103 protein-coding genes (2 of these 103 cut by a window edge) are annotated in these 113,881 nt (G+C 60.5%); 57 read left to right on the plus strand and 46 right to left on the minus strand.

Annotated elements, in window-relative coordinates:
* The 5 genes from U1A53_RS03825 to U1A53_RS03845 form a co-directional block, all read left to right on the plus strand.
* Positions 1-726 carry the 3' portion of an AI-2E family transporter gene (locus tag U1A53_RS03825; RefSeq protein WP_322279092.1) on the plus strand. Its footprint begins 396 nt before the window's first position, so the window shows 726 of its 1,122 coding nt (coding positions 397-1,122); its start codon lies beyond the left edge, outside the window; its stop codon occupies positions 724-726.
* Between the two features lie 6 nt (positions 727-732).
* Positions 733-1,596, plus strand: coding sequence for a YihY/virulence factor BrkB family protein (locus tag U1A53_RS03830; RefSeq protein ID WP_322279093.1), 864 nt, complete (start codon positions 733-735; stop codon positions 1,594-1,596).
* Positions 1,597-1,737: 141 nt separating this feature from the next.
* Positions 1,738-2,448 (plus strand): hypothetical protein, encoded by a 711-nt coding sequence (locus U1A53_RS03835; protein WP_322279094.1) that lies wholly within the window; start codon positions 1,738-1,740, stop codon positions 2,446-2,448.
* Positions 2,449-2,778: 330 nt separating this feature from the next.
* A complete protein-coding gene (locus tag U1A53_RS03840; RefSeq protein WP_322279095.1) occupies positions 2,779-3,789 on the plus strand; it encodes a PRC-barrel domain-containing protein in 1,011 nt (336 codons plus the stop codon).
* A 119-nt stretch (positions 3,790-3,908) separates the two neighbouring features.
* A complete protein-coding gene (locus U1A53_RS03845) occupies positions 3,909-5,696 on the plus strand; it encodes an SLC13 family permease (protein WP_322279097.1) in 1,788 nt (595 codons plus the stop codon).
* A 21-nt stretch (positions 5,697-5,717) separates the two neighbouring features.
* Here U1A53_RS03845 and U1A53_RS03850 read toward each other — a convergent pair whose 3' ends face one another.
* Both U1A53_RS03850 and U1A53_RS03855 read right to left on the minus strand, forming a co-directional pair.
* Positions 5,718-5,942, minus strand: coding sequence for a hypothetical protein (locus U1A53_RS03850; protein ID WP_322279098.1), 225 nt, complete (start codon positions 5,940-5,942; stop codon positions 5,718-5,720).
* Positions 5,943-5,984: 42 nt separating this feature from the next.
* Positions 5,985-6,209 (minus strand): glycine zipper domain-containing protein, encoded by a 225-nt coding sequence (locus U1A53_RS03855; RefSeq protein WP_322279100.1) that lies wholly within the window; start codon positions 6,207-6,209, stop codon positions 5,985-5,987.
* Between the two features lie 164 nt (positions 6,210-6,373).
* Here U1A53_RS03855 and U1A53_RS03860 point away from each other — a divergent pair, with 164 nt between their 5' ends.
* Entirely contained in the window at positions 6,374-9,094 is a 2,721-nt protein-coding gene (locus tag U1A53_RS03860) for a chemotaxis protein CheB (protein ID WP_322279101.1), read from the plus strand.
* A complete protein-coding gene (locus U1A53_RS03865) occupies positions 9,091-10,824 on the plus strand; it encodes a PAS domain S-box protein (RefSeq protein ID WP_322279102.1) in 1,734 nt (577 codons plus the stop codon). The genes U1A53_RS03860 and U1A53_RS03865 overlap by 4 nt, the downstream gene beginning before the upstream one ends.
* A gap of 127 nt (positions 10,825-10,951) precedes the next feature.
* Here U1A53_RS03865 and U1A53_RS03870 read toward each other — a convergent pair whose 3' ends face one another.
* The gene (locus tag U1A53_RS03870) at positions 10,952-11,635 is read right to left on the minus strand and encodes an OmpA family protein (RefSeq protein ID WP_322279103.1); all 684 of its coding nucleotides are present in this window, start codon (positions 11,633-11,635) and stop codon (positions 10,952-10,954) included.
* Positions 11,636-11,821: 186 nt separating this feature from the next.
* On the opposite strand from U1A53_RS03870, the gene U1A53_RS03875 reads away from it, so the two are divergent.
* The 8 genes from U1A53_RS03875 (at position 11,822) to U1A53_RS03910 (ending at position 14,981) form a co-directional block, all read left to right on the plus strand.
* A complete protein-coding gene (locus tag U1A53_RS03875) occupies positions 11,822-12,091 on the plus strand; it encodes a hypothetical protein (RefSeq protein ID WP_322279105.1) in 270 nt (89 codons plus the stop codon).
* Positions 12,088-12,447, plus strand: a complete 360-nt coding sequence (locus tag U1A53_RS03880; RefSeq protein WP_322279107.1) for a hypothetical protein — start codon at positions 12,088-12,090, stop codon at positions 12,445-12,447. Before U1A53_RS03875 ends, U1A53_RS03880 begins: the two co-directional genes overlap by 4 nt.
* Before the next feature lie 55 nt (positions 12,448-12,502).
* Positions 12,503-13,114: a peptidoglycan-binding protein gene (locus U1A53_RS03885; protein ID WP_322279108.1), complete on the plus strand. Its 612-nt coding sequence runs from the start codon at positions 12,503-12,505 to the stop codon at positions 13,112-13,114.
* Between the two features lie 51 nt (positions 13,115-13,165).
* Positions 13,166-13,408, plus strand: a complete 243-nt coding sequence (locus U1A53_RS03890) for a hypothetical protein (RefSeq protein ID WP_322279109.1) — start codon at positions 13,166-13,168, stop codon at positions 13,406-13,408.
* Between the two features lie 160 nt (positions 13,409-13,568).
* Positions 13,569-14,231, plus strand: a complete 663-nt coding sequence (locus U1A53_RS03895) for a hypothetical protein (protein WP_322279110.1) — start codon at positions 13,569-13,571, stop codon at positions 14,229-14,231.
* A 20-nt stretch (positions 14,232-14,251) separates the two neighbouring features.
* Entirely contained in the window at positions 14,252-14,455 is a 204-nt protein-coding gene (locus tag U1A53_RS03900) for a hypothetical protein (protein WP_322279111.1), read from the plus strand.
* Positions 14,456-14,598: 143 nt separating this feature from the next.
* Positions 14,599-14,802 (plus strand): CsbD family protein, encoded by a 204-nt coding sequence (locus U1A53_RS03905; RefSeq protein WP_322279112.1) that lies wholly within the window; start codon positions 14,599-14,601, stop codon positions 14,800-14,802.
* A gap of 35 nt (positions 14,803-14,837) precedes the next feature.
* Positions 14,838-14,981 (plus strand): entericidin A/B family lipoprotein, encoded by a 144-nt coding sequence (locus U1A53_RS03910; protein WP_322279113.1) that lies wholly within the window; start codon positions 14,838-14,840, stop codon positions 14,979-14,981.
* Positions 14,982-15,050: 69 nt separating this feature from the next.
* On the opposite strand, the gene U1A53_RS03915 is transcribed toward U1A53_RS03910, so the two are convergent.
* Together U1A53_RS03915 and U1A53_RS03920 are read right to left on the minus strand one after the other, a co-directional pair.
* Positions 15,051-15,845 carry a transglutaminase family protein gene (locus U1A53_RS03915; protein ID WP_322279115.1) on the minus strand — a complete coding sequence of 265 codons (795 nt, stop codon included), beginning with the start codon at positions 15,843-15,845 and terminating at the stop codon, positions 15,051-15,053.
* 125 nt (positions 15,846-15,970) lie between these two features.
* On the minus strand, positions 15,971-16,168 hold the full coding sequence (locus U1A53_RS03920) for a hypothetical protein (RefSeq protein ID WP_322279117.1): 198 nt from the start codon (positions 16,166-16,168) through the stop codon (positions 15,971-15,973).
* Between the two features lie 153 nt (positions 16,169-16,321).
* Between U1A53_RS03920 and U1A53_RS03925 the strand changes: the two genes are divergently transcribed.
* The 8 genes from U1A53_RS03925 (at position 16,322) to U1A53_RS03960 (ending at position 23,533) form a co-directional block, all read left to right on the plus strand.
* Positions 16,322-17,116: a BON domain-containing protein gene (locus U1A53_RS03925; RefSeq protein WP_322279118.1), complete on the plus strand. Its 795-nt coding sequence runs from the start codon at positions 16,322-16,324 to the stop codon at positions 17,114-17,116.
* 54 nt (positions 17,117-17,170) lie between these two features.
* Positions 17,171-17,320 carry a lmo0937 family membrane protein gene (locus U1A53_RS03930; protein WP_322279120.1) on the plus strand — a complete coding sequence of 50 codons (150 nt, stop codon included), beginning with the start codon at positions 17,171-17,173 and terminating at the stop codon, positions 17,318-17,320.
* Positions 17,321-17,348: 28 nt separating this feature from the next.
* Entirely contained in the window at positions 17,349-19,019 is a 1,671-nt protein-coding gene (locus U1A53_RS03935) for a DUF6600 domain-containing protein (RefSeq protein WP_322279122.1), read from the plus strand.
* A 42-nt stretch (positions 19,020-19,061) separates the two neighbouring features.
* Positions 19,062-19,184 (plus strand): hypothetical protein, encoded by a 123-nt coding sequence (locus tag U1A53_RS03940; RefSeq protein ID WP_322279123.1) that lies wholly within the window; start codon positions 19,062-19,064, stop codon positions 19,182-19,184.
* A 93-nt stretch (positions 19,185-19,277) separates the two neighbouring features.
* Positions 19,278-19,499, plus strand: coding sequence for a DUF308 domain-containing protein (locus tag U1A53_RS03945; protein WP_322279125.1), 222 nt, complete (start codon positions 19,278-19,280; stop codon positions 19,497-19,499).
* Positions 19,500-19,537: 38 nt separating this feature from the next.
* Positions 19,538-19,693 carry a hypothetical protein gene (locus tag U1A53_RS03950; RefSeq protein WP_322279127.1) on the plus strand — a complete coding sequence of 52 codons (156 nt, stop codon included), beginning with the start codon at positions 19,538-19,540 and terminating at the stop codon, positions 19,691-19,693.
* Positions 19,694-19,784: 91 nt separating this feature from the next.
* Complete coding sequence (locus U1A53_RS03955; protein ID WP_322279128.1) at positions 19,785-22,070, plus strand: glycosyltransferase family 4 protein; 2,286 nt, start codon at positions 19,785-19,787, stop codon at positions 22,068-22,070.
* Positions 22,067-23,533: a glycoside hydrolase family 130 protein gene (locus U1A53_RS03960; protein WP_322279130.1), complete on the plus strand. Its 1,467-nt coding sequence runs from the start codon at positions 22,067-22,069 to the stop codon at positions 23,531-23,533. The genes U1A53_RS03955 and U1A53_RS03960 overlap by 4 nt, the downstream gene beginning before the upstream one ends.
* Positions 23,534-23,602: 69 nt before the next feature.
* Here U1A53_RS03960 and ahcY read toward each other — a convergent pair whose 3' ends face one another.
* The gene (gene ahcY, locus U1A53_RS03965; protein WP_322279131.1) at positions 23,603-25,006 is read right to left on the minus strand and encodes an adenosylhomocysteinase; all 1,404 of its coding nucleotides are present in this window, start codon (positions 25,004-25,006) and stop codon (positions 23,603-23,605) included.
* 250 nt (positions 25,007-25,256) lie between these two features.
* Between ahcY and U1A53_RS03970 the strand changes: the two genes are divergently transcribed.
* The 9 genes from U1A53_RS03970 (at position 25,257) to U1A53_RS04010 (ending at position 35,391) form a co-directional block, all read left to right on the plus strand.
* Positions 25,257-25,988 carry a hypothetical protein gene (locus tag U1A53_RS03970; protein WP_322279132.1) on the plus strand — a complete coding sequence of 244 codons (732 nt, stop codon included), beginning with the start codon at positions 25,257-25,259 and terminating at the stop codon, positions 25,986-25,988.
* Between the two features lie 61 nt (positions 25,989-26,049).
* Complete coding sequence (locus tag U1A53_RS03975) at positions 26,050-29,229, plus strand: serine/threonine-protein kinase (protein WP_322279133.1); 3,180 nt, start codon at positions 26,050-26,052, stop codon at positions 29,227-29,229.
* A 52-nt stretch (positions 29,230-29,281) separates the two neighbouring features.
* Positions 29,282-29,749, plus strand: a complete 468-nt coding sequence (locus tag U1A53_RS03980) for a hypothetical protein (RefSeq protein ID WP_322279134.1) — start codon at positions 29,282-29,284, stop codon at positions 29,747-29,749.
* Complete coding sequence (locus U1A53_RS03985) at positions 29,746-30,153, plus strand: hypothetical protein (RefSeq protein WP_322279135.1); 408 nt, start codon at positions 29,746-29,748, stop codon at positions 30,151-30,153. The genes U1A53_RS03980 and U1A53_RS03985 overlap by 4 nt, the downstream gene beginning before the upstream one ends.
* Positions 30,154-30,159: 6 nt before the next feature.
* Positions 30,160-30,981 carry a class I SAM-dependent methyltransferase gene (locus tag U1A53_RS03990; protein ID WP_322279136.1) on the plus strand — a complete coding sequence of 274 codons (822 nt, stop codon included), beginning with the start codon at positions 30,160-30,162 and terminating at the stop codon, positions 30,979-30,981.
* The gene (locus tag U1A53_RS03995) at positions 30,974-31,438 is read left to right on the plus strand and encodes a hypothetical protein (RefSeq protein ID WP_322279137.1); all 465 of its coding nucleotides are present in this window, start codon (positions 30,974-30,976) and stop codon (positions 31,436-31,438) included. The genes U1A53_RS03990 and U1A53_RS03995 overlap by 8 nt, the downstream gene beginning before the upstream one ends.
* Positions 31,439-31,765: 327 nt before the next feature.
* Positions 31,766-32,404 carry a DUF1080 domain-containing protein gene (locus tag U1A53_RS04000; RefSeq protein WP_322279138.1) on the plus strand — a complete coding sequence of 213 codons (639 nt, stop codon included), beginning with the start codon at positions 31,766-31,768 and terminating at the stop codon, positions 32,402-32,404.
* Between the two features lie 27 nt (positions 32,405-32,431).
* Entirely contained in the window at positions 32,432-33,925 is a 1,494-nt protein-coding gene (locus tag U1A53_RS04005; RefSeq protein ID WP_322279140.1) for a sulfatase, read from the plus strand.
* On the plus strand, positions 33,922-35,391 hold the full coding sequence (locus U1A53_RS04010; protein WP_322279142.1) for a sulfatase: 1,470 nt from the start codon (positions 33,922-33,924) through the stop codon (positions 35,389-35,391). Before U1A53_RS04005 ends, U1A53_RS04010 begins: the two co-directional genes overlap by 4 nt.
* A gap of 64 nt (positions 35,392-35,455) precedes the next feature.
* Here U1A53_RS04010 and U1A53_RS04015 read toward each other — a convergent pair whose 3' ends face one another.
* Positions 35,456-36,055, minus strand: coding sequence for a lysophospholipid acyltransferase family protein (locus U1A53_RS04015; protein ID WP_322279143.1), 600 nt, complete (start codon positions 36,053-36,055; stop codon positions 35,456-35,458).
* A gap of 62 nt (positions 36,056-36,117) precedes the next feature.
* Between U1A53_RS04015 and U1A53_RS04020 the strand changes: the two genes are divergently transcribed.
* The 7 genes from U1A53_RS04020 to U1A53_RS04050 all read left to right on the plus strand — a co-directional run bounded on the left by U1A53_RS04020 (position 36,118) and on the right by U1A53_RS04050 (position 44,764).
* Positions 36,118-38,367 carry a heavy metal translocating P-type ATPase gene (locus tag U1A53_RS04020; RefSeq protein WP_322279144.1) on the plus strand — a complete coding sequence of 750 codons (2,250 nt, stop codon included), beginning with the start codon at positions 36,118-36,120 and terminating at the stop codon, positions 38,365-38,367.
* A gap of 80 nt (positions 38,368-38,447) precedes the next feature.
* A complete protein-coding gene (locus U1A53_RS04025; RefSeq protein ID WP_322279146.1) occupies positions 38,448-38,609 on the plus strand; it encodes a hypothetical protein in 162 nt (53 codons plus the stop codon).
* Between the two features lie 45 nt (positions 38,610-38,654).
* On the plus strand, positions 38,655-40,031 hold the full coding sequence (locus tag U1A53_RS04030; protein ID WP_322279147.1) for a hypothetical protein: 1,377 nt from the start codon (positions 38,655-38,657) through the stop codon (positions 40,029-40,031).
* A 114-nt stretch (positions 40,032-40,145) separates the two neighbouring features.
* Complete coding sequence (locus U1A53_RS04035) at positions 40,146-40,994, plus strand: hypothetical protein (protein ID WP_322279149.1); 849 nt, start codon at positions 40,146-40,148, stop codon at positions 40,992-40,994.
* Positions 40,995-41,265: 271 nt separating this feature from the next.
* Positions 41,266-42,939: a HAMP domain-containing sensor histidine kinase gene (locus U1A53_RS04040; protein WP_322279150.1), complete on the plus strand. Its 1,674-nt coding sequence runs from the start codon at positions 41,266-41,268 to the stop codon at positions 42,937-42,939.
* Complete coding sequence (locus U1A53_RS04045; RefSeq protein WP_322279151.1) at positions 42,936-43,619, plus strand: response regulator transcription factor; 684 nt, start codon at positions 42,936-42,938, stop codon at positions 43,617-43,619. The genes U1A53_RS04040 and U1A53_RS04045 overlap by 4 nt, the downstream gene beginning before the upstream one ends.
* 68 nt (positions 43,620-43,687) lie before the next feature.
* Positions 43,688-44,764, plus strand: a complete 1,077-nt coding sequence (locus U1A53_RS04050; protein ID WP_322279152.1) for a membrane dipeptidase — start codon at positions 43,688-43,690, stop codon at positions 44,762-44,764.
* Between the two features lie 3 nt (positions 44,765-44,767).
* Here U1A53_RS04050 and U1A53_RS04055 read toward each other — a convergent pair whose 3' ends face one another.
* On the minus strand, positions 44,768-45,610 hold the full coding sequence (locus U1A53_RS04055) for a hypothetical protein (protein ID WP_322279153.1): 843 nt from the start codon (positions 45,608-45,610) through the stop codon (positions 44,768-44,770).
* 111 nt (positions 45,611-45,721) lie between these two features.
* Here U1A53_RS04055 and U1A53_RS04060 point away from each other — a divergent pair, with 111 nt between their 5' ends.
* Positions 45,722-47,065 (plus strand): caspase family protein, encoded by a 1,344-nt coding sequence (locus U1A53_RS04060; protein WP_322279154.1) that lies wholly within the window; start codon positions 45,722-45,724, stop codon positions 47,063-47,065.
* Between the two features lie 8 nt (positions 47,066-47,073).
* A complete protein-coding gene (locus U1A53_RS04065; RefSeq protein ID WP_322279155.1) occupies positions 47,074-47,481 on the plus strand; it encodes a hypothetical protein in 408 nt (135 codons plus the stop codon).
* Between the two features lie 20 nt (positions 47,482-47,501).
* On the opposite strand, the gene U1A53_RS04070 is transcribed toward U1A53_RS04065, so the two are convergent.
* Positions 47,502-48,251 (minus strand): pseudouridine synthase, encoded by a 750-nt coding sequence (locus U1A53_RS04070; protein WP_322279156.1) that lies wholly within the window; start codon positions 48,249-48,251, stop codon positions 47,502-47,504.
* Positions 48,252-48,373: 122 nt separating this feature from the next.
* Between U1A53_RS04070 and U1A53_RS04075 the strand changes: the two genes are divergently transcribed.
* Positions 48,374-49,081 (plus strand): L,D-transpeptidase, encoded by a 708-nt coding sequence (locus tag U1A53_RS04075; protein WP_322279157.1) that lies wholly within the window; start codon positions 48,374-48,376, stop codon positions 49,079-49,081.
* 3 nt (positions 49,082-49,084) lie between these two features.
* On the opposite strand, the gene rsgA is transcribed toward U1A53_RS04075, so the two are convergent.
* Together rsgA and U1A53_RS04085 are read right to left on the minus strand one after the other, a co-directional pair.
* On the minus strand, positions 49,085-50,200 hold the full coding sequence (gene rsgA / locus U1A53_RS04080) for a ribosome small subunit-dependent GTPase A (RefSeq protein WP_322279158.1): 1,116 nt from the start codon (positions 50,198-50,200) through the stop codon (positions 49,085-49,087).
* Positions 50,197-51,714 (minus strand): glucan biosynthesis protein, encoded by a 1,518-nt coding sequence (locus U1A53_RS04085; protein ID WP_322279159.1) that lies wholly within the window; start codon positions 51,712-51,714, stop codon positions 50,197-50,199. Before U1A53_RS04085 ends, rsgA begins: the two co-directional genes overlap by 4 nt.
* A 96-nt stretch (positions 51,715-51,810) precedes the next feature.
* On the opposite strand from U1A53_RS04085, the gene U1A53_RS04090 reads away from it, so the two are divergent.
* The gene (locus U1A53_RS04090) at positions 51,811-52,434 is read left to right on the plus strand and encodes a DUF2238 domain-containing protein (protein WP_322279160.1); all 624 of its coding nucleotides are present in this window, start codon (positions 51,811-51,813) and stop codon (positions 52,432-52,434) included.
* 36 nt (positions 52,435-52,470) lie between these two features.
* Here U1A53_RS04090 and U1A53_RS04095 read toward each other — a convergent pair whose 3' ends face one another.
* The 14 genes from U1A53_RS04095 to U1A53_RS04160 form a co-directional block, all read right to left on the minus strand.
* Entirely contained in the window at positions 52,471-53,775 is a 1,305-nt protein-coding gene (locus U1A53_RS04095; RefSeq protein WP_322279162.1) for a DUF1552 domain-containing protein, read from the minus strand.
* A 9-nt stretch (positions 53,776-53,784) separates the two neighbouring features.
* Positions 53,785-54,213 carry an SMI1/KNR4 family protein gene (locus U1A53_RS04100; protein WP_322279163.1) on the minus strand — a complete coding sequence of 143 codons (429 nt, stop codon included), beginning with the start codon at positions 54,211-54,213 and terminating at the stop codon, positions 53,785-53,787.
* 30 nt (positions 54,214-54,243) lie between these two features.
* Positions 54,244-56,724, minus strand: coding sequence for a DUF1592 domain-containing protein (locus U1A53_RS04105; protein WP_322279164.1), 2,481 nt, complete (start codon positions 56,722-56,724; stop codon positions 54,244-54,246).
* Complete coding sequence (locus U1A53_RS04110; RefSeq protein ID WP_322279166.1) at positions 56,703-57,686, minus strand: hypothetical protein; 984 nt, start codon at positions 57,684-57,686, stop codon at positions 56,703-56,705. The genes U1A53_RS04105 and U1A53_RS04110 overlap by 22 nt, the downstream gene beginning before the upstream one ends.
* Positions 57,687-57,701: 15 nt before the next feature.
* Complete coding sequence (locus U1A53_RS04115; protein WP_322279168.1) at positions 57,702-58,679, minus strand: C-terminal binding protein; 978 nt, start codon at positions 58,677-58,679, stop codon at positions 57,702-57,704.
* Between the two features lie 40 nt (positions 58,680-58,719).
* Positions 58,720-60,006: a hypothetical protein gene (locus U1A53_RS04120; protein ID WP_322279169.1), complete on the minus strand. Its 1,287-nt coding sequence runs from the start codon at positions 60,004-60,006 to the stop codon at positions 58,720-58,722.
* A 14-nt stretch (positions 60,007-60,020) separates the two neighbouring features.
* The gene (locus U1A53_RS04125; protein ID WP_322279171.1) at positions 60,021-61,127 is read right to left on the minus strand and encodes a glycoside hydrolase family 99-like domain-containing protein; all 1,107 of its coding nucleotides are present in this window, start codon (positions 61,125-61,127) and stop codon (positions 60,021-60,023) included.
* 3 nt (positions 61,128-61,130) lie between these two features.
* A complete protein-coding gene (locus tag U1A53_RS04130; RefSeq protein WP_322279173.1) occupies positions 61,131-62,540 on the minus strand; it encodes a DUF1501 domain-containing protein in 1,410 nt (469 codons plus the stop codon).
* Between the two features lie 8 nt (positions 62,541-62,548).
* On the minus strand, positions 62,549-63,304 hold the full coding sequence (locus U1A53_RS04135; RefSeq protein WP_322279174.1) for a sialate O-acetylesterase: 756 nt from the start codon (positions 63,302-63,304) through the stop codon (positions 62,549-62,551).
* Between the two features lie 3 nt (positions 63,305-63,307).
* Positions 63,308-64,600, minus strand: a complete 1,293-nt coding sequence (locus U1A53_RS04140; RefSeq protein ID WP_322279175.1) for a hypothetical protein — start codon at positions 64,598-64,600, stop codon at positions 63,308-63,310.
* A gap of 30 nt (positions 64,601-64,630) precedes the next feature.
* The gene (locus tag U1A53_RS04145) at positions 64,631-65,680 is read right to left on the minus strand and encodes a cellulase family glycosylhydrolase (RefSeq protein ID WP_322279176.1); all 1,050 of its coding nucleotides are present in this window, start codon (positions 65,678-65,680) and stop codon (positions 64,631-64,633) included.
* Positions 65,681-65,714: 34 nt separating this feature from the next.
* A complete protein-coding gene (locus tag U1A53_RS04150; protein WP_322279177.1) occupies positions 65,715-68,699 on the minus strand; it encodes a DUF1553 domain-containing protein in 2,985 nt (994 codons plus the stop codon).
* Positions 68,696-69,397 (minus strand): FCD domain-containing protein, encoded by a 702-nt coding sequence (locus U1A53_RS04155; protein ID WP_322279178.1) that lies wholly within the window; start codon positions 69,395-69,397, stop codon positions 68,696-68,698. Before U1A53_RS04155 ends, U1A53_RS04150 begins: the two co-directional genes overlap by 4 nt.
* Positions 69,398-69,468: 71 nt before the next feature.
* Positions 69,469-70,281 carry a type II secretion system protein gene (locus U1A53_RS04160; protein ID WP_322279180.1) on the minus strand — a complete coding sequence of 271 codons (813 nt, stop codon included), beginning with the start codon at positions 70,279-70,281 and terminating at the stop codon, positions 69,469-69,471.
* A 129-nt stretch (positions 70,282-70,410) separates the two neighbouring features.
* Between U1A53_RS04160 and U1A53_RS04165 the strand changes: the two genes are divergently transcribed.
* Together U1A53_RS04165 and U1A53_RS04170 are read left to right on the plus strand one after the other, a co-directional pair.
* Positions 70,411-71,100, plus strand: coding sequence for a hypothetical protein (locus tag U1A53_RS04165; protein ID WP_322279181.1), 690 nt, complete (start codon positions 70,411-70,413; stop codon positions 71,098-71,100).
* Between the two features lie 97 nt (positions 71,101-71,197).
* Positions 71,198-72,175: a metalloregulator ArsR/SmtB family transcription factor gene (locus U1A53_RS04170; protein ID WP_322279183.1), complete on the plus strand. Its 978-nt coding sequence runs from the start codon at positions 71,198-71,200 to the stop codon at positions 72,173-72,175.
* On the opposite strand, the gene U1A53_RS04175 is transcribed toward U1A53_RS04170, so the two are convergent.
* Complete coding sequence (locus U1A53_RS04175; protein WP_322279184.1) at positions 72,144-73,787, minus strand: serine hydrolase; 1,644 nt, start codon at positions 73,785-73,787, stop codon at positions 72,144-72,146. The genes U1A53_RS04170 and U1A53_RS04175 overlap by 32 nt on opposite strands.
* A gap of 81 nt (positions 73,788-73,868) precedes the next feature.
* Between U1A53_RS04175 and lpxK the strand changes: the two genes are divergently transcribed.
* From lpxK to U1A53_RS04200, 5 genes are read left to right on the plus strand one after another with little or no spacing between them, the layout of a single operon-like run.
* Positions 73,869-75,092 (plus strand): tetraacyldisaccharide 4'-kinase, encoded by a 1,224-nt coding sequence (gene lpxK / locus U1A53_RS04180; protein WP_322279185.1) that lies wholly within the window; start codon positions 73,869-73,871, stop codon positions 75,090-75,092.
* Positions 75,092-75,916, plus strand: a complete 825-nt coding sequence (fdhD, locus tag U1A53_RS04185; RefSeq protein WP_322279186.1) for a formate dehydrogenase accessory sulfurtransferase FdhD — start codon at positions 75,092-75,094, stop codon at positions 75,914-75,916. Before lpxK ends, fdhD begins: the two co-directional genes overlap by 1 nt.
* A complete protein-coding gene (locus U1A53_RS04190; RefSeq protein WP_322279187.1) occupies positions 75,913-76,335 on the plus strand; it encodes a hypothetical protein in 423 nt (140 codons plus the stop codon). Before fdhD ends, U1A53_RS04190 begins: the two co-directional genes overlap by 4 nt.
* A complete protein-coding gene (locus U1A53_RS04195; RefSeq protein ID WP_322279188.1) occupies positions 76,332-77,453 on the plus strand; it encodes a cysteine desulfurase family protein in 1,122 nt (373 codons plus the stop codon). The genes U1A53_RS04190 and U1A53_RS04195 overlap by 4 nt, the downstream gene beginning before the upstream one ends.
* A 39-nt stretch (positions 77,454-77,492) precedes the next feature.
* Positions 77,493-78,923 carry a trypsin-like peptidase domain-containing protein gene (locus U1A53_RS04200; protein ID WP_322279189.1) on the plus strand — a complete coding sequence of 477 codons (1,431 nt, stop codon included), beginning with the start codon at positions 77,493-77,495 and terminating at the stop codon, positions 78,921-78,923.
* 6 nt (positions 78,924-78,929) lie between these two features.
* On the opposite strand, the gene U1A53_RS04205 is transcribed toward U1A53_RS04200, so the two are convergent.
* The 10 genes from U1A53_RS04205 to U1A53_RS04250 form a co-directional block, all read right to left on the minus strand.
* Positions 78,930-80,198 carry an MFS transporter gene (locus U1A53_RS04205; RefSeq protein WP_322279190.1) on the minus strand — a complete coding sequence of 423 codons (1,269 nt, stop codon included), beginning with the start codon at positions 80,196-80,198 and terminating at the stop codon, positions 78,930-78,932.
* A 92-nt stretch (positions 80,199-80,290) separates the two neighbouring features.
* Positions 80,291-80,956: a response regulator transcription factor gene (locus U1A53_RS04210; RefSeq protein WP_322279191.1), complete on the minus strand. Its 666-nt coding sequence runs from the start codon at positions 80,954-80,956 to the stop codon at positions 80,291-80,293.
* Positions 80,957-80,959: 3 nt separating this feature from the next.
* Positions 80,960-82,066 (minus strand): ATP-binding protein, encoded by a 1,107-nt coding sequence (locus U1A53_RS04215; RefSeq protein WP_322279192.1) that lies wholly within the window; start codon positions 82,064-82,066, stop codon positions 80,960-80,962.
* A 94-nt stretch (positions 82,067-82,160) separates the two neighbouring features.
* On the minus strand, positions 82,161-82,823 hold the full coding sequence (locus U1A53_RS04220; protein ID WP_322279193.1) for a response regulator transcription factor: 663 nt from the start codon (positions 82,821-82,823) through the stop codon (positions 82,161-82,163).
* A gap of 17 nt (positions 82,824-82,840) precedes the next feature.
* A complete protein-coding gene (locus U1A53_RS04225) occupies positions 82,841-85,510 on the minus strand; it encodes a sensor histidine kinase KdpD (RefSeq protein ID WP_322279194.1) in 2,670 nt (889 codons plus the stop codon).
* Positions 85,511-85,565: 55 nt separating this feature from the next.
* Positions 85,566-86,000 (minus strand): potassium-transporting ATPase subunit C, encoded by a 435-nt coding sequence (locus U1A53_RS04230; RefSeq protein WP_322279196.1) that lies wholly within the window; start codon positions 85,998-86,000, stop codon positions 85,566-85,568.
* Positions 86,001-86,024: 24 nt separating this feature from the next.
* Complete coding sequence (kdpC, locus tag U1A53_RS04235) at positions 86,025-86,609, minus strand: K(+)-transporting ATPase subunit C (RefSeq protein ID WP_322279198.1); 585 nt, start codon at positions 86,607-86,609, stop codon at positions 86,025-86,027.
* A 4-nt stretch (positions 86,610-86,613) separates the two neighbouring features.
* Complete coding sequence (gene kdpB / locus U1A53_RS04240) at positions 86,614-88,635, minus strand: potassium-transporting ATPase subunit KdpB (protein ID WP_322279199.1); 2,022 nt, start codon at positions 88,633-88,635, stop codon at positions 86,614-86,616.
* Positions 88,636-88,653: 18 nt separating this feature from the next.
* Positions 88,654-90,366 (minus strand): potassium-transporting ATPase subunit KdpA, encoded by a 1,713-nt coding sequence (kdpA, locus tag U1A53_RS04245; protein WP_322279200.1) that lies wholly within the window; start codon positions 90,364-90,366, stop codon positions 88,654-88,656.
* Positions 90,367-90,654: 288 nt separating this feature from the next.
* The gene (locus U1A53_RS04250) at positions 90,655-92,601 is read right to left on the minus strand and encodes a potassium transporter Kup (RefSeq protein WP_322279201.1); all 1,947 of its coding nucleotides are present in this window, start codon (positions 92,599-92,601) and stop codon (positions 90,655-90,657) included.
* Between the two features lie 304 nt (positions 92,602-92,905).
* On the opposite strand from U1A53_RS04250, the gene U1A53_RS04255 reads away from it, so the two are divergent.
* Positions 92,906-93,325: a hypothetical protein gene (locus U1A53_RS04255; RefSeq protein WP_322279202.1), complete on the plus strand. Its 420-nt coding sequence runs from the start codon at positions 92,906-92,908 to the stop codon at positions 93,323-93,325.
* 96 nt (positions 93,326-93,421) lie between these two features.
* Here U1A53_RS04255 and U1A53_RS04260 read toward each other — a convergent pair whose 3' ends face one another.
* From U1A53_RS04260 to U1A53_RS04290, 7 genes are all read right to left on the minus strand, one after another.
* A complete protein-coding gene (locus U1A53_RS04260; protein ID WP_322279203.1) occupies positions 93,422-93,751 on the minus strand; it encodes a pyrimidine/purine nucleoside phosphorylase in 330 nt (109 codons plus the stop codon).
* 63 nt (positions 93,752-93,814) lie between these two features.
* On the minus strand, positions 93,815-95,920 hold the full coding sequence (locus tag U1A53_RS04265; protein WP_322279204.1) for an SGNH/GDSL hydrolase family protein: 2,106 nt from the start codon (positions 95,918-95,920) through the stop codon (positions 93,815-93,817).
* A gap of 87 nt (positions 95,921-96,007) precedes the next feature.
* Entirely contained in the window at positions 96,008-97,708 is a 1,701-nt protein-coding gene (locus U1A53_RS04270) for an endo-1,4-beta-xylanase (RefSeq protein ID WP_322279205.1), read from the minus strand.
* Entirely contained in the window at positions 97,705-99,765 is a 2,061-nt protein-coding gene (locus tag U1A53_RS04275; RefSeq protein ID WP_322279206.1) for a 4Fe-4S binding protein, read from the minus strand. Before U1A53_RS04275 ends, U1A53_RS04270 begins: the two co-directional genes overlap by 4 nt.
* Complete coding sequence (locus U1A53_RS04280; RefSeq protein ID WP_322279207.1) at positions 99,762-101,039, minus strand: FMN-binding protein; 1,278 nt, start codon at positions 101,037-101,039, stop codon at positions 99,762-99,764. Before U1A53_RS04280 ends, U1A53_RS04275 begins: the two co-directional genes overlap by 4 nt.
* A 7-nt stretch (positions 101,040-101,046) precedes the next feature.
* Positions 101,047-102,060 (minus strand): FAD:protein FMN transferase, encoded by a 1,014-nt coding sequence (locus tag U1A53_RS04285; RefSeq protein WP_322279208.1) that lies wholly within the window; start codon positions 102,058-102,060, stop codon positions 101,047-101,049.
* Between the two features lie 24 nt (positions 102,061-102,084).
* Complete coding sequence (locus U1A53_RS04290; RefSeq protein WP_322279210.1) at positions 102,085-103,557, minus strand: hypothetical protein; 1,473 nt, start codon at positions 103,555-103,557, stop codon at positions 102,085-102,087.
* Between the two features lie 101 nt (positions 103,558-103,658).
* On the opposite strand from U1A53_RS04290, the gene U1A53_RS04295 reads away from it, so the two are divergent.
* Positions 103,659-104,195 (plus strand): hypothetical protein, encoded by a 537-nt coding sequence (locus U1A53_RS04295; RefSeq protein WP_322279211.1) that lies wholly within the window; start codon positions 103,659-103,661, stop codon positions 104,193-104,195.
* A 23-nt stretch (positions 104,196-104,218) separates the two neighbouring features.
* Here U1A53_RS04295 and U1A53_RS04300 read toward each other — a convergent pair whose 3' ends face one another.
* The 3 genes from U1A53_RS04300 to U1A53_RS04310 form a co-directional block, all read right to left on the minus strand.
* Entirely contained in the window at positions 104,219-104,935 is a 717-nt protein-coding gene (locus U1A53_RS04300; protein ID WP_322279213.1) for a hypothetical protein, read from the minus strand.
* An 80-nt stretch (positions 104,936-105,015) separates the two neighbouring features.
* Complete coding sequence (locus U1A53_RS04305) at positions 105,016-105,762, minus strand: hypothetical protein (RefSeq protein WP_322279214.1); 747 nt, start codon at positions 105,760-105,762, stop codon at positions 105,016-105,018.
* Between the two features lie 50 nt (positions 105,763-105,812).
* A complete protein-coding gene (locus U1A53_RS04310; RefSeq protein WP_322279216.1) occupies positions 105,813-106,538 on the minus strand; it encodes a uracil-DNA glycosylase family protein in 726 nt (241 codons plus the stop codon).
* 89 nt (positions 106,539-106,627) lie between these two features.
* Between U1A53_RS04310 and U1A53_RS04315 the strand changes: the two genes are divergently transcribed.
* The 5 genes from U1A53_RS04315 to U1A53_RS04335 form a co-directional block, all read left to right on the plus strand.
* Entirely contained in the window at positions 106,628-107,596 is a 969-nt protein-coding gene (locus tag U1A53_RS04315) for a trypsin-like peptidase domain-containing protein (protein WP_322279218.1), read from the plus strand.
* A 39-nt stretch (positions 107,597-107,635) separates the two neighbouring features.
* Entirely contained in the window at positions 107,636-109,465 is a 1,830-nt protein-coding gene (locus tag U1A53_RS04320) for a hypothetical protein (RefSeq protein ID WP_322279219.1), read from the plus strand.
* Between the two features lie 79 nt (positions 109,466-109,544).
* Positions 109,545-111,797 (plus strand): VCBS repeat-containing protein, encoded by a 2,253-nt coding sequence (locus tag U1A53_RS04325; RefSeq protein WP_322279221.1) that lies wholly within the window; start codon positions 109,545-109,547, stop codon positions 111,795-111,797.
* 150 nt (positions 111,798-111,947) lie between these two features.
* Positions 111,948-113,228: a dihydroorotase gene (locus U1A53_RS04330; RefSeq protein WP_322279222.1), complete on the plus strand. Its 1,281-nt coding sequence runs from the start codon at positions 111,948-111,950 to the stop codon at positions 113,226-113,228.
* Positions 113,229-113,347: 119 nt separating this feature from the next.
* On the plus strand, positions 113,348-113,881 hold the 5' portion of the coding sequence (locus U1A53_RS04335) for a VIT and VWA domain-containing protein (protein WP_322279224.1). It continues 1,602 nt past the right edge of the window; the window shows 534 of its 2,136 coding nt (coding positions 1-534); its start codon is at positions 113,348-113,350; its stop codon lies beyond the right edge, outside the window.

Here is a 113,881-nt window from a genome sequence, read left to right on the forward strand (position 1 = left end):
ATTCGTGAGAGCATCCAGAGTCTGCTGGACAGCGTGAGCTGGTCAGAGGCGAGCACTTGGTTTGGCCATTTCGTGTCCGCAGGCGGCATTGCTCTCAGCGGGATCTCGCAGATCACACTGCTGCTCGTGATCGCCATTTATCTGCTCATCGATGGGCACAAGACCTATGACTGGCTGCTGGCCTTCTTCTCACCGTTGAAGCGTGCGAAGCTCCGCCTCACGGCCAGCGAAGTCTCCCAGGTGATTTTTGGTTATGTCGCCGGGCAGGTCATCACCTCATTGCTGGTGATGGTGTGTTCCTTTGCCGTGCTCAGCCTGCTGCATGTGCCTGGAGCGCTGATGCTTGCGATCCTGGCGGGTGTTTTCGACATCCTGCCCATCCTCGGCTTCTTCATCGCCACGGCACCCGCCTTCCTGCTGGCGCTGAGTGTGTCGCCACAGACGGCTTTCATCGTCCTGGGGCTCTACATGCTGCTTCAACTGATCGAGAACTACCTCATCGTGCCCATGATCTATGGGAAGAACCTGCGTGTTTCCACACTCACCGTGCTGCTCGGCCTGCTGGCCGGCGCGTTGCTCGCGGGCATTCCTGGAGCACTCGCGGCGCTGCCAATCATCGCCTCCTACGCCGCGATCGAGCGCATCTGGCTGAAGCCTTTCCTGCGCGATGGTGTCTCCGAAAAGCATGAACTGCAAAAGGACCTGCATTTCGGCGAGAAGGACTGACCTGCGATGAAAATCTTCTTTTCGCTGCTCCGCGAGACGTTCCGCCAATGGGACGCGCACCGCGTGCCGAAGATGGGCGCGGCGTTGTCCTTCTACACGGTCTTCTCGCTGGCTCCGCTCGCCATCCTCGTGCTTTCGCTGGTCAGTCTGGCGGTGGAGCGCGACGCGGCGCGCGCGGAAATCGTCGGGCAGTTCAGAAACTTTGTCGGCCATGAGGGCGCGGAGGTGATGGAGATGATTCTGACCAAGACCGGCGTGGAGCACACGGGGATCCTCGGCACGGTCATCGGCTTTGTGGTGCTGCTGATCGGCGCTTCCGGCGTGTTCGGTGAGCTGCAGGATTCGCTGAATCAGATCTGGGGAGTCTCCTCCAAGCGCCACCCGGTTTTCATCCTGGTGAAGGAGCGTGTCTTCTCCTTCGCGATGGTTTTCGTCATGGGGTTCCTCATGCTCGTCTCGTTCATGTTTTCCGCCGCCATCGCGGCGGCGGGCAACTACCTGCACGGGCGCTACCCCGGCCTGGACGGTCCGTGGGAATGGGGCAACGCCGTGATCTCGCTGCTGGTGATCGCGCTGTTGTTTGCGCTGATCTTTCGCCTTGTCCCTGACGCACGCATCACCTGGCGGGATGTGTGGCCCGGCGCTTTGATCGCCGCCGTGCTGTTCGAGGTGGGGAAGTTCATTCTCGGGTTCTACTTCGGACGCAGCGCCATCGCCTCCAGCTACGGTGCGGCGGGATCTCTCATCATCATCCTGGTCTGGGTGTTCTACTCCGCGCAGATCCTGTTCTTCGGCGCGGCCTTCACCCGGGTTTACGCCATGCGTTTCGGCTCGCACCGGGATGATGAAGCGGCGGTGATCGCAGGCTGAGCCGGCTTTCCATGCGTGGGGTTAACACCCCATGGCCAATGCGGAGCATTTGGCTGCATGATACAACATCATCTGGCGGCCCCCTGAAAATTTCGCCAGCCCGGTCAACAGCGCGCATCGGAACACCGCACATCCCATGGTATGAAAACAACCAACACATCCCACCTGTTAAACAGCCTGGAAACCGGTCTCCGCACGGACTCCTCGCAACTGATCGGCCTTGAGAGAAATCTGGCCTCGATGCTGCATCGCTCACGCAGGCTCGGCGCGGAGTACGGCTCGCCCGGCGACTGGATTACGAGCTGTCACCAGCAGTGGGACAACATCGAGAACATCCTGCAACGAATCAGCGGGCGGATGGATGAAATGCATGACGCCATCGCCAGCAGCAACCATGACCGCCTCAACACGGCATGGGATGCCTGCGAAACCATTGAATCCGAAGAGATCGAACTGGTTGGCGAGCTGAGTTCCTTGCGGACACACGCGATTCAACTGAATGAAGCCGCCAGAAATGATTGGAACATGCTGACGCTCGTGATCGAGTTTCATGTGAATACCATTCATGCCTGTTCCCAGGCCGTGCGAGTCAGGCTGGAGCTCCTGAAAGAGAATTCCAGGAATGAAGACGATGGCGGTGTTCCAAACAGCCCGTCCCCGGGCCGTCCCGGTGCGGGCGGAATGGATGCGGCAACCTGCACGTGGACATTCGACAAGGCGGCCATCGAGATCGAACAGGAACAACACCAGGTGCTGGGTTTTGTGGATGACGTGAAAGCCCTGTTCATGTGGGTCGAAACACCTGAGGAGCGGGTGAATCAAAATCGATCCTTGTCGGGCTGGCATGCCTGAGATGGCACGCAACACAGCGAGCTGGAGGCCAGCTACAACGCGAATGCTTTTTGCTCATCATCCTTGGTCTGGATGTTCTATTCCGCGCAGATCCTGAACCTGTTTTTGGGCGTGGCATTCACACGCGTTTACGCCGTGCATTTCGGGATCACACCGGAGCGATGAAGACACGTTGAAAGCGTGATCACCTTTTCCCTCCACGCGTGGGGTTACACCCCATGGTGACTGCGGGATGCCAGCGCCATGATCCTGTATCAATAAAGCTTCCGAGGCTGCCGCACACGCGGCCCACCCCACGAAGCATCACCCAGAAAAAAACAAAGGACTCGTATGAAACTCAAACTCAACTTTATCACCAGCGCTCTCGCTGCATCATGCTTCTGCCTGCAAGCACAGGGGGCGCCTGCTGTGGAAATGCCGCCTGTTTACGTGGAAGGAACACGGAAGATACCCAAAGCCAATGGAGACCTCTACCGGCAGGTGGAAAGTTCCACGGAACTCATCGGGTTGGAAGTCTGGAACCTCCAGAATGAAAAACTCGGTAAAATCAAATCCATCACTGCTGACCTCGAAAATGCACGCCTGGTCGAGGTGGTCGTCGCTTCCGGTGGCGGCTTTTTCGGCGTCGGTGGCAAAACCACGTCAGTCCTCCCTCGCGCACTCAAGCTTGATGAAACCGGAGATGTGATGCGTCTTGATATGAGCAAGGCGCGTTTCGATGCCGCATCCAGCTCCAAGACTGCCGGGCATGTCCAGACGACCGAGTCCATCCTCGGCCTGCAAATCCATAACACGAAGGGCCAGTATTTGGGCAAGGTAGGCAGCCTGATGATGGATCTGCCCCAGGGTCGGATCATTCAGGTCGTGAATGTGACTCAAGCCATGGGCGGCGACAACAGCTACGTCATTCAGCCAAGTGCGTTGCGCTACAATACAAAGCGCAATGGTCTCGTGCTGGATCAATCCTTTGCGGAACTCAAGGACGAGCCGCACTTCAAGTGGGTCGGCTCCCATAACAAAGCCTTTCAGCAGGAGTTCGCAAACAACGCGCAAAATGGCACTGCTGGCAAAGCCATCGCGATGGGGCATGGACAGAATCTCCGCGATGCGCAGAAAACCAGCCGCATCGAACTGGCCATCAAGACCAATTCCAGTCTCTCACACCATGCCAGAAACGTGAAAGTCGCCACACTTAACTCCCAGACCACGCTGCGCGGCCATGTAAACACTGCCGAGGGCAAGCGGAAGATCGGCGTGATCGCCGCAGAGGAAGGCAAGCCGGAGAATGTGAGCAATCTCCTTGTCGTGAGGGCATTGTCCGGCCGCACTTCAAGCGAATAAGTTCGCCCGCCATTTTGCTTCAACATCAGCCGGAGGTTGGAAACAGCCTCCGGCATGTTATTGGGTTGTCTTGAGGCGCTGGTCGGGATTGCAGACTGAACGCCGCTCCTTCCCTTCCAATGACTTTCGAAATCGCTCTTCTGTTCAGCATCGTCGTGACCGCGTTGGTGCTCTTTTGGTGGGATCGCTTCTCGCCGGACATCATTGCGCTGGGCGTGCTGCTCTCACTGGCCCTCACCGGCCTGGTTCCTGCGGACAAGACCTTCGCGGGCTTTGGCAGTGACACGGTGATCATGATCCTCGGTCTGTTGATCCTCACGGCGGCGTTGCAGCGCACCGGCATCGCGGATCTGGCGGGCCGGGCGGTGCTTCTGCGCGCGGGGGACAATCCCAACCGCCTGCTGATGGCGGTGATGATCACCACGGCCAGTCTGAGCGCCTTCATGAGCAACACGGCGGCCACGGCGCTGTTCGTGCCGGTGGTCTTCGGCATTGCCAGAAAATCTGGCATCAGTCCCGGCCGATTGCTCATGCCGCTGGCGTTTTCTTCCATCTTGAGCAGCTCGGTCACAGTCATCTCGACCTCGACCAATCTTGTGGTCAGCGGCATGATGACACGCTACGGCATGCCGCCCATCGGCATGTTCGAGCTGGCGGCGGTCGGCGTGCCCATCTCCATCGTTGGCTTGCTCTACATGTATTTCATTGGCCGCCGCATGATCCCGGAGCGTGCCGCGCCGGATGAGCAGGGCGAGGAGTTCGCCGCCAGGCCCTACTTGAGCGAGATCGTCATCCAACCCGGTTCCAATCTCGATGGCAAAACTCTCGAAGAGGCCAGGATAGGCCAAACGCTGGGTCTCACGGTCATCCGCATCATTCGCGACAAGAACGCCCGCCTTCAGGCGCATGCGCGTACCGTACTGAAGGCTGGCGACGTGCTGCTGGTACAAGGCAGCCAGGAGGACATCCTCAAGGTCAAGGACACGGGCGGCATGGAGATCAAAGCAGATGTGAAGCTGTCTGATCCCGAGCTGCTGGACAGCGAGAGCGCGCTGGCGGAGGCCATCGTGCTGCCCGGCTCATCGCTTATTGGCCGCACGCTCAAAAATCAGCGGTTCAGCGAGCGCTATGATCTGCAGGTGCTGGGGATCAACCAGCGCGGCGTGAATGTGGTGCAAAAGATGAGCCTCACGCCCATCAAGCTCGGTGACGTGCTGCTGCTCCAGGGACGGCGCGAGCGGATCGCCGCATTGGGTGGAGAACGTGCGTTTCACATCCTGGGACCGCTGGATTCCATGGAAGAAGTGCGTCCGCGCCGTCAGCGCGCCGTGCTGGCGGTCAGCATCTTTGTCGGCGCCATTGTGCTGGCCGCATTCAATGTCACCTCATTGCCGGTGGCTGTCATGCTGGGCACGTTGCTGGTGTTTGCCACCGGCTGCATCACGCCGGAGGAGGCTTACGGAGCCGTTGAATGGAAGGCCATCATTCTCATCGGCTCCATGCTGACTTTGGGCGCGGCCATGGATCATACGGGTGCTGCGGCGTATCTGGCCGGGCAGATCGTCGCGCTCGTCGGTGGCGCGGGGCCGCTGTGGCTGCTCAGCGGGTTCTTTGTGCTCACCGTGCTGCTCACGCAGCCGATGTCGAATCAAGCGGCCGCCATCGTTGTCATTCCCATCGCCATCCAGACCGCGCTGCTGGCGGGGCTCAATCCACGCCCCTTTGCAATCATGATCGCGGTGGCGGCCAGTTGCTCCTACCTCACGCCGCTGGAACCATCCTGCCTCATGGTGTACGGGCCTGGCCGCTATCGGTTCGCGGACTTCGTCAAAGTCGGCTCGTTGCTCACGGTGCTGATCTACCTCATCGCCATCACGCTGGTGCCATGGGTATGGCCGCTGCGCTAGGCACGCCTCGTGTCCGGCGGCTCACGCTTGAGCACTGAAATAGGTGCCATCGGTGACATTTTGCACCCGGCGTTCCATGCACTGATGCAGGTGCCGCACATCCATGTCACGCGGATGCGCCCTCGACTTGAGGGCCGCTCTTGCAATGGCCGCATTCTCCGCCTCACGCAGATCATGGCCCTCGACGGAGCATTGCATCAGGAAACGTCCCGTGATGAGATGGTGGATGCTGGCTTGGTAACTCATGATTATGTCCGGTTGAGGTGGAGTTGCAGATCAAACTGGAGCCTAGTAGCGGCGGCGGTTTCGATCTTGTGAGCCGCCGATAAGATTCCCAGCGAGAGCACCGACGCCGGCGCCCACAGCGGCGCCGCCGAGGCTCCTGGAAGCGAGTCCGCCCACGGCTGCACCGCCGAGGGCACCGATGACAGTTCCCTGACGAGCGTTGGGGCCGTTCGTGCAGGAGACCAGTGAGACCGACGAGAGCAGCATTGCGATGTAGAGTGTTTTCATGGTGGACAGCTAGCCTCAGGCACCTCTCAATCGCTATGGGGTGTTTCCCCCAAACGCAGCGCTGATGAGTCCGGCGTGACCGTGCTCGACAAGACGCCGATTGTGGAGTCTTCTAAAGACACAGCCGCTACGCGATCCATCGCGGCGGGGCTCGTGATCGAGCCATGAAAAAGTCAGCACCACCCCCAGCGTCGAAACGCACGGTCAAAGCCGCCACGCCAGCGATTCAGAAATCCAAACCGAAGAACGACCGCTCATGTCCCATCGTCGGCATCGGTGCTTCAGCGGGCGGGCTGGAGGCCTTGGTGCAGTTCCTCAAACATGTGCCCAAGGACAGCGGCATGGCGTTTGTGATCGTGCAGCATCTGGACCCGACGCAGAAAGGCATGATGCCGGAGCTGCTGCAACGCGCCACGGCCATGAAGGTGATGCAGGTGAAGGACCGCACCAAGACGCAGCCGAACTGCGTGTATGTGATCCCGCCGAACAGCGACATGTCCGTCCTGCGCGGCGTGTTGCACCTGCTGGTTCCCGTTGAATTGCGCGGACTGCGGCTGCCGATCGACTTCTTCTTCCGTTCGCTCGCCGAAGATCAGCGTGAGCGCAGTGTGGGCATCATCCTCTCAGGCATGGGCAGTGATGGCACGCTGGGACTCCGCGCCATCAAGGAGAAAGCGGGTGTGGTGCTGGTCCAAGATCCCACCACGGCCAAATTCGACGCCATGCCGCGCAGCGTCATTGAGGCGGGCCTCGCGGACATCGTGGCCTCGGCTGAGGAGCTGCCTGACAAGCTCATCGCCTACCGGCGGCATCTGCCGCAGCTTGCCAGTTCGGTGATGCATCTGGAGGAGAAGGTGCAGAGCGCTTTGGAAAAGATTGTCATCCTGCTGCGCGCGCACAGCGGCCATGATTTCACGCTGTATCGCCGCAGCACGCTGTATCGACGCGTGGAGCGCCGCATGGGCATTCATCAGGTCGGCAAGATCAGCGGCTACGTTCGCTACTTGCAGGAGAACCCGCAGGAGCTGGGCATTCTCTTCAAGGAGCTGCTCATCGGCGTGACCAATTTCTTCCGCGACAAAACCGCCTGGGAGCAACTGGCGGCCAAGGCGCTCCCGCTGCTGCTCAAAGACCGGCCCGCAGGCACCACGCTGCGCGCCTGGGTGGCCGGGTGTTCGACGGGTGAGGAGGCGTACTCGCTCGCCATGATCTTCAAGGAGACGCTGAAGCACCTCAAGTCCACGGACAACATCTCGCTGCAAATCTATGCCACCGATCTGGACAAGGACGCCATCGACAAGGCCCGCATCGGTTTCTTTCCCGAGAACATCGTCGCCGATGTGTCGCCCTCACGGCTGACCCGCTTTTTCATCAAAGAAGACGGCGGTTATCGAGTAAACAAAGAGATCCGCTCGATGGTGGTCTTTGCGCCGCAGAACCTCATCATGGACCCGCCGTTCACGAAGCTGGACCTCCTGTGCTGCCGGAACCTGCTCATCTATCTCACGCCGGAATTGCAGAAGAAGCTCTTTCCACTGTTCCATTACAGTCTAAATCCCGGCGGCGTGCTGTTTCTCGGCAGTGCGGAAAGCATCGGCAACTTCACACACCTGTTCACTGCGCTGGCGCTCAAGGAGCGCATTTTCCAACGCAACGAAACTGCCATGCAGGGCAGCCACCTGGACTTCCCCGCCGTGTATGTGCCAGCCCACATCGACCGCCGCGAGTCTTCAGTGCCAGCGCGTACTCCGGTCCCCAGCCTGCAATCACTCGCCGATCAGTTGCTGCAGCAGCGCTACGCCCCGCCGGCGGTGCTGGTGAACGAGCATGGCGACATCCTCTACATCAGCGGCAGAATCGGCAAGTACCTGGAACCCTCCGCCGGCAAGGCGAACTGGAATGTCATCGCCATGGCGCATGATGCTTTGCGCAACGAACTCTCCAGCGCGCTGCAAAAAGTCATCCGCAAAAAAGGCACGGTCACCGTCCGTGGCATCAAAATCGGCCCCAAGGCCGACCTGCGTGCCGTGGACATCATGGTGCAGGCCATTGAGGAGCCGAAAGAGCTGTTCGGCATGGTGCTCATCGTGTTTTCCGACGCGGTCATCCCCGCCGAGCCCCATGCTGAGCCTGCGAAAGGCAAGGCCGCGGCCAGCCACAACGCGCGTGAGCGTGAGCTGCAAAACGAACTCAAGCATGCCCGCGATGAAGTGCAGGCGAGCCATGAGGAGATGCAGACTTCGCAGGAAGAGCTCAAGTCGATGAACGAGGAACTGCAATCGACCAACGAGGAGCTGCAATCGACCAATGAGGAACTCATGACCTCGAAGGAGGAGATGCAGTCGCTCAATGAAGAGCTGCAAACGGTCAACGCCGAGCTGCAGGCCAAGCTGGACGAGCTGTCCGGCACGAACAACGACATGAAGAACCTGCTCAACAGCACGGACATCGCCACCGTGTTTCTGGACAACGACCTGCATGTGCGCCGCTTCACCTCGCAGGCCAAGACGATCATCAAATTCATCGCCACCGATGTGGGCCGCCCCATCACCGACCTGGCCTCCGATCTGCTCTATCCTGCGCTGGTCAAAGACGCCCAAGAGGTGCTGCGCACGCTGGTCTTCAGCGAGCGCTCCATCACCACCGAGAACGGGCGCTGGTTCACCGTGCGCATCATGCCTTACCGCACCGTGGACAACCGCATCGACGGTGTCGTCATCACCTTTGCCGACATCACTGCCGCCAAAAAAGTCGAGGCGGGTCTGCGTGATCAGCATCGCCACATGACCAAGCAGGCGACCGCACAGGGCCTCGCGCTGGACAAAGCGCTGGGCAAATCCAAGAGCCTCAGCATGGCCGCCACCAAACGCAAATCCAAGCCATGAAACAACGCGCCGCCGATCTTCGCCACCGTGCTGAACGCCAGTTGCTCAAGCATCCTGCGAAAACAAAGCAAGTGGCAGACCATGCCCATGCGCAGCGCACGCTCCAGGAACTGCAAATCCACCAGATCGAGCTGGAACTGCAAAACGAGGAACTCAAACTGACCAAGGCCGAGGTGGACGCGGGTTTGGAGAAGTTCACCGACCTCTATGACTTCGCTCCCGTCGGTTATTTCACGCTGACCACCGACGGCACCATCCAGCAAGTCAATCTCACCGCCACCAGCATGGTCGGCGTGCAACGTTCCCGGCTGGTGGGGAAGCGCTTCGGACTGCTGCTGGCCCCCGGCCTGCGTCCGGACTTCAATGACTTCCTCGCTCAGGTCTTTGCCGACGATATCAAGCAGTCAGGCGATTTCGAGCTGCTGCGCCAGGACCAGCCGCCGCTCATCGTCAATATCGCGGCCAAGCGCCAGATCAATGAGAAGGAATGCCACGCCGTGGTGGTGGACATCACCGATCGCAAAAAGGTTGAGAACATCCTGCGCCGCAATGAAGCGCTGTTCTCCGCACTCCTCAACCAGGCCCCCATCGGTGTGTATGTCGTGGATGACCAGTTACGCATGGTCCAGGTCAATCCGAAGGCGCTGCCGGTGTTCAAAAACGTCCGTAAACTAATCGGCTGTGACTATGCCAAAGTCATCCACTCCCTCTGGTCGAAACAGATCGCAGATCAAATCTTGAAACGCTTTCAGCACACGCTGAAAACCGGCGAGCCGTATCAGTCGCCCGAGTTCGCCGCAAAGCGCAAGGACACCGGCGCGAAGGAAATCTACGAATGGCAGATCCAGCGTGTCACCCTGCCTTCCGGCGACCATCGCGTGGTCTGCTTCTTCAACGACATCACCGAGCGCAAACGGATCGAAGGCGCGCAGCGCCGCCTGGAGGTGATAACCGCCTCGAACACGAAACTGAAGCAGGAAATCATCCATCGTCAGGCTGTGGAGGCCGCCCTCACGAAGAGCGAAATGCTTGCGCAGGAACTTCTGAGACAATCGCGTCAGTTGCAGAAAAATCTGCGCCAGATGTCCCATCAAAACCTGCTCGCCCTGGAAAATCAGCGCAAAGAGATCAGTCATGAACTGCATGATAAAATCAGCCAGGTCTTGATCGGCATCAATGTGCGGCTCGCCGTCTTCACCCGCACGGCGGCGCTCAATCCACGCGCCATCGCTCCCGTGCGCCAACTGGTGGAGAAAGCCGTCAAGATCGTGCATGACTATGCCCGCGAGCTGCGCCCCGCGATGCTCGACCAGCTCGGCCTGATCCCCGCCATCCGCACCTACATCGATGAAATCCCCAAACGCAAAGGCCGCCTGATTCACTTCTCTGCCTCTGCCGGCGTCGAAGCCCTCGACAACGACAAGCGCACCGTCCTTTACCGCGTCGCGCAGGAAGCACTCATCAACGTCGCCAAACATGCGCGTGCTCATGTCGTGAAAGTCAGCCTGCAAAAGATCCGTGGCAGCGTGCGTCTCGAAATCGCCGACGACGGCAAAGCTTTCGAAGTGGATCGTCTATCCTCCACCCAATGGAGTCACCGCCTCGGCCTCACCGGCATGAGAGAGCGCGTGGAAATGGTCGGCGGCCTCTTCAGCGTCGAATCCTCCCCCGGCCAGGGCACCACCATCCGCGCCGAGGTGCCCATCGGCAAAAGCAAGAAGCGCAAATAGCGCCCTGCATCCGCTGAACCGTTCACCGTGCTCGATAGTCGGCTCCAGCATTGAAAACGAATGATCCCGCGCCCTTGCGGGCACAGGATCGGGATGGCGCGGCTGAGTTTGCCCGGTGAGACGGGCTCTATTTCGTGCGCACCACCAGCACGCGGCGGTCCTGCTGCATTTCGGCTTCGTTGCCTTTGGGATACATGGGGAAACCCTCACCGTAGCCATGGGCGCTCAATACGCCGGCCGGCACGCCGTAGCGCTGGGTGAGTTCGTCAAACACGCGCTGAGCGCGGGCCGCCGACAACGACAGATTGAATTCATCCGTGCCATCGGTGCTCGTGTGGCCTTCAATGTCATACACTGCGCCTGGCTCGATCTTGCTGACCGCGAGGATCACTGCGGACACATCCTGAAGGGCGGCACGCGACTCGTCACTGAGCAGTTCCGCCGTCTCCTTCACAAACAGCACCGGGAGAGTCACATAGGGCAGCTCGCGGCTTTGCCCCTGGTCCTCCACGATCACCACATTGCGCTCTGAATTATACACACGCCGTGGCTGGCCGGGAGTTTCCACGACGGTCGTGATCTTGGTGGTCTTCACTGCAGTCTGCGGGGCGGCCGTCACGATCACCACCTTGGGTGCCAGTGACAACTGGCGATGCACCACGGCGGAATCCAGTGTGCGCACCACGATGGATGGTTGCTGCACCACAACGACACTTGCTGCCGGTGGAGATGCGGGAACGACGGTGACCTGGGCATGCAGGGGAAGCTGCACCAGGCAGAGGGCAGAGAATAGAAACAGCGGGGTCTTCATGAGTTTATGGATGTCTTTGGGTTTCGGTTTGCAGCGCCATGTCTCGCTGGTTCTCCGCCTCGTTGCCATGGGGTGAAACCCGACTTCGTTCACTCTTGGGGTGTGATCAGGCGGCTTCCGTGGATGCAGCAATGGTGGGGTTACACCCCATGGTGAATGCACCGGGATCAGCACAGCTTGGGGTCTATGAATCACGAACCGCCAGCACCCCCTGTTGAGTTTTCCATCCGGCGCGCGCTGGATGATCTCAAAGAATTCTCCCACCGTGAGCCAGCCCAGGCGTTCGCCGCCGCGATCGGCGTCGGCCTGCTCATCAACCTGCTGCCGTCCAGGATGGTCGTCGGCATGGCCGCCATCGTGGGTGCCACGCTCGTGCGCCCTGTCCTCCTCTCCCTCGGCGTCACCAAGGCCATGGAGCTTTGCTGCCAGAAATCCTCCAACTCATCCCAACCATGAACATCCCCACTCTTCCAGATCTTGCCGCTGATGCCCGCCTCGTCGTTGATCCCGTTCTTAACGCCTGTGCCAAACCCGCCGCCCAGGCCGAGAAATACATACGCCAGCATCCGGGCGGCACGCTGCTCGTGGCGGCAGGTCTTGGCATCGTCGCCGTGCTTCTCGCACGCGCTTTGACTCCAGCGCCACCACGGAACCGCGCCCTGCGCCTGCTTGAGGACATCCAGGAACGCCTTGCCAGTCTTGCCGAAGACGGCGCGCACGCGGTGGGCAAAGGCATGGACAGCCTCGGAGATCTCCATCTCGACCGCTCCTTTGACAAACTCAGCCGCAAGTTCAAGGGCCTGTTCCATTGAAATCACAACATCAAGAAACCGACACACACAACCCACCAACTCGCTCATCCATCTTATGAAAACACTCTCCATTCCATCAAACCCCATGCTGCGTGCTGCCACGCTGGCCGTTGTCAGCCTTCTGGCACTCGCTCCCATCTCCCAAGCCAAGGATCAAAAGGGCGGGAAGGGCAAGGGCAACTCAGGCGACAAAGGCAACTCAGGCAACTCAGCCAGCAAAGGCAACCAAGGTAACCAAGGCAATAGTGGCGTGAAAGTTCCTGCCTTCGGATTTCCAGGGAACAAATTCAAGGATAAGGCCCACCCGGTTTATCTCACGCATCCTGGCTCGAAATTCAAGCTGTCGAAGGGCGATGGCTATGCCGGTCCGGGCTACTATTACGGGCCGCCCAACTCACCCTATTACTATGCGCGTCCTGACGTCCGCTACTTTGCCAACCATGGCGCCATCCCACGGGATTTTTACAACCAGGACGCCTATCGCATGAATTCCGACGATGCCCGCGTGCAGCAGGCGCTCGCACGCCTGGGTTACTATCGCGGTTCCATTGATGGCCGGTTTGGCCCTCAATCCATGCGTGCGATGAACAGCTACCAGCAGTCGCAGGGCCAGCAGATCACCAGCGCCATCGGCGCCGTGTTGCTCCGTTCGCTCGGTCTGCAATGACACACGGTCGCGTCACCGGCCTCCAACGATTCCAACAGGAACCTTTCAACCGTGAAAAACCATCTCATCCTCGCCATCATGCCGTTGCTCCTTGCCGCCTGTGGCAAGAGTGCCGTCGTCACGACGGCGGAGAAGGTAACCATCGTGGCCACCAGGCTGCCAGCCAGCAAGGAAAAGAAGAAGGAGAACCTGACCATCATCGTCTATCCGCCCGGGACCCGGGGCACCGCTGCCAATCATCCGATACCACCGCTGCCATCGACCCATCTGACGAGGTCACCTGGAAAACAGTGACGATCTGAATCCGAACATCCTGACAGCGGTCTGGCGAAAGCCGGACCGCTGTTTTGCTTTGAGCATCCTGCGTGAAGCCCTCCTCGCGATCCTCATGGATGCATGACTGTAGGGTTACACCCCATGGTGAAAGGTCCGCCTGGCCGATAGTCTCCGGGCCATGAAAAACACCACCTGCCCATCATTCAGCTCGCTCCTGTTCATCGCGTCGCTCACCACTGCCAGCGTCACGTTCTCACAGAACATCGAGGCCACCGCCACCAGCACCACCTCGGAGGGAACCGTCAGCGAGTTTGGTCCGCAGGGGATCATCATCAAAACCGCCACGGGCACCCAACCGGTGCGCTACATCTCCAACGAGACAACGAACTTTGTGGATGAGAATGGCAATCCCATCTCCGCCACGCTCGTGACATCGGGCCTTCCTGTCACCGTGTATTACACCAAGGTGGGAGACACGCTGATCGCCTCCAAGATCATGGTGAGAACAGGCGTCGCCGCACCGGCCAGGATCCTCGAAACAACGCAGACCATGACCATGTCCGCAGGAACCATCAGCGAGTTCGGACCGGAGCGGATCATCATTCAGACGGAATCATCTCCCACTCCTCTCCCCTATACCTATAGCAAGACGACAACCTATGTGGACGAAAGCGGAGCGCCCGTTTCCATCGAGACCGTGAAGTCCGGCCTCCCGGTCACGGTGTATTACACCAAGGTGGGAAACACGCTCGTGGCCAACAAGGTCATCATGAGAAAAGCCGTGGCCGTCCCGCTCATCGAAACCAAGAAAACCACGACGATCACCACCGAAACGAAATAACACGCCGCCCCCCCATGAACATGAACAAACTGCTCCTCTCCTGCCTTGCCTCCGCCAGTCTTCTGTCCCTCTCCAGTTGCGAGACCTACGATGATGATGACGATCACCGCCACCACGGCGGCACCACCACCACGACCACGACCGAAGAAACCACTCTGAGCAACCCGCTCACCCGCACCCCGCTCTCCACAACCGTGGAAACGCAAACCACCCGGTCTTACTAAACTGCGGCCCACACAAGAATCCTCGCGGAAGCGGTCTGGCGAAAGTCAGGCCGCTTTTTCGTTGGCAGTGCCCAGGCTTGGCAATCGTGCGGTAGGGTTACACCCCATGGCCATCGGACACGCAACAGAAGAGAGTGAGTCCTATGACAACACTCGAAATCAAAGGCGACTGGAACATCATCAAGGGCAACCTCAAACAGAAGTGGGCCCAGCTCACCGATGACGACCTCCAGTTCATCGAAGGCAAACAGGATGAGCTGCTTGGCCGCATCCAGAAGCGCACCGGCGAAACCCGCGAGGCCGTGGAAGCCGCCATCAAAGAATACCGCACCGCCCTGGCCGCATAATCCCCCGTCAGTTAACCATCCACATCCACAAGCTCATGAAAACATCATCCATACATCGCACGCTGCTGCTCCTGGCAGCCTCACTCCTCGTCGTCAGCGTCACCAGTTGCCGCACTTTCCGTGGCTTCGGCCGGGATGTCCAGCATGTCGGCGGCCATATCGAACGCGCGGCAAATTAATCGCTGCTCGCGCAGACTTGAGGCGTTGCTGTCCAGATCCACCGGTCCGACAGCAGCGCTTTTTCATGCCTAAAAACGCCGCTGGTTCACCGCCGTGACCGTGACGCACATGTTCTGCATCGTGAAGTTGCCGAACATCGTCGCCAGCGCCACATCCGCCGCATCGCGGCCATAGGCCACCACGATGCGGTTGCCGCGTGTCACGTCCTCCGTCGCATCAAAGGTGAACCAGCGCCCGCCGATGAAGGCCTCGAACCACGCGTGCAGATCCATCGGGCGGAGTTCATGCAGAAAGCCCACCACCATGCGTGCCGGCACACTGATGGCACGGCACAGGGCGATGCCCAGATGCGCAAAATCACGACACACCCCGCGCCGCGTGTTCAGCGTTTCCAGCGCGGTGGTGAAGCTGTTGCTGGAGCCGGACTCGTAGCGCACGTTGTGATGGATCCAGGTGCGGATCCGCGCCACCTGCAGGTAGTTCGGCGGCGCATCGCCGACGACGTCCGCGGCCAGCACGGACAGCTCGTCAGACTGGCAGTAACGGCTGGGCAGCAGGTAATGCAGGAGTTCGGTCGGCAGATGCTGCACCAGAGTCAGCGGGGCCATCAAGTCCGCATCCACGAGGTCTGCCACCTGGGCGCGATACTGGACGGAGAGATGAAAATCTCCGGCAGGCATGACGATTCTCTGGCACAGATTGCCATACACATCGGTGTACTCGACCACCGGCACCTGGGGCTGGAGCTGGAACTCCTCCCGCATGATCCACTGCGCCCAGCCGCTGCGCGGACGCAGCATGAAAATAGCCGGCACATCCTCCGTGGTGCGGTAGTCAAGCTGGCAGGTGGCATCGAGAATCATGGTGTTGACTTTCCTTCGTCGGTGGCGGCAGATGAGCAAACAGAATCAGCTCCCAGCGGCAGTTGTCAGGAACGACGAGGCAGATTCCACCATCAAATCGCAAGCAGCAGCGGGAGGACCAACCATCATTCGTCCAGCACACATCGTATCTGCCTGGTGTGCGCTCCAAAGGGCAACTGCGGGCCGCGCTCTTGCAACACGACAAGGTGCGCACGAATGGCAAACCACACGACCACATCCGCCCAGCGTGCGTCACAGGTGTCGTAAACGCTCACGACGAACTCCCCCAGCGTCAGTTGGTTTTTCTTGGAATAAGCATTCATGGCATCAGCATGGGAGGCACATCCCGGCAGGCGCCATGGGGTGTTCACCCCATGACATTCGCCCGTCTCCAGGCCTTCCGATTCATGCGGCGGTAGGGTTAGACCCCATCGCGATTGAGAGGCGTGAACCTTAGCGTGCAGCCTATGAAATCCATGCCCCCGACCCAAGCTGCCCGTCACCGCCCGCCGGCATTCCCCGTTGCCCTCACACTGGCGCTGTCCGCCATGCTGTTCGCCCCTCTGAACGCCACCGAGACGGACGACCGGATCGTCTCCGCCGCCCAGAGCTCCTACGTCTTTAAAACCTTCCTCATAGATGATGCGATCAGGACTGAGTCCAAGGATGGTGCTGTGACCCTGACCGGAACCGTCCATGAGGATTCGCACAAACAGCTCGCGCAAGAGACCGTCTCAGGCCTGCCGGGTGTGAAAAGCGTGAGCAACATGATTGAGGTCAAAGACAGCCCGCCGGCGCAATCCGACACGTGGCTCTACCTGAAAGTGAAAGGCGCGCTCGCCTATCACAGCAGCGTGAGCGCCTACCACACCAAGGTGGATCTGAAGCAAGGCGTGGTGACGCTCACGGGCGAGACCGCCAGCGAAGCCCAGAAGGAACTGACCACGGCTTACGCCAAGGATGTCGATGGCGTCAAAGACGTGAAGAATGAGATGACGGTGGTGGCGAACAAACCGACCGCCACGGCCGCTTTGGTCACAATGATCGACGATGCCTCCATCACCGCCCAGGTGCGCATGGCCCTGCTCACGCATCGTTCCACAAGCGCTTTCAAAACCACTGTCTCCACCACCGTGGGCGTCGTCACCGTGGGTGGCGCAGCCAAGAACGCCGCTGAAAAGGAGCTGGTCACCAAGCTCGTCACCGACATCAACGGCGTGAAAAGCGTCGTGAACAACATGGTCGTCGAACTGGCCGCCGCCTCGAACTAACCCCCCCGGAGACTGCCGGCGGCAGTTTTCCCATCACCAAAAGGAATCAATCCCATGCTTCAGACCATCGCTGTCATTCTCATCATCCTGTGGCTCCTCGGTCTCGTGACCAGCTACACCGTCGGCGGCTTCATCCACATCCTGCTCGTGGTGGCCATCATCATCGTCCTGCTGCGCGTCATTCAAGGCCGCCGCGTCCTCTGACGTGCGGCGCCCTCACCCTTTTAACCTTATGAAACTACTGCTGTCCTTTTTTGCCGCCGCGATTTTTCTCGGCGCAGCCCTTCCTTCCGCCGGAGCCCGTGACACGGCCTCGATGGATTTCTTTTATGACAATCTCGATCCGTACGGAAACTGGCGCGAAGTCGGCGACTACGGCTACGTCTGGCAGCCGCGCAATGTCGATGACGGCTGGCGTCCCTACAGCGACGGGCGCTGGGTTTACACCGATGCCGGCTGGACCTGGGACTCCGCTGAGCCCTTCGGCTGGGCCGTGTATCACTATGGCCGCTGGGCCAATGTGTACGGCATCGGCTGGGTATGGGTGCCGGGCACCGAATGGGGACCCGGCTGGGTTTCGTGGCGTCACAGCCCGCGCTACACCGGCTGGGCGCCCCTGCCGCCCGAGGCGCTCTTCCTCCGTCTCATCGGCTTCAGTGTCTGGGTGGATGACTATTACGACATCGGCCCTGGCAACTACCGCTTTGTGGAGAACCGCGATTTCGGCGCACGCCGCCTGAATTCCGTCTTCATTGATCAGCGCCAGAACATTCAGATCATCAACCAGACGACGAACATCACCAACATCACGTACGTCAACAACATCGTGAACAATGGCGGGCCCGTCTATGACCAGCAGGTCCGCTACAGCGCGACGCCGATCCAGCGCTACCGGCTGGACCGCCGCGAGAACTTCGAGGGCGATCCGCGTCGGCAAACAGCCGAGCATCTGCGTTCCCGCGTCAGCGGTGATTCATTGAGCGTGCTCGCGCTGCCTTTCACCCAGCAGGCGTCAGCCCCTCCGCCTAGACTGGCCGAGAAAGTCGGCCGCGCCGAAGTCAATCACGGCTGGAAAAACGCCGGATCGCCTGCGGAAGTCACCGCAGTGCGAGAACGGATGAAAAGCAAGGTTCGCGTGCCCGACCAACTGCCGGCACAGCCACGCTTTGAACGCCCTGCGCCCCCCAAAATACCACGCGACGAAGTGCGCGTCCCACAACCAGCCGAACAGCCGCCCAAAGCCAGGCCCAACCGCGATGAAACACCGCGCAATCCGAACACGCCGCCCATGACGCCCGAGAAAAAGTCGCAGAGCCCCGATCGTCCGCCTGCACCAGCCCCTGAGGCAAAGAAAGAACCCATGCCCGGCACCCAACGCCCCACCGACGCTCCCAATCCTGGGGGCAGAAACAAAATGAACGATCCTCGCGCACCGCGCACCGAAAACGTGCCGCCAACACAGACAGAGCGGAAACCGGAGAACAAAGACCTCGTGCCACCACAGCAACGCATGCAGCCCAAACCGCCAGAAATCACTCCTCAGCGTCCTGATCGTCCCGAACGACCTGGGAACCTCAGGCCCGGCCAACGCCCCGAAACAGCGCCCATGCCACAGCGTCCTGACACCGTCCGTCCCGGCTCACGTCCCCAGACGGCACCCACACCGCAGCCTCCTCCGCAACGCCAAGAGCCACAACGTCCGGCCATCAGACCTGTGCCCGTCGTGCCACCTGTGCCTTCCGTCCCGCCGCCTGCCGTGCCAAGACCGCCACAGGTGACACCGCCAGTGCCGTCGCCTCTAATTCCGCCGGTCGTGCAACCACCCGCTACACGTGAGAAGCCCCAGACTGGAAGGGACCGCCCCGTCAAGGAACGCAAAAAATCCGCAGAGGAGCCCAAGTAAGCTGCTGCACGAAATCGCAGACGCGCTCCCCAACGGCACACCATGATCATCACCCATCGCCCGCCGATTCGTCCCACTCTAGGCCACAAGCTCTTCGTTGCTGATCTCAGCTTGGGTCTGGTCTTTAACTACAAGAACACCAAGCTCGCTTACGCCTTTGCGTGATGGGCCAGGAAGTTCGATAACCAGCGTGAGCCGCAGGTTTTCGATACCGTTTCGTTAAACTGGACGTTCTAACGTCTAGCACCTCATCATCCCATGAAACCACAGATCATCGTCGGCATCCTGCTCATCCTCGTCGGCATCGTGGCCTTTGCCTATCAAGGCATCAGCTACACCACCACCGAAAAGGCCATCGACCTCGGCCCCATTCAGGTGACAGCCGAAAAAACGCACACTCTTCCTCTGCCACCCGTCGTCGGTGCCATCGCACTCGTCGGCGGCATTCTTCTGCTGCTTCAAGGCAGAAAAAACGCTTGAACGACCACGCCTGCATCACCCTTCGAAATCCAGCAACCATGAATATCACCAAAAACATCGGCATGCTGCTGCTTGCCATTTATCTCATCCTCGTTGGCCTCAGCGGCGCCTTCGGGTTCAACCTCGGCCAGCTCAGCATCGCGGTGCCGATCCTCGCCCTCGCCGCCGGCGTCTTGATTCTCATCGGCAAGTAGTGCGGGCCGTGCTTTCTAAAGAAGCCGGGTTGCTTAACAGCGGCCCAGGCTGTCTGCTGCGGCATGTCGCAGCATATGAAAGGATCATCCATTGAGCACCTCCCTTTTGCCCCAGCGCATCGCCTTTCTCGGCGATTATCTGCCACGGCTGTGTGGCATTGCGACCTTCACGCACGATCTGAGCGAGGCGGTGGCAAGCGCGGCTCCTGACGCCGATTGTTATGTAGGAGCGGTGAATGATCGCGTGGAAGGCTATGAATACCAGCAGCGGGTGCGCTTTGAGCTGCTGGAGAAGGATCTCGACTCCTACCGGCGGGCGGCGGATTTTTTGAATTTCAACAACGCGGACGTGCTCTGCGTGCAGCACGAGTTTGGCATCTACGGCGGCCCGGCGGGCAGCCATCTGCTGGCGCTGCTCAAAGAGGTACGCATGCCGGTGGTGACCACGCTGCACACCATCCTGCGCGAGCCAAACACCTCGCAGCGCAAGGTGATGGAGGAACTGGTGCGGCGCAGCGACCGCCTGGTGGTGATGGCGCACAAAGGTGCGGAGATTCTGCGCGAAACCTACGGCGTGCCCGATGCGAAGGTGGACATCATCCCGCATGGCATCCCGGACATGCCGTTTGTGGACTCCAGCTTCTACAAGGGGCAGTTCGGTGTCGAAGGACGGAAGGTTTTGCTCACCTTCGGGCTGCTTGGGCCGGGCAAAGGCATCGAGCATGTCATCGAGGCGCTGCCGGAGATCGTACGGCAGCATCCAAACGTCGTGTATCTCATTCTGGGCGCCACGCATCCGCAACTCGTGGCGCGTGAGGGCGAGCGCTATCGTCTGAGCCTCGAACGACTCGCCGAAGAGCGCGGCGTGAAGGAACATGTCATCTTCTACAACCGCTTCGTGTCGCAGGAGGATCTCAAAGAATTCATCGGTGCCACGGACATATATCTGACGCCGTATCTCAATGAGGCGCAGATCACCTCCGGCACGCTGGCCTATGTCTTCGGCGCCGGAAAGGCGGTGGTTTCCACCCCTTACTGGCACGCACAGGAACTGCTGGCGGACGGGCGTGGTGTGCTCGTTCCCTTCCGCGATCCAACGGCCATCACGGCAGGCGTGTGCGGGCTGCTCGACGATCCGCCGCGCAAGGAGAAGATCCGGCACGATGCTTATGCCATGGGGCGCGAGATGATCTGGCCCGCCGTGGCGCAGCGTTATCTCGAATCGTTTCAACACGCCCGCTCCGACCGCAAGGCCTCGCCGCGCGCGGCCTTCGCAGGATGGACGCTTGCCAGCAGGCCCTATGATCTGCCGCCGCTGCGGCTCGACCACATCGTGCGCATGAGCGACGGCACCGGCATCTTCCAGCACGCCATTTTCAACGTGCCCAACTTCCACGAAGGCTACTGCACGGATGACAACGCGCGCGCCTTCATCCTGTGCAACCTGCTGGATGAGCTCGGCGGCCAGCCGCCCGCGGAAAATCTCGGTAAGCTGGCCACCAGCTACCTGGCCTTCCTGGCCGCCGCCCTGGATTACACCAGCGGGCGCTTCCGTAATTTCATGAGCCATGAACGCCGCTGGCTGGAAGAAGCCGGCAGCGAGGACAGCCATGCGCGCGCGCTATGGGCGGCGGGCACCGGCGCGGGACGCTCACGCAATGACGGGCACCGCAGGCTCGCCGCACAGCTTTTTGAGCGCGGACTGGCCGTGGTGGCATCCTTCAGTTCGCCACGCGCCTGGGCCTTCACCCTGCTGGGCATCCACGAGTACCTGCGCCAGTCTGCCAGCAATACTGCCGTCAACGAGGCACGCGTTGTGCTGACGGAAAAACTCGTGACGCTCTGGAAAAGCTGCGCCACCGAGCACTGGCCCTGGTTTGAGCCAAGCGCCACTTACGACAACGCGCGTCTCTGCCAGGCGCTGATCTTCAGCGGCCAGTGGATGCCGCATCCCGAGGCCTTTGAGATCGGCCTCAAGTCCCTGCGCTGGCTGGCATCCATCCAGAAGACGCAATCCGGCCACTTCCGGCCCATCGGCAGCAACGGCTTCTACCAGCGTGATGGCGCACGAGCAGACTTCGATCAACAACCGGTGGAAGCGCAGGCGATGGTATCCGCCTGCCTTGAAGCCTTCCGCGCCACACAGGATCCTGCATGGTTGCGCGAGGCCAAGCGAGCCTTCGAATGGTTCCTCGGCCGCAACGACCTGGGCCTGCCGCTGTATGATTCCAGCACCGGCGGCTGCGGTGACGGCCTGCACCATGATCGTGTGAATGAAAACCAGGGCGCCGAGTCCACCCTGGCCTTCCAGCTTTCCCTTGCCGAAATGAACTGCGCCGAACACTTGATCACCGACCCGTTGCGTCCTGCCGTATGAATCCCATCCGCATCCGCCGCCACAATGTGACCTTCCAGCCCGAAAGCTCGCGCGTCATCGTCCGCCCGTTCATTCCGGGGAAACCCCAGATCGTCGCCACCATCCTGGACCGCGCCCTTGCTTTAAGCGAGGTGGAGGCCGACGCCCAGTTGCAGGGGATCCTGGTGGAGTTTGCCTCCCGGCACTTCGACATCGAATCGGTCCTGCTCGTGCATTATGAAAGGGTGCGCCCCCAGATCTCCCAGCAGCCGCCACTTTCCCGCGTGCGGCAGCTTCTCATCGGCGCGCTGTTCTCCGGCGAGTATGCACTGGAATCCGCCGCGCTGTTCAATCCCTCCATCGTGCCGCATCCCGACCAGAGCGGCGTGCCCGAGGGCGGCCTGCGTTTCATCATGAGCCTGCGCGCCACGGGTGAGGGCCACATCTCTTCCATCGAATTCCGCACCGGCCTCATCGCGCCGGATGGCATCATCAGCGTGGAGCCGGTCTCGCGTTTCGTCACGGTGCCGGAGATCGTGCCCAACCCCACTTACAAAAAGCGGCGTTTCATCACGAAACTTCAGGAGATGGGCTTTGAAGGCGTCCACGCAACTGCCGTGATGGAATCACTGGCGGAGGTGTTTACCCTCCATGAACTGGACGAGAGCATGCGACGTGTGCGCCGCGAGTCGAAACCTGTCAGTCGTGACCTGCGCCGCGCCCTGGAGCTCTTCCGCTGGCTCGCCGACTCCAACTACGAACTGAACTTCTCTTCCAAGCTTGCCATGAGCGAGCGTATCATCTTCCCCGTCTCGGCGAACGAGACCAACGGCATCGAAGATGCGCGCTTCGTCCGCTTCACCGATGACGACGGCTCCATCCTGTATTGCGCCACCTACACCGCCTACAACGGCCGCGCCATCCTGCCGCAGTTTATCGAGACGCAGGATTTCCTCCACTTCCGCGTGCTCACACTCAACGGCAGCGCCGTGCAGAACAAAGGCATGGCGCTCTTCCCCCGCCGCATTGATGGCCGCTACGCCATGCTCTCACGGCAGGACGATGAAAACCTCTTCATCATGTTCTCCGACAACCTCCACCACTGGAGCAACCCGCAGATCATCCTGCGCCCGTCCGCGATGTGGGAGTCCGTGAAGATCGGCAACTGCGGTTCGCCCATCGAAACCGAAGCCGGCTGGCTCGTCATCACCCACGGCGTCGGCCCGATGAGAAAATACTGCATCGGTGCAGCTTTGCTCGATTTGAATGATCCCACCCAGGTCATCGGCCGCCTGCGCGAACCGTTGCTCTGCCCCGAAGGCAACGAACGCGAAGGCTACGTCCCCAACGTCGTCTATAGCTGCGGCTCCCTGCTCCATGGTCGTGAATTGATCCTGCCGTATGCCATGAGCGACAAAGCCTCCGCCATTGTCAGCATGTCGGTGGATGAACTGCTGGCGGCTTTGCTGGCGAGCGGAAGTTGAAGACAAAAAAGAGCGGCCATTGCTGGCCGCCCTCTCTGTGGTCTTGGGGGTTGTGAGTGTTTGCCGCGTTTAGTAGCGGTAGTGATCGGTCTTGTAAGGGCCTTCGACGGGCACGCCGATGTAGTCGGCCTGGTCCTGCGTCAGCTTGGTGAGCTTCACGCCGATCTTGGCGAGGTGGAGACGCGCGACTTCTTCGTCGAGCTTCTTCGGCAGCACGGTGACGCCGATTTTGCGCTTGCCTTTGGTGGCCCAGAGTTCGATTTGCGCGAGGGTCTGGTTGGTGAAGCTGTTGCTCATCACGAAGCTTGGGTGGCCGGTGGCGCAGCCGAGATTCACGAGGCGGCCTTCAGCGAGCATGAAGATGCTGTTGCCTTTCGGGAAGGTGTACTTGTCCACCTGCGGCTTGATGTTGAGACGCTTGACGCCTTTCATGGCGTTGAGCTTATCGACCTGAATCTCGTTGTCGAAGTGGCCGATGTTGCAGACGATGGCCTGGTCCTTCATCTTCTCCATGTGCTTCACGGTGATGATGTCCTTGTTGCCTGTGGTGGTGACGTAGATGTCGCCGGTGCCGAGGGTGTCTTCGATCGGCATGACGCGATGGCCTTCCATGGCGGCCTGCAAAGCACAGACAGGATCGATTTCAGTGACGATGACCTGAGCGCCCATGCCGCGAAGTGCAGCAGCGCAGCCTTTGCCCACGTCGCCATAACCACAAACAACGCCGACTTTGCCGGCAATCATGACGTCGGTGGCGCGCTTGATGCCGTCGAGCAACGATTCGCGGCAGCCATAGAGGTTGTCGAACTTGGACTTCGTGACGCTGTCGTTCACGTTGATGGCAGGGAAGAGCAGTTTGCCGGCCTTGGCCATTTCGTAGAGGCGATGCACTCCGGTGGTGGTCTCTTCGGAGACGCCTTTGAGATCCTTGACGATCTTGTGGAAGATGCCGGGCTGCTCTTTGGCGATCTTTTTGAGCAGGTCTTTGATGACCTTCACTTCGTGGTTGTCGGAAGGGGTTTTGACCCACTTGTCGCCGTTTTCCATCTCGTAGCCTTTGTGGATGAGCAGGGTCACGTCGCCACCGTCATCGACGATGAGCTGCGGACCTTTGTCGCCAGGGAAGATGATGGCCTTCCAGGTGCAGTCCCAATACTCTTCCAGCGTCTCGCCCTTCCACGCGAAAACCGGCGTGCCAGTGGCGGCGATGCCGGCAGCGGCATGATCCTGGGTGGAGAAAATATTGCAGGAGGCCCAGCGCACGTCGGCACCAAGTTCCTTCAGCGTCTCGATGAGCACGCCGGTCTGGATCGTCATGTGCAGCGAGCCGGTGATGCGGACGCCTTTGAGCGGCTTCTGCGGGCCGTATTTTTCGCGCGTCGCCATGAGGCCGGGCATTTCGCTCTCAGCGATGGTGAGTTCTTTGCGACCGAAGTCGGCGAGGGAGATGTCTTTGACGAGGTAGTCGGACATGGGGTGTCGTGTGGTTTCAGGTTTGGGGTGAAATGGAACAAATCAACGTATCAGGATGCGATGATATGTTCTAAAGATGCCGGGGTGTCAACCGGGGATTTGGCCGGTCTGGGAGGCCCTACGGGTCAAGGGCCGGGTGGCTCCCCCACTTGACCACGTCTTGACGGCGCAGCCCGCTTGACTGGCGGCAGCCTTGACCCACCTCGACTCCGCCCTTGACCTTCCCACCTCTTTCATGACTCAATCCGGCATGAACGACTCCATCGCTCCCGGCGCTCGCGAGTTTCACACCACGCGCTGGAGCCTGGTGCTGGCGGCGCAGCATGGGAAAGACGGCACGCAGGCGCGCAAGGCGATGTCGGCGCTGTGCCGGGACTACTGGTATCCACTTTACGCCTTTGTGCGGCGGCGCGGGCATGCGCCGCATGATGCGCAGGATCTGACACAGGCATTTTTCACCGATCTGCTGGAGCGCAATCCCACCATGGCCGATCCGTCGCGAGGAAAGTTCCGCTCGTACCTGCTCGGGGCGCTGAAGCACTTTCTAGCGAACGACTGGCATCGTGCGAACGCACAAAAGCGTGGCGGCGGGCAGCAGATGGTCGAGTGGGACGCGCTGGATGCGGAATCACGCTATGCTTTGGAACCTGCGGAGCAAACCGACGCCGATGCGCTTTATGACAAGCGCTGGGCCATGGAGCTGCTGGCGCGGGCGATGAGCCGGCTGCGCGCTGAGTTTCTGGCAAAGAAGGACGAAAGCACGTTCGATGCGCTCAAGGGCACGCTAAGCGGCGCGGAATCATCGCGCGAGGAACTCGCCAAAAAACTCGGCATGAGCGAGGGCGCACTCAAAGTGGCCGTGCACCGCCTGCGGCAACGCTACCGCGAGGTGCTGCGTGCCGAGATCGCCGAGACGGTCGATTCGCCCGCCGATGTCGAAGACGAGATGCGGCATCTGGTGGCGGTGCTGCGTGCTGGCTGATTTTTTCTGTAACCAGCCCTCAATTTTCTTTCAGGAAGGAGTGCCCACGATGAATCCCGACATGAACACCCCTGCCACCTGCCCCCAATGCAGCTCCACACTGCCCGCTGATGCCCCGGAGGGCCTCTGCCCTGCCTGCTTGATGCGTGGTGGCCTCGACACCGATGCGACGATCAAGATGACGCCTTCGCAAAAGCCGTCAGCCGCCGAGCCGATGCCCACACCGTTGCCGGAGGAGTTGGCGCCGTTGTTTCCGCAGCTCGAAATCCTCGAACTGCTTGGTCGCGGCGGCATGGGCACGGTTTACAAGGCACGGCAGATGAAACTGAACCGTTTCGTGGCGCTGAAGATCATCTCCGCCGAGGCGGGGGCTGATCCGCACTTCGCGGAGCGCTTTCAACGCGAGGCGCAGGCGCTCGCGAAGCTGAACCATCCGCACATCGTCAGCGTGTTCGACTTCGGCGAGACAGGCGGCCTGTTTTACTTCCTCATGGAGTATGTGGATGGCGCGAACCTCCGCACGCTCATCCGCAGCGGCGAAATGAAGCCAGAGGCCGCGCTCGCGCTCATCCCCGCGTTTTGCGACGCGCTGCAATACGCACATGACGAGGGCGTGGTGCATCGCGACATCAAGCCGGAGAACGTGCTCGTGGACAAGAAGGGCCGCGTCAAAATCGCCGACTTCGGTTTGGCAAAACTGCTCGGCCAGGACGCCAACGATCACACGCTGACACGCACCGGCATGTATCTCGGCACGCCGCGCTACATGGCCCCGGAGCAGGTGGACAGGCCGGACAGCGTCGATCATCGCGCGGACATCTACAGCCTCGGTGTCGTGTTTTACGAGATGCTCACCGGCGAGATTCCAATGGGCCGCTTCGCCCCGCCCTCGCAGAAGGTACAGGTGGACGTGCGCTTCGACGAGATCGTGCTCCACGCGCTGGAACGCGATGTCGCGCTGCGCTACCAGCACGCGAGCGAGATCAAGACGGATGTGGAGGGCGTGACGAGCACACCGAGACCACCTGCTGCGGCAGTTTCGTCCGCATCGCCTGCCATGGTTGCTCCCGCTCGTGTGGACGAGGCAGAACCGCCCGCCGCCATGCCGCTGCCAAGCTTCTTCTGGCTGCGTGCCTTTGCCCTGCTCATGCTCGGCTGGCTGGTCGTCGGCGCGCTGTGGAATTTCTGCACGCCGGGCTGCCTGCTCGGCGCGCTAGTGATGGGCATCATCGTGATCGAGCTGGCGCTCCGTCATGCCAGGCAAAAACCCGTCTGGGCGCAGACCTGGCGCGACGCCTCGGCGTGGGGTCGGGTCTATTTCGCGGGCAGCTTCATCGTGCTCGCCGTGCTGCCGTTCATGCTGACAATCAGCGCGATGGATGTGAAGTGGGAAACATCCTCCCTGCGCTGGAATCTCATGGCGCAGTCGAAAGAGGCGTTTGAAACGGCGCACAAGGGCAAGGAATACCAGCTCATCCGCGGACTCGATGCCTTCAAGGATGAGGTGCCCGCGACCGAACTCGTTCCAAGCGCCGTCACCTGGTTTGGCGGCTGGCAGATCTGGGGCGACAACGGGCCGCACCACAATCTTTTCGGCTGGCTCTCGATCATCGCCTCATTCTGCTCCGTCACGCTCATCCTGACCTTCATGATCCAGCAGGTACTGGGCGCGGAGAAGTTTTCCGTGTGGCGCATCGGCACCAGCGGCTGGCGGCCCGCGCTGGCGCTCACCTGCACCATGCTCGCCAGCGTGGTGTGCGCGTATGCCGCGCTGAACTTCTGCTACATCACCTCGAGCACCGGCGGCAAAGGCAAGTTCACCGCGACACCCGTCATGGTGGCGGCCACACCGCGCCAGGTGGAAATGGCGCTGCACAAATGGGCGGCGGAAAACGGCTACGCGCGTGGCGACGACAACCGCTGGAGCGTGGACACCGTGCCAAAAGGCCAGCGCGTCGCCGAAGTCGCGCTGTTCAATGCCTGGAAGGCCTCGCCCTTCGACCGCTGGCAGATGACTTGGTCCGGCCTGCGCCAGATCACACCGCATGTCACCGTGCAGACTGTGGGCACGGACAAACCGCTGCAAACCATGGCCACCTATTCTGGCAGCATGATGCAGTTCGATGCGCAGGAAACAGCGCTGTTCGAGGGCGTGATGAAGAGCCTGGCGGAAGCGATTTCCAACGCTACGGCAATGGACGTGAAGAAGCCGCTCGAAGAGCAGATCGTCCGCAAACCTGCCGGGACTCCCACAGCAAGCAATGTGTCGCCGTGGCTGCTGTTCTTCGGCGTGGTGGGCCTCGCGGTGTTGTGGAGCGTGCTCAGGCATGGACGCCAGGGAAAAGCAGCCGGTGCGGCACTGTCTTCCGAGCCGCGACTCAGCCGCTGCGCCTTGTGGGGCGCGATATTGGCACCGTTTGGCTTGCTGCTGCTTCCCGCATTTTTCACGACGCGCACCGTGTCCAGTTCGGACGCAAATGGCATGTCCCAGCAGCCGCAGATGACGTTCATGATCCTCTTGGGCGTGCTGTTCGTCATCAGTCTGGCAGCGCCCATCGGCACGACGATTCTCGGCGCGGTGTCGCTCGGCCACATCAAGCGCTCCGGCGGCAAGCTCTACGGCCTGCCGCTCGCCTTCGCGGATGTGGTGCTCTTTCCCATGCTGCTGCTGCACGGCGGGATGGCAGTGCTCCTCGGCCTGCTCATCGTCTCGATCGTGAAAATCGCGGGCGTGAATGCCGGGATTGGACTGCTTGAATTGGGCCTGCTGGCGATGCTGCCGCTGATCGCAGATTTTTTCATCGTGCGGGCGCTGTGGCGGAAGGTGGCGGGCAAGCCTGCATCAAATGGCGGTGACATCGGCTCCAAGCTGAATCTGGCCGCCGTCGGTTTGCTGCTCGCCGGCATCGTGAACGCGCTCGCGGGACTGGCTTGGATTGGCCTGAACGTCAACACGCTGGTGGCAGCGGCCAAGCAAGGCGCGCCAATGGCGGAGCCGGTGGTGATGCTGCTGCTGAGCCTGGGCAGCATCGCGGTAGTGTATTACACCATTGGCAGCGCGTTGTTCCTGATGCATCGCAAGGACGACGGCGACATCACCTTCCCGCTGATCATGGCCGCCCTCGTGCCACCGGGCTGCATCTTCGGCCTGCCTGCGGCCATTTACGCGTTGGTGCTGCTCAGCAAGCCGGAGGCGAAGGCGTTGTTTCCGCAGGCAAAGCCGGAGAGTGACACTTTGTAACCTGCCGTTCCGCATCCGTCAGTAAGCCCGTGAACAAGCCATCCATCATCTCATGAGCACACCCGATCCCACTCCTGCCTCCAACATTCCGTTCCAGCCGAAACGCTACCCCAAGTGGATGCCCGTCGCCGTGGTCGCCGCTTTCCTCATCGGCGTTTTTGCCATCAAGATGATCCTCCCGCCGCAGTGGCATGCACGGCTCGAACTGAAGAACACAGGCACAAAAGCCGTGACCATCGTCTTCAAGGAGCAAAGCACTGTCACGAAGCCCGGCGAGATCTGGAAGGGCGACTTCCGCGCCAGCGACACCATCAGCATCCATGCTGGCGAGAGCATTCACGCGCCATCGCACACCCTCACGATGCCCGCAAAGAATCCCAAGCCGTGGACACCGAGCCACTCGATCGTCCAGCACTGGACCGCCGACGTGAATGCCGACGATCCGCAGAACATCCGCATCGAGAACCGCCGCTACACCGAGGTGACGATGCCGCCCTCACCCTGGGAGCCGTGGCCATGATGAATGGGCTCCACCGACTCTGGCAATGGCTCAAGCAAGGCGAGCCAGGAACCATCAGCTCGTTTGGGCTGCTCATCCTTGGCATCGCTCTCGGAGCCGTGGCCATGATCGCGATGCTCGGCATCGCGCTGACGGCTAGAGCGTCGTCGAATGTGTTGCCTATGATCGCGTTCATCATCCTCGGCAGCCCGCTGATCTGGGGCTTCATCGTTGGAGCCATTCAGCCGCGTCAGGCGTTGCTGTGGAGCACCAGCATTTCGTTGCCCATGCTGGTCTGGGGATTGTTCTGCCTGCTGTTCGTTTTGTTTGAAGGCCCCGGCTTGCTGATCTGGTTGCTGGCGGCCTTCTTCATGGCGGCGCTTGCGGTCTTGGGCACCTTGTTCGCACGCCGCCTTCGTCGATGACATCTCATGAATGCACACCCCATGCCGCACTATCCGCAGTTCCCGCGCACCGCGATGTATCATCCCGACTGGATCACCGCCGGTGTCAGCGGCGGCGCGAATCCGCTGTGGCTCACGGAATGGCTGACGGAGGTGATGGAGTTGCGTCCCGGCATGCGCGTGCTCGATCTCGGCTGCGGTCGCGCCATGTCCTCGGTCTTTCTGCATCGCGAGTTCGGCGTTCAAGTCTGGGCCGCCGACCTGTGGTTCGATGTCTCGGAAAATCATGAGCGTATTCGTGACGCAGGCTGCGCGGACGGCGTGTTCCCGCTGCATGCGGACGCACGGGCGCTGCCCTTCGCGCGTGATTTTTTCGACGCCATCATCAGCATCGACTCCTTCCCTTACTATGGCACGGATGAGATGTATCTGCCGTATCTCGCGCGCTTGGTGAAGCCCGGCGGTGTCATCGCCATCGCCATCGCCGGAGCCGCCGTGGTGCAGGAATGGGATGCCGATGTGCCCGCGCATCTGCGTGACTGGTGGACGCCTGATCTCAGTTGCCTGCATTCGGCGGGATGGTGGAGAAAGCATTGGGAAAAGAGCGGCATTCTCACAGTGGAGCACTCCGACACGATGCCCAAAGGCTGGAAACTCTGGCGCGACTGGCTGCACGTCATCGCACCCGACAACACGAGCGAAATCGCCGCACTGGAGGCGGATCGCGGCAGCTACCTCGGCTATGTCCGTATCGTTGGACGACGCAGGGCGGATGTGGCGTTGCCTGATCCCGTGCTTTCCATTCCCCCGGCTTATGTGAAACAACCGCTACTTCAAGATCATGCCTGAACGTCGCGTCATCGTCTATGGCAACGCTGGCTCCGGCAAGACTACCATGGCGCGCAGCCTCGCTCTGCCGGTGCTGAGTCTTGATCACATCACCTGGGCCGCTTCCGGCGTCCGTTTGCCGATGGCCGAGAGTTTGGCGGCTTTAGAGGCATTCATGAGCGAACACTCGGAATGGGTGATCGAAGGCTGCTATGGCGACTTGATCGAACACGCGGCCAAACACGGCACCGAGCTGCGTTTTCTCAATCCAGGCGTCGAAACCTGCATCGCCAACGCCCGCAACCGGCCCTGGGAGCCGAGCTACTGTGAATCCGCCGAGGAACAGCAACGATTGCTGGACCCACTGATCGAGTTCATCCGCCTCTACGAGACCCGCGATGATGAATACGGCCTGGCACGACATCGCGCGATCTTCGCAGTTCACAACGGACCCAAACGTGAATACACCCGCCAGTAGCAGCAAGGCATGCCTCCCTGAAACTTTTTCTGTAACCTGCCCGCTGCCCTCTTTCAGGAACTCATGGAAACCTATCCATCTCATCCATGAACACTCCAAACCCATGCCCGAAATGCGGCGCCGCACTCCCCGCCGACGCGCCTGAGTCTCTCTGCCCGGCCTGCCTCATGTCCGGCGCGCTGGCGTCGAACTTTTGCTCTTTGAAAAGCAACTGGCCGGTCACATCTGGCTGCTGCTCGCTGGACTCGTGACGTCGATCGTCGTGCTGAACGCGGGTCGTCAGCGCAAGTCTGCGTGAAATCGCCGCCCATGACGTTATCACCTGACATGAAACTCCTCCGCCTGCTGCCCGCCCTCCTCCTCGCGCTCTCCCTTCACGCCGAAGACCTCCATCCCGCCGCGGATGCCGCCGGCTTTGTGCCGCTCTTCAACGGCAAGGATCTCTCAGGCTGGAAAACAACGGGCAACTGGCTGGTCGAGCCTGATGGCAGCGTCTCGCTGCATCCGCGTGAAGGCGAAAAAGGATGGCAGCGCTACGACGCCTACATCTCCACCGAGAAGCAGTATGCCGACTTCACCCTCGACCTCGAATTCAAGATCAATGCCAAGGGCAACAGCGGCGTCTTCATGCGCGTCGGTGATTTGAAGGATCACGTCAAAAGCGGCTTTGAAGTGCAGATCCTCGACACCTACGGCCTCGAAAAACCCGGCCACCACGACTGTGGTGGCATCGTGAAGGGCATCGGCCCGTCAAAGAACATGGTGAAGCCTGCGGGCGAGTGGAACCGCTACACCATCACCGTCAAAGGCCGCAGCGTGAAGGTCATCTTCAATGGCGAGCAAGTCATCGACGCCAGCCTCGACGGCATCAAGATGGCCGACCGCCCCAATCTCGGCCACATCGCCTTCCAGGACGAAGCGCTGCGCGTGTGGTACCGCAACGTGCGCATCAAGGAGCTGAAATAGCCGAGCTTCGCGCACGTTGCAGCGGGCATGAAAACTCTGCTTCTGCTCTTTTCGTGCCTTTCGTGTGTTTTGTGGGCCGCTGATCGTCCGAATGTCTTGTTCATCGCCAGCGACGACATGCGCCCGCAGCTCGGCTGCTATGGCGACACGACGGTGAAATCGCCGAATCTCGATGCGCTGGCGAAGCGCGGCATGGTTTTCCAACGCAGCTACGTGCAGCAGGCGCTTTGCTCGCCTTCACGCATCTCGATGCTTAGCGGGCGTTATCCCGCCACCACCGGCATCTTTGAAATTGGCCGCACGTTGCGCACCACCATGCCGGACATCACCACGATGCCGCAACACTTCAAAAACAACGGCTACCACACCCGCAGTCTCGGCAAAATCTACCATGTCGGCATTGATGACGACGCCTCGTGGACTATCCCCGCGTGGCACAGCAAAAAACCGCGCACCAGCGCAGCTACCCAGCAGGCTGTCGCCAAATATTTTGCCGATGCCAAAGCCAGTGGCACCACTCTGCCGCAAAAAGGCAAGGGCAGCCGCACCTCCGCCGTGCCCGCCTTTGAAGCCGTCGATTGTGGCGACGACGACCTCATGGACGGTGATTGCGCGACGAACGCCATCGCCCAGCTCCGCGATCACGCGAAGACTCCCGACAAGCCCTTCTTCCTCGCCGTCGGCTTTGCCAATCCACATGTGCCGTGGATCAGCCCGAAGAAATACTGGGATCTCTACGACCGCGCGAAGCTCCCGCTCGCCTCCAACGAGTTTCTGCCCAAAAGCGCTCCCGCCTTTGCCGCCACCTCCGGTCAGGACTTCCGCTGGTATGCCAATGTGCCGCAGGGCGACCTGACCGAGCCGTTCAAACGCGAGTGCCTGCACGGCTACCTCGCCGTCATCAGCTATGTCGATGCCCAGGTCGGCCGTCTGCTCGCCGCGCTCGATGAAACCGGCCTCGCCAAGAACACCATCGTCGTCTTCTGGAGCGATCACGGCTACTACATGGGCGAGCACACCTGGTGGGGCGCGAAGCACAACAATTACGAAGGAGCCACGCGCAACTGCCTCATCGTCTCCCAGCCCGGCATGAAACACGCCGGTGAAAAGACCGAAGCGCTCGCCCAGTCCGTCGATCTCGCCCCCACGCTCACCGACTTGTGCGGCCTGCCCGCGCACACCGCCTTTCAGGGCCGCAGCTTGAAGCCCGTGCTCGAAGATCCCGCCGCCACGGTGAATGACGCCGCCTTCAGTTGGTATCCCAAAGAAGGCTGGCTCGGCACCGCCATGCGCACCGACAAATGGCGCTTCGTCGAATGGACCAAACCAGGTCAGCAGTCCGTCCGCGAACTCTACAACCAGGTCAACGACCCCCAAAACAATCTCAACGTCGCCGACAAACCCGAGCACGCCCAGGTCCTCGAATCGCTGAGCAAGCGGCTGAGAGAGAAGTTCCCCGTGCAGGAGTTCAAGGAGCCACCAGCAGCGGGGAAGAAGAAAGGGAAAAAGAACCGGCCATGAAACACCAACTCCTCATTCTCCTTCTCTTTTCGTGTGTTTCGTGGGCCGCTGACACACGCCCGAACATCCTCTGGTTCGTCGTGGATGACATGTCGGCGAACTTTTCCTGCTATGGGGAGAAAACGATCCAGACGCCGCATGTGGACCGCCTGGCGCGCGAGGGCACGAAGTTCGCGAATGCCTTTGTCACCGCGCCGGTGTGCTCGCCGTGCCGCTCAGCGCTGATCACGGGCATGTATCAGACCAGCATCGGCGCGCATCATCATCGCAGTGGGCGCGGCGTGGAGAAAATCACGCTGCCGGCGGGCGTGGTACCGGTGCCGCAGTTGTTGCAGCAGGCGGGCTATTACACCTGCATCGGCAGCGGTCTGCCCGGCGTGAAGGGGAAGAAGGGCAAAGGCGGCGGCGGTCTTGGCAAGACCGATTACAACTTTGAATATGACGCCAGCATGTATGCCAGCGCCGACTGGGCAGGACGCAAGGACGGCCAGCCGTTTTTCATGCAGGTGCAGCTCAGCGGCGGCAAGCAGCGCGGCGGCACGGATAAAAAAGCGCAGGAGCTCTCCCAGCGTGCCGCGAATGAGTTCGGCGCGGCGGTTCAGCCGGAGGCGGTGACACTGCCGCCTTACTACCCGCGTGATCCGGTGCTGCTGCGCGATTGGGCGGCGTATCTCGATGCGGTGCGCTTCACCGACCAGCATGTCGGTGCCGTCCTCGCACGGCTGGAGGCGGAGGGCATCCTCGACAGCACGCTCATCATTTTCATCACCGACCACGGCATCAGTCATGCGCGCGGCAAACAGTTCCTCTACAACGAGGGCACGCACATTCCTTTCGTCGTGCGCGGCCCAGGCATCGCCAAAGGAGCCGTACGTGACGATCTCGTCATGCAGATCGACCTCGGCGCGATCTCACTGGCCGCCGCTGGTCTGCCGCTTCCTCAGGCCATGCAGGGCCGCGATGTGTTCTCCAAGGACTACACGAAACGCGATGCCATCTTCGCCGCACGGGATCGCTGCGATGAAACCATCGAGCGCATCCGCAGCGTGCGCACCGACCGCTTCCTCTACATCCGTAATTTTCATCCCCAGCGCCCGCATCTGCAGCCCAACGCCTACAAGGACGGCAAAAGCATCGTGCAGACCCTGCGTGCATTGCATGCGAGCGGCGAACTCGATCCGCTGGGCGAGAAGCTGCTCTTCAGCCCCACCCGCTCCGCCGAGGAACTCTACGAATGGACCACCGACCGCTGGCAGCTCACCGATCTCGCCACCGATCCCGCCCACTCGGCCACCCTGGCGTCTTTGCGCACGCGCCTCGATCAATGGATGGTCGAAACCAAAGATCACGGCCCTGAAACCGCCTCAAGATACGACAGCGACATGGCCGAGTACCTCGGTCGAGGCAATCCGGCCGTGGAGAAGAACATCGCCCAAATGAAACAGTGGGCGGCGGAAGGAAAGTGAACATCCCCAGCCACCCAATTTGAAACTCATCTCGCTCCGCCTCTTTTCGTGCCTTGCGAGTACTTCACTGCCGCAGTGACAGCACCATCTCACGCGCCCGCACGAGGAAATCGGGTTTCGTTTCACCTTGTTCGAGTTTGATGGGGGTGCCAAACGTGACGCTGCCGAGCACGGGTACGGGCAGTATTTCGCCTTTGGGAAGGATGCGGTTGAGGTTTTCCATCCAGACGGGGACGAGTTGCACGTCGGGCCGTTTTTTGGCGAGGTGGAAGAGCCCCGGCTTGAAGGGCTGCGGCTCGGGACTGGTCTGGCGGCCGCCTTCGGGGAAAAGGATGAGCGAGTGACGTTCGCCAAGGGCGTTGATCATGTCATCAAGCGGATTGCACTCGGGCGTGGGCTTTTTGCGCTCGATGAGCACGGCGTTGAAGACGTGGCAGGCGAGATACGGGCGCAGGCGGCCGACAGACCAGTAGTCCTTGGCACCGACCATGCGCGTGACGACACGCACCTGTGGTGGCAGCGAGGCCCAGAGCACGGGACCGTCGAGATTGCTGGTGTGATTGGCAAAATAGACGCGCTGCACCGGCTCCGGCGCGCAGCCCTGCCAGCGGGCGACGGAACCTGAAAATACTCGAAGCGATCCGGCGATGAGACTGCGAATCATGTGCAGATCATGCGCGATGAAGATCAAGTTGTCACGCCTCTTGCTGACTCGTAAAGCATCGCATGTCGAATTCTTCGCCAACGCCACCTGATTCATCCACCTGGATGGAAGCAGTGGCGGATTTTTTGCTGGAGGAACCGGCGGTGGAGGCGATCCGGCTGAATCCAGAGTCGAAGCGTGTCGAAATGGCGACGCTGGGCCGGGTGGATGGCGAACTGCTGCAAGCGAAGCTCACCGAGGTGCTGCGCGCGGTGGATGCGCGGTGGTTGCAGAAGACGGAGGCGGTTCCGGTGCATTCGGCCATGCTGGAGGTGCAGCAAAAAGATGGCGCGCTCGTTTTAGAAAAACCTTCCTGTCCCACAGCGCCGAAGTTCTGGAAATGGCGTGATTTCGCCTGGCCGGAGCCGGATGAGATGGAGCAGGAGAGCGATGACGAATGGCGCATGCTGGCCTGGCAGGCGGCGATTTGCGGCGTGTCGCTGCTGGCGGGTTATTTGGCCGAACGCTTTTCCTCGGGACCGGCGTGGGTGCCGCAGAGCTTGTTCGCGATTGCGCTGGTCTCCGGCGGCTGGGACGCGGCGAAGGATGCGTGGGAGAATCTGCTCGAACGTCGTCTTGATGTGCATTTCCTGATGCTGGCCGTCGCTTTGGGTGCGGTGGCGATCGGGGCGTGGGAGGAAGGGGCGCTGCTGCTGTTCCTTTTCTCGACTTCAGGGGCGCTGGAGCATTTTGTGATGTATCGCACCCATCGGGAGATCAATGCGCTGACCAAATCGGCGCCCAAGATGGCGCATGTGCTGCTGCCGGATGGCACGACGGAAGATCGCGGCGTGCAGGGCCTGCGCGTGGGCGATGTGATCGTGGTGAAACCAGATGAGCTGTTCGCAGTGGATGGCACGGTAATTTCAGGCTCGACGGCGGCGGATGAATCGACGCTGACAGGCGAAGCGGTGCCGATCACGAAGGAAACGGGCGCTTCGATCTACGGCGGCACGTTGAACCAGTGGGGCATGGTGCAGGTGCGGGTGGACCGCCCGGCGACGCAGAGTGCGCTGGCGAAGATCATCACGCTGATCCAAACAGCCCAGCATCTCCGCGCCCCCTCGCAACGCTTCACGGATCGTTTTGGCACGCGCTACACGATTTTGACGCTCAGTATCGTGGCGCTGATGTTTTTTGTATGGTGGCTCGGTTTTGGCATCCCGCCGTTTGAGAACACGGTGGTGTCGAAGTCGTCGTTTTATCGGGCGATGACGTTGCTGGTCGTCATGAGCCCGTGCGCACTGGTGTTGTCGATTCCCTCGGCGATTCTGGCCGCGATTGCGTGGGGGGCGCGGCGTGGCGTGTTGTTCCGCGGTGGTGCGGCAATTGAAAAACTGGCGGAAGTCGATGTCATCGCGATGGACAAGACTGGGACGCTCACCGAGGGCGAATTGAAGGTCGCGAAAATCGAAAGCTTCCCTGCTGGCCGCGAAAACGACGTTTTGCGCATCGCGGTGAGTTTGGAGGCGAACTCGAATCATCCCATCGCACGGGCGATCACGCGACACGGGCAGGCGCAGGGCATCGCGGCGGAAAAACTGGCCGAATTTCAGTCTATCGCCGGTCAGGGCCTGCGTGGACGCACGGCGGGCGGCCTGAGCTACGTGGGACGGCGTGAACTCGTCAAAGACAGCGCGCTGGGCGAGGTGCTGGCGCAGGTTCCCGATGCGCCGCTGGGTTTCAGCGAGGTGTGGGTGCTGCATGAGCAGATCGTGGGTCGTGTGCTGCTCAAAGACGAGATTCGGGCCGGCAGCCGCGCTGTTTTGGAACAACTGGCCGCCGAGGGCGTGCGCACGATCATGCTGACGGGTGACCGACGGGCGGCGGCCATCGAAGTGGGCGAAAAACTCGGCATCGCCGAGGTCCGTGCCGGTTTGCACCCGGAGGACAAAGTGGCCGTGATCCGCGAACTGACCCAGGCAGGCCGCAAAGTAGCCATGGTCGGCGATGGCGTGAACGACGCGCCGAGCCTGGCCGCCGCCTACGTCTCCGTGGCGATGGGGGCGCGGGGCAGCGACGCGGCGCTGGAGCAGAGCGATGTGGTTTTGATGCAGGACAAGATCGAGAAACTGCTCTCCGCAAGACGCATCAGCCAGCGGGCGCGGCGCATCATTCAACAGAACCTGATCATCTCCCTCGGCAGCGTGATCGTGATGGCCGTGGCGTCGCTGTTCGGCATCGTGCCGCTGACACTGGGCGTGCTAACCCATGAAGGCAGCACGGTGGTGGTGTGTTTGAACAGCCTGCGGCTGCTGTTTGAGAAAGAATGAGGCGGCGCTCATTTCTCATCGGCAAAACTCCGTGCTGGACGATTCCCGCCTTTTCTTCATAGAGTGATTAAATTCCCGGCATGCGCATCCTCTCCAAAGTCCTCTGGACCCTCGCTTTCCTCGTCGCCACCTTTCTCTGGATGGTGCTCTTTGAGCACGGATTCAGCATGAAAGGGCTGACCGAGGGGACGGGTGCGGAGTTGCGTGCGCTTGCCTCTTGGTTTGGCGGCGGGAAAAAATAGCCGTCGCCCCCACCTCATTCAACCCGTCAAGACCACCCCAGGATTATGATCGTTCAGGAAGCCGAACTCGACCCCAAGTATCAAGCCCTTTGGAAAAAAGCGCTCATCTCCGCCGAGCGGAAGAACTGGGAGTATGTCATCGACCAGGTGCTGCCCATCGTGACGGCCAATGTTGGCTTTATCGACGGCCGCAAGCTGCTGCGCAGTGCGGAAAGTGAAGCCACCGGTGGCAGTGGTGGCAAGAAGTTCAGCTTTGGCCTGGGTGGCTTTAAGCCCAATTCCAAAAAGGAGCCTGCGGAGCAGATTGCCGACATGGAAGAGAACATCTTCCGCAAGGATCCCTTCAACCTCAACGCAAACGAGCAACTGTACGACATCGCGATGAAGATGCACTTCCCGCAGCTCGCGGCCTTTGCGCTGGAAACCATTCGTGCGGGTCATCCCGAGAACACGAAGCACATGCACAAACTGGCGCAGCATTACATGGCGCACGAAGAGCCGGAAAAGGCCAGCGAGGTGTACCGGCTCATCGTCAAGGTCGATCCGCGTGACATGGACGCCATGAAGGGTGAAAAAGACGCCGCCGCCCGCACCTCCATCCTGCGCCAGGGCTGGGGCGTCGGGGGTGACTTCCGCAGTGCAATGAAAGATTCCGGCGAGGCCGCGAAACTTGAAATGCTCAACCGCCAGGGCATGACCCAGGAGCAGATGGAGCAGTTCCTTGCTGAAACCATCGAGCAATACAACGCCGACCAGACGGACATCGCCATCGTCAAGCGCATGTCCGACCTCTACGAGAAGCTCGGCCATATGGACGACGCGCTGATGTTCTACGATTACGCCCTCACGCTAAATCCAGGCGATGTCGCCCTCCAGCGCAAGGTCGAGATCCTTCGCGACAAGGTGCTGGACCATAAAATCGAGGAGTACGAACGCGAGATCGAGGCCAATCCTGGTGCCCCGGACATCGACGACAAACGTGCGCAGGTGACTGAAATCCGCCGCCAGCGCTCCAGCGTCGTCATTGGCGAGGCCAAAAGCCGCGTGGACCGCAATCCGACCGACAAAACGCTGCGTTATGAGCTGGGCCAGGCCTATTTCAACGCCGGCATGTACACCGAGGCAATTCCCGAACTGCAGCAGGCCAAGTCAAACCCGAACATGCGCATCAAGGCGATCCTCATGCTGGGTCGCTGCTTCGAGCGCAAGAACATGAACGACCTTGCCAAGACCTCGCTGATGGAGGCTTCCAAGGAGCTGGTCATCATGGACGCCATCAAAAAAGAAGTGCTCTACGAGCTGGCGCACGTGCTGGAGAAAATGGGCGACAAGACTGCAAGCCTGGAAGCGCTCAAAGAGATCTACAATGCGGATTATGGCTACAAGGATGTGGCGAAACGCGTGGAGTCCTCCTACTCTTAAGGCACACCTCCGAAAGGACGCTGATCACCTCATTCCGCTGTGCGGGATGAGGTGATTTCATTTCAGGGCAAATGGTACTGGAAAGCATGATCTCGTCCTCCATCATGCGCGCTGATGCCTGCTGAACTCCTTGCTGTTTCCCTGCCCGAACTTTGGGCCTCTTTTGTCCACGCCATGCCCGTCATCATGGGCCTGATTTTGATCGAAGGCCTGCTGTCAGTAGACAATGCGCTGGCCATCGCCGCAATGGCATCCCATCTGGATGAGAAACGCCGCAGCAAAGCGATGAACATCGGCTACATCGGCGCGTATGGTTTCCGGATTGTGGCGCTGCTGTTTGCCTCTTGGATCATCCACAACCACTGGGTGATGCTCATCGGTGCACTGTACCTTGTGTGGCTGATGTGCGCGCACTTCGCCGGGCAAAAGGACATCGGAGAAGACGAGGGCGAGGCGGTAAACGTGCACCATCGAACCTTCGCCGGAACGATCACCATGATCTCGCTCATGGATCTGAGCCTGAGCGTGGACAATGTGGTGGCGGCTATCGCCCTGAGCCCAAAGGAACTGTGGCCGGTCTATGTGGGTGTGACCATCGGCATCATCGCGCTGCGGCTGGTAGCGGGCGTGGCGATCAAAATGATCGCCAAATATCCGGTGCTGGAGCACACAGCGTTCATCCTGATCGGCTATGTCGGACTGCTACTGCTTTCAGAACTGCACTTTCATGCCTTTTTTGAAACACTCGGCCCCCTGAAAGTGAAAATAATGAAGTTCGCGGGCATCATCCTCATCACGGTGCTGACCATCGCATGGTCGCGGGTGGAAGTGCTGCAGAAGGTGCTCAATCCCATCCTTCGCGTGCTACTGCTGCCGATGAATGTGGTCGCCGCCTTGATTGGGGCGGTCATCGTCGCCATCACCTGGCCGTTCAGATGGATTTGGATGACGGTGAGGAAATAATCCGCGCCTTACATTCTCCTTACAACCTGCTCACAAGCTGCTGACTCATTCATTCCGGCCTGTGACAGGATAGCGGCAGATCAACGTAACGTGACTGAGGTCACTGAACGATAGATCAAACATTTCTCCAAATGGTGGTTGTCCTTCTGGCTGTTGGAAACACCCGTGAATCGCCGGGGCGGAACTCAAAAGTCCGCCCCGGCTTCTTTTATGGATTTTATAAATTTTGGATGACCAAATAGATGGCGGGGCTAAATTATGCGCTACGCGCATGCTTCAACGTCGCTCCACGATCCTGTTCATCATTCTGGTGATCCTGCCACTGGCCCTGCTGGCCTGGCTGGGAACATACCTCATCCGCGATGCGGAAAAACGCACGGACGCCTCGATGCAAGCCATTCTGGCTGAGCGTCTCAGCTCTGCAGATCACCACCTCCTGCATGACATGCGGCAGCTTACTGACCGCCTCGATACGTGGGGGGCGCAAAGCATCGGCTCAGCCCGCCTGATGTCCCAACGTCTGGCCACCCATCCGTGGGTCGCCCAAACTTGGTCTGTGGCAGGTGACACCTCCCCCGTCGAGTCATTTGAAGGCAGGGCCACCTATCGCCCAAATCAAAGCTTCAACGCCGGGGACCGAATCAAAGCCATTCTCGAATCGACCCAGAACCCCGACAGCATGCCGCAATTCGTCTCCGCGCTAGAGGATGGCGGCCCGCCATTTCAACGCATTCATGTTTCGGGACCGCTGACACCGGCCCAGCAACGCTCCTCTCAATGGATGACCTACCTGAAAATGTACGGCTATCACATTGATGACAGGCCCGTGCTGTCCGAAACACCTTTCACTTGGAGTGGCTGGCATGTGGGTGACTCCATGTTCATCTACTGGCATCGTTTTGCCGATGGCAGCCTCAGTTGCGCCATGATGAATCCGCGCTTGCTGATGAATTCCTTGTTCCAACGCCTGCCTCAACCCGGACTGGCCGTTCCTCCCGGCCGAATGATGCTCACCACAGTCAAAGGCATACCATTGCACCAATGGGGCAAGAAACTGCCTGGTTCCGAAGATACTCCCGCGGCGCACCGCGCCTGCTCTGAGCCTCTTTCGCAATGGGAGATGGCCTACACGCCGGCGAACGAGGAATTTCCCAAACCCTACCTCTTCCCGATCCTTCTCGGCGTCAGTTCAGGCATCGTGCTCGTCTTTGTCGTCGGCTGGCTCTATTTCCACGAAAGCGCACGTGAAATCCGCGTCGCCCAGCAGCGAGTGACCTTCGTCAATCAAATCTCCCATGAACTGAAAACGCCCCTCACCAACATCCGCCTCTACGCCGAAATGGCCTCCCATCGGGCCGAATCTCAGGGCGATACCATTGCCAAGCGCCAGCTCAGCGTCGTGGAGGCCGAAACCTCGCGACTCGATCGCCTCATCCAAAACGTCCTCAACTACGCCCGCCAGCAGCGTGACAAGCTCACCGTACAGCCCAAGCCGCTCGCGCTGGATCAAATTGTCTCGCGCATTGTCGAATTCTGGAAGCCGTTGCTCGAAAACAAAGGCTTCGAAATCGTCTCCACGCTCAACGGCCCGGACACGATCAATGCCGATCCCGACGCCATCGAGCAGATCCTCGGCAATCTCATTTCCAACGTGGACAAATACGCCAACGCCGGAAAGTGGATCAGCATCCGCACCGAGCATGACGCACGCAGCGCACGCATCATCGTCGAGGACCACGGCCCTGGCATCCCCGCCGGCAAGCGCCGCACGGTTTTCGAGCCCTTTGAGCGCCTCCGCTCCGACCTTGCCGAAGGTGTCAGCGGCACAGGCATTGGATTGACCATCTCGCGCGAACTGGCACAATTGCACGGCGGCACGCTCGCCGTCTGCCCCAATTATCGCGACGGCGCGCGCTTCATCCTCACCCTCCCCAACCACTCATGACTAAAATACTCATCGCCGAAGACGACGACCACACGCGCGATGCCCTGCGCGAGGTCCTCACCATGGAAGGCTACGAAGTCATCCCCGCCAGCGACGGCCTGCAGGCCGTGGACTTTTTCCGCGCTGAAAGTCCCGACTTCGTCTGCCTCGACGTCATGATGCCCGGCCTCAATGGCTACGAGGTCTGCAAGCAGATCCGCCGTCAGGATGAAAAAGTCCCCATCCTCTTCCTCACCGCCAAGGCCGAGGAAATCGACACCGTCCTCGGCCTCGAACTCGGTGCCGACGACTACATGACCAAGCCCTTCGGCGTGAAGGAAATCATCGCCCGCATCCGCGCCATCCTGCGCCGCACCGCCTCACGCGGCGGTGGCAAGACCGACGACGATTTCACCATGGACGACCTCCGCATCGTCCCCACCGAACTGCGTGCGTATCGCGACAAGACCGAACTCGCGCTCAGCCCGCGTGACGTCAAAGTCCTGCGCCTTCTCTTCGAGCGGCGTGGCAAGGTCATCGACCGCAACACCCTCGCCGACGAAGTCTGGGGCGTTGATTACTTCCCCGAAAGCCGCGCTCTCGACCAGCACATCTCGCAGCTTCGGAAGCGCATCGAAAAAGACCCCGCCCAGCCACGCATCATCCGCACCGTACACGGCGCAGGCTATCGCTTTGAATGACGCATGATCGAATCAGCGTAAAATGACGCTTCCATTCGTCATTCTTCCCTCATTCGTCATTCATTCTCATGCTCACCTTCGACGCTCACCTCGACCTCAGCCTCAACGCCCTCGGCGGATTCAACCGCGACCTCCGCCTCCCCGCCCATGAAATCCGTCGTCGTGAGGCCGGCATGACCGGCAAAGGCCGCGCCACAGGCACCACCGCCTTCCCCGACATGCGTCGTGGCAAAGTCGGCCTCTGCGTCGCCACCCAGCTCGCCGGTTGCATGCCCGGCCCCTCGCCCATCGCCGGCTGGATGTCACCAGAACAGGCTTGGGCTGAAACACAGGGTCAGCTCTCTTGGTATCGCGCCATGGAAGAAGACGGCCAGATGCGCCAGATCACCAACTTGCGCGAACTCGATGAGATGATCACGCTTTGGAACGATGCGAGCATTCCCGACGACACCAAAGCCATCGGCTACATCCTCAGTCTCGAAGGCGCCGACTCCATCCGCACCGTCGGCCATCTCGAAAAGGCGTGGGCACAGGGTCTGCGTGCCATGGGTCCCGCGCACTACGGCGTCTGCCGTTACGCCCTCGGCCACGATCAGGTCGGCCCGCTGCGTCCTGGTGGCAAAGAACTCATACAGGAAATGGACCGCCTCGGCATGATCCTCGATGTCACTCACTTGAGCGACGAATGCTTCTGGCAGGCGCTCGACATCCATCACGGCACCGTCTGGGCCAGCCACAGCAACTGCCGCGCCCTCGTCCCCGATCCGCGCCAGTTCTCCGATGATCAAATCAAGGCTCTCATCGAACGCGGAGCCGTCATCGGCGCCGCCCTCGATGCCTGGATGATGGTCCCCGGCTGGACGCGTGGCAAAACCACCCCGCAGGAAGTCGGCCTCAAACTCGAAGTCATCTGCGACCACATCGACCACATCTGCCAGCTCGCCGGCAATGCCAATCACAGCGGCATCGGCACCGACCTCGACGGCGGCTACGGCACCGAGCAAACCCCTGAAGATCTCGACACCATCGCCGACCTCGCCCGCATCCCCGCCATGCTCGAAAAGCGTGGCTACAAGCCCGAGGACATCGCCAACATCATGCACGGCAACTTCCTCCGCCTCATCCGCGAGGCCTGGGCTGAATAAACGTCACGGCTCACCAATGGTTGGATTCGCGACCACAGCCGCCGTGGTTTTGACCGCACGCGTTAGCACCTCACGCGGCTGTTTGCCGCTGGGCACCGGTTCGTAGGCCATGCCTTTGTAGCGCAGCGGTTTGTAGCCAAGCGCGAGCAGCGCATCGAGCGGCGCTTGTTTGAGGCCGGGCTTCCAGTAATCCGGCGCGCCGCCGGTTTCATAGTAGTAAATCCATGAGTGATCAGGCGTGGCCCAGCCGCCGCATAAGATCACATGCCGCCGTGGAATGTTCAGCACATCGCCGGGGCGCAGATCGCTCGCGCTGGGCAGTTCCGTGCAGACGGCCGGCAGTTGAGTGGTGTCATGCACACTCGGCAGCTTCAAACATCGTGACACAAAGCCCGAACAGTCCACGCCTGCGGCCCGCTCACTCACGGCGGCATTGTCGGCACGGCGCTTCTCTGGTGATGACACATCGCCACCGGCGCTGCCATTGGAAATGGCGAGATCAAATGCCGCCGGATCATCAAAACCGCCCCACTTGTAGGGGACGCCATGATTCGCCTCACCTGGAATCCACCAGCCCCGGCGTTCGTGCTCTGGTTCGTGGCTGGCATCAGGCGTGTTGACCAAAATGCCCGCCTTGTCCTTCCCATGCAGGATGTTTCTCGCAAACGGTCGCCAGGAATGATTCGTGTAGCTTTGCGCAATCGCCATCGCTTCGTCCGGTGTGACTTGAGAAGGCGCGAAAGGATCGCCTGGGATGAGCGGCGTCGCGTCGGTGGCGCTTTTCTGTTTTGAACTCGAAACGCAACCCGTCGCGAACAGCAGGATAACAAAGGAGGCGCATTTCATCAGCGCATGATGAAAGGTCTGGCGAAGTGGGTCAAACGAATGCAGGCCGGCTCTCAATTCGGCATTCCCCAATCGGTTGACCGATTCCTCCGACCTTGCAGACTGTGCCTCATGTCCTCCCGCCTCCTCTGGTGCTTCATGCTGGTCGTGTTCTCCCTGCGAACCGATGCTGCGCCAAAATCATCCGCGCGTACGGCCCTCGTCATCGGCAACGCCAAGTACGAGGCCACCGTCGGCCCGCTGCGCAACACAGACAACGATGCCAAGGCCGTGGCGAAAACACTGCGTGGCCTTGGTTTCTCTGTGATCGAGAAGCATAACGTCACGCGCGATCAATTGCTGCGCGCCGTGATGGAGTTCCGCGCCACATTGACCGATGCGGAAGTCGGCCTGTTTTACTATGCGGGTCACGGCATCGCCGTCGCAGGCTCCAACTACCTGCTGCCGATCAAATCTGGCTACACCCCCGCAGGTGCCGATGACGTGACGCTGCGCATGCTCGCAGAGACCAAGCTCTTCAACGTCGAACAGGCCGTGGCCGACATGAACGCCTCCGGCGCACGCTGCAACCTCGTCATCCTCGACGCCTGCCGTACCACCGCCGTCGCCCGCACTGGTCGCACCCGCGATGTCACCAACCCCGGCGGCCTGACCGAGATGAAACCACCCGCAGGCTCACTCATCGCCTTCGCCACCGATGCAGGGCAGACCGCACTTGATGGTGACGGCACGAATGGCCTCTACACCGAAGAACTGCTCAAACACCTGCGCACGCCGGGTTTGACCATCGAGCAGGTCTTCAAACGCACTCGTGCCGGAGTGCTGGAGCGTTCAGAAGGCGGGCAGATCCCCGCCGAATACTCACGTCTTGTCGGCGATGACATCTTCCTCGCTGGACCGGCTTCATCATCGCCACCGATGGCGGCTCCAACACCGCTGACACTCGACGACATCGCCAAACTTGCCGCCTCAGGAAAAACGAAAGACTGCATCGAAGCCTTGAAGCAATACGCACAATCTCATGACGCCGGCGATTACGCCGTTCAGCCGCTCGAAACACTGCTGGAGCAGGTGAAAGAAAACCTCAAAGACACCACCACGGCCTCTCCCAAGGTCGAAACCGCCGCCGCCACCTGCGAACTCGTGCTCGAAGCCCTGCGCGACTGCCTGCCGCCCGATCATGCGAAAAAGGCCACGCTCACCGCCAAGGCCCTCAACCGTCATGGCGACGCCCTGCTGCTTCTGGGTCGCGCGGATGATGCCCTCGACGCCTATAACGCCGCATTGCCCCTCACACCCGACGATTCCTACATCCTCTACAACCGCGCCCGCGCTCATCTCGCCCTCGGCAACATCACGGAAGCCAAAGAGGACTTCACCGCCGCTTCGAGTGCGAAATTCAATCAGCCCAAGGCTCGTAAGATGGCCGAGGAAGCACTTACAAAGCTCAAATAACCACGGTCATGCCCAAATCCTGGTCCGATAAATTCGCACATCCGCCCAAGCCGGACGTCAGCCGACTTGGGAAACCGTATGCGGGTCACGCCGAAGGCGAAAAGATGCTCATCCCGACGCCTGCCGTTGTCGCGGCGTATGTGGAGAAGATTCCAAAGGGTGAATCGCGCACGGCGCCGCAGATGCGTGAGGATCTCGCTGCGGCGCATCGGGCGGACTTCACCTGCCCTCTCACGGCGGGCATCTTCCTGCGCATCGCGGCCGAACTGGCCTGGGAGCAGCATCAAAACGGCAAGGCGCTCTCCAAGATCACACCCTTCTGGCGTGTGGTGGATGTAAAATCACCGATGGCAAAGAAGCTGGCCTGCGGCGTGGATTTCATCGCGAAGCAGCGGAGGCTGGAAGGCCTCTCTTGAACCCATTGGTGGTTCTGCGCTCACAGCACCTCTCGCTTCGTCAGATCGCGTGACTTCAAGACCTCGTACTTGGTCAGTTCGCGCCACTGGCCTTTCACGAGGTTTCCCAGCACGAGCATGCCGATCTTCACCCGCATGAGGCGCAGGACTTCGATGCCGAAGGCTTCGAGGAGACGACGGATGTGGCGGTTGCGGCCTTCGTCGAGGGTGAATTCGAGCCAGGTGTTCTTTTCGCCGGTGCGGAGGATTTTCACCTCCTTGGCGGAGAGATGCTCGCCTTCATCCTCGATGCCGTGTTTGAGCTGGGCGAGGCGTTGTTCATCCACACTGCCGCTGATCTGGACATGGTAGGTCTTGTCGAGGTGCGAGTCAGGATTCGTGATGGCGTCGGCCCAGACGTTGTCATTGGTGAACAGCAGCATGCCCTCGCTGGCCTTGTCAAGACGACCGACGGGCGAGAGATGCGGCAGTTTGGAATTCTCGAAACAGGAGAAGACGGTCTCGCGACCGAGTTCGTCCGAGGCGCTGGTGACGAGGCCGCGCGGCTTGTTCAGCATGACGTAGATGCGCGGAGCCTGATTGATGCTGACGTCGTCCATGATGATGACATCCTTTTTGAGCACCACGGGGAACTCGGGGTTCTTCCGCACCACGAGGTTCACCTTCACCTTGCCCATGCGGATCAGCTCCGTCGCCCGGCTGCGCGAGCAGAAGCCGAGCTTGGACATGGCGCGGGCGAGTCCGGTGCGAGGGGCGGGGGGCGAAGACATAACGCAGATTTAGCGCAATAGATGACATTGTGCTGAAGGAATCTCGCGGTGAATGGTAGGCTGGCCATGCGAGTTGGTAAAACAAACCCGAATGCCCGCGCTTTCAGAACCTTCATTTTGTGATGTCCCGCCGTTCCCTCCCGCTGCTTTCCTTCTTGCTCGTCTTCATGACGATGCCTGTGGCGTTTGGCGCGACGATTGACGCCATCACCTTCAATGCCGAGCCCGGAAAGCTGTTCCTGCCTGTGGAGGAGGCTGTGGAGGAACTGAAGTGGCCTCTGCTGCGAGATGACATGGGCAAAGTCTTTCAACTGAACGAAATGACCCTGCGCGCCGGCTCGCTGCGAAGCCTGACCGACGGCACGGAATTGGTGAGCACGGAGCAACTGGCCCAGGCAGGAGCGTCGGTCTCACCTCTGACCGAGGATGGCCGGGTGCGGGTCGGTGGCTTTTTTCGTGGCTTCACGTTGGTGGTGTCACCGCAGCGCGTCGAAGTCAGTCTGGCGAAACAGCAACTGCAAGGCTGGCAGGGAAATCGTCTGGTGCTGCAAACACGCGTCAGTTCCGGACGCAATGGCCGCACACCGTCGGGCGAGTTCCACGCCGGGCCTTACCGAGCCCAGATGCACCGATCCAGTCTATACGATTGGGCGCCGATGCCCTGGAGCGTGCAGATCAACCGCCATGTCTTCATTCACGGCTTCAGCAGCGTGCCCAACTACCCCGCCTCCCACGGCTGCATCCGCGTGCCGCTGACGGAAGGCAATCCGGCCAAGTTTTTCTACGAGTGGGTACTCACTGGCACGCCCGTGAGCGTGAAGCGGGACTGATCTTCACGCCCTCGGCTTCAAATCACGCTCGATGTCCTCACGATCGACGCGATTGCGCGCCTTGATCTTGTGATCGCGTTTGTTGCGTCGCTCCACGGTCATCTGGCGTTTTTTTCGCTGTTTGCGCAGTTTGGCGATCTCGTCTTCGAGCTTCAAATAGCCCTCGTAGCGCTCTGCATCGAGCTTTCCGGCCTCCACGGCGGTGCGGATGGCGCAACCGGCATCGGTGCCGTGTTTGCAGTCGTGGAATTTGCACTGCCGGGCGAGTTCCTCGATGTCTGCGAAACGTTCGCGCAGCGTGGTCTCGTTGGTCCACATCTGGACTTCTTTGATGCCAGGATTGTCGATGAGGATGCCGCCCTTCGGCAGGACGAGCAGCTCACGCGCGGTGGTGGTGTGGCGGCCTTTGCCGGTGACTTCGTTCACCTCATCGACCCACTGCCAGTCATCGCCGAGCAGCAGATTGATCATCGCCGATTTGCCGACGCCGCTGGAGCCGATGAAGGCCACGCTTTGGCCGCGCTTGAGATAATCCTTCAACACCTTGAGGCCCTTGCGCTTCTTCACGCTGGTCACATGCACGTCCGCATCGGCGTTGAGCGCACGAATTGCCTCTGCGGCCTCCTGACTCTGCGCTTCGGGATAAAGATCGCTCTTGTTGATCAACACCACCGCCTTCGCACCGCTGCGGCCAATGACCGTGAAGTAGCGCTCCATGCGCCGCAGACTGTAATCAGGCCCGGCATCGGTGACGACGACGACCGCGTTCACATTCGCGGCGATCACCTGTTCCTCGGCGCTCTCACCTGCGGCTTTGCGGGAAAAGCAGGTCTGCCGAGGCAAACGGGCACGGATGATGTTGTCGCCGTTCTCACCGCCGACTTCCAACGCCACCCAATCGCCCACGGCGGGCAGTTCGGCGTCCGTTTCGGCATCGTGATAAACCTTGCCGCTCAGGATGACCTCGAACTCGTCGAAACCGTTCGCGCCATCGTCCAAGAGGGCACCATAGCTGATCTTGTTGTCACGGATGAGCCGCGCCGGTTTCCAGCCCTGCTCGCGAAACGGCTCAAAGTGCTTCGCGAAGAAATCATTCCAGCCGAGGTCAATGAGGTTCATCGGCGCCACTGATACATCCAGCGTTCAGAGATCACCTTCGCTCCATCTTTCAGCTCCATCATGATCTCCAGCAGATTGCTTTTCTCCGGCACATCGAGTTTGAAGAAGGCACGCCAGCCGCCGGTCTCGTTGTTGCGCATCACACGCTTGTCCAGCACCTTCCCCTCGCCACCGCTGAGCACCACGTCGATGTCAGGCGTCCATTTGTCATCGTGCGGATTAACCGTCAGTCTCTGCGGCGCAAAGTCGATGACATAAAGATGATCGTCCGAGTCCATCACAAAGCCGCGCCGTGAACTGGTGACCTTGTACAAGCCACCCGGCTCATGCTGGTCGAGCCAGTTGAGCTTATACTCGACCTTCAACGGTTCCGCAGGCGTGGCGGGCAGTTGATCAGGCTTCCACATCGCCACGATGTTGTCCCAAGTCTCTTCGCCGGTGGAAAGCTCGACCAGCGTCACGGCTCCTTTGCCAAACCCGCTCATCGGCTCCACCCACACTGCGGGACGACGATGATAGTTGGCTTCGAGATCCTGGAAGTTGTTGAAGTCGCGGTCACGCTCCGCGAGGCCGAAGCCTTGGAGCTTGTCCGTCTCGAAAATGCTCAGGCGCAGGTCTCGGCTGACATCCAGCGGCCGCCAGATCGTTGGGCCATCTGCGATCTCGACCTGCAAACCGTCCGAATCATGCACCTCGGGGCGAAAATCATAAGGTTTGGGATTCGAGTTTTCGCCGAACCAGAACATGCTCGAGAACGGCGCGATGCCGAGCATCTTCACCGGCTTGCGCAGATGCAGTGTGGCCTTGATCTTCATCTCAGTGGTCACGCCCGGTGCGGTTTCAAACTGGTATGCGCCCGTGATGCTCGGGCCATTGAGCAGCGCGAGCAGTTTGAACGATTTGTCGCCCGTCTTCGGCTGCTGAAACCAGAAATGGGTGAAATCGGGAAACTCCTCCGGCTCTCCGCCGATGGTGTTCACCGCCACCGCACGCGCTGAGATGCCGTAGCCGAGTTTTGTCGTCACCGCGCGGAAATAACTCGCGCCCATGAACACCATGAACTCGAACGGCCGGCCGATGAGAGAGTCGGGCGCGAGCACCTTGAAGCCCGCATAGCCGACCGGGTTCCTAGCATTGGCTGGCAGCTCAAGGTCATGGTAGTTAAAATGGGTGCGATCAAAGGGCACATTCACGGTGGAGGCCGTCTGCATGTTGTAAAAGATGACGGGCTTCTTGAACATCCATCCAGGATGGAAGAACTCCACGCGACAAGTTTCCCCGAGGTCTCCAAACAGGGCTTTTTTTCCATCGAAAATGATCTTCCGATGCCCGTCGTATTTCAGGCTGTCAAAAAACGGGTCGAGCTGCTGCGTTGGTGCCTGGTAGGGCTGAAGCGCGAGCTGCGCGGCCACTTTCTCCAGATTCGCAAAGTCTTTGACCGATTCCAAGGCCACTTGGGCGAGGCACGGACTGGCAAACAACGTGAGAAGAGAAAGCGGGAGGGGAAACTTCATGCAGGAGGAGGCTAGAATGCAGCACAGGACATGCCAGTCAACCAGCGCGGCAGGAAGCTCTTGCCAGCAGATGGGCGAATGCAGCATCATCAAGGCATGAGTTCAAACCCGCCCGCGAAGCTGTTGCCGGTCTTCCTTTTCAATGGTGCCTACATTGCCCTGGCGGTCGCCATGTCCATCTCACGAGGCAACCGCGAGTTCATCTTCTACATCGTTGTGATGCTCGTGCTCGTCGCCGTGATGAGCCTCGTCCACCGCCGGGTGAAGCTCACCACCGGCCTGTTGTGGGCCTTTTCCGCCTGGGGACTGGCCCACATGGCCGGCGGCCTCTGCCCGCTGCCCGCAGGCTGGCCCTACAATGGCGATCACGCGGTGCTCTACAGTTGGTGGATCATTCCCGAGCGGCTGAAATACGACCAGATCGTCCACGCCTACGGCTTCGGCATCACCACCTGGCTGTGCTGGCACATTCTGCGCAACGCCCTGCGTCAGCCCGACGGCGGCCCCGTACACCCGACTTTTGGCATGCTCACGCTGTGCGCCGCCGCAGGCATGGGTTTCGGTGCTTTGAACGAGGTCATTGAATTCATCGCCGTCCTCACCATTCCAAACACCAACGTCGGCGGCTACGAAAACACCGGCTGGGATCTCGTCGCGAATCTCGTCGGCACCATCCTCGCAGCGCTGGCCATTCGTTTTACCGCGAAATCTGCCGTGTGAATCGGACGGCTGGCAAAGGACGCGCCTGAGCCTGGCTCAGACGGTTTGGAATTCAGCCAGTGAGCCGTTGCTCGATCCAAACTGATCTACCTCCGCACCCATCTGCTGAAGCATGGAGACGAAGAGATTGCTCAGGGGTGTGTTGGCATCGCGTTTGAAGGCGAGGTGTTTGCCGTGCTGGAAGCCACCGCCGGCGAGGAGGATGGGGAGGTTGGTGTTGTCGTGCGTGTTCGCGTCGCCCATGTTGCTGCCGTAGAGGATCATCGTGCGGTCTAGCAGGCGCGCATCGCCATCGGGCTTGGTGGCGAGGTTTTGGAGGAGCTTGTGCAGCAGCGCCATCTGCTGGCGGTCGGCGTCTTCAAGTTGTTTTACTTTTTCGACGGCCTGGCCGTGGTGGCTGAGGTTGTGGTAGCCGTCGGTGGTGTTTTGATCGGGATGCAGTTTGAAAACCGGCGTGGCAAAGGCATCGACCATCAGCGTGACGATGCGCGTGCTGTCAGACTCCAGCGCGAGCTGCGCCATGGCGAGCATGAGGTCAAATTTTTCAAAGAAGAGCTTCTTGTCCTGGATGTCGGCGGGCGGTGGCTGCTGCGTTGCGGGCTTGGGCCTGAGTTCCCACTCGCGGGCGGTGAGCAGGCGCTCCTCCACCTCGCGCACGGAGGTGAGGTATTGATCGAGCCGCGCCTTGTCATCGCTGCCGAGGCTGCGGCTGAACTGCTTAGTGTCATCGAGCAGTGTGTCGAGGATGCTGCCGCGTTCTTCGAGGCGACGGAGCTGCTTTTGCACCGCCGCAGGATCGCCCTGGACGAACATTTTCTGAAACAAGGCGGGAGCGCTGTCCTCGGCAGGCAGCAGCACGCCATCGCGTGTCCAGGAGAGGCTGCGGTTCGCCTTGTCGATGTTCACGCCGAGGTTCAGCGTCGGGAATCGCGTCACTTGCCCGAGCTTCTCCGCCGCGAACTGGTCGAGGGAGATTTGATTGCGAAACCCGCTCTTCGTCGGCCCGCGTGCGGCGGTGAGGAAGCAGTTCTCCGTGCTGTGCCCGCCATTCACATCAGGATGCGAGAGTCCGCTGAACACTGTGAAGTCTTTGCGGAAATCCGCGAGCGCCGAGAGGTAGGGCGACAACTCGTAATCACGCCCCGTGCCCTGCGGAAAGAATGGCTTCGGCAGCACGCCGAGGTTGTTCGAGATCAACAGCATGCGCTTCGGTGTCAGCGGTTTCGCGCCACGCGCAAACACCGGCATCAGGCACTCCAGCAGCGGCAAAGCCAGCGTGACACCCGCACCGCGCAAGAAGCGGCGGCGCGGGAGGCTTTTGGCGATGTGAGGGGAGTTCATGCTGATTTGTTACTCTTGATAGACTCTTCCCATCTGGGCCACGAACTCGTTGAAACTTGAAGCAACCGTCATCGCTTCATCAGGCTCCAGTCCAATGCATGGCAATGCCACAATAGTCCAAGGAGTGCCGTTTCGGGTGTCAAAAGCCAAGATCTCACCACCTCCGTTACTACCAAAGGCAAAGAACCCGGGTGCGTATTTCGGAACTTCATATCCAACACCAAACTCAATCACGTCCTCAGCGTTCCATATTTGAAACCAGCCGGGTTGAACACCCAATTCGCCTTCGCCGCCATTCGTTTGGCGCAGGAACGTCAAATAATCCTCCGGCAGATTATAACCTGATTCAGAGGCGAGTTTAGCGACCATGGTTTCGGTCGCTGGAGGCTGGCGATCCCAAGCAGCGGAGGCATCTTGAATGAGTTCGATAATGGTCATGTCTGTATGACTTGAATGAGGTAGCACACCTCAATCTTTCTGACCTCCGAGAAAAATGCGGCTCTGCACCAGCGCATGCAGCAAATCGCCAACGCGATAGCCATCTTTCGCACATGCATCGAGCATCAACTCGATCTCTGGACGATCCGAAAAGCGCACGGGTGTGCCGGTGGCGTAGATCGTGAATTGATGGAGTAGATTGCGGGCGAGCTGGCGCGGATTGGAGGCGAGGTGGGCCTTGAGATCTCGGATGTTTTGGAAGCTGCGGCCATCCAGCAGCTTGCCGCTGGCATCGACGTGGGCGGCAAGCGTGTAAGCGTAATCATGGCCGGCACGGTCGATGCCGGTGATGCGCTCGCCTTCCTCCAGGCCGCGATAACGCGTGCGCCAGCCGCCGAGGATGTCGAAGTTTTCCAGCGCGAGGCCAACCGGATCAAATCGCGCATGACAAGCGGCGCAGGATTTGGATTTCGTGTGCAGGGCGAGCAGATCGCGGATGGTTTTGGCACCGCGAATGTCCGGCTCGACGGCAGGGACGCTGGCGGGCGGCGGCGGTGGTGGTTCGCCGATGAGGCGCTCCATGATCCAGGCACCGCGCACGACGGGCGAGGTGGTGGTGCCGTTGGCGGTGACTTTCAAAATGGCGGCCTGCGTCAGGAGTCCACCAAGCGGGCTGTCCTTCGGCAGCGTGACCTGGTGCATCGCCGAGCCGCTGAGTGGCTGGAGCGCATAGTGTTTTGCCAGGCGGTCGTTGGCGAAGATGAAATCGGCATCCACAAGCACCTTGGCGGGCAGGTTGTCGCGAATCATCGCGGTGACGAAGGCGCGTGTTTCCATCTCCATGCTTTCGACGAGATAATCATCGAAGCGATATTCGGGATAGAGTCGGATGTCCGGCTCGTCGCGGCGGATGTGGCGGAGATTGAGCCAGTAGTCGGTGAAACTTCGAATGAAGCGCTCAAAGCCGCTGCTGGTGATGAGACGCTCGGTTTCACGTTTGAGCACCTCTTTCTCACGGAGCTGCTTTTTCGCCGCCAGTTCGCTCAGGACGGCATCGGGCCGAGTATTCGTCAAAAAATGCGAGAGACGTGAGGCGATGGCAAAATGATCGTCTTCACGTTCCGGCTCCCGCAGATACAAGTAGTGCCCGGAGCAGAGGAAGGCTTTGTAACCGGCCAGCATCGACTCGTTGAACGGCGCTTTTTCATTGAGCCGGCTTTGGATGAGCGCATCGAACGTCTGCAGCGCCTCCTCAGCGATGGGTTCGCGTGCGACGAGCTTCACGAAGCGACGCAGCAGCGTTTTGGGGTCTTGGGTGGGCGAATAACCGAACAACACGCGATGCGATGGTGGCGGCCATGTTGCCGATGAGATCGGTCCCTCGACTTCGAGCCATTGAAAAGCGACGCCGGGTTGTCCCCCTTCAGGAAACGGCGGGTAGCGATAGGTTGGCGGGCCGCCTTTGACATTGCGGGCGAGCGGCACAGGCAGGCCGAGCAGGCTGTATTCAAAGGTCTCGCCAGGAAGCAGGCGGATGATCGTCTCAAAGGTCGTTTTCTCCGGCGGCACGTCCATAATGCCGCCTGTCGCGCGGACATCGCCGGACACATCGGGGCCGGAGGGCTTGCGCGCACGGAAAGTCATCGGCACCGGCTGAGTGGCTGGCTTGAGTTGATGGCCCTGCAACTGCAACACGGCGCGCGCGGAGAAGCGCACCTTGTATTCTCCCGGCAGCCTCGCGACGAAGCCCTTCGGGTAGCCGTAGTAGGGCCAGTGGGCGGAGCGAAAGAGCGCGAGTTCGAGCGTGGGATCGTCGCGCATGGCATCGAGCTGCTTCGGATCGACGGCTTGGTTGTCCTTGGCGAAGAACATCGCTTCGCGCTCGCCAAAGGTGGATTTATCCGTGAACAAACTCGTGCCTACAGCGCGGAACTTTGTCACCGCAGGCGGTTTGGGTTCGGTGGACATCGCCGCACGCAGCGCAGCTTCGGCGGCATCAAGATAGGCCGTGAGCTGCACGCGCGACATGTCGAGCGTTTCGGCGCATTTGTTGAAATGATGCCCCTCGCGGTCCTCGGGTAGCATGTCACGGATGTCGAGGCTCGGGAGCTGGAGGACATCGCGGAGGTTCTGTTCGTATTCGTCGCGATTCATCCGCCGCAACGGCCCGCGGCCATCCGCGACGACTTCGGCGTGATCTACTGCATGAATCGAGGTGGCAAGCGACTTCACCAAGGCGGCACGTTGCTCCGCAGACAAATCCTCGGCCTTCGGAGGCATCTCACCTTTCTCGACGCGGTCGTGGATGCGAATCCAACGCTCGCGCGTGGCGTGATCGGTGAGATCAAACTTCAGCGCGGTGAGATCGAGACTGCCTTTGGCGGTTTCCTTGTCGTGGCACTCGATGCAGCTCTGCTCGATCTGGGGCGGCACAGTTTGAGATTGCACCGCAGAGATGGGGAGAACGCAGAGGATGACGAGGGCGCGATTCATCGTTTCACGTTGAGGCATTCGTTGAGGTGATCGCTGTCGTAGGCGTGGACGTTGGTGATGCGCATCTCCTCCATGCCGGTGCTTTTCTCGACGCTGCCTTCGATTTGATCCACCAACTGTTCGCGCGTCAGCCGCCAGACGACTTTGCCATCGGTGGTGATTTCGGCGAGGAGATCGCGGCCTTCGTCAGCGGTTTTGAGGTGGAAGTCACCGCAGGCGATGAGGACGTGCCCGTTGCTCGACTGCGACATGCCGAGCAGATAGCGACAAGAAAGGCCGAGGTCTTCGATGGTCCAACAATGCTTGGTTTTGCCCGCTGCGTCGATGTGGAGCAACTGACAACCGGTGGAGGTCGCGACGAACAACGAGCCATCGCCCGGCTGTAACATGGCGAAGGCCTTTTTCACAGTGGGCGTGGGTTTCAGCAGCGGATTGAGCGCAATGCCTTGCAAAAGTTTGCCGGTCTTGGTTTCGACCTTGAGCAGCGTTTTGCGTCCGTATTGGCCGACCCAAAAGGCGTTCTCTCCCGGCACGGCGCGGATCATGCGATAGCGAAAATGCAGTGGATCGTCTTTGAGGTCGGGCAGCGGAGTTTCGCTCATGACGGCTCCGCTGCGGTCCACGATGCGGATCTGGCTCACGCCGCTATCCATGAGCGCAAACTGCTCGCCGCCCTCCAGCACGGCGACGCTGTTTGCCTCCGCGCCTTTGGCACCAGCACGCGCCTTGTGATCCAGCACGAGCTTCTTCGCCGCATCAAACACCGCCAGTCCGCCGCGATGTGCATAGGCGATGCCGCCATCCGGCAGACGCCAGGCATCATAGATGCCGCCGTGGCCGGGATGCTTGAGGAGGTCAGTGACTTTGCCAGCGCGATTGATTTCGATGACCTGGCTGTCAGCAGCGAGGAGATAGCGCTCCTCGGCGGAGAGCCGCATCGCCAGCAAGGCACACAGGAGAAATGGGATCGCGAGCTTCATCGGGTTACAGGGAGTTTAGACGATGCCATTCACCACATTTTCCAGCGGCTGCCCTGTCACCGCTGCGAGCGCGATGCGGGCCGACGTGCTGCGCATCTCGATCTTCGACTCCACACTGCAAAACGCCGCGTGGCAGGTGGCGATGAGGTTGGGCACCGCAGCTTCTTCGGCAGTGCGCAGTGGCTCGTCTTCGATCACATCGAGTCCGGCTCCTGCAATATGGCCTTCGCGCAAGGCGGCGAGGATGGCGGCTTTCTTGATGACGGCACCGCGGGCTGTGTTCACGACGAAGGCACCCGGTTTGAGCAGTGCAAGCTCGCGCTCGGCGATGAGGTGATGCGTTTCGGCATTCAACGGACAATGTAGCGAGAGGACGTCGGTTTGGACGAGGAGTTCATCCAGCGTGCGAACGCGTGTGACTCCCACGGCTTTGTCCGCGCCGTTTGGCAGATACGGATCGTGGAAAATGACGAGGAAGCCGAGCGCTTTCGCCCGCAGCGCTGTCGCGGTGCCGATGCGACCGAGGCCGACGATGCCGAAGGTGAGCGTGCTGAGACGGCGGAGCTTTGGGCCGACTTTGATGTTCCATCCGAGCTGTTTCGCTTCAGCATCAAGAGGCATGATTTGGCGGCACAGGGCCATGGCGAGCGCGATGGCATGATCTGCGACCTCTTCGGTGCCGTAATCCGGCACGTTGCATACGGCGATGCCTCGCGCTCTCGCTGCGGCGATGTCCACGCTGTCAAAGCCGACGCCGTTGCGGATGATGGCGCGGCAGTTTTTGAGCTTGGCGATGCCTTGAGCCGTGAGCGGCATGTTGTGCCAGATGATGATGGCGTTCGCACTGGCGATCTCGTCATCCAAGTCTGCGTCAGTGTCGCAGAGATGTCGCGTGACCTTTGCGGCACTGCCGATGATGGCTTTTTCGATGGCGGACTCCGCATCGCCCTGCGGGGCGGTGCGCCAGTCGATGATGGCGATGGTGGGAGACATGAAATGGGAAGGATGGGAGGAATGCGACGGATGCAGGTGGTTACTTGGCCCAGAGCAAGATGGGTTTGGTGCCGGCGCTCACGGTGGTGTCGTCGGGTTTTACACCAGCATCGTGCGTGATGGCAGGCATGAGGGGCATGCGTTCGGAGCGCATGACATGGGCGCCTTTAAGATCCATGGGAACGTTTTCATGTGTGGCATGCCATGCGGCGAGGATTTTCGGCGCGTCTGCTTTCTCGGGTGTGAACTCAAAGAGATAGCCGTCCTGCTCGGACTTGTGAATGGCGCGAGTGAAGCGGTAGTCGGCGAGGTGTTTGAGCATCCATGCGATGGCGTGATAAGCGGGCTTGGGCTGGAAGTTGCGCGTGACGCCGGAGCAGGCGTGGAAGGCGGGTTTGTCGGCGTCGTTGAAAAAGAAGATGAAGGCTTTGTCGATGCCCATCTCGGCAAATAGGAAGTAGCTGCGCACGAGCCACATGGCCTGCTCGTCATCGGTGCAGGTGATGAACTTGGCCATGTCGCCCTTCGGATCAGGCTTCTGCGTGCTGCAATCCCAGCCGAACTCGCTCACCCACATCTCGCGGCCTGCGGCGTGCTTGTCACGCCAGTCGATCATGTCCTGAATCTTGCTGAGATACGGCACGGTGGAGTCTTCGGGATAGCTGCGCTTCCAGGTGGGCCAGCCGTCTTTGATGGCGTAGCGATGGATGCGCAGCACGTCGATCATCGGCAGGTGCGGTTTGAAAATGTCCGCGCCTTTCCAGTAGCGGTCACTGCCGCCAGCCTCGGTGTTGCAGGTGGCGATCTTGAGCTTGGGATTGCCTTCGCGCAGACCGGCCGCCATCGCTTTGAAAATGCGCAGGTAGGTGGCGTCGTCGATGTGGCCGGGCTCGTTGCCGATCTCGACGCAATCGACGAAGGGATATTTGCCACCAGGGCCGAAGTTTCCGGCGAAGCCCTTCGCATAAGCGTGGGCATCGCGCTCGATGTCTTTCCAGTTCGCCGCTTTCATGTCATCAAACTGGAGGCAGACGCTGATGCGCAGGCCTTTGTAATGCCAGGAGCGATAGACCTGCTCCCATGAGACGCGGTTCTTCGCGAAAGGCCACTCGGGCATGACTGAGGTGTCCTTCGCGAGGTCCCACTTCACTGGATGGTAGTCGCGCACCACGCGGCACACGGGCTGGTAAAGATCTGGCTTGAACTGCACGGTGTGACCGCAAAGGCCGACGAAATCGCGGAACAAAGGACGCGCTAGCGATTCAGCAATGAGGTTGTGAGTCAGCGTGACCAACAGAGCCGTGAGGAGTGAAGGGGTGTGCTTCATGGTGGGCAGCGATTTCATCGCGGAAACGGACGCAGAACCTTCGCCAACGACTGGATGCGTGCATCGTCAGGCTTGCCATCGTCACCGAGCGTGGGCTGGAGCCAGCCGCCTTCGTCGTGCTCGTTCCAGGCATAGATGATGATGGCGTTGGCGGGGTTGAGATCGCGATTGGCTTGGGTCCACTCGATGGCTGCGCGGACGTGCGCTGCGATTTCATCCGGCGTGGCGGTCGTGGCATCGATCAGAGGCTTTTGCTGATGCCATGGCGTGGGGTCGGGCGTGGCCGTGACCCATGAGCACCATGATGGCGGGCGCTCCTGGCGTGGGCGCGTGTCCCAGCCTGCGGTGGCAAAGGTGATGCATGGGGTAAGCTCGCGCTTCCATTTCCCCCACACCTTCTCACTCACCGAATGGGACGTGAGCCGCTCGTAGGTTTCAGGATCGGTGGTGTAGCCTTTGCCCGAGCAGGCATACTCGGAGATGGCATCGAAGCCGAGCGCCGCGCGGTCTTTTTCTGCCTCCCAGCCCATGAGCACGAGATACGGTGCCTTCAGGCCTGCGGCGATGGTTTGGCGCTTCAACTCCTCCCACTCGGCTTTCCCGATCTTGGAGGTCTTGCCGAACAAACACAGCAGCGGTCGGCTATCGAGCACGGTTTGGTAATCAGGATTCCGGAAGTGCTCCACGATACAGCTCCAGGCTTTCGTGCCTGCTTTGTCGAGTCGCGCACCTTCCTCGACGAGGCAGTAGCGAATGCCTTTCTTATCCTTCGCGGCGAGGTAGCGATTCAAACCGATGCTCAAGCCCGGCGCTTCACCGAGATAGTCCACGAAGGCCCAGTAGTTCAGCCCCGCCAGCGCGGCATACGCGATCTCCTGCTCCATGATGGCCTGCGAGTCGCCATTGATGCTCACCTTGCCTTCGTCCATCACACGCGCGAACCACGGCAGGCGAAAATGATACTTCGGCTGCCCCAGCGATGCCTCCACAGCCTTCACCACGCCACCATCGCCATACCAGCCGTCCCAGCGGATGGCTCCGACGATGGGGGCGTCATCGGCAGCGTTCAGTGCTGCCAGCGGCACGAGCAGCAGGCTGAATGTGGCGATGCGGCGAGTCATGGATCAGGCGATGAGTTCTTTAATGACACCATGCCCTTCGAGGCCGGTGAGGCGTTGTTGGAGGCCGTTGTGGTAGAAGGTGAGCTTCTCGTGGTCAATGCCGAGCAGATGCAGCGCGGTGGCGTGGAGTTCGTAGCTGTGGGTGATGTTTTCGACGGCTTTGAAACCGAGTTCGTCGGTGGTGCCGTAGCCGGTGCCACCTTGGATGCCGCCGCCGGCCATCCAGGCGGTGAAGGCTCCGGCGTTGTGATCGCGGCCTTTGCCGCTGCCTTGCGCGGCGGGCTGGCGGCCGAACTCGGTGGTGCAGATGACGAGCGTATCCTCCAGCAGGCCGCGTGATTTGAGATCGGCGAGCAATGCGCTCGCGCCCGTGTCGAGCACTGCGCCCCAGTAGCCGTGGTCGCGCACGAGGTCTTCGTGGCTGTCCCAATTGGGGCGAATTTTCTTCGCAGTGGTGTTTTCTGCGCCGCAGTAGATTTGAATGAAGCGCACGCCGCGTTCGGCGAGTCGGCGGGCCATGAGACATTGGCGGCCAAAAGGGCCGATCTCGGGATCATCGATGGCGTAGAGCTTCTTGGTGAGTTCGGTTTCGCCACTGAGGTTGGTGACTTCGGGGGCGCTGAGCTGGAGTCGCGCGGCCATTTCATACGCGGCGATGCGGGCGTCGAGTTCGGTGTTGGCGGTGCGTTGCGCCGCGTGCTGGCGGTTGAGTTTTTGCAGGAAGGCGAGCGTTTGCTGATCTTGCACGCGACCGGTGCCACTGAAATCCTTCGGCGGAAAAAGATCGGCGATGGGTTGCTCGGTGTTCGTGGCATCGAGCGTGGTCGCCTGATGCACGGCGGGGAGAAAGCCCGCGCCCCAATTGATCGGACCGCCGGGCGGCAGGCCGCGTGGATCAGGCAGCACGACGAAGGCGGGCAGGTTGTCGCTCTCACTGCCGAGGCCATAGGTGACCCACGCGCCCATGCTGGGGAAGCCGGGCAGTGTCTGGCCGGTGTTCATCATGAAGCAGCCCGGGCCGTGCAGCGCGGTCTTGCTCTGCATGGAGTAGATGAAGGCCATGTCATCGACATGCGTGGCGAGTTTGGGAAACAAATCGCTCACCCAGCGTCCGCATTGGCCGTGCTGTTTGAAGGGGTAATAGCTCGGCTGGCAGTTGCCGGGCTTGGACGCGAAGAACTGCAACTTGCCATCGGGATCAAAGGGCTTGCCCGCGCGTTTGATCAGTTCCGGCTTGAAATCAAACGTGTCCACATGGCTCAAGCCACCGGGGCAGAAGATCTGGATGACGCGCTTCGCCCTCGCCGTGTGATGTGGCTGCGCGCCGCGTGCGAGCATGGAGGTCAAAGCCAGCCCGCCGATGCCACCGGCGGCGGTTTGAAGGAAGGAGCGACGTGAGTGATGGGCGTTCATAAATCGATTCATTCTGGGCGTCCGTTCTCGGCGGGCTTCTGGCCCTCGATGAGCGCCTTCGCCTGACGCACGAAGCGGCGGCCGAGGAGTTCGTAGCCGGGTTTGGTGTAGTGCAGGTCATTGGTCATCACGCCTTTGACTTCTTTGTCGTTGAGATCATCGCAATCGACCCACGCGCCATGCGCATCGCCCTTCGCGACCTCGACCTGGGCCTCTCGCACGATCTTCCACGCTGGCGGGTTGATGCGTTCATGATCGCTGATGCGGCCGATGACGACATTCATGTCCGGGCGTTTCAAATCGCGGCGCAGGTTCGCGATGAGCTGCTTCAAGGCATCGGCATAAGGCGCGTGCAGACCGGTTTTCGAGTCGTTCTCGCCCTGCATCCAGCAGAAGGTGATCGAGGCCGGATTCGGGTGCGCTTTGAGCAACTCCGCGAACTGGCTCAAGATACGCGGATAAAAGAACGCTGTCGCTTTGGCACCCTGATCCTTCGCCCTCGCCTGCGTGACATCGACGCCGTGCTTCGTGGCGATGTCGTTCCATTCACTCACCCAGTAACGGATCGGCTGACCTCCCGCCGCGACCTTGATGTAGGCCACATCGGCGTCGGGGAAGAGTTTCTTCGCCTCCGGCTCGAAACCGAGCTTCGGGTCCATGCCAGCCATGTTTGACTGGCCGGAGAGGATGAAGAGATGCGAAGGCTTGTCCGCTGCTGAAGCGAACGAGACGAGGGCGAGTGTGAGGAGAATGAGGTGTTTCATGGTTTAACGAACCCAGATGGCTTTGCCGGTTCCGCCTTTCGGCGTGGTCTTTGGGTAGTCAGGGTTGGGTTTTTGCTCGATGACGCGGACGATTTGGTCGATGTGCAGATCGGTTTGGGCATCGCGGATACGAACGCCGGTGACGGCGACATTGCGCACGGTGCAATTGAGGTCGGGAGAGAATATTTCGACCCAGGTAGCCGGGTCATTGGGTTTGTGTTTGTAGGTCGCGGATTTCGGGCCGAGTTCGATTAGGCGGAAGTCGTCGCGCGGTGGGAAGCCGAGTTTCACGTCGGAAACAACGAGGCCGTTGGTGTTGGCGTGGACCTGGATGCTGCCGGGGCGGTGGAAGATGAGATTATCGAAGCGGAGGTTTTTTAAAGTGCCTACGCCAGCGCTGAAGTCGTTGTCGCGGCCGAGTTCGAGGTTGGGCTGGTCGTAGAGTTTGAAGTCGCGGATGTCTGTGATGCGGCGGATCGTGATGTCGTGGATGGGGCAATCCAGCATGGTGCCATCGCTGAAACGCTTCACGCCGGGCAGCAGTCGGATGGAGTTGGCGGACGGGATGCCATCGGGAGCACCGCGAACGTCCTCAATGACGATGTGATGGATGGCTCCGAAGCTGGGCGCGTAGTTTTTCCATTCCCAGGCATTGAGCGCGACGGTGTCATCGTGCGAGATGCCGCTGACGTTGCGAATGAGTCCGTCGCTCGCGGGGCCGTTCACATGCACGCCATCGCGTCCGTGCTCGTCGAGCGTGACGCCATCGACGGTGAAGTCGCGCGCGTTTGCCAGATGCACGGCGAAGGCCTTGCTCCGACGCACGGTGATGTTTCGCACGGTCACGCGGCGGACGTTTTGCAGCAGGATGACCCCATGCGTGCCATGCACATGCGCTTGCTTCGAGGAATGACCGCGCGTGTTGCCCTCGCCAAACGTTGTCCAGATGCCGCCTTCGATCTGGATGTCAGTATCGGGCTGCGTATCGGCGGGCACGGGCTTGTCGGCAAAGCCGACGATGTGCTCGTTGCGCACCATGCAGGTGTTGGTGCCGGGCTTGAGCTGGATCACAGTATCCGCGTCTGCGGTGAGCTTTTGGCCGGATTTAAGGATGATGGGGCCGTCGAGAACGTAAGGCCCAGCACGCTTTGGAAGATGCACAGCGTTGTTTTTGTCGAGCGTGGCCTGGATGGCAGCGTTGGCGGATTCGCCTTCGATGGTAGGTGCCGGGCGCAATGCAGCAGCATGCGACATCATTGCCGCGAACGCTGCCAACAACAGAATGATGCAGCGCATGAATGTGGGTTCAGAGCGGGCCATGGTCGGTTAATTCTTCTCCCATGGTGCTCTGAACTTGGGCTTTTCGGTGAGGAACTCGAGGCCGCCGCGTAACCTGCCCTCCTTGGTGAAGTAAGGGTGGAAGCCCTGGCCATTGATGCCATTGCCATCGTAGCGGTCGCGACGCGTCGAGATGGCGATGCCTTCGCGCAAGGCCCAGCCCATCCAGCCGAAGCCCGCCTCGCTAAGCAGGGTGGTGTAATACTTCGCCACTTCGGCCCGCGTGGCGTCGTCGAGACAGCCGGGGATGGTTTCGTTGACGAGCAAGGGCTTGCCGTGGCGCTGCTGGATCGCCTTGTAGCTGACGATCTTGGCCTCCAGCGCCTTGCGTTCGCGATCATACGGATGACCGCAGAGCACATCCATGATCGGCGCGTAGGTGTCGATGTTGCCGCCGTTCATGGTGCCGATGGTGATGGGCTGCTGCACACCGCAGGCGCGCACGGTGGCCGCGATGTCGCTGAGCCAGGCAAACTCGCGCTTGTTCGCGTCGCTGTTCAAATCATGCGCCAGCGGCTCGTTGCAGAGATCCCAGATGAGGATGCGATCATCCTTCGCCAGCGGCGTGACGAGCGCCTTCACATACTCCAAAGGCTGGTTCCAGCCGGGCTTCAAATTCTCCACATAGGTGCCGCCGTAGTCGAACTTGGAGTCGTGCCAGCGATTGAACAGGCATGGCATGACCTTCATGCCGTTCTCGGCGATGGCAGCGACGGCATCCATGAAGTTTGCTGTGACTTTTTCAGGATCACGAATCCACGCCGTGAACTCGATCCACAGCCGGATGCAGTTCGCATGGACCTGCTTCGCCAGCGCCACCTCCTCGCGCATTTTCGCGCCGTCGTAAAACCACCACGCATCCTCGATTCGCGCCGCCCATGACGGAATGATGCTGAAGCCGCGCAGCCAGCCGTAGTCAGGATAGGCGTGCAGTGTGGGCTTTGCGGTGGCCGCGTCGAGACGCGCGAGTCCACTGGCGAATGCGGTGACGGCCAGGGTTTGCAGCGCGCGGCGTCGGGTGATGTGTGAAGAGTTCATGCTTTTATCAAAAGTGGCGCGTGGCGGCTTCGGGCTAGTCCACATACACAAACTCGTTGGCGTTAAACAGCGACCGGCAGAAGGCGAAGAGATCGTTGGCTTGGATGAATTCGGTCGCGAGCTGTTGCTCTTCAGTGGTGGGTTCGCGGGAGAAGGCGAGGGCGTAGGCTTGATGGATTTGTTTTGAGAGGTCAGTGCCGACTTCCTTTTGCAAACGCTCGGCGAAGTAGCGGGACTGGCGGAGGATGAAGTCGTTGTTGAAGAGGGCCAGCGATTGCAGCGCGGTGGTGGTGGTCATGCGCGCGGGGGTGAGATTTGCGGGATCGGGGCAGTCGAGCGTGGTGAGGAATTTCTGCGGTGTGCTGCGCACGACGAAGCGATAAATGCTGCGACGCCACAACTCGGGTGTGTCTGCGGTGATGTGCTGATACACGGGGGCGTAGCCTTCGGTGTAAGTGAAGTCGGAGAAGCCCGGGCCGCCCGTTTGCTGGAGATTGAGTTTGCCCGAGACAGCGAGCACAAAATCGCGCGTGGCCTCAGCTTCGATGCGGCGTGGGTTTTGTCGCCAGAGGAGGCGGTTGTTGGAGTCGATCTCCAAGGAACGGCGGTTTTCAACCGCCGAGGGCGCCTGCAAAGCGCCCCTCCTTGAGCCCTGCCGATAGGTCTGCGACATCACAATCAGCTTGTGCATGTGCTTGAGTGACCAACCGCTTTTAAGCAGCTCTTCAGCGAGATAATCGAGCAATTCGATATGAGATGGCTGACCACCGCCGAGGCCGAAGTCGCTGGGCGTATTCACGATGCCTTGAGCGAAATGCCAGTGCCAGAGGCGGTTCACGATGACGCGCCGCGTCAATGGATTGCGCGGATCAGTGATCCAGGCGGCGAGAGCATTGCGGCGCTCGCCTTCGGGCGTGTCGAGGGTGCCGAGTTCGGGTTTGAGATCGCGCAGGAGGCTGAGGGTGCCGGGCGGGATGGATTCGTCGGCGGGGGACTCGGGATCGCCACGCTTTAGGATCTGCACAGCGGGCGGTTTGTCGGCGATGACGGCATAGACTCTGTCCGTGGTGACTTTGGCGTTCAGTTTCGCGCTGAGCTGCTTTTCCTCGGCTCGCAGCGTTTCCACGCGGGCTTTGTCGGCGGCGGAGAGCGGCTGGGATTCGATGTCGAGGGTGAGTTTGGCATCACCGAGGAACAAGAGATCGTTGCCGATACCGCCGTCGCCACCATCCGTGGCGATCACGGTGAGCGTCGGCGCATTAGCGGGGATGCTGAGGTCGATGCGCGCGGACTCGTCTTTGCGCATCTTGAGTCGCTGGAATTTTTGATCACTGCCAACGAAGACGGTGAAGTCAGCGAGACTGTTGGCGGCTTGTTTGCTCGCTCCAAAGCCGACCATCGCGGTGAGGCGCATTTTCGCGTAGCCACTGGCTTTGCGAATCTCAGCGAGGTCGAAGGTGACAGCACTGTTTGCGTGCAGGCCCAGGATGCTGTGGCCTTCCTTGGCAAAATCAGTGCCGTCGATGCTGGTGGAGACTTGCGAGGCGAGCGGGCCGTTGCGGATGGCATCCCAGGTGTGTGCGGAAGTTGGCGGCACGCCTTTCACAGGTGTTTTGGCGGCGACGTTCACTTCATCGCGGCCATCGGGCACGAAGAGCCATTGCACAAACTTGGGCGCGTTCACATTGCCCCACTCGGGCTTTTGGAGGCGGTTGGCTTTGATGTCACGATGGTAGCCGAGTTTGTCTTTCACGACGGCGCCGTTGCCGATGTGCAAGCCCGCGCCTTTCGTACCAGTGCCGCGTCCGTTGCCACCGCCGATCATGTCGGCGAGATCGAGACCTTCGCCGGTGAGTTTGGCGAGTTCGGTGGTGACTTCGCGAAGACGCTTCTGTGTCTTGGCCCGCTCTGCGGCGAGGCGTGCTGACTCGGCGGTGTCGAGATCGCGATCTCCGCGCTTCAATCCGGCGAACACGGACCACAGCGAGTAATACTCGCGCTGCGAGATGGGATCGAGCTTGTGATCGTGGCAGCGCGCGCAGTTCACCGTCACACCACACGCGGCGGTCATCACCTGCGTGACCATGTCATCAAGATCGAGCGTGCGGGCACTGCGGCGCAGCACATCGCTCTTCGTTTCTACCTGCCCAACATAGTCATAGGGGCCTGCGGCGAGGAAACCAGACGCCGCGATGGCCTGCGGATCATTGGGTGTGAGAACATCGCCCGCGATCTGCTCGCGCAGAAACTGATCATAGGCTTTATCGGCATTGAGTGCGTTGATGACGTAATCGCGGTAGCGCCATGCGTTGTCGCGACGCTGATCACGCTCAAAGCCGTGCGTATCGGCGTAATGCGCGATGTCGAGCCAGTGACGGGCATAGCGCTCGCCGTAGCGCGGTGAGGCGAGCAGGCGGTCGATGAGATTTTGATACGCCTTCGGATCGTTGTCTTGGATGAAGGCTTCGACTTCGGCAGGCGTCGGTGGAAGACCGTGGAGATCGAAAGTGAGTCGCCGGATCAGCGTGCGCCGATCTGCTTCGGGCGAGGGTTGCAGTTTGTTCTCGGTTAACTTCGCGTGAATGATCGAGTCGATGGACTGAGGTGTGTCGAACTTTGTCAGCGGTTGCCATGCCCAGTGCTGGAGGCGCTTGTCAGTCAGCGCGGCTTTATCGGTGGTGTTTTCGGGCCAAGCAGCACCGGTTTCGATCCAGGTTTTGATTGCCGTGATTTGCAATGGCGTCAGCGGATCACCTTTCGGTGGCATGCGCTCTTTGTCGTCTGTGTTGGTAATGCGCTGGTAGAGCGGCGACTTGTCGAGCTTGCCCGCAACGATGGCCGGGCCGTCGTGACCGCCCTTGAAGGCGTATGACTTCGCATCGAGGCGCAGCTCTCCTTTGTGCTTCTTTTCACCGTGGCATTCGATGCAGCGCTCCTGCAATAACGGGCGGATGTCTTGGTCGAAATCAACGGCTAGTGCTGGAACAGCCGCCAGGAGGATGAAGAGAGTGGTTCTCATCGTTTCGTCTTCGTTTTGGCGGCGAGATCGCGTGCGGCTTCGTCCATGTGGTGTTTCATCGCTTTGGCGGCGGCGCCAGCATCATGCGCGGCCACGGCGGTTAGAATGGCGGTGTGGTGATCGATGGCACGTTGCTGGCCGACGTTGCCGATGGTGACGCGGCGGCTTTCGCGACCGAGATCGGCGAGAGATTCGAGCATGAGCTTCAAAATCTCGTTTCCGGCGATGCGGGCGAGCGTGCGGTGAAAGTCGATGTCGGCCTCAACGGCTTCATCGTGGGTTTCAGCGGCCACCAAGCGGTCGTGGATGGCGCGAAGCTGCTTCACATCAGCCGTTTTGGCCTTCAAGGCGGCCTGACTAGCGATTTCAGGCTCGATGGCAGCGCGGGCTTCGTTCAACTGCCGCAGGCGTTCGGGTAATTCGGGCAGCAGCAGTGAAAGGGAGCCGCTGAGCGGCTTGTGGAGCCGGTTGACGGCGCGAATGCCGCTGCCGTGACGGATTTCGAGCAGGCCTTGGAGTTCGAGACGTTTCGTGGCCTCACGCAGCACGGTGCGGCTGACGCCGAGGCGCTCGGCCATGAGACGTTCGGGCGGCAGCCTGCCATCGCCGGACTCGACCTCGTCACGCAACTGGCGTGCGAGACGCGAGCAGACCTGCTCGACGAGCGACAGAGTGGGTTTGAGCGGGGAAAGAGTCATGTAATTGGTAGGAGGTCATACCAATTACGCGGATTGATTCGATGAAACTTTCAAGAACTTCCGAATTCATCTCAAGGATTTCCCAGTGGAGACGGCGGCAAGCCACCGGGTTGCCCGAGCGATGGCACACGAACCGGGACGCCTGGCATCTCGGGCCGAAACGCAGGTGTGATGGGGCCAATTGGACACCCTCTGTAAACAGAAGGGAGTGTGATATTGAGTACGCGCTGCGGCTGGCCGGACGAGGCTTGGGTAAAAATATCCAACCCGTCAATCAGTGGTTTGGGTGACACGAGGCCATGCTCTCCAGACATTTTTTCCATTCCGACGCTGCCATCGTTGCGGCCGACGATGATCAGAGCGCCGGGCCAGACGCGACCCAGGCCTGATCGAGCACACACGTCCGCGTTCCAATAAGGTGCCCAACTGTTAGACACCGGATTCTCAAAGACGAGCGGCATGCTGCCCACGCCTGTATCTGTCTGGCCTGCGGTCAGCGCCCAATGGTTTTCGTCTGGCTCCAATGCTTTGCTGTAGCGCGGGGCTGCGCCAATGTTGCCATCCGGTTTGAAGCCATCAGGGCAGCCAAAGATATGCTCGTCTTTGACGATCTGCTCCTGGATCAGGAAGCGGAAGGCGTCATTCGAGGTGGGCGAAGTCCCACCCGTAAACTTGTTTGTCACCGAATCTGGATACTGATGACCATGGTCTTTGGCAAACTGCTGCAAGGCGAGGATGATCTGTTTGCAGTTATGCACGCCTGTTGCCTGATTGCCTTCCATCTCAATGAACTTGAAGGCCGCCACAGACAGAACCCCGAGGAGCGCTGTAACTGCGATCACCAGCAGCAGCTCAATCCGGGTGAAGGCGGCAGTGCGTTTCATATTCAAAGGCATTCAAGTCGAAGTGATAGGGGAGCACAAGACTGTAATGAATCATCCTCCAAACACTTGAAGCTTGAGCACGCGGCTGAACGCTGGACATTGACGCGCCGAACCGACGACTGATCCTAAATGCCTCTCCGCGACACATTGCTCAATCTCGCCATCACCTGCGTGCTGGTGCTGATCATCGTGCTGGTGGCGATTCTGCTGAAGGAGAGCCGCCCCGCGCCGCTCCCAGCGCTGCCAGTGGGTGTGGCGCAGGTGCCGCCGGGGCAGAATGCGGACACCGGTCGGGAGCCACTGTCAGAGTTCAAGGTGTTTCCCAAGGCGCGCCTTGTGGAGAGCCGCACCAACGAAGCGGACACGCTGCGCATCAAGGTGAGCGACACGGAGGACGAGCAGGTGTTTGTGCTCTATTTCGTAGATGCGCTGGACCCGGAGTGGACGCATCCGCAGCGCGTGCAGGAGCAGGCGCGCTACTTTGGCGTGAGCAGCCAGCGCATCGTGGACGAGGGCAAAAAGGCCGTTCAATACGTGACCCAACTTCTGAAAGAACACCCGTTCACGGTGATGACGCGCTGGGAGCAGGTACCGGAGCGCAGCCGGTTTTATGCGCTGATCTTGGTGGAGAACAGCCCCGGGAAGTGGGTTTATCTGGCGGATTTGCTGGTGCAACAGGGCTATGCACGCGTGGCGGGTGTCACCACCAGCCTGCCTTCGGATGCGCGTTCGCTGAATGACTACGCCCTGGAACTGCAGGCGCTGAGGAAGCAAGCAGAGCAAAAAAAGGCAGGCATTTGGGCGGCATCGAAATTGTGAGAGGGTTGATGGTGAATGGTTGATTGTTGATAGTTTCAGAATCAGGCCACAACTCCGGCATTGATGAATCATGATGCGTTGATACGATGGCTTTGCCGTGGCCTCCATTCTCAAATCTCTAAGCCTCATCGCTGACCCAACCCGGGTGCGGCTGCTCCTGCTGCTCAAGCAGGAGGAACTGAGCGTGGCGGAGTTGCAGGAGGTGCTGTCACTCCCGCAGTCGAACATTTCGGCCCAGTTGGCAAAACTGAAGGCTGCCGGGCTGGTCAGTGATCGCCGCAGCGGCAAGAACCGGCTTTATCAACTGGATGAACCCAGCGCGAAGGACAAGGAATCCCATGAGCACTTTCTGGCACTGATCGAAGCGGCCGGCGGTGAACTGCGTGAGGTGGCCAAAGACAACGAGGCGCTCAAAGTGGTGCTGCGGAAGCGGGCGCAGACGGCGCAGGCGTACTTTGACGCTCTGGCGGGCAAGTTTGGCCGCCATTACATCCCAGGACGTTCGTGGAAGGGCCTGGGAGAGACGTTGCTCAAACTGATGCCGCCGCTGATCATCGCGGATCTGGGCGCGGGCGAGGGGACGCTTTCGCAACTGCTCGCGCAGCGGGCGAAGAAGGTCATCGCGGTCGATAACAGCGAGAAGATGGTGGCCTATGGTGCAGAGTTGGCACTGAAGCATGGCTTCACGAACCTCGAATTTCGCCTGGGCGACCTCGAAGCGCCGCCGATCCCACCGCTGAGCGTGGATTTGGTGTTTCTGAGCCAGGCGCTGCATCACGCGCAGAATCCGGAAAAGGCCCTGAAGGCGGCGCACACGCTGTTAAAGCCAGGCGGGCGGATCGTGCTGCTGGACCTGCTGAAGCATCAGTTTGAGAAGGCGCGTGATCTATATGCAGATGTGTGGCTCGGCTTCTCCGAAAGCGAGCTGCATGACATGCTGGGCCGAGCAGGCTTCAAAAAGATCGAGACCAGCGTGGTGCATCGCGAGGGCAAAAGCCCGCATTTCCAAACCATCCTGGCGCTGGCAGAAAAGGAAAACCGCCTCACTTCGTCGGGCCACTGGAGCGGTTCGTAACGCGTGCGGCGGGCAGTGTGAGGCCGTTTTGCAGCAATGTGAGACCGTTGATCTGCTTTTTGTCATCACGCGTGAAAACGAGCGTGGCCTCAACGACATCGTACTCAAAACGGTCGGGGGCAGTTTCAAACACGGGAATCGAAGGCTGGCCTTCAAGCTGGGCGAAGAGCGTGTTCGTTTTCACGGTGACGTTGAGCTTCTTGAATCCCAGGAGCGCATACTCGCCCGCGTAGGGCTGCAGTTCCTTTGCCGTGCGCAGCGTGAGGCTCGGCAGCGGCGCACTGGTGCGCTTCGCGGTCAGTTCCTGACCGTTTTGGAACAACGTGAGCGACTGGATCGCATCCTTGTCACGATTGAAGGCCATTTCAGCCGCCACAATCTTGTAGAAGAAACGATCCGGCCCTCTGGCAAACGCACCCAAGAACGGCTGACCGCTGAGCCGCACCCAGAGCTGGCCGTCGCGCAGCAGAACAGTGAAGCGGGAATCACGATCCAGCTCATAAACACCGGAATACTGCTGCATCGTCTCAGCTGGCAGAATGATCTCCTTTTGAGGGGTCGGCGCGGCTTTTTTAGCGGCCGACATCGCGGCGATGACTGCCGAGCCGCTAAGGCTGTTGTTGTTGATCAACACGACATGCACGATGCTTTTCGAGGGGATCACCTGCAGCGACGAACTGTAGCCGCCAGTGCCGCCGTCGTGATGCAGGAACGTGTCACCCTCGTATTTACCGAAAAACACCCCCAGGCCAATCTGGCCGCCATGGGCGGGTGCATCCGCATGGGGTTTCAAAGCGAGGGCGAAGGCGTCTTTGAGCGGCGACTGTGCGGGATGCAGCATGGCTTCACCAAATTTCATCATGTCAGCCGCCGTGCTGCGCAGCGCTCCGGCTCCGGCCATGGCAGCCAAGGTCCACGGTTTCACTTCTGTCGCGTCCGCGTAGGGCTTGGCGAGCGGCAGCTTCGACTCAGGGTGAACAGCGGTGTCGTGCAAGCCGAGCGGCAGGCAGATTTTCATCACCACTGCGTCCTCCCAGGTCGTCTGATACACCTTGCCGAGCAGATGACCGAGCAGACCAACGCCGACGTTCGAGTAGCTGCACGAATATGGCCCCTCTCCTTCGAGCTTGGTGCTCGTAATGAAGTCGAGCAGCAGTTTCTCATCGTAATTGGCATACGGATCACCTTCGGCCATGCCTGCGGCGGCATTGCCCGGCATGCGCGACAGTCCGCTGGTGTGAGTGGAAAGCTGTTTCAGCGTGATTGCGGCGATGCGTGGGTCGGCGAGCTTCCGTTTAGAATCAAGCAGGCTGCCGATCGTCGTCTCCAGCGTCACTTTTTTCTCCACCACCGCCTGGACCAGCAGCAGGCCGGTGAACACCTTGGTGATCGAACCAATCTCAAAGACGATCTTCTCCGGCGGCGTGTCCTTGGCCTCGGGCGCCTTGCCAGCAATGGCAAAACGCACGTCATCGCCAATGCGTTCGCCAGTCACGATGCAGCCGGCTTTGAGGCTCCTGGCCTGTTGAGCTGCAGCCTCGGCCAACGTACGAGCTTGCAGCAAGTTCGTGGTGAAAAGGACGACCAACAGCACCGGGAGAAGGCAATTCATGCGTGCAGGCTACGAAACTCGTCCGCAAACATCAAGGCGTCTGATTGACGCGGCCCCCTTCCCCGCCTCCAATGCCGCGCTGTGAGAGACACCCTGGAAGATCTGGAAAATTTCATCATCGACGTCGTCATCAACAACCGTCGTGGGATTCGCGCGTCCATGCTGCGGGTCGTCTTCCGCGGGCTTTCTGGCATCTATTCGGCGGTGGTGCGGACGCGGCTCTATTTGTACCGCCATCGCTACATTCACGATCATCACCTCGGCGTGCCGGTCATCAGCGTGGGAAATCTGACCGTTGGCGGCACGGGCAAAACACCGGTCGTCGAGATGCTGGCGAAGGCGTTGCATGAGCATGGCCGCCGTGTGTGCATCTTGAGCCGCGGTTACAAGAGCAAGCGCCAGAAGAAGCTGCCGCTCTCGAAAAAACTGGCTGCGCGCCTCGGTTTCATCCCCAAACCGCCGGAATCGCTGCCGCGCATCGTGTCCGATGGCGAGAAGGTGCTGCTGGATTCACACAACGCGGGCGACGAGCCCTTCATGCTCGCGAAGAACTGCACGGGCATCCCCGTCGTGGTGGACAAGAACCGCGTGAAGGCCGGGGCGCATGCGATTCAAAAGTTCGGCGCTGATGTTCTCGTGCTCGATGACGGCCTGCAATACCTCCGGCTCAAGCACCGCCACGACATCGTGCTGATCGACAAAACGGCCCCCTTCGGCAACAACGGCTTCATGCTCCCACGCGGCACTCTTCGCGAACCGCCGCGCAGCCTGCGCCGTGCCAGCTACATCTTCATCACCAAGTCTGACGGTGACAGCGAGGACATCATCGCCCAAATCCGCCGCTACAACCGCGCCGCCGAGATCATCGAATGCCGGCACCGCGCGATGCACTTTGAAAACATCCACACCGGCGAGCGCATCCCCATCGAAGGCCTGAAAGACAAATTTGTCGGCGCCTTGTCTGGCATCGCCGTGCCGGAAAGCTTTGAAAACGGCCTGCGCAAGCTCGGCGCGAAGGTGGAGGTCATCGCCCGCTTCGCCGACCACCACCGCTTCCACGGACCTGAGCTGAATCAGTTCGTCGAGCGCTGCGTGCGGCGGGATGTGCACTGCATGGTCACGACGGAGAAGGATTATGTGCGTTTCCCAAAGCTGGCCGCCGCCGACATTCCGTTCTATTTCATGCGTGTGGAGATCGAGATCATCCGTGGTCGCGATGTGTTCGACAAAATGGTGCGCCTGATCGCGGAACCGCGACGCGTGCCGGCCGGAGTGCTGCCGGCGGACTTCATGGAGGCCTCGTGATGAGCGCAGAGAATCCCGCCATCGTCGAGTTCAGCGTGCGCAAGGTCAACGTCGCAGGCGGTGTGAATGATGTCTGCGATGTCACAGCCCGCGAGGAGCCGCTCGAAATCCGCGTGGAAGGCCGCTCTGTGGCCGTGGTGATGCGCACGCCGGGACACGATGAGGAACTCGCCGCCGGATTTCTTGTCAGCGAGGGCGTCGTGCAAAGCCCGCGTGACATCTTGGAAATCTCGCAATGTCCCAGCACGGGCAATTCGAAGGGAAACATCGTCGATGTGCTGCTCGGCGGCGCGGTGGTGAACTGGGACTCGCTCACGCGTCACGTCTTCAGTGCTTCAAGCTGCGGCCTGTGCGGCAAGACGAGCATCGAGAGCGTGTTTCAGCAATTTCCCGCGGTGAAAGGCGATTGGAAGGTCAGTCCAGCCTTGATCGCTAGCCTGCCGGACAAGCTGCGAGCCGCGCAGGAAACGTTTTCCAAAACCGGCGGCCTGCATGCGAGCGGCTTGTTTGATCTCGAAGGCAGGCTGGTTGTCCTGCGTGAGGATGTGGGCCGCCATAACGCGCTCGACAAGATTCTCGGCTACGCCTTGCAGCGCGGCCTTCTGCCGCTCGACAACCACATCCTGCTCGTCAGTGGTCGTGTGTCGTTTGAGATCATTCAAAAGGCGCTCGCGGCAGGCATCCCGCTCGTCGCCGCCATTTCCGCGCCGAGCAGCCTCGCAGTCGATTTCGCGCATGAGGCCAATCAAACGCTCATCGGCTTCCTGCGGGGTGAAACCATGAATGTTTACACGCATCCGCAGCGCCTCACGATCCAGCCATGAAACCGGTTCAACTCACAGTTTTCATCATCTGGGGCGCGTTGTGCTCCTCGCTTCTCGTTTATGCGGGCATGCTTAGCTCGATGACGTTTGCGCCAGCACAGGGGAATCAAGGGTCACTCGGCGGAATCGTTGCACTGGCGGCCGGATGCGCGGCGGCGTTGAGTTTTTTTATACGCAAACTGCTGCTGGGCGGATTCGTCAATGGTCAGCTCACGCTGGATGATCCGGCGAATCACGGTCGCTTCATTGCCGGAAATGTCGTCGTGTTTGCGCTCAGTGAGGGCGTGGGTGTGCTCGGATTCGTCAACGGCATTACTTCCAACGGCGCTGGCGACGCCTGGCTGCCTTACATCGGCGGTGCGTTCATTCTGATGCTGCTGCACATCCCGCTGCCATCGCGTTTCAAGCCTGCTTCATGAACGGTTATTTTGATCACAATGCGACCACGCCGCTGCATCCCGCCGCGCGTGAAGCGTGGCTGCTTGCCAGCGAGAAGCACTGGCACAATCCATCGAGCCTGTATCGTGATGCGGGCCTCGCCAGCCAGCAGCTTGAATCGGCGCGCGAACGACTCGGCACGCTGATCGGAGCGGAGGCGGAACGCATCGTGTTCACTTCGGGTGCCACGGAGTCGAACAATGCGTTGTTGGCGTCTCTCCCATCAGATCAACTCGTGGCGGTCTCCGCCATCGAACATCCTAGCGTGCAGGAAACAGCACGGGGCAGAAACCGGCTGGAACTGCCGGTGAATGCCAACGGCGTGGTCGAACCGGATGCAGTGAAGGCGTTGATCGAAACGAAACGGCCCACGCTGGTCTCGGTGATGGCTGCGAACAACGAAAGCGGCGCGTTGCAGCCGTGGCGCGAGATTGCCGCGCTTTGCCGAGAGCAGGGCGTGCTGTTTCACACGGACGCGGCGCAGTGGATCGGCAAACTCGAAGCCGCCAGCCTCAGCGAATGTGATTTTATCACCGGCAGCAGCCACAAGTTTGGTGGACCCAAGGGCTGCGGGTTCCTCGTACTGCCGACGGAGGATTCCCGGCTTCATTTCATTCGAGGCGGGCCGCAGGAGAATGGCCGCCGTGCTGGAACGGAGAACTACCCGGCAATCGAAGCGATGGTGACGGCCTTGGAGACACTCACGCCGAGTTTGGCGAAGATCGGACACGAACAAACCCGACTGCGCGATGATTTCATCGCCGCAATGCGCTCGCGCTTTGAAAACCTGCGCGTGATCAGCGAATCCGCGCCGAGTCTCTGGAACACGGTGCTGATGGTGATGCCCTCACACGACAATTTGAAGTGGCTCACGCGTCTGTCGCGTCGTGGCTTCAGCATTTCGACCGGATCGGCCTGCAGTTCGGGCAAGGAAGGCTCCTCCGTCGTGGTGACGGCCCTTGGGGCGAATGCTGACGAATTGAAACGCGTGGTGCGGATCAGTGGCGGCTGGGAAACGACAAAGGAGGACTGGCAGGCGCTCGCCACGGCCTTCGGTGACGTTTCCGAGGAATTGAACCGCGGCGGCAGGCCGCAGTAGGCGGTTGCTCGGGGCGGGTTCACGTCTAGTCTCGCGGCCATGAACTGGCGGAACTTCTTCCTCGGCGCGGTCATGGCCTGCGCGTCTGCTTCAGCACGTGAATGGCGCAGCGCGGACGGTTCGCGCACGGTGGAGGCCGAGTTTGCCGGGATGAAGGAGGGAAAGCTGCTGCTGAAGAGCAAAGACGGTAAATCGACCGTGTTTCCGGCGGCAGCGTTCTCCAAAGAGGACCAGCAGTTCTCCCAGCAGGCGCAGGTGACGCTGGAGGCGGCGGTGAAGGCAGGAGCGCTCAACATGCAGGCGGATCAGGTGCTGCCGGAAGGCCTGCTCTGCCGCATCATCAACGAACTGCCGAATCAGAAAGGCACCTGGGTGGGCGCCGGAGCGCCGTTTCTCGTGCTGCGCGGTGATGATCTCACGACTGAGCGTGGCGCGAAGGTGATGGGAAAGACACTCTACCATGCGGGCACGCGCACGTTTCAGGCGCTTGATGGCACCAGCACGCTGATCAACGCCTACAGTCTGTCGCTCGACGACGCGGTGAACGCGGCGCTGCAAATCCAGATCGCCAGCGGTGGTGATGCGGCGAAGCAGGCGCCGCCGGTGCGGGAGCCGCTGATTGTAACGATCACAACCCGTGGCATGGGACTGCCTGTGGGCAAAGGCTTCTTCATCACCGATGCGGCGATTTTGAAGGACGCCAAAACCATCGTGCTGCACCACGCCGGACAGGATGTTCCGGCCAAGGTCGTGAAGACGGACGACGAGCTCGGTCTGGCGCTGCTTTCGTGCGCCGTGGAGGTGGAGCAGGGGAAATTTCTGCCGCGCAAGCCGTTGGAACTGGGCCAGAACATCTTTGCTGTGGCTCTGACGACGACTGGAAAAACCTTTTCCACTCCACCACTGACCAAGGGTATCATCAGCCGTATGGCCGGAGCGGACAGCTTCGAGCACGATGCTGCGATCGATGAGAAGACCGTGGGCGGTTACGTGATTGGGGAAAAGGGCGATGTGCTCGGCGTGTTTTTCTCCCCGCAATCACGCGTGCTGGGAAAGCGCTCCACCAAATCAGCAAGCAGCGCGGACAAGCCGGTGGCGAAAGCCTTGTCTGAATGCCTGCGCAGCGAGGCGCTGGAAAAGTTGTATGTGGAGAAGGACAAGGATGGCAGGGAGAAGCGTGTGCCCGGCGTGCCGTCCCTGAAGCCAGGCACGAATGGCGATGAGATGGAGCTTGCCGTGGCGACGCTGAAAAAATCCTCGGTGATCGTGGTGACGACACGGGAAGAAAGCAAAGCTCCGCCGCCAGCGAAAGCCGCAGGCACCGACACGCCGCCGGGGGGCGGTGGCCCGGCGACCGGCTGGAGCCTCAGCTCCTCCGGCACCCGGCACAATGCCAAGTGCCGCTTCTACAACGCTGCGAACGCCTGCCAGGCAACGGACGGGAAGCCCTGCAAGGTCTGCGGCGGGTGAAACCGCTCAAGTTCCCGGTTTGGGACGAATCATGAGCACGAGCACGAGCGAGAAGACGCACACGAGGGCGAAAACGCCGAAGATCATGTTGAGCGGCACGCCGCGGTCGGTCATGGCACCGAAGCCCCAGTCGGCCACGCCGCCGCACATCATGCTGACGAAGTTCATGATGCCGTAGCCGGTGGCGCGCAGCTCGGGCCGCACGATCTGGCTGAGAATGGGCATGTTGTTGCAGTCAAAAAAGCCCCAGCCGACTCCAAACAGGATCAGTGCGGCCACAGCGAGCGCGAAGGAGTTCAGCGCGGGCGCGTTGCCCACTCCGAACATCGCGGGCACGATGAGCATCATGCCGATGGCGCTCACATGGATGCGCCCACGCTCGCTGCGCCGCATCCAGCGGTCTGCCAGCCAGCCGCCGAGGATGGCGGAAAGCAGTGCTGCGCCCTGCCAGTAGAGGGAGGCGGACACGCCGGCCTTGCCCTGGCTGATGTTGAAGGCTTTTTGCAGGATCGCAGGCATCCAGTCGCGCACCACCCACGCGGCGAGCGCTGGCAGGGTGAAATACATCACGAGCAGGATGAAATTGCGGTTCGTCAGCAGTTCGACGACTGCCACACCAACGGAAGGCCTCGCGGAGACATCGCCATTGCTGTCCAGGCTGGTTTGACGCGGCACGTCCCGCAGCAGTAGCAGCAGCGGAATAGCGTAGAGGATGCCGGCCAGTCCGGTGAAGTCGAACATGAAGCGCCAGCCGAGATCCGGCGCGTCCGCCACGAACCCGGCAAAGCCGCCAACCATCACGCCGCAATAAATGCCCATCTGATGCACGCCCACCGCTCGTGACCGCGTGCCGCCCGTGTGATAATCCGTGATCAGCGCCAGCGCCGCCGGGATATAAAACGCCTCGCTGATGCCCATCATCGTGCGTGCCCAGTAGAGCTCGTTAAAGCTGCCCACATGTCCGGTGAGCCAGGTGATGAGCGACCACACAAACAAACTGCCGCAGATCGTGAGCTTGCGGCTGAAGCGATCGGCGATGTAACCACCAATGGGGCTGAAGATGGCATACACCCACTTGAACGACGCCAGCATGTGGCCCCAGTTCTCTTCGCTGCCGATGTCCTGGATGTCGCCCATCACAGACACCTTCATCGAGGCGATCATCTGCCGGTCCAGATAGTTCAGCAGCGCCACCGGGAACAGCAGCCCCACGACCAGCCAGGCACGGCGCATGAAAGTGGGCGAGTCGGAAGCGGCAGTCGGAGGCGTGGACATTGTGCCATTAATCACAGCCACCTCGGAACGAAAAGCCTGAATTCATGCCCAGACTTGATGCGGGCATGATCGAAGCTGCCCCAGGACAAGCCTCACAGCTCCTCCAGCCGATAACCGATGCCTGGTTCGTTGACGATGCGCGGGCCGGATTCGCCGAGCTTTTTGCGCAGGTGGTTGATGTGGACACGCAGGCCCTCGCTCGGGTCGCTGGACTGGCCGGCCCAGACTTGGCGGACGATTTGGTTTTGCGTGACAATGCGGCCCGCGTGCTCGGCGAGGGTCTTGAGCAGCGCAAACTCCGTTGGAGTGAGTTTGAGCGGCGTGTCGTTCAACGTCGCCTCGTGATGCAGCAGATTGAGCGTGAGCGGTCCAGCGGTGATCTCGGCGCTCTGGCGGGTGAAACGACGGCGTTGGATGACATCAAGACGCGCAAGCAGCTCTGCCGTGCCGAAGGGTTTCGTCACATAGTCGTCGGCACCGGCTTCGAGGGCCTCGACCTTCACGGTTTCCTGATCGCGCACGCTCAAAATGAGCACGGGCACGTCGCTCCACTCACGCAGGCGTTTTAGGACGTCGATGCCGCTCATGCCCGGCAGGCCGAGATCAAGCAGCACGACATCAGGCCGATGAAACGCGGCTTCTTGCAGACCGAGCTGGCCATCGGCGGCCTCGCAGACCGCGTAACCGCGCGATTCCAGCACCATGCGCAGCAGGCGTCGCATTTGCTGTTCGTCATCGATGATGAGGGCTTTGGGCATGGCTCAGGTGGTGCGGGTCTTCACCGGCAGGCGGAGCATGAACTCCGCGCCGCCTTCGGGATGATTGTGTGCTTCGATGTCACCTTTCATGGCTCGCATCAAGCCGCGTGCGATGGCGAGTCCGAGCCCCGTGCCGCCAGCAGGTGAGTCGGGAGCGCGATAGAATTTGTCGAACAAGTGCTCCTCGATGCCCAGAGCCAAACCGGGACCGTGATCGTGCACACGGAATTCCAGCGTGTTGTTGGTGAGACTGACAGCGATTTCAACCGGCGTTCCAGCAGGCGCATAAAGCGTGGCATTGTGCAGCACGTTGCCGAGCGCCTGCGCGAGCAAACGGCTGTCGAGCATGAGCAGTGGCAGACTTTCGATACCGGTGATGATCGAAGGATGCTCGGCAAGCTCGCGATGAAGAGGCGTGGTGGTGGCGTGGAGCACATCACCGATCTCGCACCAGTCGAGATGTGGCTTGAGCGCTTCGGATTCCACACGGGTCATCTCCAGGAAGTTCTCCACAATGCGCTGGAGACGGCGGTTGGCTGTCTCAATCTCCGCCGCGTAGGGATTGCCCTGGCCCAGGCCGTCCAAGGCCGTGCGGATGATGGCGATGGGCGTTTTCAGCTCGTGCGAAATGCTGTCGAGCAGCGTGCGGTGCAGGCGCTCGGATTCGGCGAGCAACTCAGCGCGGTGCTTTTGTGCCAGCAACTCCTCGCGCTCACGATGATGCCGCTCAAGAGCCGCCTCACGTTCTCGCAGCCGCGTGATGAGATGGCCCATGCTCAGCGCCACGACGAAAAATATCGCGAACATGATGATGTCCTGCGGTTTCTCGATGTGCAGCGTAAACTGCGGCGGAATGAAGATGAAATTCCATACCAGTGCGCTCACCACCGCCATCGCCAGCACCGGCCCGCGATTCCACCGCGTGCCTGCCAGCACGATGACCATCAGAAACACCAGCGCCGAGAAAAGATAGCCCGTGTAAGGCAGCAGCACCCAGCATGCCGAGGCCAGCACGAAGATGATCGTCAATCCCCAGCTGAACTGGCCGACCACATGCGTCGGCACCGGTTCGCGGGCTGGTTTGGGTTTGAAAGTGTCCTCGGTGTTCATGGCAACTGACTTGTGTGATTCATGGTGCCTGCAAAGTCATCCGCCGCCAGTAAACAGCGGCGCTGGAGGCGTTAAGAAAGTGTGAAAGCAGAGTTCACCGCTCCTCCAGCCGGTAGCCTATGCCCGGCTCATTTTTGATCTCCAGAGTGGAGCCTTCGAGTTTATGGCGGAGGTGGCTGGCATACACTCGCAGATAATGGCTCTGCTGCTCGGCCTGCGGGCCCCAGACAGCACGGAGGAGGTGTTTCAACGTGACAACTTTGCCCGCGTGACGGACGAGCTGCGCCAGCATCGCATACTCCGTGGGCGTGAGTTTGAGCGGCTGTCCGTTCAGCGTGGCCTCGTGATGCACAGGATCGAGCACGAGGCCGCCAACGCTCAGACAGGCCGTTTCGTCCTGGCCCTGGCGGCGCTGGATGGCGGTGAGGCGGGCGAGGAGTTCGGCGGTGCTGAAGGGCTTGGTGACGTAATCATCCGCACCGGCATCGAAGGCCGCAAGCTTCACCGACTCTTGATCACGCACGCTCAAAATCAGGACCGGAACCTGGCTCCATTCGCGGAGGCGTTTGAGAACTTCGACACCGTCCATGTCCGGCAGACCGAGATCGAGGAGGATGACGTCGGGTTTGTGAAACACGGCATCCTGCAGGCCCAGCGTACCGTTTTCAGCCTCGCGCACGGTGTAGCCCTTCGACTCCAACGCCATGCGCAGCAGGCGGCGGATCTGGATTTCGTCGTCGATGATCAGGGCGGTCATGAGGTAGAACGAGTTTTCTAACTCGTTGGTTCGGCGGCAGGCGGTGCTGTGGGAACGAGTTGGAAAACTCGTTCTACCTCGATCACAAACTCCGCTCCACCTTCGGGATGATTGCGTGCGGTGATGTCGCCGCCCTGGGCTTGGATGAAGCCGCGGGCGATGGCAAGACCGAGGCCTGTGCCACCCGCCGGGGAGCCTTTGGCGCGGTAGAATTTCTCAAACACGCGCTGTTCCTCGCCAAGCGGCAGACCTGGGCCGTGATCGCGGATGGTAAGACGGAGTCTTTGGGCGTGCAGGCTGGCAGTGATTTCGATGGTGGCTTCCTGCGGTGTGTAAACAGCAGCGTTGTGCAGAATGTTCGCCAAAGCCTGCGCAAGCAAGGTGTGATCGAGTTTCACCAGCGGGAGGTGGTCGGGTATCCATACATTCACTGGATGCATGCTCAAAACATCGCCTGCGGCCTGTCTGGCAGCAGCGATGACATCGCGCAGATCGCACCAGCCGAGATTCGGCTGCAACACTTCGGATTCGAGGCGTGTCATCTGCAACAGATTGTCCACCACGCGCTGCAATCGCTGTGAGGCCGTGTTGATCTCCGCGATGTAAGGACTTCGCATGTCATTCATGCCTTCCAATGCGGCGTGAATCACGGCGAGCGGCGTTTTGAGCTCATGCGAAACGCTGTCGAGCAGGGTGCGGTGCAGTTTCTCGGATTGGGCGAGCACTTCGGCGTGGCTGACGGCCTGGATGAAATGCTCCTTCTCCAAAACGAGCGCGAGCTGAAGCGCGAAAGCCTCGATGGTCTGCCGTGTGGTGAAATCGAGCCGCGCCTCGCGTGGCATCTGCACGCCGAGAACGCCCATGTTTGAGGTGGCGGTTTGCAGCGGGAACCAGGTGGCGGCGGACTCGGGCAGTGTGTCGGTGAAGCGGCCCGCGCACTGTTTGTTCTCGTAGCTCCAGGCCACCACGCCCCATTCTTTTGGTGAAGGATGGAAGCTGCTGGCCCTGTGCGCGGCTTTTGGCAGCGAGCGGTCCTGCTCGCGCACGACGAGCGCGGTGTCCGCATTGAGCAGCTCGTTGATCGTGCGCAGTGCCTCGGCGAGACCTTTTTCGGGTTCAGCGGCTAGCGCGGCACTTTGGGTGACGCGCAGCAAAGCATCCGTCTGACGCAAACGACGACGCTCGGCGATCTCGCGCATCCGCAGGCGGCTAGTGAGGCTGCCCATGCTGATGGCGACGATGAAGAACATGCCGAACATGATCCAGTCCTCGGCCTTGTTGATGTAAAACGTGTACTGCGGCGGGATGAAGAAAAAGTTCCAGCACAGGGCGCTGAGCGTGGCCATGAGCATGACCGGTCCACGACTGAAACGCAGCGCCGCCAGCACGACGGCGAGCAGGAACACGAGCGCGACGAACATGTAGCCTGTGATGGACACCAGACCCCAGCACACACTGGCGATGCTGAATACTGTCACCAGCGCCCAACTGTATTCGCCGATGATGGATTCGGGCACCGTCTCTTGCAGCGGTGTGAGGTTGCGTGCCTTGTCAGTGGCGGCGAGGGGTCGCACGACGCACACGTCGATGTCGCCGCTGCCGAGGATGAGTTGATCCGCGAGCGACTTCTTCCAAAGCGAGGGATTGTCCGGCTTGCCGACGACGACCTGCGAGACGTTGCGCTCACGGGCGACTTGCAGCAGCGCCTCGGTGATATTCTCACCAGTTACGGAGACGACTTCGCCACCGAGTTTGCGTGCGAGGCCGAGCGAGCGCGTGAGACGGTCCTGCTCGACGGGCGTGAGCACGCGCGAACCTTCCACCCACACGACGATCCAAGGACAATTCAGCCTCGTGGCGGCACGGCGCGTCCAGCGGATGAGGCTTTCGGCATACGGACTCGGGCCGACGCCGACCATGAGCCGTGCGTTGGTTTTCCACGGACTGCTGACGCGCTTCAGTCGGCGGATGTCCTCCAGATCGCGATCCACCTGCTCGGCGGTGAATCGCAAGGCCAGTTCGCGTAGCGCGGTGAGGTTGCCTTCTTTGAAGAAATTTGAGACGGCGAGTTCAGCACGCTCGCCGAGATACACTTTGCCGTCGGCCATGCGCTCCAGCAGTTTTTCGACACTGAGGTCGATGAGCTGGATCTCATGCGCGACATCGAGGATCGAGTCCGGCACCGTCTCGGTGATGGCCACGCCGCTGACCTGCCGCACGATGTCCACCTGGCTGTCGATGTGCTGGACATTGAGCGTCGTGTAAACGTCGATACCGGCGTCGATGATCTCCAGCACATCCTGATAACGTTTGGCATGTCGTGAGCCGGGCGCGTTGGTGTGCGCGAGTTCATCGACAAGCACGAGCTGCGGCCTTTGCGCGAGCACCGCGTCGATGTCGAACTCCTCCAACGTGAAGCCGCGATGTTCGAGCTGCTTGCGGGGCAGAACCGTCATGCCTTCGAGCAACGCGGCCGTCTCGAAGCGTCCGTGTGTTTCGATGATGCCTGCGAGCACATCCACGCCTTCTATGACCCGCTGGCGTGCGGTTTGCAGCATCGCGTAGGTCTTCCCGACGCCTGGGCACATGCCGAGGAAGATGAAGAGCTTGCCGGATTTCGCAGCCGCATCCGCCTGTTGCATCTGCGCGAGCAGAGCATCCGGGTCGGGGCGTTGATCGTCATTCATGATGGCAGAAGCTGTTCACCGCTCTTGATGCGTTTGTTCTTAACAAGGACAGGCATTATCGCAACTTATCCAGCGCGAGGTTGAGTTGGAGGATGTTGACATGATCAACGCCGACCATGCGCGATGGTTCTGGCACGGTCAGTTTCTCGATGAGTTTGTTGATTTGAATGGCGACCTCGGGCGTCAGCTTTCGTTCTTTGATGATCCGGTCCATCTGCGACCTGGCATCGGTCACGGAGATGCAAGGATAGGGCAGCAGGCCTTTCTCTTCGCCGATCTGGAAGTATTGCGGGCCGGTGAATTTTTGGGTAAGCAGCTCGCGTGCGGCCTGGACATCGTCGGGCACCTTGAACTCTTCCTTGGATTTTCCGACCTTGGCGAACTGTGCGATCAGCGCAAAAAACAGCAGCAGCAGGGCGAGTGCGGCGGCATAGAACGCCCATACACGTGGCGGCACCCGCGTGGCGTTGGATGATCGTGTGGTGGACATGGCTTTGAGTGTTGTGACGCTGGCTTACTTGAGGGCATCGAGCGCGAGATTGAGCTTGAGCACATTCACGCCAGCCTCGCCGAGGATGCCGAGGTCGGACTTCGCGGTGCTGGTGGTGATGAGTTCCTTGACCTTCTCGACGCTGAGGTTGCGGGCTTTAGCGACGCGGGCGGCCTGCAACTCGGCGTTCTTCACGCTGATGTGCGGATCAAGGCCACTGCCAGAGGCGGTGACGGCATCAGCAGGCACAACGGCATCGGCTGCGAGATCGTTCTTGGTGCGATAGGCGGCGATGCGTTCTTTGATGGCATCGTTGAGCTTTTGCGAGGTGGGTCCGAGATTGCTGCCACCGGAGCTGGCGGCGTCATAGCCGGCACCTGCGGCGCTGGGGCGCGGATGGAAGTAATGATCGGCGGCGAAGTTCTGGCCGAGCAGGGCGGAGCCGATGACTTTGCCGTCTTTGTCGGTGATGAGGCTGCCTGCAGCTTGTTTTTTGAAGGCCGTTTGAGCTATGCCGGTGACGAGGAGCGGATAAGCACCGCAGGTCACAGCGGCGAGCACGAGTGTGGCCATGATGGCGGGGCGGAGTTCGGAAAAGAGAGCTTTCATGGTGTTAGGCGAGGTGAAGGGTGGCGACGATGAGATCAATCGCCTTGATGCCGATGAAGGGGACGAGGATGCCACCGAGGCCATAGACGAGCAGGTTGCGCTGCAAGACGGCGGCGGCTCCGATCGCGCGATACGGCACGCCTTTGAGGGCGAGCGGGATCAAGGCGACAATGATGAGCGCATTGAAGATGATGGCGCTCAAGATGGCGCTCTGCGGGCTGACGAGGCCCATAATGTTCAGCGGACTGATCGCGGGGAACGTGACCATGAGCATCGCGGGGATGATGGCGAAGTATTTGGCGATGTCGTTGGCGATGCTGAACGTGGTGAGCGAACCAAGCGTCATGAGGAGCTGTTTGCCGATCTCGACGATCTCGATGAGCTTCGTGGGATTGCTATCGAGATCGACCATGTTGCCGGCTTCACGAGCGGCTTGGGTGCCGGTGTTCATGGCGACGCCGACATCGGCCTGGGCCAAGGCGGGGGCGTCATTGGTGCCGTCGCCGGTCATGGCGACGAGATGACCCTCGGCCTGCTCGGCGCGAATGCGGCGGAGTTTGTCTTCGGGCGTGGCTTGCGCCATGAAGTCATCGACACCGGCCTCGGCTGCGATAGCGGCGGCGGTCATGGGATTGTCACCGGTGATCATGACGGTGCGGATGCCCATTTTGCGAAGCTGGGCAAAGCGCTCTTTGATGCCGCCTTTGACGACGTCTTTGAGTTCGACAACGCCGAGCACCTTGTTGACCTCGCACACGACAAGCGGTGTGCGGCCAGCGCGGGAGGCGGCTTCGACGATCTTGGCGACTTCCGGCGGATACACGCCGCCGAGGGCTTCGACGTGGGCTTTGATCGAATCGGCGGCACCTTTGCGAATGCTGCGGCCATCGAGATCGACACCGCTCATGCGAGTCTGCGCGGTGAAGGGAATGAAGCTGGCATGTGGCGCGGCGAGTTCGCGACCACGGATGTTGAACTTCTCTTTCGCGAGCACCACGATGCTGCGGCCTTCGGGTGTTTCATCGGCGAGGGAGGCGAGCTGCGCGGCATCGGCGAGTTGTTGCTCGGTGACGCCAGGCGCAGGACGGAAGTCGGAGGCCATGCGATTGCCAATGGTGATGGTGCCGGTTTTGTCGAGCAGGAGCACGTCGATGTCGCCCGCGGCTTCGACAGCGCGTCCTGAGGTGGCCATAACGTTGCGGCGGATGAGGCGGTCGATGCCGCTGATGCCGATCGCACTCAAGAGGCCGCCAATTGTCGTCGGAATGAGGCACACGAGCAGGGCAATGAGTACGGGGATCGAGAAATCCATCCCAGCGTAGATGCCGAAGGGCTTCAGCGTGATGACCACGAGCAGGAAGATGAGCGTCATCGCGGAGAGCAGGATGGTGAGCGCGATTTCGTTCGGTGTTTTCTGGCGTTTCGCGCCTTCTACCATCGCGATCATGCGGTCGATGAATGTGTTGCCTTTTTCCGAGGTGATGCGGATGACGATGCGGTCGCTGATGACACGCGTGCCGCCGGTGACGGCGCTGCGGTCGCCGCCGCTTTCGCGGATGACGGGTGCGGATTCGCCGGTGATGGCGGCTTCATCGACACTGGCGATGCCTTCGATGACTTCGCCATCGGCGGGGATCACGTCGCCGGTTTCACAGACGACGAGATCGCCTTTTTCGAGGGCAGGAGCCGGGACGCTGGTCTCCACGCCATTTTTGAGGCGGCGGGCCATCGTGTCTTTGCGCGCGGCACGCAGGCTGGCAGCCTGGGCCTTGCCACGGCCTTCGGCGACGGCTTCGGCGAAGTTCGCGAAGAGCACGGTGAACCAAAGCCATATGCTGAGCTGGATGATGAAGCCATGATCGGCCTTGGCGGTGAATATGCTCACGGTGGTGAGCACCGCGCCGACGAGCGTGACGAACATGACGGGGTTCTTCACCATCAGGCGGGGATCGAGCTTCTTGAACGCGTCGCCGATGACGGGGACGAGGATGGAAGCATCAAAAAGAGATGTGGGTTTGTGGGACATGGACGTGGTGGTGATGGTTTAGAACAGTTTTCCCTGGGCCGTGAGGAAGTGCTCGACGATGGGTCCGAGGGCGAGAGCAGGAAGGAAATTGAGCGCACCGATGAGCAGCACGGTGCCGATGAGCAGGAAGGTGAAGGTCGCTCCATGGACCGGGAAGGTGCCCGCGCTCGGTGGCGAGGCTTGTTTGCCAGCGAGTGATCCGGCGAGCGCCATGATGGGCACGATCATGAGGAAGCGGCCGATGAGCATGGCAAAGCCGAGCGTGGTGTTATACCAGGGCGTGTTGGCGGTGAGACCGGCGAAGGCGCTGCCGTTGTTGCCGGTGGCGGAACTGTAAGCGTAGAGCATCTCGCTGAAGCCGTGTGGGCCGCTGTTGTTGAGGCCGACGAGGCCCCATTCGCTCACACTAGCCCAGGCGGTGAAGCCGAGGATGCTGAGCGTAAGAACCAGCAGAGTGAGCATGGCGAGCTTCACTTCCTTGGCCTGGATCTTCTTGCCCAGATACTCCGGCGTGCGGCCCACCATGAGTCCGGCGATAAAGACGGCGAGGATGACGAAGACCAACATACCATACAAACCCGCGCCGACACCGCCGATGACGACTTCGCCCAGCTCAATCATGAACAGCGGCACCAGGCCGCCGATGGCCGTGAAGGAGTCATGCATCGAGTTCACCGCTCCACAGGAGGCGGCGGTGGTGATGGTGGCGAAGAGGGACGAGTTGAAGATGCCAAAGCGCACTTCCTTGCCCTCCATGTTGCCATCCGCAGCGGCGATCCCGAGCTGCTGATGGATGGGATTGCCCGCAGCTTCAAAGTGAGCGCAAACGAGCACGCCGCCGACAAAGAGGACCATCATCGCCGCCCACACGGCCCAGCCGTGCGCCTGGTTCTTCACCATGCGTCCGAGGTAGTAGGTCAATCCGCTGCCAATCGAGAAGATCGAGAGCATCTGGATGAAGTTCGACAGCGGCGTCGGATTTTCGAAGGGATATGAAGCGTTCGCATTCATGAAGCCACCGCCGTTCGTGCCTAGCATCTTGATGGCGACCTGCGAGGCCATCGGACCTTGGGCGATGACTTGCTCCGTGCCTTCGAGCGTCGCCGCTTTTGTATAGGCGTCGAAGTTTTGAATCATGCCCTGCGACACGAGGAAGATCGCGAACACAGCGCACAATGGCAGGAGGAGATAGTAAGTCGTGCGGGTGAGATCAACCCAGAAGTTGCCCAGCGTCTTCACCGAGCTGCGTGCGATACCGCGAACCAATGCCGCAGCAATCGCGATGCCGGTGGCGGCGGAGACGAAGTTATGAAACGTCAGCCCCACCATCTGCGAGAAGTAGGACATCGTGGCCTCGCCGCCGTAGCTCTGCCAGTTCGTGTTCGTCGTGAAACTGACAGCGGTGTTGAAGGCCAGATGATGACTCAAAGCCGGTAGCCCCTGCGGATTCCACGGCAGCACATCCTGCAAACGCAGGATCGTGTAGGTGAACACGACACCGACCAAGCTGAATGCCAGCATGGCGAAGGTGTATTGCTTCCAGCCTTGCTCGCGCTGCGAATCAACACCGAGGAGCCTGTAGGTGATCTTTTCGAACGGTTTGATGATCGGATCAAGCCAGGTGCGTCCATTCGCATCGAGCACCTGCACGAGGTAGAGGCCCAGCGGCTTCGTGATGAGCGTGAGCAGGCCCAGGTAGAGGGCGAATTGAATCCAGTCGGTGGAGTGCATGGTGGTTGAGTTAGAATTTTTCAGGACGCAGCATCGCCACCGTGAGGTAGGCGAGCAGGGCGAGGGCGATGAGCCCGACGAGGATGGTTTCCATGGTGGTGGGCAGTTAGAGGGTTTCGCAGCCGTTGGCGTAAGCGCCGCTGATGACGAAGAAGGCCACGAGGAGGAAGAGGTAGATGAGGTCGTTCATGGTGTGAGGATGTTGAACCACTCTCACCATGCGCGCTCTGCTGATCCTGCCGAGTTAAGGGCAGGGCTTGATGCGTCAAAAGGGCGTTAAAACAGGGGCTAAATCTCCACCTGTTGTCCGAGCTCGATCACTCGCCCCACGGGGATCTGAAAATACGTCGCGGGCTGCTGGGCGAGTTTGCTGGCGAAGGAGAAGAGGTGCTCGCGCCAGCGGGCCATGCCGGGTTTGGCGCTGGGGATGATGATTTCGCGTCCGAGGAAGAAGGTGGCTTTCTCGGGTTCGACTTCGAGGTCGTGAGCAGAGCATTGACGCAGGAGTCTCGGGACGTTGGGCTTTTGCATGAAGCCGAAGCGTCCGGTGACGCGCCAGAAGTTGTCGCCGAGCTTTTCGACCTCGACACGGCGGCTCGGCGGCACCCAGGGCTCGTCCTCGGTGGTGAGCGTCATGAAAACGACACGCTGATGGATGGCCTGGTAGTGCTTCAAACTGTGCAGCAGCGCGACAGGTGTGCGTCCGCTGGTGCTGGTCATGAAAATGGCCGTGCCGGGGACTTTCACGACCTTTCCACTGGCGAGGCTTTTGATGAGCAACTCCTGCGAGATGGCGCTGCGCTCCATGGAGACACGCACGAGCTTGCGGCCGGTGGCCCAGGTGGTCATGACGATGAAGATGCCCGCGCCAACGGCGAGAGGGAACCAGCCACCATCGAAGAACTTCACGAGGTTCGCGCTGAGGAAGGCGAGTTCGATGGCACCGAACACCAGGCACAGCGGCAGCGTTTTGAGCACGCTCCACTTCCACAGATGCCGTGCGGCAAAGTAGAATAGTATGGTGGTGATGAGCATGGTCATCGTGACGGCCACGCCATACGCGGCGGCGAGATTCGACGAGGTGCGGAAGGCGAGCACGAGGGCGAGACAGGCGAGCATGAGCAGCCAGTTCACCATTGGGATGTAGATCTGTCCTCGAGCGTGCTCGGAGGTGTGGCGGATGCTCAGACGCGGCAGGTAGCCGAGCTGCACCGCCGTGAGCGTGAGCGAGTAGGTGCCGGTGATGAGCGCCTGCGACGCGATGACCGTGGCGGCCGTGGCGAGCAGCACGAGCGGCAGCGTGGCCCAGCCGGGCGCCATTTGGAAGAAGGGCGCGTTTGCGAGTTCCGGCTGGTGCATCAAAAGAGCACCCTGGCCGAGGTAATTGAGCGCCAGCGCTGGAAACACGAGCGCAAACCAGCCGCGACGGATCGGTCCGGCACCAAAATGGCCCATGTCGGCATACAAGGCCTCGCCACCGGTCACGGCGAGGAAGACGCTGCCGAGGATGACGAAGCCTGCATGACCGCCGGTGGTCAAAAAGTGCCAGCCATGCCAGGGATTGAAGGCCATGAGGATTTCCGGCCCGCGCACGAGCTGCGACACGCCAAGCGCAGCGAGACTGACGAACCACAAAGCCGTCACCGGACCAAAAAACCGCCCGACACGCGCCGTGCCGAGAAATTGGACTGAGAACAGCACAATCAAGATCACCACCGTGATGCCCATGATGAGCCACTGTATGTGATGATCCCACGCTGCGGCCTCAATCGCATCCGTCGGGGCCGCGCCGAGCAACCCGCCGTCCTTGAGGCCCTCCACGGCACTGAGCACCGAAATGGCGGGCGTGATAATGCCATCGCCAAACAGCAACGCCGCACCGAAGAGGCCCAGCAGCACGATCACGGTGCGGCGTTTCGAGCTTTCGCTCATACCGTGTGAGGCCAGCGCCATCAGCGAGAGCACGCCGCCCTCGCCCTTGTTGTCCGCACGCAGCACGAAGACGAGATACTTCACGCAGATGAGCACGATCAGCGCCCACAGCACCAGCGAGACCACGCCGAGGATGTGCTCATGCGTCGCGGTGATGTGATGGGGGCTGTGCGGGCTGAAGCACTCCTTCAGCGTGTAGATCGGACTCGTGCCGATGTCCCCGAAGACCACACCGAGCGCCGCGATGACAAGCGTGGCGGTGGAGAGCTTGTGCAGGCCGTGTTTGTCCGTGGAGCCGTTCATGGGGACGCACGGTGACCGCACCCGAAAACGCCACCAGTGAACGGGCGGTCAGAGGGCGTTAAGAAAGTGTGAAGGTGAGGTCGAGACAGGGCCAAGCAGTCAAACGATCGTCAAAACGGCACCGTTTTGCCCCCTTCGGAGGACACTTCAATGCCTCATCACCCGCTTGGGGACGAGGTCTGTGTACGCATGGGAAGGCTGTTTGACCGTCTCTTTTTATCCGAGAGCAGGGCCGGCTGGGTTGAGGACTTTTGAACTCAAACCGACTGGTTCACACAAATAAAGGGTTGAAACTTGATCATCCATGAAAAACACGTTCCATTATCCCTGCCTGCCTGCTTTCACGGCTACGCTGCTTGCACTGGCCTGCCTGATCCAAACTTCAGCGCTGGCTGAAGAAATTCGACGGGCCTTGCCTGCCGTCCCAATGCAAGGTGTGACCGTCAGCGCCAAGAAAGAACCCGTGACCGTCACCACCAAAACGCGGGGTGACGTGCGGATCACCACCTACAGGTTGATCCAACATCGGCTGACAAACCAGGACGCCGGCCACATGCTGGAGAAAATCACGACCCAATCGCCGCGCGGCAGTGCCAAGTATCATCGCCGTGTGGTGCGTGCCCAGCCATCGTTGGTCACGATGACCGTATGGGACCGTGGGGTGTTTGAACCTCAGGTTTATTTTGCGACCGCCGCGGATGATCGCGCCCATACACGCCGTTGAGGCGTCGGCACCGCGCCAGATGACGATCCGTCGCATTCAAAGACAGGGCGTGTTGTCCCAGCACACCGTCCGAGTCCGCATGTCGAACTGCCTGGCTTAATCCAAGAAGGAGCAGATATATTCGCAGATGCCGGAACTGACGACGATGTCGAAGCCGCTATTCGCAGCGACATCGAAGAACTGGCCGCCAGAGTAGGTCGTTTTGGTCTCACTGCCGTCGAGTTTCACCACGCAGTTGCCAGCCACGATCTCCATGCGCTCCGCCTTGGCGGTGCCGAAGTGGAAATCACCGGGATAGATAAGGCCGAGCGTCTTCTTGCTGCCATCCGGAAACAGGATGCTGTGGCTGGCGACTTTGCCGTCGAAATAGACGTTCGCTTTCGTGACGGCGGTGACATTCGAGAATTCGGCTGGGATGGCGGACATAGGGATCGAGGAATAGGCGATGATTTTGCACACGGCAAGCACCGGATGGCCGCACCTCCCTGCTTATGGCCCTGCGGCACTGTATTGCAGATCATCGAGAAAAATCTTCACCATCTGTCCGCCCGCCTGTGAGGTGAAAAGGCCGAAGCGATCCAGAATCGCGACTTGTTTTTTCTGTCCGGGCTTCAAAGCGAGCGTGGCGGACTCGGTACCGAGCGTGACACGCATCTCGCCGTTGCCACCGCCCGCAGCGGGATCATAGACCAGCGACCAGTCGAAGAGCTTGCCTGGCGTGAGGACGGGGCCGGAATCAACCTTGCCTTTCGTGCCAGTCGCCGTGGCGAACTGCGGGATGAAGTAATGGCCGATGCGCGTCGGTCCGCCGACGTGAATGCCGATGAAGTTTCCGGCCTCGTCAGGCGATTTGTCCTTCGTAGCGCTGCTGAACCAGCCGATGTGCATGTCCGAATCCGGCCCGGCGGTGACGAGCTTTACCTTGCCGCGCGCTTCAAGGCGATGCTCCAAATTCAGCGGCCCAACCTTGTCCGCGTAGTAGCCGTAGTCACCGCTGCGCCACAGGCCGCCGCCGACTTCGCCGAGGGTTTGACCGCCCGCGTGATTCGTCGTCGCGCTGAAGCCGAAATCATGCGCGCCGACGACTTCACGATCCTCATAAGTCGTGCGATTGCCCACCGCGACCCAGCGGGGGTCTTTGGAGAAATCCTCGGCGCGTCCGTCGATCTTCACGTCGTCGAAGAACATCGTCGTCGCGCCGCCAGACTTCATCATGTTGAGCACGCCGAAGCGATCAAAGGTCGCGCCTTCTTTGCGGAAACCAGGCGTGAGATCGATGGTGAACGTTTTGGTGTTTGGGAAGCGCGCCTGCGCCTCGCGTTCGGAGTTTTCAGGCAATGTTCCGTAATCCTGCGTCGTGTGCGTATCGCTGCGCATCGTAAACGTGAACTGCCCATTGCCACCGGCCCCCTGTGGATCGTAAGCCAGCGTCCAGTGATAGCGCGTGCCGTCGTTTTTGATCGGCGTGGGCCGGAACTTCCCCGGCAGATACGGTGTGATGAAGGTGCCGCAGGATTTGTTCGTGTTGGTGATCAGGCGCGTCGCGAGGCGGCCACCTTTGCCTTCAAAGTCAAAGTCGAGCCCCAGCGATCCAATCGGCCTGCCGCTGCCTCCCGGCTGGTTCGAGTTGAAGAAGCCGAAGAAAATCCCCGCACCCGGTTGCGACTTCGTAACGGCGAAACTGCCCGACGCAGTGAACTTGTCATCGAGCGTCTTCGCCGGAATCTCCGCTGCATACGAGGCCGGAGTTGTTGAACGCTGAATGCTCCCGCCGATCTCGCCCGCGGCCTTGCCCGCATGATTCGTGGCGCTGTAGCCGAAATCCTGTGTCACGATCAGCGGCTTCTCCGGCACGATGCGGTTGTTGTGTCCCTCCCATCCGGGATCGCGATCAAAGGCTTCGGTTTTGAGCAACAACGTCGGCATGCTGGCTCCTCGTGTCGAAAGGTGTTTGATGACGACGGTCGCCACCGCTGCTGCGAGCTTGCGGCTACCTTCGTCGGTAAAGTGGATGCCACCGCTGTCGTGCAATCGTGCGGACTCCTTGGCATCGCCCAGCGCGGCGGGCAGATCGTTCACCGGCACATCGAGTTCCTTCATCACGCGCAGCGCGATGACGTTGTACTCCATGACGCTCGCGTTGAACAACTGATAGCTTCGAGTCTTCCAGTATCCCTTTGAGCGTTCGTCGATGAGCGGTGTGCTGAGGGCGAACACGATCTTCGCTTTCGTCTCGGCACGCAGCCGCTTCACGATCTCGCGCAGGTTCGCCTCGTATTTCTCGGGCGGCACGTTGTACTTGCCGGTCTTCTGGTCGCGTTTCGTGTCGTGAATGCCGCTGTTGAAGTGGACCACGTCGGGTTGCTCTTTAATGGCCCACTCGTTGAGGTTCGTCAGCAACTTGCCGGTGTCCCCACCATTGACCTTGGGCGTTACCACCGTGGCGCGGTCTGCCAGCAGTTCGGCGACGAAGGGCGCGTAGTGTTCGCGGACGGAATCGCCCAGCAGCACCACCTTTGGCAGGGCTGGCTTTGGGGCATCTTGCGCCAAGGCTGTGGCTGCGAGTGCGCAGAGGAAGATGCAGATGGATTTCATGCGAGAAGAACGCTAACCGAGCGGTTCTGTTGCCGGATTGGCGTAGCTTCGATTGGGAATCGAAGCCGATTCGAGTGCCACTCGAATCTACGGGCGCTTCGTCACCGTCACGCTCTGGAGGTAGTATTTGTTGAATTGATTGCCGTCGGATTCGAGAGCGAAGTTATAGCCCCAGTAGTTCACGAACTGCGCGTCGTCGATCTGCCAGCGCACGGTGTGCCATTGCTTGTTGTCCGGCACGGTGAACCAGCCGCCTTTCGCGGCCTTGAGGCCGGTGGTGGATTCATAGACGAGCTTGAACCCGGCGTTGTCATTGGCCTCGTTTCGTCGCACGACGGCGGTGATCTCGATGGGCGTGGTCGTGTAGCTCAGAAATTCGGGATCGACGATGAAAACATTGCCGCCGGGCACGTTGCCCGCACGCGCGGAACCGCCGTAGGCGAGCACGGCGCCTGCGACAGCCTCGCCGGAGTGCGTGTGGAGGCCGCGCTCGATTTGCTGGCCTTCCATCGTGATCGAGACGGACTCGGCTTTCGAGAAATCGCCATCCCACGGCAGCGGCTTGGTCTTGTTGGCCTTGGCCTGGCTCACAAGGTCGTCTGGAACACCAATCACGAAAATCGGGGCCACGGTGAGCGCATGTTTGTCAGCACTCGTCATGTCGCCATTGAGCGGATTCACGACCTGCACGGGTTTTGGGAAGCGAATCTCGCCCGTCGTCTTGCCCTGCGCCCAAGTGATCAGCACGGTGCCTTTCGTGCCCTGAAAGGCGAAGGCGTAATGTTTTTCGTTCAACAGCGTCCAGCCGAGATACAACGGATGCTGGCCGAGATGTTGAATCAGCCGCGCCATCGCGGCATAAGCCGGGCGCGGGATTCCTTTGCGATCGAGCAGGCCCAGCGGGCCGCTGTCGCCGTCCTTGCCTTCGAACCACTGGATGCACGCCACCCCCTGCGCGATTCCCATGGTGTAGGCTTTCACCAAAGCATGAGCCTGCGTGTCCGCGCCTTTTTTGACCGCATCACAGCCCAGTTCGGTGAAGATGACCGGCACATCCGACTTCGCCGGATTATGCGCCGCGAGCATCTTCCTGACCGTGGGCACGATGTTCATGAAAACAGCCTCCGTGCCCTTGTTGCTCGCGATGCCGTCGAGCACTTCATACGGATGCAGCGTGATGTAGTCGTAGTGATCCTTCGCGCCCGCCTTGATGGCCTGTTCGAGGTAATTGATATGCACCGACTTCGCCGCGAGGCCGATGAGGCAGGTCGGATCGGCCTTCTTCGCCGCGTCGTAGGCGCTGACGACGATCTTCGCGTAATCCGCCGCCGTTTGATCGCGCCCTGTGCCGTTCGGCGGCTCGTTCCAGATTTCCCAGCGTTTGATGCGGCCTTTGGCGTGATTCACGATCTCCGAAACGTAGTTCGACCACGCGGGCAGGTTGTTCACCGGCAGAGTGCCGGGCTTGTCGAGCGTGTTCCACTTCACGCCGCCATTGAGCAGCCCGCCAAAGACGAATCCATGCTCCGTGAGATAGCTCATGTGCTCGTCCAGATCCTTCCAGTCGAACTTCCCCTGCTCCGGCTCCACCTGTGACCAGCCGGTGCAGTTAGAGCGGTAGTAGCGCAACCCGATGGCCTGCATCTGCGGCACCCAATGCGATGCGTCCTGCGCCGAGCGATTGTGAATGTGGCAACTGCCGATGCCAAAGATGCCGAGCGCAGCAGTGTCTTCCGCGTAGAGTTGCACGGCAAACACGGTAGCGAGAAGAAAGGCAAGGTGTTTCATGAGCCAGGTTTGCTGCGAAGTGCTTCGGCTTCGCGCAACTTCAGATACGATCCGGTCATGAGCCGGTCTTCGCGGCCTTCCCCGGCCTTGATGATGATGGCGGATTGTTTCAGCAGATTTTTTTCGAGACCGTTGATGCCGTAACAACGCGTCTGGCAGATGCCGCAGCCGACGCATTTGTCGGTGAGGACGACGGGCGCGAGGTGGCCGGTGCCTTCGATGGGCTGGCCAGCGGCATCGACCTCAGTGTGGACCTGGACGAACTCGATGGCGTGATAACCGGCGGCGTGGCATTCATCGACACAAAGCTGGCATGCCTCGCGGTTCGCGTGCGGCAGGCAGGCGTGTTGATCGACGATCGCGAGTCCCATGCGCGCGACTTTTTTCTCGGCGAGCGGCAGCGCGCGAATGGCACCGGTGGGGCAAACTTGGCCGCAGGCATTGCAGCTTGATTCGCAACCGGCCCAGTCGGCCTTCACCATCGGTGCCCACAGGCCTTCGAGACCTTGCTCGAAACCCTCGGCTTGCAGGACGTTGTTCGGGCAGGCTTTGAAGCACTCGCCACAGCGGATGCACATGTCGAGGAAGGCAGGCTCAGGCACGCTGCCGGGCGGACGCACGGGGTGGAAGGCATTGGGATCATCGAGATTCGCACCCCACAGTTTTGTTGTCGCTGCGATAGCTCCACCACCAGCCACACCGATGCCTGAGCCAGTGATGAGCGACATGAAGCCGCGGCGACCGAGCGCCGTCTCGCCGGTGGGTGGATCGTTCACGGCTTTGAGGTCCATGACATGCCAGCGATCGACGAACTTGATTGAGTGCGTCGGACAGACACCGCCGCAAGTCTGGCACAGGGTGCAGTCGGTCACACGCGTGGTAAAGTCGGGCTTGATGGCGTCGAAGGGGCAGATGGTGACGCATTTGTTGCAGTTGATGCAGCTTGATTCGACCTTGCGCTCGCTCACGCGGAACAAATTGGCCACGGAGAACACCGCGCCGCTCGGACAGACGTATTTGCACCAGAATCGCGGCTTCAACAGCCCGAGCGCGAGCACGCCGAGGAACAACAGGATGGAAACAACGTGCCCGGCATTCATTGATGGCACCAGATGCCATTCGCGCGCGAATCCGCTCTGCAATGGCTCACCGATAAACAACAGACCACGCGTGATCACCGGAATGGCCGCGACATAGCCGGAGATGAGCACACCGCCGAACGCCGCGATGAGCACGGCGAGCAGCAGGTAGTATTTGATGTGAACCCACCAGCCGTCTTTGGCGACACGGAAGCGGGTGACGCGCCTGCCGATGGCCCAGTCGAACAAATCGATGAGCGTGCCCAGCGGGCAGAGATAGCCGCAGAAGCCGCGTGGAATGAGCACGCACACCGCGAGAATGATGCCCGCACACACCAGCGACCACACCCAGCTCCGCGCGGCGATGGCGGTTGAGAGACTGACCAGCGGATCGATGATGAGGAAGGTTTCGGCAGGCACGATTTCTTTGCGTGCGAGGTCATCGGTGTAATGCGACGGCCACTTGCCCGGCTCTGTCTCATGCAAAGCCCACGGGCCGGCACCGAAGAGCATCTGATCGATTTGCTTGGCGCTCAGCGGCGCATCCGGCATCAGGCGCACGCGCTTGCCCTCGATGGCGGTGATGTTGAAGCGACCCACTGCGGCACCTTGATCCACAAGGAAGCGTTTTTGACCTGCATGCAGGTCTTTCGCGCCGTCTTCACGTTCCAAGCTCAACCCACCGCTGTTTTGGTCAAATTCCGCGATGCGCCAGCCTTCTTGAATACTGCCGACAGCCTGCGGTTTGGCGTGGTAGGGCCAGCAAACATAAAAAAACAGCCACGCAAAGAGCAGGAAGCAAAACGTCTGCACCACTCGACGAACGGGCGAGGACAACATCGTCGGTCCGATGCGGCGCAGCAGCTTGCGCACAGATGTTGCGACGGTTTTCTGCTGTGGCTTGCTCGACGTTCGTTGGAAGGGCAGGAAGTGATCCAACCGAAACCCACTGCGCTTGCGCTGAGGCGGCTCGTTCATTTCACGCCCTGGGCGAGTGCTTTGGCGGTGGCGTTGATGATGGCGACGCCAGTGATGGTGGCGCGGCTGGTGGCGTCCACACCTTTGACGCCCTGCTTGGCGATGATCTGCTCTGGCACGTCGCGCATGGATGAGTAATACTGTTTCTCCTTGTGCTGCGTGACCTTCACGAACTCGATGCGTTTGGATTTCACCTTCACGGCAACTTGCACGTCTCCTTCGTAACCGAGAGCGTTGGAGGTGTAGGTGCCGTCAGCCACTTTGGTGATGTCTAAAAGTTCAAACAGCTTGATGGCTTCAAGACTGGCCTGCGCGCGACTGATCAAGCGCTGGAAACGGTTTTTGTTTTTCGGATCCACCGGCGCATCCAGCACCTCTTGATAATACGCAATCGCTTCATCATAACGTCCGGCCAGACGACAGGCGTCGCCGCCCAGCAGATAAGCTCCGTGAGGATCGTCGGCATCTTCGGCAAAGGCCTCGGTGAGCTCCACCGCCCGGTCGGTTTCGCCCATGTCACCCATGAGCTTGATGGTGTTAAGGTAAAAACTTTCGCCCTCGATGAAGTCCAGCGCCATCTGCTTGCTGCCCAGTCGCCAGTAGCATTCAGCGAGGAACACGCTCTGTGGATCATCGGCCGTCACACCGGCCTGCTGCCACCACCACGCAGCGCGGGCATAGTCCTGAAAGAAGCGGAAATACATGCCACCGATCTCCTTCGTCGCCCGCAGCCGGATCTCGGCGTTGTCCTTGTTCACGGACAGCACATGCTCCATGAATTTGATGCCCTCCTGCCAGCGGTTTTCGTTGGGGTTGATGATGTCCCAATTGAACTGCCCGATATTCTTCTGGTTGTTCCATTGCCCCTTCGGCGCATTAGCCCATGTCAGGTCGAGCGTCTTGGGATAGTTGAGCTTGGTGGACTTCATCCAGCCCGGTGGGTTTGATCCTTCTTTGGCGATCAACGCCTTGACCTCATCGGGTGAGCGCGATGCGTTTGCCACCGGTGCGGCGCTGCTGGCGGGAGTGCCGGGCTTCGGCGTCAGCACGGTGCGCTGCCCGTTCACGGTCAAGGCATGCACCTGAGCCTGCGGCAGCATGCGCTGGATCAATTGACCGCCGATCATCGCCTCGACGGTGACGGTCTTGGCGGTGGCGTCATTGGCGATGACTTTGCCCTCCACCTTGTTGCCATTCATGAGTTCGATGGTGTCGGCGTTGACGCAGTGAGCCAGCAGAAGCACTGCGATGCCGATGCGAAGAAGTGAGGTCATGGTGGAATCAGGCGTTGAGAGGAAAACCTTCGGTGGCAGTGATCCGGCCGCTCTTTGAAACCAGCAGTGCATCGGTTCCCGGCGTGTGCCGCACCAGCCCCATGCCGCGCTCTATGCCGAGCACGAACACCGCCGTCGAAAGCGCATCGGCGGCCATCGCTGTCGGAGCGACGATGGACACGCTCGCCAGTTCCGTCGGCGAATGACCGGTGCGTGGATCAAAGAGATGGTGGTGGACGAAATCCTCGCTGAATCGCGTCTCGTAGTCGCCCGAGGTCGCGAGGCAGCGGTCTTGCAGTTTCGCCATCGAGACAAACGCATCGGCATGTCGCGGATGCTGGATGCCCACGGTGAACGCTGCGCCATCGGGCTTGCCGCCAAGCGCATTCATCTCACCGGCATCGATCAACGCATGAGCCACACCCGCACGCCGCAGCACCGCCATCGCCGCATCTGCCGCGAAACCTTGCGCGATGCCATTCAAAGTGATCGCCGTGCCCGCACCATCGAGCTGGAGGCGACTTGGCGTGATCTTCACCCGCCGCCAGTCCACCAAGGCACGAGCTTGGATCACTTCCGCCTCACTCGGCAGGCGGTTTTGTTTCTTCGCGTTGTGATACAGCTCCCACAGCGGCTGCACGGTGACATCAAGGGCACCGTTCGTTTCCTTCGCCATGGCCATCGCGTATTCCAGCACGGTGACCAGATGCGGATGCGGATCGTCGAGCGCCGCGTTCTGATTCAAGCGGCTAAGCTGGCTCTCCGGCCGATAAATGCTCATCAGGCTCTCCACGAGATCAAGTTCCGCGAAAGCCGCGTCGAGTGCCGCCTCCGCCGCTGCTTCATCGCGATGCCAGACGGACATGGTGATGGATGAACCAAGCGCGTGCGAGGTTCGGCGGAAGACCTGCCATGGCCGCTCTCGCGACCACAGCCAGCCTCCCGTGCCAAGTACTGCGCAGGCACCAGCGGTTCCCATGAGGAAGCGGCGGCGGTTCAGTGATGCGGAGTCTGTGTTCATGGTGTTGATCGTGACTTGGCGGCGCTATTTGATTTCGCGTGCAGTAAAGGTGTAAAGATCGGCTTCGTGAAGCTGAAACTCCAGGCGGATCACTTGGTTTTTGAGTTCATCGAGTGATTTGCCGCTCCATTTCACCGCGTGAGACACGCTGTCGCCCTTGAAGACCGGCGTGTCGTCGTAGTTGAAGCCTGCGATGGGTTTTCGCAGTGCATCCGACACACGCACTTTCAATTCACCGGCGTGCGCGTCCGCATTCACGATCAAATCGCCACCGGGCCAGCGAATCTGCCGCGTGCAGACCACCCCGCCGCCTTTCGGGCCATGCAGCGAGACGAAGCCTTCCTTGCGCAGCTTCGCGAGGCCGATGCTGCCGTCGCGCTCGGGAATGCCGTGCGGGCCGTTCCAACCTGCATAGTAGAGCCACCATTCATCACCGACATCGATCCAATCAGGACTGCCGAAGACCATGCCGTCGTCCCATGAGTCCGCAGGGCCGAGGTCGATGAGACGCGGACGTGCGGGCAGGCGCTCGAAGGTGACGCCGTCGCGGCTCCACGCGAGTTCGGTCCAGATGTCGCTGTTGAGTTTGAAGGACCAGACGAAGCCGAAGGTGATGCCAGCGTGATAGCGCGCGGGCATGCCGTAGAAGCGGTTGAAGCCGCGCTCGAGATCGAGTTCGTCGGGAATCAGAATGCTTTGCGGCGAGGCTACCCATTTGGACCAGAGGTCTTTGCCAGCGACACGTGAGATGCGGCGTGACTCGCCGGTGTTGAGAATGCCGGTTTGTCCGGCCAGATAGCGATCCTTCGCACGGCAGAACATCGCGTACTCGCCGCGCGCGGGATCGAAAATGACGCTGTTCACGGTGTCGCTGGAGATGTCGAGCACCTGGGTGTCGCTCGCCTTGTCCCAATGGATGCCGTCCTGCGAGCCGACGACATGAATGCCGTTGTTGCCGCGCTTCGCGCCCGAGGTGTGATAGGCCATCACATAGCGGAAGCCTCGGCGCGCGGACTCGGGCAGTTCGAGAATTTGCTGGCCGCTGGCGCGGAAGTCGGCACTGCCGCGCCAAACGATGTTGTTGGCCTTGGTGCCTTTCCATTCATACAGGCCGAGCTCCGGCCGTATCCAGGCGAGACCGTCTTTCGATTCGGCATAAGCGATTCCGTAGGCTGACTTGTCGTCGTCCTCCGTGCCGCGCACATGCGTCTGATACCACAGCTTGAAAATCCCCGTGTCCGCATCGCGCACGACTGATGCATAGCCGCAGCCGCCGACGATCAGCGGATTGCCCGCGTACTTCTTCGGCGCATGAAACCTGCGCACCACTTCCTCGGTCTTCATCTTGAAGGACCAGCGGTTGTCCACGATGTGGTCGTCGATGAAGAACTGCGGCGTGTGGCCAATTTCGACGGGTTCCTGCGGCGGAGCGGTCATGGCAATCGACGCGCCGAGGTGGAACACGATGGCGCAGGTGGTCAGTATGGGCGGCTTCATGGTAGGTCTCCGGCCCTGTGAACGTCGGGACGCGAGAGGCTCTCTCGCCGGATGCCCGGCCAGAGGAAGATCGGCCCGCACCGCATCGTTACCATGGCACCATGAAGACAACCACACTCATCATCACCGGCCTCGCACTCGCCTGCGGGGGATTGGCCCAAGAATCGAAGGAAAACCCGAAACAAGCGCTGCAGAGCCTGATGGAACGCGCCCGCGATGCCAAGGCCGCCGGGCGCCTCGACGAGGCGAAGGAACTCGCGGAGCAGGCGGAAAAACTCCAGCGTGAGCTTCAGGACCACGACGGCGTGAAAAAACCGCAGAAGCACGCGGAAAAACATCCGGGCAAGGACATGTCCCCCTTCAAAGGCCCGGAGGCCGAGCGCCTGCAGCACATCATGCAGGCCGTGGAGCATCTGCATGCCGCAGGTTTGCATGAACCGGCCAAAAACATCGAGGAGATCGCCCAAAACATGCGCCGCGAACTGGAGGAGCGCATGAAACACCCTGGCGAGATGAAAGCCCACGCCGAGTTGGAGGAAATGCGCCAGCAGATGCACCGGATGGCGGAAATGATCGAGCAACTCCAGGCGGAGCTCAGGAAGCGTGACCCGGACAAGATTCAGCCGCTGGTCAAATAAGCGCCTGCCAGCGGTGATCTGAATCAGCGTGGCGTTTTGGCGGCAGCCTCGTGCGAGAAGAGTCTCTCTCGAAATGCCGCGAGCATCTCTTGAAACTTCTCCTCACGGACGACCTCGGCGCTGCCGTCGAGTCTTGCGATCACGCGTCTGCCATTGGCGCTGGTCCGGGGTGACCAGACAACGAGCAAATTGCCATAATCGGTGTCACGCAGGCCTGCACCGGCATAGACGAGCGGCTCCACAGGCATGTTACGATCCACGGACGCCCAAAAAATGCGGGAGTCAGTGACGATTTCTGGCATCATCTCAGCGCAGGACTCGGGGAACTTGCCGTCGTGCGCGCTGGCATACTGCCGCGCCGCCAAAACCACCTGTTTGGCATTGTTCACGGCCTTCATCTGCGTCCCCATGCCACCCATCTCGATCCAACCGGGCAGACGGAACAGCCATCCCGTCTGATGCACGATGCCCACGGCGGCGATGCTCGTGCCGAGCATCACGACAAGCATGGCGCACCACGCCAGGGTCCAGCGCCATGGCCAGCGGTTCGATGCTCGCAGTCGAGACATGAGGAGTTGCAACCCGAATGTTCCCAACAACAGAGCTCCCAGCGAGCAAAGCAGCAGTTCCACATTGACCTGTGTCTGCGGGACGACCTCGATGAGATAAAACAACCAGCCGCACGCCAGGTGAAACGGAAGCTCCAGCAATGAGAAGAGTTCTGGGAAGAACATGAGCATGACGACCGCCACTACAACTTTTAGTCCCCACCATATTGTTCTGCCCCATGACCGGCTGACGGGCTTTGTTTCGACATCATTCACGGCTCGAACTCCCTTCGCACGCGTGCATCGAGTTCGTCGCCGCTCATCTGGACCACGGAACCGTCGGTCAGCAGCGCCCAGCGCGTTGCTCCATAAATCGCCGGCTCATAGACGAGCACATCGGACTTGGCGTCAAAAGTGAGCCCGGGAATGTTGGCAATTTCCCCTTTTGCATTCTTGCCAGCATTGAGCTGGTCCTCAAAAGTAAGCCCTGGAATGTAGATGAGCCAATGACCGTCAGGGTGCGCTCCCTTCCACAGGGCCGTGTTGAAATCGCTTATATAAGCATGCACGGGCAGCTTGCCCTCATGCTTGACGGCGTATTCCCGCAACGCGTCACGCAGTATTTCCAGCCAGTGCTTGCGAGCGGCGTCGAGCCAGGGTTTCGGATCGCGATCCGGGGTTTGCAGCTTGTAGGTTACACCGCTTTTCGCCCACGCGCCGGGAGTCATGAGTTCACGCGCACCGGAAATCATCGTGAGGATGAAGTAGAGAAACAATCCCGCCACGACGAGAAGCGCGAGCGAGCGCTTGAAGCTCAGCGGCGGCATCCAGAGGAAATCCTTGGCGAGTGCATTCCACAACCAGCGGAACACCACCGCGCAGAGCAGATATACGAAGATGAAGAACGAAATCACATCCAGCCGTGCCTTCGCCACATCGGACAACTGCACCGAAGGCATGCCGGCGAACGCCGAAGTCGTCGCGACAAGCAGCGCGGTGGTGATTCTCCAAAACCTCATGCCCGCAGGCTATCTGGAAGCCGGTTCACGACACAAGCATGATTTTGCCCTCACTCCCACACGCCCAGCTTCACGAGCTGCTTCGTCGCGGCACCGGCCCAGTCGCGATTCGCGGCGGGGCTGGCGGGACTGGGATGGAGAACGCGGCCGGTTTTGAAATGACCGTTCATCGCTTCTTTGGCACGCAAGGCGCGTTCTTCGGCGAAAGCGCCGACACCGATGACCCATTCAGGCTGCAAGGCGGCGATGACGGCACGCAGATGCGCATCGCACGCGGCCTCCATGACCGCAGTTTCGGCGGCGGGAAGTTTGTCGGGCGTGTGATTGCGACCGCTGGCCTCGATGAAGACGAGCGGGCAGTAGTTGGCGACGAAGTGATCTTGGAAAAAGGCCTCCGCCTTGCCGAAACGCTGCGCAAACAGGCCCCATAGCCGCCGACCGCTGACTTCTGACTGCGGGCAGTCGAAACCGACGACGGGGCGCTTCGGATGCTCGCGCTCCGGTTTGCCCACGGGTTCGCGGATGCCCATCCAGTCGCGCACGGCGGCGATTTCGCCGAAGGGAACGCCGGTTTGCGTCATGCCGAAGGGGCCGGGATTCATGCCGACGAGGACGACACGCTTCGTGGTGCCGCCAAAGCGCCGCAGGTAGGTCTCGTGCGGTTCCCAGGCGTAATCGAGCGGCTGATAGACGTATTCGACCGGCGCGGCAAAGCGCAGCGGGCGCAGGGTTTCGCGCAGGGTCTGGGCGGCGGAGATCAGGACATTGGCGGGCATCGCGGCATGAGATGGCGGAAGACTGTCACGTCAAGAGGTGCAAAAAGAACTCGTATCCACAGGCGCGTCCGCTAAAGTTTGCGCCCGTGATGCGACACTATCTGAGCTTCGGAATTCTGGCGGCGGCCTGCATGGCGGTTTCGTCGTTGTCGGCGGAAAACGTCAAGATCGTGCTCAAAAACGGCGCGGAGCTGCGCGGCGAGGTGCTCAAGGAGCGTGACGACGCCGTGGTGCTCGATCTCGGCCATACTGTGCTCACCGTGCCGCGCACGGAGATTTCCATCCTGGAAAAAGCGAACGCCGCCGCCAAGACCGCCGCCGTGCAGGGCGAGGACATCTATTTCGTTGAACCTGGACGTGAGGCGGTGACCGTGGAGAAAAACGTCCAGCGCGTGGCTGAGTCCGTGGTGCAGATTCAAACGGCCTCAGGTCTCGGCTCCGGCTTCATCATCAACAAGCTCGGCTACGTGATCACGAACCAGCATGTGATTGCTGGCGAGCGCGAGATCACCGTGGTGGTGTATCGCAAGAAACCCGACGGGCTGGAGAAACAGCAGTTCACCAAGGTGAAGATCATCGCGATGAACGGGTTCCTCGATCTCGCCATTCTCCAGATCGACGATCCCGCCGCTGACACGCTGCCATTTGTGCCGATGGGCGATTCGGAGACGCTCACGCAGGGTCAGGACGTTTTCGCCATCGGCAGTCCGCTCGGTCTGGAGCGCTCGGTGTCGAAGGGCATCGTCAGCATCCGCGCGCGTGAAAACGGCGGTCGCTGGTACATTCAAAGCACCACGCAGATCAATCCCGGCAACTCCGGCGGGCCGCTTTTCAACGCACGCGGCGAAGTCGTGGGCGTGAACAACATGAAGGCAGCCGGCGTCGGTGTCGAAGGCCTCGGCTTCTCGATTCCCTCGAACGTGCTGAAGCTCTTCCTGAAAAACCGCGAGGCCTTCGCCTTCGATCCACGCAATCCGAACAGCGGCTTCCGCTACCTGCCGCCACCGGCCCCGCCGGTGGAAAAAACAAAGCCCGAATCTGTAACCACCAGCGGCTGATTCTTCAGTAGCAGTCGCACCCTCATCATTCAATCATCCATGAAACGCGCCACCCTCCTTCTCTCCCTGCTGCTTGCCAGCGCCCTTCCCGCCTCCGCCGCCGACCGGCTGGAGCAATGGTACAACCTCATGCCGAAAGACACGGCCGGTGTCATCGCCGTCAGGAACACGCCCGAGCTGCTCGCCGACTGGGACAAGAGCAGCTACGCCAAATTCATGCAGGATGACGAGGCGAAACGCTGGATGGCCCCGATGCGCAAAGAGGGTGACACGCCGTGGGACAAGTTTTTCAAGGACCACTACGGCACCGGCATGTATGACACACTGAAGGATTACCCTGGAGCAGTGGTCAGCTTCCTCGTGCTGAATGACTTTGCCGAGTTCGGGAAGAACCCGCCCAACGTCTCGCTCTGTGAACTGGGCGGCAAGCAGAAGGAAATCGAGGCGCACAAGGCCGCCGAGGTTGAGGCGGAGAAGAAGGACAACGCCAGTCTCAAGCTCAGCAGCACGGACATCGGCGGCGTGAGCGTCCAGATCGCCACATCGGGCGATCCGGCGGACGACGCCTGCTTCACCTCATGGGCGATCGTGGGAGACGTGATGATCGAGTCCACCTCGCGCAAACTCATGGAATACATGATCGGCGCTCTCAAAAACGGCGCGGGCGATCCCCCCGGCGTCGCGCGTGAGCACCTCACCCGCATCGGCCAGATCACCAACGGCGGCGGCGACATGATGCTCTACTTCAACGGCGTGAAAATGCTCGAACTCGGCGAGAAGATGATTGCCGCGGAGGAGAAAAAGAAACAGGACGACAACAAGCCCGCCGCAGGCATGAACTTCAACATCAAGCCAAAGCAGATCATGGACATGCTCGGCGCGCAGGAGTTGCAGGCTGTCGCCTTCACCGTGGAACTGCAGGATGCCCAGTCACGCATGGATGTGACGATCCTGCACCCGCAGAAGCCCACCGGCATCCTTTCCATCATGCGTGGCACCAGCAACGAGGTCACTCTGCCCTCCTTCATTCCCGCCGGCATCCTGACCGCCAGCGTCGCTCGCATGGACTTCGGCACGGTGTATGACGCGATCCTCGGCATGATCTCCAAACTGGGCCCCATGGCCATGATGGTCACCATGCAGATCCCACAACTCGAAGCGCAGATGGGCTTCAAGATTCGCGACGATCTCTTTGGCAGCCTCTCCGATGAAATCATCCAGGTGCAGGACGGTGATGGCACCAAGGACAGCCAGGTCATGGGCTTCAAGGTCAAGGACGCCGACAAGCTCGGTGGTGCGCTCGAAGGCCTCAAACGTTTCGCCGGAGCCGGCTTCGGTGCCTTTGAGGAGAGCGACTTCCTCGGCTTCACCATCAACACGCTCAAGACCACGCAGACCGCCAATGCCGCCACCGAGATCGCCTACTGCAACACTGGCAAATACCTCCTCATCTCCATCGGCACACAGGACACGCTGAAAAAAATCCTCGGTCGCATGAAGGATCCCTCGGGCCCCAGCATCTGGGACGATGCGCACGTGCAGAATCTCCTCTCGCTCGCGCCAAAGAACTACAGCGGCGTCGGTGTCGCGGATGCAGGCCGCCTGCTCAACATGGTCGCCACCGCCGCAGCCGCGCTCGAAAGCAAAGCAGGCGGCAAAGCCGCTGCGGCCAAGAAAAAGGGTCCAGGCAAGAAGGCCCTCGCTCCCGAAGAATCCGCCACCACCGCGGCTCCCGGCGGCTGGTTTGACTCCAGCGCACGTCCCTCGAACGAAACCTTCCAGCGTTACTTCGGCAGCCTGCTCAGCGCCAGCTACTCGCACCCGGATGCGATCCAGATGCACTACCTGACCACGCCCGTGGAGAAGTAAGGCCCGATTCTGGATGCTTGATGCTGGTTTCTGGATGTCTGCATCGAGCATCAATAATCTAGCGTCCAGCATCACTCTCATGCGCCCCATCGCTCTCATCCTGCTCGCCACTGCTGCCTTCGCGGAACAGCCCGCGCTCTATTTCGACGGCCCGGAAATCGTCAAACTCGACTGGAACACCTCTAGCCCGCGTGCGGGTGATTTCAATGGCGATGGTCTGACCGATCTCGCCATCGTGAACTCATCGCGTGCGCGCATTGAGTTCCTGCTGCAACGCAAGGACGGGGTGAGGCCCGGCGATCCTGAAAAATCCGCTCGTGAGGATCGCTGGAATCCGATCCTCGAAGTCTCGCGTTTCGACAAGCAGCCTCTCGTCATCGGTCATGCGGCCTTCGCGCTCGTGACAGGCGATTGGAACGGCGACAAGCGCGACGACATCGCCTTCATCACTGATGAAGACAAGCTCGTGCTCCGCATGCAGGGAGACAAAGGCACCTGGACTGAGAAACGCGAGTTCACGCTCGATTCCACCACTGACGATACGGAAGTTCTCGTCGCACGCGATTTGAACGGCGACGGTCGCGATGACATCGTCCTGCTCACCAACACGCGCTTGATGGTGCTGCTGCAAAAAGCGCCCGGCGAATGGGCTGAGCCGCAAAACTACGCGCTCGGCGAAGGTGGTTGCGCTGGATTGAGCATCACCGACCTCGATGGCGATGGCCGTGCCGACCTTTTTTACACCGCACCCGAAGGCGATGCGCTGCTCGTGCGCTTGCAGCATGAAGGCGTGACGTTTGGCGAAGAATGGCGGCTCGAAATCCCCGCCACACGCCACTGGCTGCATCCCATCCGTTTGGGCGACAAGAAAAACGGCGTCGCCTGGATTCAGGATGAAACGAACATGGTGGAAGTCGCGAAGCTCACGCAGGGCGCCGCCGAACCCAACGCTGACCGTGCCGCCACCATCCGCTACGCCATGCCGCCGACCGAATCGAAGAACGGTGCCGTCGCTTATGGAGATCTCACCGGCGACGGCTTTGCCGATGTCATCATGTCCGAGCCGAAAGCGGCGCGCGCCTGGTTGTTTCAAGGCAGCGCCAGCGGTGCGTTCAGCGAAGGCCGCGAGTTCCCCATCCTCAGCGGTGTCGAATCGCTCGCCATCGCCGATGTGGATGCCGACAAAAAGGCCGATCTCGTGCTGCTCAGCCCCGCCGAGCAGTCCATTGGTGTCGCGCATTGGACAGACAACCGTCTCGCCTATCCTGAGATCGTCTATCAGGCCAAGGAAGGCGAAACCCTGCTCACGCTCACCACTGATTCGGCCATTCTCTGTGTCAGCGAGATCAAATCGAAGCCTCAGTTCATCACACTGCGCAAAACCGCCGCCACCAAAGGTTTCACTGCCACCACACAGGAGCTCACGATCAAAACCGGCCGCATCAACGGCATCCGCGTCGTCGATGCCAATCAGGATGGCCGTGGCGATCTTGCTTTGTTCTCCAACCTCGGCCCGTTGCAGCTCCTGCTCAGCACTACCGACGCCAAAGCGCCCTTCAAGCGTGTCGAAGGTATTCCAGACTCGTTTGTGAGTAAACTCGCCCCCGCCGCCCTCACCACCGGCGATCTCGACGGCGATGGCAAAGAAGAAATCCTCATCGCCCATCAGCAGCTTGCCCGCGCTTTCAAAGTCGATGCCGAGGGCAAGGCCAGCATCGTCGAGCAGTTCAACTCCCCCGATGCCTCCGCCGAACTGCACAGCGCCCTCATCTCACGCAAGGATGGCAAAATTTCCGTGCTCCTCATCGACGCCACGCACAGCAAGCTCCACGAGCTCACCGCTGGCAAAGACCGCGTCTATCGCGCCGACCACACGCATGCGCTGCCCGTGATGACACCTGACCAGTGCGTGCTCATGACGGCGGAGAAAAACACCAAGCTGCTTCTGCTGGCCAAAAACAGCTTCCAAATCACGCCTTTGGACGGTTCCACGCTCAAACTCGACACCGTCGCCACCTTTGACAGTGAACTCAAAGACACCACGCCATCCGATCTCATCGCCGCCTCATTCTCCGGTGAAGATGTGGATGACATCGCCCTCATCGACACCGCCAAAAGCCGCGTCATCGAAATCTTCCAGCCCGCCGCCGGTCAGAAATGGGACAGCGCCATGTACTTCCGCGTCTTCGAGACTGACCCGCACTTCCGTGGCAAAACCGGGCTCGAAAACGAACCCCACGATTACGCCGCCCTTGATCTCGACAAAGACGGCCGCCTCGACCTCTGCCTGCTCACCCACGACCGCGTCCTGCTCTACGTGCGGAAGAAGTGAGCCTTGATCCCGGAGGGATCAGAACAATTAGCCAGGGGTCGCAGCCCCCTGGAACACATACGAGACGCACCTTTTCTCAAGGACGCATCCCGGAGGGATGCAAGAAGCTGACTTGCCTCCCCAGCCCTTCGCGACATCATGCCGCCCACGATGAAACGCCTCTACCGCCACGCCCAGATCGCCAGCGAAGACTCTCCGAAGCTCCAGACCGCCGACGTGCTCGTCGAGGGCGACAAAATCATCGGCGTGGCCGTGAACATCACCGGCGTCGATAACGCAGAGGTCATCGACTGCACCGGCCGCATTCTGCTGCCCGGCCTGTTCGACATCCATGTCCATGCGCGTGAACCAGGCCAGGAAGACAAAGAAAACATCGCTACCTGCGCTGAAGCCGCCATCAACGGCGGCGTTACCGGCTTCGTCATGATGCCGAACACCGCGCCTGCCATCGACAACGCGGGCGTCGTTCGCAGCGTGCTCGAAAGCGCCCGCGGCACGCGCATTGGCCCTGGCATCTACACGACTGGAGCCATCACCAAAGGCCGCAAAGGCGAGGAACTCGCCGGCATCGCCGGCATGAAGGCCGCTGGTGCCGTCATGCTCACCGACGACGGTTTCCCTGTCGATAATCCGCAAGTCCTGCGCCGTGCGATGGAATACGCGCGCGATTACGACCTGCCGCTTGCCAGCCATTGCGAAGTCAAAGAACTCAGCGGCAAAGGCTGCATGCACGAGGGCAAGATCAGCTACGCGCTCGGCCTGCCCGGCATCCCGAGCATCAGCGAGGAGATCTGCATCTCGCGCGACATCCGCCTCGCCGAATTCACCGGCGTGCATCTCAACATCCAGCACGTCACCACCGCCGAGGGCATGGGCACCATCAAACGCGCCAAGGACCGCGGCATTCGCGTTACCTGCGAGATCGCGCCGCACCACCTCATGTTCAATCACGAGCACATCGGCGACTACGACACGCACTACAAGATGAACCCCCCGCTGCGCACGCCCGAGGACAACGCCGCGCTGCTTCAGGGCCTCAAAGACGGCTGGTTCGATGTCATCGCCACCGACCACGCCCCGCACACGCCGTTTGAAAAGAACCAGGACTTCGCCAGTGCCCCCTTCGGCATCACCGGCCTCGAAAGCGCCCTCGTCTCCCTCTACGACTACTACATCCGCAAGGACATCCTCGACTGGGGCCTCATCGTGAAACGCTACAGCGCCGAACCGCGCCGCCTCATGAAACTCCCACCCGTGCCGGTCAAAGAAGGCGGCATCGCCGAGTTCATCCTCTTCAATCCGAACCGCACCACCACCTTCAGCCGCGCCTTCATGAAATCGAAGAGCATCAATACCCCCTTCCTCGACAAAACGCTCCAAGGTATGGTCGAGCGCGTGGTGTATCGCGGTGAGGAACTGCTGGCGAGGTAAAGTAGCCTTGTTCCTGCGGAACAAGGATCGTCGTCACCTGTTCCGCAGGAACAGGACTACTTTGGGCACTTTACAGTGCGTTTACAGACGCCTGACCCCGCCTGAATCATCATGGCGGCATGAAGATCTTTCTTTGTGCTCTCTTTCTCGCCACGAACCTGATCGCGCAGAATGCGTGGATTTCGCCGAACACCCGCGTCATCCACACGCAGGCGGTCCAGGTCACGCAAGTCGATGCCCGCATCGACCTCGCAGATCAAATCGCCACGACGACGCTCGACATCGCCCTCCGCAATCCGACCAACCGGCCACTGGAGTCGGAACTGCTCGTGCCGGTGCCGCAAGGAGCGGTGCTGAAGGCGTTTGCTTTTGAAGGCGGCAATGCAGAAGCCACAGCCCGGTTGCTGCCGCGTGACGAAGCACGCCGGATCTACGACAGCATCGTGGCACAGACGCGTGATCCGGCGCTGCTGGAGTTTGTGGGCCATGCGGTGGTGAAATCTAGCGTGTTTCCGGTGCCGGCCAATGGCACGCAGAAGGTGCGGGTGACGTATGAACAGCTTCTCGAAGCGGACGGCGCACGACTCGACTATGTGCTGCCGCGTTCGGAGGCGGTGGAGTATGCGGTGCCGTGGAAGCTCTCCATGCGCGTC

The organism is Prosthecobacter sp. (assembly GCF_034366625.1).
In the GTDB taxonomy this organism is placed as follows: domain Bacteria; phylum Verrucomicrobiota; class Verrucomicrobiia; order Verrucomicrobiales; family Verrucomicrobiaceae; genus Prosthecobacter.

What these genes read in the sequence shown, in the direction of transcription:
- U1A53_RS03830 (WP_322279093.1), top strand. Translation starts at nt 733, where the DNA reads ATGAAAATCTTCTTTTCGCTGCTCCGCGAGACGTTCCGCCAATGGGAC.
- U1A53_RS03835 (WP_322279094.1), top strand. Translation starts at nt 1,738, where the DNA reads ATGAAAACAACCAACACATCCCACCTGTTAAACAGCCTGGAAACCGGT.
- U1A53_RS03840 (WP_322279095.1), top strand. Translation starts at nt 2,779, where the DNA reads ATGAAACTCAAACTCAACTTTATCACCAGCGCTCTCGCTGCATCATGC.
- U1A53_RS03845 (WP_322279097.1), top strand. Translation starts at nt 3,909, where the DNA reads ATGACTTTCGAAATCGCTCTTCTGTTCAGCATCGTCGTGACCGCGTTG.
- U1A53_RS03850 (WP_322279098.1), bottom strand. Translation starts at nt 5,942, where the DNA reads ATGAGTTACCAAGCCAGCATCCACCATCTCATCACGGGACGTTTCCTG.
- U1A53_RS03855 (WP_322279100.1), bottom strand. Translation starts at nt 6,209, where the DNA reads ATGAAAACACTCTACATCGCAATGCTGCTCTCGTCGGTCTCACTGGTC.
- U1A53_RS03860 (WP_322279101.1), top strand. Translation starts at nt 6,374, where the DNA reads ATGAAAAAGTCAGCACCACCCCCAGCGTCGAAACGCACGGTCAAAGCC.
- U1A53_RS03865 (WP_322279102.1), top strand. Translation starts at nt 9,091, where the DNA reads ATGAAACAACGCGCCGCCGATCTTCGCCACCGTGCTGAACGCCAGTTG.
- U1A53_RS03870 (WP_322279103.1), bottom strand. Translation starts at nt 11,635, where the DNA reads ATGAAGACCCCGCTGTTTCTATTCTCTGCCCTCTGCCTGGTGCAGCTT.
- U1A53_RS03875 (WP_322279105.1), top strand. Translation starts at nt 11,822, where the DNA reads ATGAATCACGAACCGCCAGCACCCCCTGTTGAGTTTTCCATCCGGCGC.
- U1A53_RS03880 (WP_322279107.1), top strand. Translation starts at nt 12,088, where the DNA reads ATGAACATCCCCACTCTTCCAGATCTTGCCGCTGATGCCCGCCTCGTC.
- U1A53_RS03885 (WP_322279108.1), top strand. Translation starts at nt 12,503, where the DNA reads ATGAAAACACTCTCCATTCCATCAAACCCCATGCTGCGTGCTGCCACG.
- U1A53_RS03895 (WP_322279110.1), top strand. Translation starts at nt 13,569, where the DNA reads ATGAAAAACACCACCTGCCCATCATTCAGCTCGCTCCTGTTCATCGCG.
- U1A53_RS03900 (WP_322279111.1), top strand. Translation starts at nt 14,252, where the DNA reads ATGAACAAACTGCTCCTCTCCTGCCTTGCCTCCGCCAGTCTTCTGTCC.
- U1A53_RS03905 (WP_322279112.1), top strand. Translation starts at nt 14,599, where the DNA reads ATGACAACACTCGAAATCAAAGGCGACTGGAACATCATCAAGGGCAAC.
- U1A53_RS03910 (WP_322279113.1), top strand. Translation starts at nt 14,838, where the DNA reads ATGAAAACATCATCCATACATCGCACGCTGCTGCTCCTGGCAGCCTCA.
- U1A53_RS03915 (WP_322279115.1), bottom strand. Translation starts at nt 15,845, where the DNA reads ATGATTCTCGATGCCACCTGCCAGCTTGACTACCGCACCACGGAGGAT.
- U1A53_RS03920 (WP_322279117.1), bottom strand. Translation starts at nt 16,168, where the DNA reads ATGAATGCTTATTCCAAGAAAAACCAACTGACGCTGGGGGAGTTCGTC.
- U1A53_RS03925 (WP_322279118.1), top strand. Translation starts at nt 16,322, where the DNA reads ATGCCCCCGACCCAAGCTGCCCGTCACCGCCCGCCGGCATTCCCCGTT.
- U1A53_RS03930 (WP_322279120.1), top strand. Translation starts at nt 17,171, where the DNA reads ATGCTTCAGACCATCGCTGTCATTCTCATCATCCTGTGGCTCCTCGGT.
- U1A53_RS03935 (WP_322279122.1), top strand. Translation starts at nt 17,349, where the DNA reads ATGAAACTACTGCTGTCCTTTTTTGCCGCCGCGATTTTTCTCGGCGCA.
- U1A53_RS03940 (WP_322279123.1), top strand. Translation starts at nt 19,062, where the DNA reads ATGATCATCACCCATCGCCCGCCGATTCGTCCCACTCTAGGCCACAAG.
- U1A53_RS03945 (WP_322279125.1), top strand. Translation starts at nt 19,278, where the DNA reads ATGAAACCACAGATCATCGTCGGCATCCTGCTCATCCTCGTCGGCATC.
- U1A53_RS03950 (WP_322279127.1), top strand. Translation starts at nt 19,538, where the DNA reads ATGAATATCACCAAAAACATCGGCATGCTGCTGCTTGCCATTTATCTC.
- U1A53_RS03960 (WP_322279130.1), top strand. Translation starts at nt 22,067, where the DNA reads ATGAATCCCATCCGCATCCGCCGCCACAATGTGACCTTCCAGCCCGAA.
- ahcY (WP_322279131.1), bottom strand. Translation starts at nt 25,006, where the DNA reads ATGTCCGACTACCTCGTCAAAGACATCTCCCTCGCCGACTTCGGTCGC.
- U1A53_RS03970 (WP_322279132.1), top strand. Translation starts at nt 25,257, where the DNA reads ATGAACGACTCCATCGCTCCCGGCGCTCGCGAGTTTCACACCACGCGC.
- U1A53_RS03975 (WP_322279133.1), top strand. Translation starts at nt 26,050, where the DNA reads ATGAACACCCCTGCCACCTGCCCCCAATGCAGCTCCACACTGCCCGCT.
- U1A53_RS03980 (WP_322279134.1), top strand. Translation starts at nt 29,282, where the DNA reads ATGAGCACACCCGATCCCACTCCTGCCTCCAACATTCCGTTCCAGCCG.
- U1A53_RS03985 (WP_322279135.1), top strand. Translation starts at nt 29,746, where the DNA reads ATGATGAATGGGCTCCACCGACTCTGGCAATGGCTCAAGCAAGGCGAG.
- U1A53_RS03990 (WP_322279136.1), top strand. Translation starts at nt 30,160, where the DNA reads ATGAATGCACACCCCATGCCGCACTATCCGCAGTTCCCGCGCACCGCG.
- U1A53_RS03995 (WP_322279137.1), top strand. Translation starts at nt 30,974, where the DNA reads ATGCCTGAACGTCGCGTCATCGTCTATGGCAACGCTGGCTCCGGCAAG.
- U1A53_RS04000 (WP_322279138.1), top strand. Translation starts at nt 31,766, where the DNA reads ATGAAACTCCTCCGCCTGCTGCCCGCCCTCCTCCTCGCGCTCTCCCTT.
- U1A53_RS04005 (WP_322279140.1), top strand. Translation starts at nt 32,432, where the DNA reads ATGAAAACTCTGCTTCTGCTCTTTTCGTGCCTTTCGTGTGTTTTGTGG.
- U1A53_RS04010 (WP_322279142.1), top strand. Translation starts at nt 33,922, where the DNA reads ATGAAACACCAACTCCTCATTCTCCTTCTCTTTTCGTGTGTTTCGTGG.
- U1A53_RS04015 (WP_322279143.1), bottom strand. Translation starts at nt 36,055, where the DNA reads ATGATTCGCAGTCTCATCGCCGGATCGCTTCGAGTATTTTCAGGTTCC.
- U1A53_RS04020 (WP_322279144.1), top strand. Translation starts at nt 36,118, where the DNA reads ATGTCGAATTCTTCGCCAACGCCACCTGATTCATCCACCTGGATGGAA.
- U1A53_RS04025 (WP_322279146.1), top strand. Translation starts at nt 38,448, where the DNA reads ATGCGCATCCTCTCCAAAGTCCTCTGGACCCTCGCTTTCCTCGTCGCC.
- U1A53_RS04030 (WP_322279147.1), top strand. Translation starts at nt 38,655, where the DNA reads ATGATCGTTCAGGAAGCCGAACTCGACCCCAAGTATCAAGCCCTTTGG.
- U1A53_RS04035 (WP_322279149.1), top strand. Translation starts at nt 40,146, where the DNA reads ATGCCTGCTGAACTCCTTGCTGTTTCCCTGCCCGAACTTTGGGCCTCT.
- U1A53_RS04040 (WP_322279150.1), top strand. Translation starts at nt 41,266, where the DNA reads ATGCTTCAACGTCGCTCCACGATCCTGTTCATCATTCTGGTGATCCTG.
- U1A53_RS04045 (WP_322279151.1), top strand. Translation starts at nt 42,936, where the DNA reads ATGACTAAAATACTCATCGCCGAAGACGACGACCACACGCGCGATGCC.
- U1A53_RS04050 (WP_322279152.1), top strand. Translation starts at nt 43,688, where the DNA reads ATGCTCACCTTCGACGCTCACCTCGACCTCAGCCTCAACGCCCTCGGC.
- U1A53_RS04055 (WP_322279153.1), bottom strand. Translation starts at nt 45,610, where the DNA reads ATGAAATGCGCCTCCTTTGTTATCCTGCTGTTCGCGACGGGTTGCGTT.
- U1A53_RS04060 (WP_322279154.1), top strand. Translation starts at nt 45,722, where the DNA reads ATGTCCTCCCGCCTCCTCTGGTGCTTCATGCTGGTCGTGTTCTCCCTG.
- U1A53_RS04065 (WP_322279155.1), top strand. Translation starts at nt 47,074, where the DNA reads ATGCCCAAATCCTGGTCCGATAAATTCGCACATCCGCCCAAGCCGGAC.
- U1A53_RS04070 (WP_322279156.1), bottom strand. Translation starts at nt 48,251, where the DNA reads ATGTCTTCGCCCCCCGCCCCTCGCACCGGACTCGCCCGCGCCATGTCC.
- U1A53_RS04075 (WP_322279157.1), top strand. Translation starts at nt 48,374, where the DNA reads ATGTCCCGCCGTTCCCTCCCGCTGCTTTCCTTCTTGCTCGTCTTCATG.
- rsgA (WP_322279158.1), bottom strand. Translation starts at nt 50,200, where the DNA reads ATGAACCTCATTGACCTCGGCTGGAATGATTTCTTCGCGAAGCACTTT.
- U1A53_RS04085 (WP_322279159.1), bottom strand. Translation starts at nt 51,714, where the DNA reads ATGAAGTTTCCCCTCCCGCTTTCTCTTCTCACGTTGTTTGCCAGTCCG.
- U1A53_RS04090 (WP_322279160.1), top strand. Translation starts at nt 51,811, where the DNA reads ATGAGTTCAAACCCGCCCGCGAAGCTGTTGCCGGTCTTCCTTTTCAAT.
- U1A53_RS04095 (WP_322279162.1), bottom strand. Translation starts at nt 53,775, where the DNA reads ATGAACTCCCCTCACATCGCCAAAAGCCTCCCGCGCCGCCGCTTCTTG.
- U1A53_RS04100 (WP_322279163.1), bottom strand. Translation starts at nt 54,213, where the DNA reads ATGACCATTATCGAACTCATTCAAGATGCCTCCGCTGCTTGGGATCGC.
- U1A53_RS04105 (WP_322279164.1), bottom strand. Translation starts at nt 56,724, where the DNA reads ATGCCTCAACGTGAAACGATGAATCGCGCCCTCGTCATCCTCTGCGTT.
- U1A53_RS04110 (WP_322279166.1), bottom strand. Translation starts at nt 57,686, where the DNA reads ATGAAGCTCGCGATCCCATTTCTCCTGTGTGCCTTGCTGGCGATGCGG.
- U1A53_RS04115 (WP_322279168.1), bottom strand. Translation starts at nt 58,679, where the DNA reads ATGTCTCCCACCATCGCCATCATCGACTGGCGCACCGCCCCGCAGGGC.
- U1A53_RS04120 (WP_322279169.1), bottom strand. Translation starts at nt 60,006, where the DNA reads ATGAAGCACACCCCTTCACTCCTCACGGCTCTGTTGGTCACGCTGACT.
- U1A53_RS04125 (WP_322279171.1), bottom strand. Translation starts at nt 61,127, where the DNA reads ATGACTCGCCGCATCGCCACATTCAGCCTGCTGCTCGTGCCGCTGGCA.
- U1A53_RS04130 (WP_322279173.1), bottom strand. Translation starts at nt 62,540, where the DNA reads ATGAACGCCCATCACTCACGTCGCTCCTTCCTTCAAACCGCCGCCGGT.
- U1A53_RS04135 (WP_322279174.1), bottom strand. Translation starts at nt 63,304, where the DNA reads ATGAAACACCTCATTCTCCTCACACTCGCCCTCGTCTCGTTCGCTTCA.
- U1A53_RS04140 (WP_322279175.1), bottom strand. Translation starts at nt 64,600, where the DNA reads ATGCGCTGCATCATTCTGTTGTTGGCAGCGTTCGCGGCAATGATGTCG.
- U1A53_RS04145 (WP_322279176.1), bottom strand. Translation starts at nt 65,680, where the DNA reads ATGAACTCTTCACACATCACCCGACGCCGCGCGCTGCAAACCCTGGCC.
- U1A53_RS04150 (WP_322279177.1), bottom strand. Translation starts at nt 68,699, where the DNA reads ATGAGAACCACTCTCTTCATCCTCCTGGCGGCTGTTCCAGCACTAGCC.
- U1A53_RS04155 (WP_322279178.1), bottom strand. Translation starts at nt 69,397, where the DNA reads ATGACTCTTTCCCCGCTCAAACCCACTCTGTCGCTCGTCGAGCAGGTC.
- U1A53_RS04160 (WP_322279180.1), bottom strand. Translation starts at nt 70,281, where the DNA reads ATGAAACGCACTGCCGCCTTCACCCGGATTGAGCTGCTGCTGGTGATC.
- U1A53_RS04165 (WP_322279181.1), top strand. Translation starts at nt 70,411, where the DNA reads ATGCCTCTCCGCGACACATTGCTCAATCTCGCCATCACCTGCGTGCTG.
- U1A53_RS04175 (WP_322279184.1), bottom strand. Translation starts at nt 73,787, where the DNA reads ATGAATTGCCTTCTCCCGGTGCTGTTGGTCGTCCTTTTCACCACGAAC.
- fdhD (WP_322279186.1), top strand. Translation starts at nt 75,092, where the DNA reads ATGAGCGCAGAGAATCCCGCCATCGTCGAGTTCAGCGTGCGCAAGGTC.
- U1A53_RS04190 (WP_322279187.1), top strand. Translation starts at nt 75,913, where the DNA reads ATGAAACCGGTTCAACTCACAGTTTTCATCATCTGGGGCGCGTTGTGC.
- U1A53_RS04195 (WP_322279188.1), top strand. Translation starts at nt 76,332, where the DNA reads ATGAACGGTTATTTTGATCACAATGCGACCACGCCGCTGCATCCCGCC.
- U1A53_RS04200 (WP_322279189.1), top strand. Translation starts at nt 77,493, where the DNA reads ATGAACTGGCGGAACTTCTTCCTCGGCGCGGTCATGGCCTGCGCGTCT.
- U1A53_RS04205 (WP_322279190.1), bottom strand. Translation starts at nt 80,198, where the DNA reads ATGTCCACGCCTCCGACTGCCGCTTCCGACTCGCCCACTTTCATGCGC.
- U1A53_RS04210 (WP_322279191.1), bottom strand. Translation starts at nt 80,956, where the DNA reads ATGCCCAAAGCCCTCATCATCGATGACGAACAGCAAATGCGACGCCTG.
- U1A53_RS04215 (WP_322279192.1), bottom strand. Translation starts at nt 82,066, where the DNA reads ATGAACACCGAGGACACTTTCAAACCCAAACCAGCCCGCGAACCGGTG.
- U1A53_RS04220 (WP_322279193.1), bottom strand. Translation starts at nt 82,823, where the DNA reads ATGACCGCCCTGATCATCGACGACGAAATCCAGATCCGCCGCCTGCTG.
- U1A53_RS04225 (WP_322279194.1), bottom strand. Translation starts at nt 85,510, where the DNA reads ATGAATGACGATCAACGCCCCGACCCGGATGCTCTGCTCGCGCAGATG.
- U1A53_RS04230 (WP_322279196.1), bottom strand. Translation starts at nt 86,000, where the DNA reads ATGTCCACCACACGATCATCCAACGCCACGCGGGTGCCGCCACGTGTA.
- kdpC (WP_322279198.1), bottom strand. Translation starts at nt 86,609, where the DNA reads ATGAAAGCTCTCTTTTCCGAACTCCGCCCCGCCATCATGGCCACACTC.
- kdpB (WP_322279199.1), bottom strand. Translation starts at nt 88,635, where the DNA reads ATGTCCCACAAACCCACATCTCTTTTTGATGCTTCCATCCTCGTCCCC.
- kdpA (WP_322279200.1), bottom strand. Translation starts at nt 90,366, where the DNA reads ATGCACTCCACCGACTGGATTCAATTCGCCCTCTACCTGGGCCTGCTC.
- U1A53_RS04250 (WP_322279201.1), bottom strand. Translation starts at nt 92,601, where the DNA reads ATGAACGGCTCCACGGACAAACACGGCCTGCACAAGCTCTCCACCGCC.
- U1A53_RS04255 (WP_322279202.1), top strand. Translation starts at nt 92,906, where the DNA reads ATGAAAAACACGTTCCATTATCCCTGCCTGCCTGCTTTCACGGCTACG.
- U1A53_RS04260 (WP_322279203.1), bottom strand. Translation starts at nt 93,751, where the DNA reads ATGTCCGCCATCCCAGCCGAATTCTCGAATGTCACCGCCGTCACGAAA.
- U1A53_RS04265 (WP_322279204.1), bottom strand. Translation starts at nt 95,920, where the DNA reads ATGAAATCCATCTGCATCTTCCTCTGCGCACTCGCAGCCACAGCCTTG.
- U1A53_RS04270 (WP_322279205.1), bottom strand. Translation starts at nt 97,708, where the DNA reads ATGAAACACCTTGCCTTTCTTCTCGCTACCGTGTTTGCCGTGCAACTC.
- U1A53_RS04275 (WP_322279206.1), bottom strand. Translation starts at nt 99,765, where the DNA reads ATGAACGAGCCGCCTCAGCGCAAGCGCAGTGGGTTTCGGTTGGATCAC.
- U1A53_RS04280 (WP_322279207.1), bottom strand. Translation starts at nt 101,039, where the DNA reads ATGACCTCACTTCTTCGCATCGGCATCGCAGTGCTTCTGCTGGCTCAC.
- U1A53_RS04285 (WP_322279208.1), bottom strand. Translation starts at nt 102,060, where the DNA reads ATGAACACAGACTCCGCATCACTGAACCGCCGCCGCTTCCTCATGGGA.
- U1A53_RS04290 (WP_322279210.1), bottom strand. Translation starts at nt 103,557, where the DNA reads ATGAAGCCGCCCATACTGACCACCTGCGCCATCGTGTTCCACCTCGGC.
- U1A53_RS04295 (WP_322279211.1), top strand. Translation starts at nt 103,659, where the DNA reads ATGAAGACAACCACACTCATCATCACCGGCCTCGCACTCGCCTGCGGG.
- U1A53_RS04300 (WP_322279213.1), bottom strand. Translation starts at nt 104,935, where the DNA reads ATGCTCATGTTCTTCCCAGAACTCTTCTCATTGCTGGAGCTTCCGTTT.
- U1A53_RS04305 (WP_322279214.1), bottom strand. Translation starts at nt 105,762, where the DNA reads ATGAGGTTTTGGAGAATCACCACCGCGCTGCTTGTCGCGACGACTTCG.
- U1A53_RS04310 (WP_322279216.1), bottom strand. Translation starts at nt 106,538, where the DNA reads ATGCCCGCCAATGTCCTGATCTCCGCCGCCCAGACCCTGCGCGAAACC.
- U1A53_RS04315 (WP_322279218.1), top strand. Translation starts at nt 106,628, where the DNA reads ATGCGACACTATCTGAGCTTCGGAATTCTGGCGGCGGCCTGCATGGCG.
- U1A53_RS04320 (WP_322279219.1), top strand. Translation starts at nt 107,636, where the DNA reads ATGAAACGCGCCACCCTCCTTCTCTCCCTGCTGCTTGCCAGCGCCCTT.
- U1A53_RS04325 (WP_322279221.1), top strand. Translation starts at nt 109,545, where the DNA reads ATGCGCCCCATCGCTCTCATCCTGCTCGCCACTGCTGCCTTCGCGGAA.
- U1A53_RS04330 (WP_322279222.1), top strand. Translation starts at nt 111,948, where the DNA reads ATGAAACGCCTCTACCGCCACGCCCAGATCGCCAGCGAAGACTCTCCG.